General features: G+C 63.0%; 71 protein-coding genes and 6 pseudogenes (1 of these 77 only partly in view). 38 read left to right on the forward strand and 39 right to left on the reverse strand.

The genetic code is table 11. The annotated features are described in order from the left end of the window. A protein-coding gene (locus VSR68_RS31935) for a hypothetical protein (protein WP_342943609.1) crosses the window boundary here: on the reverse strand, positions 1 to 679 show its 5' portion. It extends 158 nt beyond the left edge of the window; 679 of the gene's 837 nt are visible here — the first part of the coding sequence; its start codon is at positions 677 to 679; the stop codon falls past the left edge of the window. Between the two features lie 345 nt (positions 680 to 1024). Between VSR68_RS31935 and VSR68_RS31940 the strand changes: the two genes are divergently transcribed. Beyond that, a complete protein-coding gene (locus tag VSR68_RS31940; RefSeq protein WP_342943610.1) occupies positions 1025 to 2140 on the forward strand; it encodes an alkene reductase in 1116 nt (371 codons plus the stop codon). A 105-nt stretch (positions 2141 to 2245) separates the two neighbouring features. Continuing rightward, on the forward strand, positions 2246 to 2995 hold the full coding sequence (locus VSR68_RS31945; protein WP_342943611.1) for a glucose 1-dehydrogenase: 750 nt from the start codon (positions 2246 to 2248) through the stop codon (positions 2993 to 2995). A gap of 38 nt (positions 2996 to 3033) precedes the next feature. On the opposite strand, the gene VSR68_RS31950 is transcribed toward VSR68_RS31945, so the two are convergent. Together VSR68_RS31950 and VSR68_RS31955 are read right to left on the reverse strand one after the other, a co-directional pair. Further along, positions 3034 to 3552 (reverse strand): DUF417 family protein, encoded by a 519-nt coding sequence (locus VSR68_RS31950; protein ID WP_342943612.1) that lies wholly within the window; start codon positions 3550 to 3552, stop codon positions 3034 to 3036. Positions 3553 to 3651: 99 nt separating this feature from the next. Beyond that, positions 3652 to 4191 carry a carboxymuconolactone decarboxylase family protein gene (locus VSR68_RS31955; protein WP_342943613.1) on the reverse strand — a complete coding sequence of 180 codons (540 nt, stop codon included), beginning with the start codon at positions 4189 to 4191 and terminating at the stop codon, positions 3652 to 3654. A gap of 114 nt (positions 4192 to 4305) precedes the next feature. Here VSR68_RS31955 and VSR68_RS31960 point away from each other — a divergent pair, with 114 nt between their 5' ends. Beyond that, a complete protein-coding gene (locus VSR68_RS31960; RefSeq protein WP_342943614.1) occupies positions 4306 to 5262 on the forward strand; it encodes an AraC family transcriptional regulator in 957 nt (318 codons plus the stop codon). A 117-nt stretch (positions 5263 to 5379) separates the two neighbouring features. Here the strand turns inward: VSR68_RS31960 and VSR68_RS31965 are convergent. Further along, positions 5380 to 6029, reverse strand: a pseudogene (locus VSR68_RS31965) (IS6 family transposase); the annotation flags it as partial. A gap of 150 nt (positions 6030 to 6179) precedes the next feature. Here VSR68_RS31965 and VSR68_RS31970 point away from each other — a divergent pair. Continuing rightward, positions 6180 to 6719, forward strand: a complete 540-nt coding sequence (locus tag VSR68_RS31970; RefSeq protein WP_342943615.1) for a class I SAM-dependent methyltransferase — start codon at positions 6180 to 6182, stop codon at positions 6717 to 6719. Positions 6720 to 6884: 165 nt separating this feature from the next. Here VSR68_RS31970 and VSR68_RS31975 read toward each other — a convergent pair whose 3' ends face one another. The 5 genes and pseudogenes from VSR68_RS31975 to VSR68_RS31995 form a co-directional block, all read right to left on the reverse strand. After that, on the reverse strand, positions 6885 to 7499 hold the full coding sequence (locus VSR68_RS31975; protein ID WP_342943616.1) for a hypothetical protein: 615 nt from the start codon (positions 7497 to 7499) through the stop codon (positions 6885 to 6887). A gap of 80 nt (positions 7500 to 7579) precedes the next feature. Then, on the reverse strand, positions 7580 to 8371 hold the full coding sequence (locus tag VSR68_RS31980; RefSeq protein WP_342943617.1) for a molybdopterin-dependent oxidoreductase: 792 nt from the start codon (positions 8369 to 8371) through the stop codon (positions 7580 to 7582). 3 nt (positions 8372 to 8374) lie between these two features. Beyond that, a complete protein-coding gene (locus VSR68_RS31985) occupies positions 8375 to 8968 on the reverse strand; it encodes a cytochrome b/b6 domain-containing protein (protein WP_342943618.1) in 594 nt (197 codons plus the stop codon). 392 nt (positions 8969 to 9360) lie between these two features. Beyond that, positions 9361 to 9744, reverse strand: a pseudogene (locus VSR68_RS31990) (alpha/beta fold hydrolase); the annotation flags it as partial. Between the two features lie 84 nt (positions 9745 to 9828). After that, on the reverse strand, positions 9829 to 13770 hold the full coding sequence (locus tag VSR68_RS31995; RefSeq protein ID WP_342943619.1) for an AAA family ATPase: 3942 nt from the start codon (positions 13768 to 13770) through the stop codon (positions 9829 to 9831). A 275-nt stretch (positions 13771 to 14045) separates the two neighbouring features. Between VSR68_RS31995 and VSR68_RS32000 the strand changes: the two genes are divergently transcribed. Next, positions 14046 to 14987 (forward strand): hypothetical protein, encoded by a 942-nt coding sequence (locus VSR68_RS32000; RefSeq protein ID WP_342943620.1) that lies wholly within the window; start codon positions 14046 to 14048, stop codon positions 14985 to 14987. A gap of 132 nt (positions 14988 to 15119) precedes the next feature. Here the strand turns inward: VSR68_RS32000 and VSR68_RS32005 are convergent, their stop codons facing one another. Continuing rightward, complete coding sequence (locus VSR68_RS32005) at positions 15120 to 16022, reverse strand: TauD/TfdA family dioxygenase (RefSeq protein ID WP_342943621.1); 903 nt, start codon at positions 16020 to 16022, stop codon at positions 15120 to 15122. A gap of 123 nt (positions 16023 to 16145) precedes the next feature. Between VSR68_RS32005 and VSR68_RS32010 the strand changes: the two are divergent. Continuing rightward, positions 16146 to 17183 (forward strand): annotated as a pseudogene (locus VSR68_RS32010) (dihydroxy-acid dehydratase); the annotation flags it as partial. 173 nt (positions 17184 to 17356) lie between these two features. On the opposite strand, the gene VSR68_RS32015 reads toward VSR68_RS32010, so the two are convergent. The 7 genes from VSR68_RS32015 to VSR68_RS32045 form a co-directional block, all read right to left on the reverse strand. Next, complete coding sequence (locus VSR68_RS32015) at positions 17357 to 18805, reverse strand: MFS transporter (protein ID WP_342943622.1); 1449 nt, start codon at positions 18803 to 18805, stop codon at positions 17357 to 17359. Between the two features lie 414 nt (positions 18806 to 19219). Next, positions 19220 to 20581: a citrate/2-methylcitrate synthase gene (locus tag VSR68_RS32020; RefSeq protein WP_342943623.1), complete on the reverse strand. Its 1362-nt coding sequence runs from the start codon at positions 20579 to 20581 to the stop codon at positions 19220 to 19222. A gap of 120 nt (positions 20582 to 20701) precedes the next feature. Further along, on the reverse strand, positions 20702 to 21634 hold the full coding sequence (locus tag VSR68_RS32025; protein WP_342943624.1) for a hydroxymethylglutaryl-CoA lyase: 933 nt from the start codon (positions 21632 to 21634) through the stop codon (positions 20702 to 20704). Between the two features lie 81 nt (positions 21635 to 21715). Beyond that, complete coding sequence (locus VSR68_RS32030) at positions 21716 to 22894, reverse strand: CoA transferase (protein ID WP_342943625.1); 1179 nt, start codon at positions 22892 to 22894, stop codon at positions 21716 to 21718. Then, positions 22894 to 24255, reverse strand: coding sequence for a CaiB/BaiF CoA-transferase family protein (locus tag VSR68_RS32035; protein WP_342943626.1), 1362 nt, complete (start codon positions 24253 to 24255; stop codon positions 22894 to 22896). The genes VSR68_RS32030 and VSR68_RS32035 overlap by 1 nt, the downstream gene beginning before the upstream one ends. Continuing rightward, positions 24252 to 24737, reverse strand: coding sequence for an acyl dehydratase (locus VSR68_RS32040; protein WP_342943627.1), 486 nt, complete (start codon positions 24735 to 24737; stop codon positions 24252 to 24254). The genes VSR68_RS32035 and VSR68_RS32040 overlap by 4 nt, the downstream gene beginning before the upstream one ends. A 12-nt stretch (positions 24738 to 24749) precedes the next feature. Further along, positions 24750 to 25274 carry an FAS1-like dehydratase domain-containing protein gene (locus VSR68_RS32045; RefSeq protein ID WP_342943628.1) on the reverse strand — a complete coding sequence of 175 codons (525 nt, stop codon included), beginning with the start codon at positions 25272 to 25274 and terminating at the stop codon, positions 24750 to 24752. 225 nt (positions 25275 to 25499) lie between these two features. Here VSR68_RS32045 and VSR68_RS32050 point away from each other — a divergent pair, with 225 nt between their 5' ends. Next, entirely contained in the window at positions 25500 to 26582 is a 1083-nt protein-coding gene (locus VSR68_RS32050; RefSeq protein ID WP_342943629.1) for an Ldh family oxidoreductase, read from the forward strand. Next, positions 26582 to 28156, forward strand: a complete 1575-nt coding sequence (locus tag VSR68_RS32055) for an altronate dehydratase family protein (RefSeq protein WP_342943630.1) — start codon at positions 26582 to 26584, stop codon at positions 28154 to 28156. Before VSR68_RS32050 ends, VSR68_RS32055 begins: the two co-directional genes overlap by 1 nt. 127 nt (positions 28157 to 28283) lie before the next feature. On the opposite strand, the gene VSR68_RS32060 is transcribed toward VSR68_RS32055, so the two are convergent. Further along, on the reverse strand, positions 28284 to 29003 hold the full coding sequence (locus VSR68_RS32060) for a substrate-binding domain-containing protein (protein WP_342943631.1): 720 nt from the start codon (positions 29001 to 29003) through the stop codon (positions 28284 to 28286). Between the two features lie 251 nt (positions 29004 to 29254). Here VSR68_RS32060 and VSR68_RS32065 point away from each other — a divergent pair, with 251 nt between their 5' ends. Further along, positions 29255 to 29980 carry a phosphonate utilization associated transcriptional regulator gene (locus VSR68_RS32065; protein WP_342943632.1) on the forward strand — a complete coding sequence of 242 codons (726 nt, stop codon included), beginning with the start codon at positions 29255 to 29257 and terminating at the stop codon, positions 29978 to 29980. 163 nt (positions 29981 to 30143) lie between these two features. On the opposite strand, the gene VSR68_RS32070 is transcribed toward VSR68_RS32065, so the two are convergent. From VSR68_RS32070 to VSR68_RS32085, 4 genes are all read right to left on the reverse strand, one after another. Beyond that, positions 30144 to 31274 (reverse strand): 2-aminoethylphosphonate--pyruvate transaminase, encoded by a 1131-nt coding sequence (locus VSR68_RS32070; RefSeq protein ID WP_342943633.1) that lies wholly within the window; start codon positions 31272 to 31274, stop codon positions 30144 to 30146. Positions 31275 to 31308: 34 nt separating this feature from the next. Beyond that, positions 31309 to 33036, reverse strand: a complete 1728-nt coding sequence (locus tag VSR68_RS32075; RefSeq protein WP_342943634.1) for a putative 2-aminoethylphosphonate ABC transporter permease subunit — start codon at positions 33034 to 33036, stop codon at positions 31309 to 31311. Next, on the reverse strand, positions 33033 to 34124 hold the full coding sequence (locus VSR68_RS32080; RefSeq protein ID WP_342943635.1) for a putative 2-aminoethylphosphonate ABC transporter ATP-binding protein: 1092 nt from the start codon (positions 34122 to 34124) through the stop codon (positions 33033 to 33035). Before VSR68_RS32080 ends, VSR68_RS32075 begins: the two co-directional genes overlap by 4 nt. A 110-nt stretch (positions 34125 to 34234) precedes the next feature. Then, a complete protein-coding gene (locus tag VSR68_RS32085) occupies positions 34235 to 35290 on the reverse strand; it encodes a putative 2-aminoethylphosphonate ABC transporter substrate-binding protein (protein WP_342943636.1) in 1056 nt (351 codons plus the stop codon). A 251-nt stretch (positions 35291 to 35541) separates the two neighbouring features. On the opposite strand from VSR68_RS32085, the gene phnA reads away from it, so the two are divergent. From phnA to ald, 3 genes are read left to right on the forward strand one after another with little or no spacing between them, the layout of a single operon-like run. Further along, positions 35542 to 36783, forward strand: coding sequence for a phosphonoacetate hydrolase (phnA, locus tag VSR68_RS32090; protein ID WP_342943637.1), 1242 nt, complete (start codon positions 35542 to 35544; stop codon positions 36781 to 36783). Positions 36784 to 36796: 13 nt separating this feature from the next. Continuing rightward, positions 36797 to 38254 (forward strand): phosphonoacetaldehyde dehydrogenase, encoded by a 1458-nt coding sequence (gene phnY / locus VSR68_RS32095; protein ID WP_342943638.1) that lies wholly within the window; start codon positions 36797 to 36799, stop codon positions 38252 to 38254. A 57-nt stretch (positions 38255 to 38311) separates the two neighbouring features. After that, on the forward strand, positions 38312 to 39430 hold the full coding sequence (gene ald, locus VSR68_RS32100; RefSeq protein ID WP_342943639.1) for an alanine dehydrogenase: 1119 nt from the start codon (positions 38312 to 38314) through the stop codon (positions 39428 to 39430). Positions 39431 to 39565: 135 nt separating this feature from the next. On the opposite strand, the gene VSR68_RS32105 is transcribed toward ald, so the two are convergent. Beyond that, on the reverse strand, positions 39566 to 39997 hold the full coding sequence (locus VSR68_RS32105; protein WP_342943678.1) for a CBS domain-containing protein: 432 nt from the start codon (positions 39995 to 39997) through the stop codon (positions 39566 to 39568). A 465-nt stretch (positions 39998 to 40462) separates the two neighbouring features. On the opposite strand from VSR68_RS32105, the gene VSR68_RS32110 reads away from it, so the two are divergent. The 13 genes and pseudogenes from VSR68_RS32110 (at position 40463) to VSR68_RS32170 (ending at position 53136) form a co-directional block, all read left to right on the forward strand. Then, positions 40463 to 41188: an ABC transporter permease gene (locus tag VSR68_RS32110; RefSeq protein ID WP_342943640.1), complete on the forward strand. Its 726-nt coding sequence runs from the start codon at positions 40463 to 40465 to the stop codon at positions 41186 to 41188. Positions 41189 to 41190: 2 nt separating this feature from the next. Then, a complete protein-coding gene (locus tag VSR68_RS32115; protein WP_342943641.1) occupies positions 41191 to 42309 on the forward strand; it encodes an ABC transporter ATP-binding protein in 1119 nt (372 codons plus the stop codon). Next, positions 42306 to 43037, forward strand: coding sequence for an ABC transporter permease (locus tag VSR68_RS32120; RefSeq protein WP_342943642.1), 732 nt, complete (start codon positions 42306 to 42308; stop codon positions 43035 to 43037). Before VSR68_RS32115 ends, VSR68_RS32120 begins: the two co-directional genes overlap by 4 nt. Positions 43038 to 43073: 36 nt before the next feature. Continuing rightward, the gene (locus tag VSR68_RS32125; RefSeq protein WP_090866728.1) at positions 43074 to 43970 is read left to right on the forward strand and encodes a glycine betaine ABC transporter substrate-binding protein; all 897 of its coding nucleotides are present in this window, start codon (positions 43074 to 43076) and stop codon (positions 43968 to 43970) included. Positions 43971 to 44005: 35 nt separating this feature from the next. Then, positions 44006 to 44884, forward strand: coding sequence for a nitrilase-related carbon-nitrogen hydrolase (locus tag VSR68_RS32130; RefSeq protein WP_342943643.1), 879 nt, complete (start codon positions 44006 to 44008; stop codon positions 44882 to 44884). A 13-nt stretch (positions 44885 to 44897) separates the two neighbouring features. After that, complete coding sequence (locus tag VSR68_RS32135; protein WP_342943644.1) at positions 44898 to 46088, forward strand: acyl-CoA dehydrogenase; 1191 nt, start codon at positions 44898 to 44900, stop codon at positions 46086 to 46088. Between the two features lie 18 nt (positions 46089 to 46106). Then, on the forward strand, positions 46107 to 47696 hold the full coding sequence (locus VSR68_RS32140; RefSeq protein ID WP_342943645.1) for a long-chain fatty acid--CoA ligase: 1590 nt from the start codon (positions 46107 to 46109) through the stop codon (positions 47694 to 47696). 2 nt (positions 47697 to 47698) lie between these two features. After that, entirely contained in the window at positions 47699 to 48499 is an 801-nt protein-coding gene (locus VSR68_RS32145) for a crotonase/enoyl-CoA hydratase family protein (RefSeq protein WP_342943646.1), read from the forward strand. A 100-nt stretch (positions 48500 to 48599) separates the two neighbouring features. After that, positions 48600 to 49664 (forward strand): GlxA family transcriptional regulator, encoded by a 1065-nt coding sequence (locus tag VSR68_RS32150; RefSeq protein ID WP_342943647.1) that lies wholly within the window; start codon positions 48600 to 48602, stop codon positions 49662 to 49664. 87 nt (positions 49665 to 49751) lie between these two features. After that, positions 49752 to 49945: pseudogene (locus VSR68_RS32155) on the forward strand (MFS transporter); the annotation flags it as partial. Positions 49946 to 49979: 34 nt separating this feature from the next. Beyond that, positions 49980 to 51506, forward strand: a complete 1527-nt coding sequence (locus VSR68_RS32160; protein ID WP_342943648.1) for an amidase — start codon at positions 49980 to 49982, stop codon at positions 51504 to 51506. Between the two features lie 18 nt (positions 51507 to 51524). Continuing rightward, the gene (locus VSR68_RS32165; RefSeq protein WP_342943649.1) at positions 51525 to 51878 is read left to right on the forward strand and encodes a RidA family protein; all 354 of its coding nucleotides are present in this window, start codon (positions 51525 to 51527) and stop codon (positions 51876 to 51878) included. A gap of 25 nt (positions 51879 to 51903) precedes the next feature. Beyond that, positions 51904 to 53136, forward strand: a complete 1233-nt coding sequence (locus VSR68_RS32170; RefSeq protein WP_342943650.1) for an FAD-binding oxidoreductase — start codon at positions 51904 to 51906, stop codon at positions 53134 to 53136. A gap of 92 nt (positions 53137 to 53228) precedes the next feature. On the opposite strand, the gene VSR68_RS32175 is transcribed toward VSR68_RS32170, so the two are convergent. Continuing rightward, positions 53229 to 54356 carry a formylglycine-generating enzyme family protein gene (locus VSR68_RS32175; RefSeq protein ID WP_342943651.1) on the reverse strand — a complete coding sequence of 376 codons (1128 nt, stop codon included), beginning with the start codon at positions 54354 to 54356 and terminating at the stop codon, positions 53229 to 53231. A 54-nt stretch (positions 54357 to 54410) separates the two neighbouring features. Beyond that, positions 54411 to 56057, reverse strand: a complete 1647-nt coding sequence (locus VSR68_RS32180; RefSeq protein ID WP_342943679.1) for a sulfatase-like hydrolase/transferase — start codon at positions 56055 to 56057, stop codon at positions 54411 to 54413. A 230-nt stretch (positions 56058 to 56287) separates the two neighbouring features. Here VSR68_RS32180 and VSR68_RS42935 point away from each other — a divergent pair. Continuing rightward, positions 56288 to 56461 (forward strand): annotated as a pseudogene (locus VSR68_RS42935) (LysR family transcriptional regulator); the annotation flags it as partial. Between the two features lie 69 nt (positions 56462 to 56530). Beyond that, entirely contained in the window at positions 56531 to 57226 is a 696-nt protein-coding gene (locus tag VSR68_RS32185) for a substrate-binding domain-containing protein (RefSeq protein ID WP_342943652.1), read from the forward strand. Positions 57227 to 57314: 88 nt separating this feature from the next. Here the strand turns inward: VSR68_RS32185 and VSR68_RS32190 are convergent. From VSR68_RS32190 to VSR68_RS32200, 3 genes and pseudogenes are all read right to left on the reverse strand, one after another. Further along, a pseudogene (locus VSR68_RS32190) lies at positions 57315 to 59702 on the reverse strand (phosphoketolase family protein). A 199-nt stretch (positions 59703 to 59901) separates the two neighbouring features. Continuing rightward, the gene (locus VSR68_RS32195) at positions 59902 to 60177 is read right to left on the reverse strand and encodes a hypothetical protein (RefSeq protein WP_342943653.1); all 276 of its coding nucleotides are present in this window, start codon (positions 60175 to 60177) and stop codon (positions 59902 to 59904) included. Positions 60178 to 60207: 30 nt separating this feature from the next. Then, positions 60208 to 61263 (reverse strand): LacI family DNA-binding transcriptional regulator, encoded by a 1056-nt coding sequence (locus VSR68_RS32200; protein ID WP_342943654.1) that lies wholly within the window; start codon positions 61261 to 61263, stop codon positions 60208 to 60210. Between the two features lie 207 nt (positions 61264 to 61470). Between VSR68_RS32200 and VSR68_RS32205 the strand changes: the two genes are divergently transcribed. From VSR68_RS32205 to VSR68_RS32225, 5 genes are all read left to right on the forward strand, one after another. Further along, entirely contained in the window at positions 61471 to 62493 is a 1023-nt protein-coding gene (locus VSR68_RS32205; protein WP_342943655.1) for a TRAP transporter substrate-binding protein, read from the forward strand. Between the two features lie 93 nt (positions 62494 to 62586). Then, complete coding sequence (locus tag VSR68_RS32210; protein WP_428983637.1) at positions 62587 to 64497, forward strand: TRAP transporter large permease subunit; 1911 nt, start codon at positions 62587 to 62589, stop codon at positions 64495 to 64497. Between the two features lie 82 nt (positions 64498 to 64579). After that, positions 64580 to 65119, forward strand: a complete 540-nt coding sequence (locus VSR68_RS32215; protein WP_342943657.1) for a VOC family protein — start codon at positions 64580 to 64582, stop codon at positions 65117 to 65119. After that, entirely contained in the window at positions 65116 to 66402 is a 1287-nt protein-coding gene (locus tag VSR68_RS32220; protein ID WP_342943658.1) for a ribulose-bisphosphate carboxylase large subunit family protein, read from the forward strand. The genes VSR68_RS32215 and VSR68_RS32220 overlap by 4 nt, the downstream gene beginning before the upstream one ends. Beyond that, on the forward strand, positions 66399 to 67709 hold the full coding sequence (locus VSR68_RS32225) for a four-carbon acid sugar kinase family protein (protein WP_342943659.1): 1311 nt from the start codon (positions 66399 to 66401) through the stop codon (positions 67707 to 67709). Before VSR68_RS32220 ends, VSR68_RS32225 begins: the two co-directional genes overlap by 4 nt. A gap of 4 nt (positions 67710 to 67713) precedes the next feature. Here the strand turns inward: VSR68_RS32225 and VSR68_RS32230 are convergent, their stop codons facing one another. Then, positions 67714 to 69378, reverse strand: a complete 1665-nt coding sequence (locus VSR68_RS32230; RefSeq protein WP_342943660.1) for an alpha-amylase family protein — start codon at positions 69376 to 69378, stop codon at positions 67714 to 67716. Positions 69379 to 69426: 48 nt separating this feature from the next. Between VSR68_RS32230 and VSR68_RS32235 the strand changes: the two genes are divergently transcribed. Then, the gene (locus tag VSR68_RS32235) at positions 69427 to 71001 is read left to right on the forward strand and encodes an alpha-amylase family glycosyl hydrolase (protein WP_342943661.1); all 1575 of its coding nucleotides are present in this window, start codon (positions 69427 to 69429) and stop codon (positions 70999 to 71001) included. A gap of 199 nt (positions 71002 to 71200) precedes the next feature. Then, the gene (locus VSR68_RS32240) at positions 71201 to 73591 is read left to right on the forward strand and encodes a penicillin acylase family protein (protein WP_342943680.1); all 2391 of its coding nucleotides are present in this window, start codon (positions 71201 to 71203) and stop codon (positions 73589 to 73591) included. Positions 73592 to 73647: 56 nt separating this feature from the next. On the opposite strand, the gene VSR68_RS32245 is transcribed toward VSR68_RS32240, so the two are convergent. Further along, entirely contained in the window at positions 73648 to 73968 is a 321-nt protein-coding gene (locus VSR68_RS32245; RefSeq protein WP_342943662.1) for an HPF/RaiA family ribosome-associated protein, read from the reverse strand. Between the two features lie 485 nt (positions 73969 to 74453). Here VSR68_RS32245 and VSR68_RS32250 point away from each other — a divergent pair, with 485 nt between their 5' ends. After that, complete coding sequence (locus VSR68_RS32250; RefSeq protein ID WP_342943663.1) at positions 74454 to 75392, forward strand: hypothetical protein; 939 nt, start codon at positions 74454 to 74456, stop codon at positions 75390 to 75392. Positions 75393 to 75868: 476 nt separating this feature from the next. Beyond that, the gene (locus tag VSR68_RS32255; protein ID WP_428983636.1) at positions 75869 to 77542 is read left to right on the forward strand and encodes a phospholipase C; all 1674 of its coding nucleotides are present in this window, start codon (positions 75869 to 75871) and stop codon (positions 77540 to 77542) included. A 105-nt stretch (positions 77543 to 77647) separates the two neighbouring features. Here the strand turns inward: VSR68_RS32255 and fba are convergent, their stop codons facing one another. The 9 genes from fba to VSR68_RS32300 form a co-directional block, all read right to left on the reverse strand. After that, on the reverse strand, positions 77648 to 78694 hold the full coding sequence (fba, locus tag VSR68_RS32260; protein ID WP_342943664.1) for a class II fructose-bisphosphate aldolase: 1047 nt from the start codon (positions 78692 to 78694) through the stop codon (positions 77648 to 77650). 88 nt (positions 78695 to 78782) lie between these two features. Further along, a complete protein-coding gene (gap, locus tag VSR68_RS32265; RefSeq protein ID WP_342943665.1) occupies positions 78783 to 79799 on the reverse strand; it encodes a type I glyceraldehyde-3-phosphate dehydrogenase in 1017 nt (338 codons plus the stop codon). A gap of 33 nt (positions 79800 to 79832) precedes the next feature. After that, entirely contained in the window at positions 79833 to 80498 is a 666-nt protein-coding gene (gph, locus tag VSR68_RS32270; RefSeq protein ID WP_342943666.1) for a phosphoglycolate phosphatase, read from the reverse strand. Further along, positions 80495 to 82543, reverse strand: a complete 2049-nt coding sequence (gene tkt, locus VSR68_RS32275; RefSeq protein WP_342943667.1) for a transketolase — start codon at positions 82541 to 82543, stop codon at positions 80495 to 80497. Before tkt ends, gph begins: the two co-directional genes overlap by 4 nt. 36 nt (positions 82544 to 82579) lie before the next feature. Beyond that, a complete protein-coding gene (locus VSR68_RS32280; protein WP_342943668.1) occupies positions 82580 to 83458 on the reverse strand; it encodes a phosphoribulokinase in 879 nt (292 codons plus the stop codon). A 38-nt stretch (positions 83459 to 83496) separates the two neighbouring features. Further along, positions 83497 to 84576 carry a class 1 fructose-bisphosphatase gene (locus VSR68_RS32285; RefSeq protein ID WP_342943669.1) on the reverse strand — a complete coding sequence of 360 codons (1080 nt, stop codon included), beginning with the start codon at positions 84574 to 84576 and terminating at the stop codon, positions 83497 to 83499. A gap of 12 nt (positions 84577 to 84588) precedes the next feature. Beyond that, positions 84589 to 85467 (reverse strand): CbbX protein, encoded by an 879-nt coding sequence (gene cbbX, locus VSR68_RS32290; protein ID WP_342943670.1) that lies wholly within the window; start codon positions 85465 to 85467, stop codon positions 84589 to 84591. A 57-nt stretch (positions 85468 to 85524) separates the two neighbouring features. Continuing rightward, positions 85525 to 85944, reverse strand: a complete 420-nt coding sequence (locus VSR68_RS32295) for a ribulose bisphosphate carboxylase small subunit (protein WP_342943671.1) — start codon at positions 85942 to 85944, stop codon at positions 85525 to 85527. A 14-nt stretch (positions 85945 to 85958) separates the two neighbouring features. Beyond that, positions 85959 to 87443 carry a form I ribulose bisphosphate carboxylase large subunit gene (locus VSR68_RS32300; protein ID WP_342943672.1) on the reverse strand — a complete coding sequence of 495 codons (1485 nt, stop codon included), beginning with the start codon at positions 87441 to 87443 and terminating at the stop codon, positions 85959 to 85961. 510 nt (positions 87444 to 87953) lie between these two features. Between VSR68_RS32300 and VSR68_RS32305 the strand changes: the two genes are divergently transcribed. Together VSR68_RS32305 and VSR68_RS32310 are read left to right on the forward strand one after the other, a co-directional pair. Further along, positions 87954 to 89012 carry a sugar-transfer associated ATP-grasp domain-containing protein gene (locus VSR68_RS32305; RefSeq protein ID WP_342943673.1) on the forward strand — a complete coding sequence of 353 codons (1059 nt, stop codon included), beginning with the start codon at positions 87954 to 87956 and terminating at the stop codon, positions 89010 to 89012. Positions 89013 to 89235: 223 nt separating this feature from the next. After that, positions 89236 to 89817 (forward strand): hypothetical protein, encoded by a 582-nt coding sequence (locus tag VSR68_RS32310; RefSeq protein ID WP_342943674.1) that lies wholly within the window; start codon positions 89236 to 89238, stop codon positions 89815 to 89817. The last annotated feature ends 176 nt before the right edge of the window (positions 89818 to 89993 follow it).

Consider the following 89993-nt stretch of genomic DNA (forward strand, 5'->3'; position numbering starts at 1 on the left):
GAAACGGCACGTCGGATGGCGCAGAGAATACACGTACCAACATCCCGCTGCGTCCGTCGTATTCTCTAACAGATGCAGCGGCTGCCGGCGAGCCGAACGGAAACTCGCTGGACACCAGTACATTGCCCTCTGGCGCGATAGCGAGATCCAGCGGACTCATTGCGTCGTCGATCGCAAACCGGTCGTTGATCAGCATGCCGCTCGGCGTCAATTGCAGGATTGCATTTGCGCCCCACCCATCCAGCCCGACACCCGACGCGACAAACAGAGATCCGCCGCCGGCAAACGCGAATCCGCGCGGAAACGGCACGACGCCAGGTGTCAATATCGGCGCCCCTGCGCCGTCGAGATCGGATGGAAACGCGGCGATGGTTCGCTGGGAGCGCAACCCGACGTAATAGCGTCCGTCCGGGCCGAGGTTGCCGCCGCCGGCGTTCAGGCCCGGGATATGGCAGCTGTCGAATTGAACTTCGCCCTGCGAGTCGAGCGCGAGAACGCGGTCGTCGCCGCTGTTGACATACAGCAATTGACCGTCCGCACTCACTCGCAGCCCGCGCGGATCAGTGATCCGAGGGTCGTCGCTGAAGGCGCCCAGCGCAATCCCATCCATCGAGAAGGCCAGTACCTGGCCATACCCGTTTCCGTTTGCGCCGGACGCGCTCGTCACCAGTATCTTCATGTCGCCGTTCCCGTTCCATTTGATCGTCGAACGTCACGCATCACGCATCACGCACCATATGCGTTGCGTTCGATTGCGAAATACGCGTGCCCCATTCGACGACCGATGGCGCGATCATGCCCGCAAGCGTGAACTCCCCATAGCAGATCGCCGGCATAAGTGCCATTCCGCGCGAGCATGGCGGTTCGGGCACGTCGATCGAGTTCGCCCCATGTACGGCTGAGGCCGCCGGGGCATGCGGCATGCCCGTGTGGAATGACACTTATCGCCGCCAGCCCCCTTCTGCCTGCACATTCTTGCAACCATGATTCGCCCATCTTCAACGCTCAACCCGAGGATGAACGAATGAACAAGCTGTTTAGCCGCACCAACGTCGGCCCCTTCGAACTCGATCACCGTGTCGTGCTCGCGCCGCTCACCCGGATGCGCACCGAGGAAGGCAACGTCCCCGGTGATCTCATGATCGAGTACTACTCGCAACGCGCGTCCAAAGGCGGCCTGCTGATTACCGATGCGACGGCCGTGTCGTCGCTTGGCATCGCGTACGTCGACGCGCCCGGCATCTACACCGATGCTCAGGTCAAGGGCTGGAAACGCGTGATCGATGCCGTGCACGCGAAGGACGCGCGAATCTTCCTGCAGATGTGGCACGCGGGACGCCAGGCACATCCCGTCAACACGGGCGGAACCACTCCCGTGGCGCCGTCGGCCTTGCGCTCGCTCGAACATGCGGCCATTCGCGACGAGAGCGGCAACATCTCAGAAGCCGAACTCGTCGTGCCACGCGCGCTCGAACTTGCCGAAATTCCGCGCATCGTCGAACAGTTCCGTCGCAGTGCCGTGCTCGCGAAAGAAGCTGGCTTCGACGGTGTCGAACTTCATGGCGCAAATGGCTATCTCTTCGAGCAATTCCTGCTGGATGGCACGAACCACCGCACCGACGCATACGGCGGTTCGATCGAAAACCGTGCGCGGTTTCTGTTCGATACGCTCGACACGGTCGTCGCGGTGTGGGGTCCCGGTCGCGTCGCCCTCCGCCTCTCGCCCAGCGGCACGTACGGCACGATGTCCGACAGCGACCCGCATGCCACTTTCGGCTATGTGGCCGAGAGGCTGAACAGCTATGACCTCGCGTATCTGCACGTGATCGAGCCGCGCATTCGCGGGATTGTCGAGCAGGAAACGAGTGAATCCGACGTTACGTCGAAAGATATGCGTCGCATCTACAAAGGCACGCTCATCGTCGCGGGCGGCTTTACGGGGGAAAGCGCCGAACAGATCATCGTCGACGGCAATGCGGACCTCGTTGCGTTCGGGCGCATGTTCATCTCTAACCCCGATTTGCCAGAGCGTCTGCGCACGGGCAAGCCACTCGCTCACTACGACCGCTCGACGTTCTATGGAGGCGATGCGCACGGCTATACCGACTACGCCTTCCATCCGCAGATCGACGCTGCCTAGTCGAACTTCTACGACGTAGAGGCCGAAACGGACGGAACACCCGTTTCGGGCCAGCTTCAACGAAGCGCGAAGTGGCATGGAATTCGAGAAACGAAGGACAACATCATGAATCGACTTGCAGACAGAACAGCCGTCATCACGGGCGGCAGCAGCGGCATCGGCCTTGCCACTGCACAACGATTCGTCGACGAAGGCGCGTATGTATTCATCGTCGGCAGGCGGCAAGCTGAACTCGACAAGGCCGTGCAGCAGATCGGCCGCAATGTATCGGCCGTGCAAGCGGATGTGACGAAGCTCGAAGACCTCGATCGCCTGTATTCCGTTGTCAGGCGGGAACGCGGCAGCATCGACGTTCTTTTTGCCAATTCTGGTTCGATCGAGCACCGGACGCTCGATGAGATCACGCCCGGGCACTATGACGCGACGTTCAACGTCAACGTGCGCGGACTCATTTTCACCGTGCAGAAGGCGTTGCCGCTGATGGCCGACACAGGCACCATCATCCTGACCAGTTCGATCGCGGGCGTCAAAGGCCTGCAAGCGCATGACACCTATAGCGCGGCGAAGGCGGCCGTTCGCTCGCTCGCGCGGACATGGACCGTCGAACTCAAGGACCGTGGCATTCGCGTCAATGCAATCAGTCCGGGCGCCATCGACACGCCGATCATCGACAGCCAGGTCACCACCGCAGCGCAAGCAGACGAGCTGCGCACCAGGTTCGCCGCCGCAACGCCATTGGGACGCATCGGCCGCCCTGAGGAAATCGCGTCCGCCGTGCTGTTTCTCGCATCCGAGGACAGCAGCTTCGTCGCGGGTATCGATCTGTTCGTCGACGGTGGCCTCGCACAGGTCTGAACGATCTTTGAATCCGCGCTCGCGTTGCAAGCGAAGTGTCATCGCTCGCTATCTCGCCACGCCATCGACGTCGCAACATTTTCATCAACAGCAGGGTGCCGCCGGACCGACGCGACAAGCAACGTCAAACAGGCTGCCAGCAAGGCGACGTCCTTGAGCAAGAACTGCTCGACGAGCGTCGATACGATCGGAAAGCCAGTCGCACTTGTCAGCGTAATGCCTGGCGTGCTGAAGACGAACGACGTCGTCAGCACAAACGTCAACGCCGCCATTGCGGCCCCTATCGCCGACGCGATGGGAACCACCGATCCCGCAGTCAGTATCGCCGCGGTGAGCAGTTCGATCGTCCCGATGATTCTCGCTTCGCCGATCACGCCGAACACATGCAACCAGCTGATGAACGGGCTGTGCGAAATCAGCGGCGCAATTGAGTCAGCGGCGTACGGCGTAAATTTCTGAATGCCGAACCATATGAAAATCGCCACCATCGACCATCGAAGGAGAGCCAGATGATGATTGTTCGTGCCGCGTTCGGCCACCCGGAATCGCATGGACATAGTTCGCTCCTCTGTTATCGCGACGGGATCGGACCGCGTCGCGTTTTCATCTCGATTGGCGTATCGGGGCGAGCGGTCAAGCCCGCCCCGGCTCGCGCGTTACTTCACCGGCGGAAAATCGACGGTGGTGTCGTTGATACGGTTAAACGTGTTGGTGAAGATGGTCAGCGCGATCGCCAGCGAGATGTCCGCCAACTGCGTCTCCGTGTATTGCGCTGCGCGGATTGCGTCGAAGTCGGCCCGCGAAAGCGTGCCGCTCGTGAATTGCAGCTTGCGAACGAAGGCGACGAGGGCATCGCGCTTCGTATCGCCCGTCGGCTCGCCCGCCCGGATGCGGTTGATCGTGTCCGCGCTGAGACCGGCCATCTTCCCGAGCATCACGTGAGCAGCGACGCAGTAGTCGCAGCCCGTCAGCTCGCTGACCAGCAGCTTGATCGTTTCCAGATCCTGCTTGCTGAGACTGCTCGCGGCCAGCGCGCCTTCGGCATTGAGGACGGCGGACAAGGACGCAGGCGCGAGATGGCCGAGCGCGGCAAACAGATTGGGGACGGTTCCGCCCGCGACTTTTTTGACCTGTGCGTAGACTTCGGCGGTAGCGCCCGTTGCGGACCTGGTATCGGGAATGGAGATGCGGCTCATCGTGAGACTCCTCGTAAAAGGTTGAAGTGGAGTCGTCACTTTAGGTTCACGAGATGATCTTGTAGAGACTCGAAAAGGTTAATAGCATGCTCAAAAGTACCGATCAGGCCGTAAATGCGCGAAAACATGGATTGGCTTAGCCAGTTGCTCGGGATCATCACCGTGACGGGCGAACTCGAAATTCGCTGCGCGTATGGTGCGCCGTGGCGCATCTCATACGGGCAATCTGCGGAACGCGAGATTCCCTTTCACGTCGTTTTAAGTGGCACCGCGACACTCGAAAGTCACGGCGAGCTGTCCTCGCAGCAACTCGGCCCCGGCGATATCGTCTTGTTGCCACATGGCTCGGCACACGTGCTGCACGACGGCAGCGGGGCGGCGCCGTCGCCAGCGCATGTCAGAGAGACGGCAAACTTTGTGATCAGCGAGAATTCCGGTTCGGGCGAACAGCTCGATATGCTTTGCGGACGCTTCATTGTCGAAGCGCCCCACGATCGCATCATCGGCCAATATCTTCCTCGAACACTGCTCGTACGCTCGAAAGAATCAGGCGCCTATGCCAACACCGCCTCCGCTATTGACCAGTTGACAAGCCTCGTTCATCTGATGAGGCTCGAATCTCAGGAATCGAAGCTTGGCGGATTCGCGATGCTGAATGCGCTTTCGTCAGCGCTATTCACATTAACGCTGCGCGTTGCAAGCGAGTCCTCGCAGGCACCTACGGGCCTGCTCGCATTGGCCGGCCATCCGCGTCTCTTTCCGGCCATGTCGGCCATGTTGCAAGAGCCGGCGAAACAGTGGACGTTGCCGATGCTCGCGCAACTTTGCAACATGTCGCGCACTACGTTCATGCGGCACTTCGAAACGGTGCTCGGGCGTTCTGCCACTGATCTGCTGGCGGACATCAGAATGAGCATTGCAGCTAACGCACTCAGGAATCCCTCGCTCGGCACGGAAGCCGTGGCTGAACTCGTCGGGTATCAATCCATCGCTGCGTTTCGCAGGATCTTCACACAACGAACGGGTAACACGCCTGGCGAATGGCGACGCAACGCACGTCAGGTTGCCTGAAGAGGCACGGCGAGCCGGATCGGCCGCAACACGGTCAATGGCAGTCGTGCGTCGTCAAGTCGAGAATGGTCCGCTGAGGCACGCGTTACTTAACCGGCAGGGCAAGCGCGTTATCTAGGCACGTAGCAGGTGTCGCTTGAGCGCGAAGTGCTGACGGATTGGCCCGAAGCATGATAAGAAACCTGCGTGCGTTCAGGATCGCGAAAGCCCCGCATGCGTCGCTCACGTTCACGCGTCGGCTGATGACTGTTTTCAGCCCGGTTATTGATCCGCGCGCTGGCTTTGACGAAAACGTGCTTGACGTGAGCCAGTGCGGGAATCCCGGCCTTCGCTGCCGGATAACTGCGCAGTTGATCGGTCACGATCTTGCGCGGAACCTCAGAGCGCGAGGCAAGCACACGCTTGAAAAACCGCTTCGCGGCGGCCTTGCCGCGACGCTTCTGTAGCAGGATATCGAGTTCGGCACCGTGTTGATCGACGGCGCGTCACAACAGATAAGACTCGCCGCGTAACGCCACAAATACTTCGTCAAGGTGCCATGTGGTGCCGGGCTTGCGATGCGTCGCTTTCACACCGTGTGCGAAGCGCGCGCCGAATTTATCGCACCAGCATCGGATCGTTTCGTAACTGACGATAACCCCGCGCTCGAACAACAGTTCTTCGATATCGCGCAGGCTGAGCTGAAACCTGAAATACCAACGCACCGCGCAACTGATCACCGATGCCGGAAAGCGATGGCCGTGGTACAGCGATTTTGCGTTTTTCATCACGCGATCTTACTCGACCATCTCGGCAACGTGACAGTGCCATCTCATCTAATCCGACATATCAGGCACGAAGATTGCGACCGCGCCGTAGTGTCCAGATCTGGACACTACCCCTGCCCTATCCTGCATAGACGTGTAGTCTCTAACCTCGTGAACATCCACTTCATCAAACACTGGCTGAAAAATCCCGCCACCGTGGGCGCGATCGCGCCATCTTCCCCGTACCTGGCGCGCGCAATGGCGCAGCCGGCCGACCAGTTTGATACGATTATTGAACTTGGCGCCGGCACGGGCGTCATTACCGATGCGCTCATCGAGCGCAACCCTTCGGCAAGGCTGATAGCCTTCGAACTGGACCCTGCACTGGCTGGCAAGCTTGCCGCGCGACATCCCGGCATTGAAGTTGTCGCTGGCTCCTTTCACGAACAGGCGCACATTCTGGATTCGTTGCCGGAGCGCGCCCTGATCGTCTCGGCGCTGCCGTTTCGCTCGCTGCCGAAGGAGGTTATTCGCCCGACGACTATGATTCTCGCGAAGTTTCTCATGCAGAATGTCGCGCGCAGCCTCGTGCAGTTCACCTATCAGCCTAGAACGCCATTTGATGTCCCGACGAGTCTCACCTGGCGCTGGCGGCGTGTCATCTGGCGCAACGCGCCGCCAGCCGGCGTTTGGGAACTCCGGCAAGGTTAAGCCCCGCCAGCATGATGCTGGCCGAACTCCGTCACATGCCTGCCCTTCGCAAGGCGTCGCCGGCAAGATCCCGGCCATCGCGCGCAATGCGGTCGCCGAATACGGCGCGAATGCGCGCGACGCCGCTATCGGCCGCGCAAGACGACGTCCGTCTTCCGGCACGCCTTACATCGGCGGCGCAACCCCGTCCTTCTCTACGACGACGCGCTGTGCCACATACGTTCCCTGCGATGCGGGTGTGGCCACAACGAATACTTTCTTTCCGGGCGCGAGGTCGGTATGCGCGGCAGGCGTAAACGTGACGATGGGCACGTTGGGCGGCACTGTGACCACGTTATTACCGCCCTTGTACGACAGCTTCAGATCACGCCCGCTCGTGCCTTGCACGACGGTATCGACGTTCGCGTTCGTCATCGAGCTGTTCGGCCCAAGATCCCACGCGTAATGTCCTTCGCCTGTGCCGCGCGCGGACTCGGGGAACACCACGACTTCCGTCGCGGTCAACTTTCCATCCGTCCCCGTCGTTGCGGCCGTGCCGATGAACGTGCCCGGCTTGATATCGGACAACTGCATCGGCTTGACGGCTGAGACAGCGACTGCCGGCTTGACTTCGATCGACACCGTGTCGCCGCTGCGCCGATGGACCTTGAGCGTATCGCCGTCGAGCGACACGATTTCCCCACGGATGCGCGCCGGCTTCGTCGCGGGCGTCTGCGCGAACGCGGCCGATGCAAGCGTGGCTGTCAAAAGGACGGTTCCGAGTTTGATGCTAAAAGACATGGAAGCTCCCAACTGGTTGGTTCAGATGTGTAAAGGATGAAACGTCGTGCTGAAAACATCAGGTTGAAAACATCGATGCATCACGAGCCGCCGAACCAGTTGTAGCCCTGGTTCTCCCAGTAGCCGCCCGGGTACCGGTTTGTGATTTCGATCGCGACGATGTGCTTCGGGTTCGTGTAGCCGAGCTTGGTCGGCATGCGCAGCTTCATCGGGAAGCCGTACTTCGGAGGCAGAACGTCGCCATCGTAGGTGAGCGTAAGCAGCGTCTGCGCGTGCAGCGCCGTCGGCATGTCGATGCTGGTCCAGTAGTTGTCCGCGCAACGTAGCGACACGTACTTCGCGCTCGTATCCGCGCCCACGCGACGAAGGAAATCGGAGAAGCGCACACCGCCCCAGCGACCGATCGCGCTCCATCCCTCGATGCAAATATGCCGCGTGATCTGGCTTTCCTGCGGCAGCACGCGCAGTTCGTCGAGTGTCCACGTACGCTTGCCATGCACGAGGCCGCTTAGCTGCAAACGGTACGTCGCGGCATCGACTTCCGGCACCTCGTCGATGTCGTAGAACGCGTTGAACGGAAATGGCCGCGTGATCATCGACTCCGGATACGTGGGCGCGAGCTTGTTCGGATCGAACAGCAGCGCCTGCACGTCATCGTTGAAAAACGATATGCGACGCAGCGCGACATCGACCGACTTGTCGTTGCTCAGATCACAGCCCGACAGCAACGCAATGCCGCCCAACGTCAGCAAGCGTTGACCGAACAGGCGTCGCGCCGGCGATTTGAGTTCGCGCTGCGCGTCGCGGATGATCGACTCGCCGTGTGTCGCGAGAAAAGAGCCTGCCTTTGGAGTTCGCTTCCGGATCGTCATGATTCAGCGCCCCCGGATCATCAGCAACAGCGAGCGCGGCACCAGCACGACCATCACGAGATGCACGACGAAGAACGCCACCAGCACGCTCATACAGCCGAAATGAACAACGCGTGCATTGTCGTATCCGCCCATCAGCGCGCGCAGCAGCGGAAACTGCACCGACTTCCACACCGCGAGTCCCGACAACACGATCAGCACGATATCGGCGATCACGACGAGATAGGCAAGCTTTTGAATTGCGTTGTAATGCGCGAGATCGTCGTGCTTCAGGCGCCCGCGCAGCACTGCGCGCAGATCCGCAACGAGCTGTGTGAAACCGAGCGGCAGCAGCTTGCGACGAAAGCGTCCCGACATGAGGTTCGCCGCCAGATACACGATGAAATTCGCGACCAGCAGCCACATCACGGCGAAGTGCCACTGCAAGGCTCCCCCTAACCAGCCGCCTAGCGTAATAGAAGGAGCAAATTGAACGATGGGAAAGATCGGCGATGCGTTGTAAATCTGCCAGCCGCTCATGACCATGAGCACGACAGCCAAAGCATTGATCCAGTGCGTGATACGCACCCACCCCGGTTGAACCGTGTTGTGACTCAAGACCACTCCAGGTTTGATGGCGTTTATCGGAGCGCTGCGCGACACGACCCGCAACAGCAGGGCGCGCGGATTCGCGAGACGTACAGTGCGACTCAACCTGCTAACGCAATCGATGAGCGGTTATTCCGTCGCTGTTTAAGATTTTTTTCTTGCAACTGACTTACGCCGGCGGCACTGCCGCGAATTGTCGTGATCGACGGGCCAAGGACAGTTGTCGGTAAGCTGTCGGTAGCCGGGTGGCGCTGCTCGTTCGCAGCGCGATCACCTTGCGCGGACCGAAGGGCAACCGACGAATTTCATGGAGCGGCACGCGCGACTCGTCCGCATCGCTCGCTAAAGGTCGCCCCGACAATTGTCAAAACCGGTCCAAAGCCCGGATTGCCGCCATAGGTTCAGCCATCCGCGAGAAAGCCGCGGACCAGGGCGATCGTCGCTTGTGGGCTTTCCTCCATCACCCAATGGCCTGAGTCCCGTATGACGCTCTCTCGCACGTCGTCTGCAGCGGACCGCATCACCACCGCCATGGTGGTGCCGAAGGACTTCTCGCCGCCGACCGCCAGCACGGGCATCCGCAGCCGTGCGCCCGTGGCGAGCCACGCGCGGTTGTCGTCCGCATCCTGATCGAAGGCCGCGAATTGCGCAAAGCCGGCGCGCATGGCGCCAGGCAACGCGTAGAGTTCGGCGTAGTGAACCCTTGCCTCCTCATCGAACCTCGCGGGATCGGCGGAGAATTCGTTCCAGAAACGGTCGAGATAGATGCGCTCGCGACGCATAACCGCAGTTCGAATCGAGCGTTCACGTGTTCGCGCGTTCATTCGGACGCGCATCGCTTATCGCTTCCATGCACGCGATCGCCTCTGCTACCGGCTCTTGAATTCAGCGAGCAGCGCGCGCGCCACGCGCACATCGGTCAGTCCGTTTCCCTCACTGATCGCTTCACAGGCGGGTTGCAGCACGGCACAGGCATGATCGAAGTCGCCCGTCGATGCCAGGCGGCGCGCAAGGCTGATCGCCGCGCGAAGACCCGGAAAGCACGCGCCCTGCCGTTGTGCAACCATGACCGCTTCGCGAATGAACGCGAGCCCTTCTTCGCAGCGCGCAGTCCGCTGGGCCGCGAGCAATTCGCCTTTGAGCCGCAGCATCTCGGAGAGCTGAAAACGCCCGCCATGCTCATCGACAGCCGCGAGCGCCCGGTCGATCTCGACGAGCCCCGCCTCCCCTTTGCCGGCTCGGCCAAGCGCTTCGCCGAGCAGCGCGTTGAAGTACGGCAAGCCCATTTCCGCGCCTGTTGCGCTGATTGCCGCAATGCCCTCTCGCATCCGTTCGATGCCTTCGTCGAGATCGCCGGATTGCGCCAACGCCCAGCCCAGTTGAAACGTCCCCTGTGACAAGAGCAAGGGCAACGCGTATTCCTCACATACGGCGATCTCCCGTGCCGCCCACTGACGCGCCAGTTCCGGCTCACCGCGCAGCATATGCGCGAAGCTGCGCGTCCAGTACGCGAGAGCCGTCGTCAGCGGATGATCGAGTTCGTTTGCGAGCGCAAGCGTCTCGTCGGAAATCGACAGCGACTTGTCCGGATAGCCCCGCAGGCACTGCACGAGCGCGGTGAAGCACCGGCAGCACACACCCGGATCATGCCCGGAGTACTTGAAGGTCAGCGCATGATCCCGCTCGCGCTCGTACAGTGCGATCCCCTTTGCGCAATGGAACCCGGCCGCCGCGTATTCCCCCATGAAAAAGCTGTTCGTCCAGAACAGATGATGCGTTTCGATAAGCATCGAATGGTCGTGCGAGTCCGCCGTCAGCGCGGCGCAGCGGTTGCCGAGTTCGCGGGCGATTTCCGACTCGCCACGGATCATCCGGTACTGTCCTTCGCCTCGCAATACGGTGAACAACTCGCTCTCGTCACCCAGCTCCTCGCATAGCAAACGGGCCTGCGTATACGCGTCGAGCACTTCTTTGGCCGCCCAGCCCTTCGCCGCCATCATCGTCACGCCCAGGACCTTTTGATAGTCGAGTTCATGCCTGAGCAGCGCCGGCGTGCGAGGCAACGTCCGGATGATGTCGAGTCCCCGGTTCAGGTACTCGACCGTCTGCTGATACGCGGATCGCTGCAGCGCCTTGCACGCCGAGCGGTACAGGTAGTCGACAGCCTTCTCCCACAGCTCGCCCGCAAGCGCGTGATGCGCGAGGCGCTCGACGTGCTCGTCGAGACGTTGCGCGTGAAGCCGTTCGATCACCTCCACGAGTTGCACGTGCACCGATCGCCGCCGTTCCTTGAGCACGCTTGCATAAGCGACGCGATGCGTCAGCGCATGCTTGAACGTGTACTGCTGATGCGGCAGCAGGCGCGTCTGATAGAGCAATTCCGCCGCCTGCAACTCGCCCAGCAGGTCGTGCAGCCGTTCGCTTTCGAGCTGGGCCACCGGCTGCAGAAGATCGACCGCGAACTCCTGCCCGATCACGGCCGCCATCTGCAGCAGAGCCTTTTGCTGCGCGGACAGTCGATCGATCCGCGATGCCAGGACGGCGTGCACGGTCGATGGAATCTCGAATGTGTCGATGGTCCGAACCATCTGGTAGGCGCCCGTCTGACCCACCAGCGCACCGGCATCGACCAGCGCGCGGACCGACTCTTCGAGGAAGAGCGGCGTGCGGCCCGTGCGCTCGATCAGCCGTCTGCGTAGCGCCAATACGCCAGCGTCGTCTCCGAGCAGCGAGCGCAGCAGCAGGTCCGCGCTTTCGGCGGCAAGACTGTCCAGATGAAGCTGCGAGAAATAGCTCTTGCCGAACCACGTGTGCCCGTATTCCGGCCGATGCGTGACGAGCAGCAACACGCGCGCGGCGCCGATGCAATCGACGACATGATCGAGCACGGCTTGCGTGCCATCGTCGCTCCAGTGCAGATCCTCGACGACGACGACCAGCGGATGGTTCTCGCTTGTACGGATCACGAGAGAAGCGACGGCTTCGAGCGTGCGCTTGCGCTTTTGCGGCGGACTCGCGATCTCCCACTGCGGATCATCGTGCGGCAAGTCCAGCAGCGCCGCCAGCGCGGGACGCATCACCGCGAGTTCCGGGTCGACGGCCCCGATGCCCTGGCGCAGCCTGTCAGCCGCTTTGGCCAGCGTGTCGCGCTCGCCGATGCCGAACCACGTCCGCAGCAACTCGGCGACGGGAAGATAGATCGCGCTATTGTCGTGCGAGCTCGTACCCGTTTCGAGTGTCGTCCATCCGGATGCGCGTGCAGCGCTGACGAACTCGTGCACCAGACGCGACTTGCCCACCCCGGCTTCCCCGACGATCGCGCACACCTGCCCTGCGCCACGCGCGGCACGGCCGAGCAGCCCCTGCAAACTGGCCATTTCCGCATCGCGTCCGACGAACCGCGAAAGACCGCGTGCCGCGCGAGCGTCCCAACGAAGCCGCAGCCCGGACCTCGCGCGCAGTATGAAGATCTCGACGGAGGGCGCCGTGCCTGGCAGCACTCGCGCCCGATGATCCGCGAGTTCGATGAATCCTTCGGCGCACCGCGCGGTGTCGGCGCTCACGCCGATCTCGTCGACGCGCAGGACGGAATCGATCAGGTTCGCCAGTTGCGGCACGGCGCCCAGCGCATCGTAGTGCTGCGCCCGTTCGCTGCCGATCGTCCGCACGACGGCATCGCCGGAATGGATACCGATCCGCACGTCCAGAGGCCGCCCGACGACGGTCGGCATCGCGTCGCGCATCGCGAGCGCGGCATAGCACGCGCGCACCGCGTGGTCCTCCTGCGAGACGGGCGCCCCGAACAGCGCCGTCACGCCATCGCTTCGAAGCTGCGTCGTGAGGCCGCCGAACCGGTGGACGGCCTCGACCATCGTCTTCAGCACGGCGTCGACCCGCTCCAGCGCGAGTTCGGGGTCCATGTCGCCGATCGGCTCGCGCACGCGCGTGCAGAGCACGCTCAACGGTTTGCGCTCGGCCGGCGATATCGCCGCGTCGACGGCTTCACGCAAGCCGTGCGACGCCGCGCGTGGCTGCTCGGCCTGCACGACAGCAACGCCACCTGACGCGGCGGGCACGCTGTACCCATCCTGCTGGATGTCGGCCGCGAGGCGTTGCGTCCCTTCCGTGGGAACCATGCCGAGTTCGGCATTGAGCACGCGGACGCATTCCTGATATTGACGCATGGCAGCATCCCGGCGCCCCGCTCTCGCATACAGCCGCATGAGCGCCGCATGCGCCCATTCCAGCAATGGGTCCAATGCCAGAATTCTGCTCGCCGCCGCTATCGCGTGACTGGACGCGCCGGATTGCTCGTAAAGGCTGACGAGTTCGGCGAACACGTCCACCGCGCGCTCATGAAACCAGCGGCGCTCGACGGTCATCCACTGCTCGAACGGTTCTTCACGCAGACCAAAGCCATCGAGCAGCGCGCCTCGATAGAGCGCGACAGCCTTTGCCAGCGACTCGGCAGACCGCTCGCCCGAGAAGTGCGTGAACTGCAACGCGTCGACGTCGACAAGATGGGCGTCGAGCCATATCGCGTCCGGCTCCGTCTTCAACAGCGGCGAGGCGTGCGACAGCATCCGGCGCAGGCTCGACAGCGTCTGCCGCAAGCTCGCTCTCGCCTGCTCTTCGGCGCTGCGTTCCCAGAACACGCTTGCCAGCTGCTCGCGCGAACGCAGCATGCCCGGCGACAAGGCGAGGTAGGCCAGGATCGCCTTGCTCTTCTTCGTCGGAAAGTCCAGCGGCAGGCGCTCCCCGGCAAGGCGGATGTGCAAGCCTCCAAGGACTTCGATCGTGAGCCGGGTCATATCGTGCGAGAGATGAAGCGCTGCCTACAAACAGTTTACTTCGCGGCGCGCGATATTCACCGGACTTCACACAGGCCGGGCCGCTATTTTCATTCGATTTTTTTACGGCGATTTCACGCGGTCCCGCGCGCTGTTCACGGATCGATGACGTCCGCCAACGATAGTTGGATCGTGGCGATGCGGCCCGGCCAAGGTGGCCGGCACGTTCGAAGGGGACATCCCTGCGGCATCGGCACGGTGTGTATCGATGAATCGCAATTGAAGGAGATGTTTCAATGGAAATCACCACCGATGTGAACCAGATCGACGCCAACCGCTACGCAAAATGTATCGCTGCATCGAAACGCGTCCGCTGGGACATCGACCGCGACGTGATTCGCGGCCGATCTTTCGATTTCTCGAAGAAATTCCTGCCGGACGCGCTGTCGAAGGTCGATTCCCTCGCCTTCCTCGGCCCCGACGAACAACGCATGCTCAGCCAGGTTCAGGGCCGCACGTATGCAAACATGTTCGGCCTCGTCGAACGCTTCATTGCGGCCAAGGTACTGGAGATGAGCGGCCCGTACCGCCTTGGCGACCAGAGCGCCCTCGAAGCGCTCGTCCGGTTCAGCGACGAGGAAATCAAGCATCAGGAACTGTTTCGCCGCATCGAACGCATGTGCGCCGAAGGCATGCCCGCCGGCTACGCGTTCTTGCCGGAAGCCAACAGCGTGGCGTCGTTCGTCCTTTCGAAATCCACCTGGGCCGTGCTCGCGCTGACCTGTCACATCGAGCTCTTCGTGCTCGCGCACTATCGCGGCAGCATCGACGGCGACTCGAACGCATCCGAGCTGTGGAGAGACGTCTTTCTCTACCATTGGCGCGAGGAATCGCAGCATGCGATCCTCGACGAACTCGAATGGCAACGTGAAGACGCGCGGCTTTCGCCCGAAGAGCGCGATCAGGCCGTCGACGATCTGATCGAACTGGTCGCTGCCGTCGACGGCATGCTGCAAACGCAGGCTCGCGCGGATGCCGACTACTTTGCGACGATCTGCGGACGGCCTCTGACGATGGCCGAAAAAGAGTCCGTGCATGCAGGTCTGCTCGGTGCGTATCGGTGGCAATACATCGTTTCAGGTGTGCAGGAGCCGCGCTTCAGTCATGCGCTCGGCAGCATGATTACCCGCAACCAGGCGTCGCGGATCGAAACGGCGATGACGCCGATCATGAGCTAGCGCGCGCGCAAAAACGGGCCGCTGCCGGTGCAAAGAAATCGGCACGAAGGTCGGGCAAACGGAGCATGTGCGCCACCCCACGAATGCCGTTCAGTCGCTTGACTGAACGGCATTCTTTCGCGTTTCATCCGCTTACGCGAACACGCCCGGCACCGCCGACGACTCGTTGAGAATCGTCGTGCGATGCATGCGGCGGCGCTGTTCGGGCGAGAAATCGCTGATCGCGATGTGAATCGACGAGCAGTTGTCCCACATCACCAGGTCTCCTTCGCACCAGCGATGCCGATAGACGAACTCGGGCTTCATCATGTGCGCGAGCAGTTCGGCGATCAGCTCATCCGATTCGCTGCGTTCCAGTCCATCGATCGCCGCCGACAATCCCTCGCTCACATAGAGACACTTGCGTCCCGTCACGGGATGCGTGCGCACGAGCGGGTGCAGCACGTCGGGAAACTTCTCGTGCACTTTCTGGCGCTCTTCCTGCGAGAACTCGCCGCCGCGATCGCGCTTCAGCCTGGCCTTGCGCTCGACGCTCGCCGCATAGCTGTTACGCACCTTCAGGCCCTCGATGCGCTGCTTCATGTCATACGGCAACGCATCGTAAGCGGCCTGCGTGCTCGCGAAACACGTATCGCCGAGCGGCTCGCCGTTCGACTCTCGCGGCACTTCGAGCGCGTAGAGCAGTGAGCAGCGCGGCGGATTCGTCACGTAGCACATGTCGCTGTGCCACGCGCGTCCCGCGTCGGCCATGCCGATCGGCTTGCCGTCTTCGATGATGTTCGACACGACGAAAATTTCCGGATGACCCGGCAGCAGATACGACGCGATGCCATAGCGCTCGGTCGGCCCGAAACGCCGGCCGAACGCGATGTGCTGCTCCGGCGTGAGCCGCTGATTGCGCAGCACGATCACGCCGTATCGGTTGAAGGCGGCGTCGATTGCCGCGAATTGCGCGTCGGACACGCCGGCCGCGATATCGACTCCCATCAGATGATGGCCGAGCGGCGCCGACGCAAACGCGATGGGCTGATTCATGGTCTCCCGTCTCCTCGATAACACTCGATGCCGCGCATGCGGTCAATCGACCTTCGCACCGGAAATCCGGATCACGCGCGCATAGCGGGCCGTTTCCGACTGGATGTACTGCGTGAATTCGGCATACGCATCGCGGAACGCAAGGAGCAGCAGGCCGTGGCGATGATCGGCGCGAAGCTCACGCCGCAGAAAATCCTCACGCCCGACGCAATCGAGAATGCGCTGCGCGTGCTGCTCGCGACGGGCGGCTCGACCAACGGCATTATTCATCTGACGGCCATCGCCGGGCGCCTCGGCATTCGCGTCGACTTGCAGCGGCTCGATCGCATCGCCCGCGAAACGCCCGTGCTCGTCGATCTGAAGCCTTCGGGGCAGCACTACATGGAGGATCTTCATCGCGCGGGCGGTCTCACGACGGTGATGCGCCGCATCCGCCATCTGCTGCATCTCGATGCGTTGACCGGCAAGGGCCGCACGCTCGGTGAAGAGCTCGACGCCGCGCCCGCCGATTTTCCACAGGACGTCGTGCGTCCCGTCGACGACCCCGTCTATCCCGAAGGCGGCATCGCCGTGCTGAGCGGCAACCTCGCGCCGGGCGGCGCGATCATCAAGCGGTCGGCGGCGAATGCGAAGTTGATGGAGCACACGGGACGCGCAGTGGTGTTCGAGAACGCCGAGGACCTCGCGCGCCGCATCGACGACCCCGATCTCGACGTGACTGCCGACGACATCCTGGTGCTCAAGCAGATCGGTCCGCTCGGCGCGCCGGGCATGCCGGAAGCGGGCTACATTCCGATTCCGAAGAAGCTCGCGCGGCAAGGGGTGAAGGACATGGTGCGCATCTCCGACGGCCGCATGAGCGGCACAGCCGCCGGAACGATCGTGCTGCACGTGACACCCGAGGCGGCAGCGGGCGGTCCGCTCGCGATCGTGCGCAACGGCGACCGCATTCGCCTGAGTGTCGCGCAACGCACGATCGCGCTCGAGCTCGACGATGCGCAGATTGCGGAGCGCGTTGCCGCGCTGGCACCGCGTGCATTCGATCCGCACGAGCGTGGCTATCGCAAGCTGTTCATGCAGTCGATCACGCAGGCCGATCAGGGCTGCGACTTCGATTTCCTGCAAGCTCCCCGGATGACGACGATCGTTCCGCGCGGCTGACCGCGCCCGATGCTTTGCCGTACATCATCGCTTCAGGCGGACTTCGCCCGACGTAAATCGCATTGCGATCGAGTCTAAACGCCGGCTCGGCAATCGCCCCACCCTTGCCCAGTCGGCGGAATGTGCAGACGCACTCGAGGGGATAGCGCCGTGGCTACTCCCTCAAGCATTCGTCATCGCGCGATATCGTCGAGTGCAAGACCCGTGGTGCGCGGCCCGAACAGCGCGACCGCGAGCACGACGATCGTCATCGCGCCGCCGATGAAGGCGAATACCCCGCCGACGCCGAACTCGCGCAGGAAGAACGCGATGAAGAAGCCGACGAAGATCGACGACAGCCGGCTCCACGAATAGACGAAGCCCACCGCCCCCGCGCGCATGCGCGTCGGGAACAATTCGGCCTGGTACGTGTGCACGATCGTCGAGAGCCAGTTCACCACCAGCGTCTGCACGATGCCGACGGCGATCAGCCAGCCAGGCGCCTTCAGCATCGAGAAGATCACGCCGATCACCGCCACCGAGATCGCGCTCCAGACGAGTTGCCATTTACGCTCGAAGCGGTCCGCGACCAGCATCACGATGAACGGCGCGATCGGGTAAAGCAGCACGATCAGGAACGTGTATTCGAGGCTGCGCGTCACCATGATGCCCTTCGCGATGAGCAGCGTCGGAATCCAGCTGACGAAGCCGTAATAGCCGATGGTCTGGAAGAAATTGACGACGACGAGCATCAACGTGCGGCTGCGATACTGCGGGCTGAACGCTTCGCGCAGCGTGCCTTTTTGCTCGTCCGCTTCCGACGTTTCAGCGGGAGCGGGCAACTCCTTGCCGTATTCGTTGCGCACGCGCGCCTCGATCATCCGCATGACTTTCTCGGCTTCGTCGACGCGCCCTTTCTGCGCGAGCCAGCGAGGCGACTCCGGCAGACGCAGTTGCAGATACCAGACCAGCAACGCGCCCGCCGAGCCGAGTGCGATCACCCAGCGCCAGCCGTCGAAGCCGAGCGGCGCGATCGGCACGAGCACCCATGCGAGGAACGCGATCAACGGCGCGCAGATCTGCGCGACGCCGTACACGAGCCCGAAGGCCATTCCGCGCGCGTGACGCGGGGTCAACTCCGACACGTAGGAGTCGATGGTCACGTACTGCACGCCCACGCCGATGCCGCAGATCAGACGCCATACGTTGAGGCCGAGGGCCGTGTCCTGAAACGCGATGACGATGGTCGCGACGCAGTACCACAGCATCGACGCGGCGAACACGCGCCGCCGGCCGAAACGGTCCGCGAGACTGCCGAAGACGATCGTCCCGATGAACAGGCCGACGAACAGCGATGCAAGAAAACCGGCAAGGCCGTTCATCGCGAAGAAGGTCGGCGTGGTGGGCGTGAGGATGCCCGAGTGGAACAGGCCCGGTGCGATGTAGCCCGCGAAATACACGTCGTAAAGCTCGAAGAATCCGCCCAGCGCGACGAGCGTGAGCAGCTTCCACAGGGTGGCCGTCATCGGCAGACGGTCGAAGCGGGCGGTCACGGTGCCGGCGGTGACGGGACGTGACAAATAGTCCGCCATGTCAGGCGAGCCGACGACATCCGCGCCGATCGCCCTGTTCGGGGTGCTCATCGTGTCTTCCTCCTGTGCGGCCTGTCTCAATGGTCGCTATGGTCGAGCCCGCATCGTCGCGGGCATGAATGTCGGGATACTAATTATTCGCATGCGAGACACAATGATCGCGAGCGCCGTGCAACCAGGTTCCGTGACACGCGGCGCTTCCGTCCACTGGCCAGGCTGCGATTCCCTTTCAGTCGAAGTAGCGCCCAGTCTAGTGACGCGCACGATGGCCCACAATACTTGATCGTTGAATCAACGTCGCTTTGCTCGATCGTCGATGCGAGCGGCGCGCGACGATCGCCCATCGGCGCTGGCGCATGCAACAAAAACGGCCCTCGCGGGGCCGTTCATTCACGCGTCGTTCGACGAGGGCGGGATCGGGGATCGCAATCAGGCATTCAGTCAAGAATGCAACCGGTGCTGCAATCAGGTATGAGATTCCGCCGCGAGCATCGTGCCGTCGACGGGCAGCACGGCTGCCGCGCTATCCGAAGAAGCGGGAAGCGTCTGCAGATAATCGGCGCGCGGACGGATCAGCGCGCCCGACGTGCGCTGCTCGACGATATGGGCAACCCATCCCGCCGAGCGGCTGATGATGAACAACGCAAATGCGCTGCGCGGCGGCAGGCCCAATGCAATCGTCAGCAACGTCAAGCCGATTTCCAGACTCGGCAGACAGCCGTGCCGCGCGGCGATGTCGAGCGCCGCATACAGCGGCTCGACGGACGGATGACGGCCCGCGAGCCGCCGCACGACGTCGATCAGATAGCGGGCGCGCGGATCGCCTTCCGGGTACAGCGGATGATTGAAGCCCGGCAGGTTGCGGTGCGCCGCATAGTGCTCTTCGAAGAGCCGCTGCGCCTGAGCGACCGTCTTGCATGCGCGCAGCAGGTCTTCCGTCGCTTCATACGAGCGCGCGGACGTGAGCCCCGTTTGCGTGAGGATCGCGGCCGCCACGCATTCGCCGACATCGGCGCCCGCCGATGCGGCGATGCGCGCGACGAAGGTCGCCTGGGCGAGTTCGTGATCGGCGCACAGCACGAGGGCCGCATCGAGCGCGGCAATGTGCTGCGGCGAGACCGTCCCGCCCAGCACGGCAAGCAGCGTCGCGGACAGCCCGCCGCCCCGCTTGCGAGCCGACGTTGCCGCCGCGCCGTCGTGCGGCCGGCGCAGATGGCCGAGGCAATGCGCCATCGTCGCGATCATGCGGCTCGCCGCGACGAACTGCACATCGGACGAGCGCACGCCGCGCAGATGCTCGCTGCCGAAGCGCAGCGCGATGTCGGCGAAGAATCGCACGAGTTCACGCCGGGGCTGCAAGCCCGCCGTGCCCGGCCATGCGTCGGCGAAACGCAGCGTGCGGGCACACGGTTGCCAGGACAACGTGACGTCGTCGCCCGTATTCCACAGCGCTTTGACGACGGCTTCGAACGTCTGCCCGTCGCGGGCCATGTCGAGCGCCGCCACGCCGCGATAGCGCGGCCCTTGCGCGGTGATCTCCGTGAGCGTGCTGGAAATGATGGGCTCACCCCAGCGCATCGCGGCGGCCGCGACGGGCGCATGACCGCTGCGCGCATCGGCGCGCGACTTCATGCGCTCGACGTCCTGGCGCGCGTACAGGCGACGTCCCTTGTCGCCTTGCGGCACGCTGCGTATCCAGCCGCGGCTGACATAGGCATACAGCGTTTGCAGCTTGATCTGCAGGAGCGCGAGCGTTTCGGCGCGCGTCAGGTAATCGCCGGGCGCGTGCGCGAGCGCCGCTGCGCCGTCTTGTCGGTTGCGTTGCACCTCGATCTCCTTGCCGGCGCAAGGGCGCCGTACGGGGGCACAGTGACCGACAAGATAATCGAATGCCTGAGCGCTCACAATCCGGTGATGCCAGTAGCCATATGCAGTCTCACGCTCCCGCTATACAGGAACGGGCGCCTGCGCCCGGTACGTCCTGGGAATGCCCGCCTTGGGCACCTGTCCGTACATCGGCTCGGCGGGCACGCCTTCGTGAAGCAGATCGCGCGCGGCGATCAGCCTTTCCAGGTCGATGCCCGTGTCGAAGCCCATGCTCTCCAGCATGAACACGAGGTCTTCGGTGACGATGTTGCCCGACGCGCCCGGCGCGAACGGGCAGCCGCCGAGGCCCGCCAGCGCCGAATCGAAAGAGCGGATGCCCTCTTCGAGTCCGGCGAGCGCATTCGCGAGCCCGAGCCCCATCGTGTCGTGCAGATGCAGCTTGGTCAGCTTGTCGCCGATTTCCGCGCGTACCGCCTTGACCATCTTTCGCACTTGCGCGGGATTGCCGTAGCCGACCGTATCGGCGAGCGCGACGGCATCGACGCCTGCTTCGGCCAGCGCCACGGCCGTTTCGATCACTTTCTCCAGCGGAATGACGCCGTCGATCGCGCAGCCGAACGCAGTCGCGCAGCCGGGCTCGATCGCCATCGGCCGCTCCTGTTCCCTGACCCATTCGACGATGCGGCGCACTTCCGCGACCTGTTCCATCGTGCCCTTGCGCGTGTTCGACCGGCTGTGGCCCTCGCTCACCGAGACGGGCACGCCGACGCCGTGCGCACCCGCCGCATACGCCGCCTGCGCGCCGCGCAGATTGGGCACGAGCGCCATCACGCGCAAGCCCGGCTGTTGCAGGGCCGCCTTGACGATCGCTTCCGTGTCCGCCATCTGCGGCACGAGCTTCGGCGGCACGAAACTGCCGACTTCGATCTCGCCGACGCCCGCCTGTGCGATTGCCGCGATCCAGCGCGTCTTCAGCTCCGTCGGCATGATGTCGTGCGCCATCTGCAAGCCGTCGCGCGGCCCGACTTCGCATACCGCCACTTTTTCTCTCATTTCACCGCTCCTTCAGATAGTTCGTTCAGGTGGCCGATGCGCTTGCCGGCGCAACCAGTGTAATCGGCACAATTGGCGCAGTCAGCGCAGCACGCCCGCTTCCGTCAAGGTTTCGATTTCATTCGCATCGAGCCCCAGCAGCTCGCGGAACACGTAGTCGTTATGTTCGCCGAGACGCGGCGGCGGCGCGAAGTCGCCGCGAAAGCCTTCGCTGTCGCGCCACGGCAGCGCGATGTTGCGCGAGCCGTCGGCAAGCTCGGGAAACAGCCCGCGCTCCGCGAAATAAGGGTCTTCGATCACGGCGCCGATATGCCGCGAACGCGCCGCCGGCACGCCGCGCGATTGCAACGCGTCGAGCGCCCGTCCGGCCGGCTGGTCCGCGAGCCACGCGGCCAGCAGATCGTCCGCTTCCGAACGATGCGCGGCGCGGGCCAATGCGTTTGCAAAGCGCGAGTCCGTGGCGAGTTCCGGCTTGCGCATCGCGTCGCACAGCGCGCGCCACTGCCCGTCGTCGCAAACTGATACGGCAAGCCACGCGTCGTCGCCCGCGCAGCGAAAGCATCCGGACGGCGCGGCGCTCCATTCGCGCGCGCCGCTCGCGGCGGGCGCATCGCTGCCCAGCGCTTCGCGGAACAGCAACTCGGGCAGCAGCGCGACGGTGCTCTCGAGCATCGAAAGATCGATGAAAGCGCCCTCGCCCGTCACGCGCCGGTGGCGGATCGCGGCGAGCACCGCGCAGCATTCCCACAGCGCCGTGATCGGATCGGTCCACGCAGGCAGGATGCCCATCGCCTCGACCCGCTCGTTCGGCGTGCCGATCACGCTCGCACGGCCGCTGTAGGCCTGCAACAGGGAGCCGTAGGCGAGCGCGTCGCGCTGCGGTCCCTCGCGGCCCGTGCCGGACGCGGAGACGAAGATCAGATCGGGCCGGATCGCGGCCAGCGTCGGATAGTCGAGCCCGAACTTCGTCAGCACGCCATTCGAGAAATTCTCGACCACCATGTCGCTCTGCGCGATCAGACGGCGCAACAGCTCCGGCCCTTCCGGCCGGCTGAGGTTGATCGTGCAACTCTTCTTGCCCGCGTTCACCACGGCCCACCACGGCTGACGCTGCGTGTGCTCGCGCCGCGTCGACGATTCGATCTTGATGACTTCCGCGCCCATGCCCGCGAGCATCTTGGTGGTCATCGGGCCGGCCAGCACCCAGCTGAAATCGATGACGCGCAGGCCCGACAATGCCGCCCTTTTCGTTTCGCTCATCACACCACTCCCTGCTGGCGCAATGTTTCCATTTCACCCGGCGACAGCCCGAGACGTCCTTCGAAGACCGCGCGATTGGCCGAGCCCAGGCGAGGCGAGACCACGCTCCGCGCGCGCGGCAACTCGGCGCCCGACTGCGTGCGCAAGCTGAACGGCAAGCCCGGCATCGACAGCGGTGCGCTGCGCGTCCCTTCCCAGCTATCGAAGAAGCGGCGCGCGTTCAACTGCGCGTTCTCGAGCAGATCGCGCGCGCCGCTCACGGGGAAGCACGCCACGCGCGCCGCCTGCGCGCGCTCGAACACATCCGCGCGCGTGTGCTCGCGCGTCCACTTCGACATTTCATCCTGAAGAATCATCCAGTTTTCGTTGCGCGCGCTACGTTCGCCGCACAGTGCCGCATCGCGCGACCACGGCGGATTGCCGAGCAGCTCGACCCAGCGTTCCCACTGATGCTCCTCGCGCGGCGAAATCATCACGAAGCCATCCTTGCAGGGCAACAGCCAGATCAGCCCGCCCGCAACTTCGGTGCCTTGTAGTTCCTCGCGGCGGCGGCTGAAGGTGCGCTCGCCGCGTCCGTAGTCGGCGACGGGTTCGATCAGCAGATGCGCGATGACGTCCAGCTCCGCGCATTCGATGCTGCGGCCCTCGCCGTTCACCTGCGCTTCGAGCAGGCCCCACAACGCGGCGTTCGCGGCCGCGACGCCGGTGGCGAGCGCGACTTCGCGATCCGCGCAAGCGACGGGCGGCTGCTCGCGGGGCGCATGGACGGGCCGCGCCTGATGGAACGCGTAACCCGCATGATGCGTGAGCGTGAAATCGGTGAAGGCGGCGAGCGTATCGGCATTCGATTGTGCCGTCGATGCGCCGCGCGCGGGCAGCGTGCCGAACGGCGTGACCGCGAGCGTCACGAGCGAAGGCTGGATCTTCCTCAGCGTGTCGCCGTCGAGTCCGAGTTCGACAAGGCGCGATGCATGCGCGGACGTGATCAGCAGATCAGCCGATTCGACAAGGCGATTCAGCAACGCGGCGCCCGTCGGACACGACGGATCGAGCGTCGCGCTGTCCTTGCCGTGATTCAGATAGGCGAAGAGTGCCGCATCGTCGCCGTAGGACGCGTTGGGCGCGAACGGGCCGGCGCGCCGCAGCGGATCGCCTGCGCCGGGCGGCTCGAGCTTGAGCACATTGGCGCCGAGATCGGACAGCAGACGCGCGCAGAACGACGCCGACATCGAGCCGTTCCATTCGATAATACGCACGCCCGCAAGCGGCGCTGCAACGCGGGCGCCCGTCGGCGCGGCCGACGCACGCGACGGCGTAACGGATGTGGCGGACATGACCGACATCACGGAGGCGGCGCTCACGCGGCCTCTTCGAGAACGGCGGGATCGAACGGATACGGCACGCGCGCGCCATGCCGCAGCGGCAAGACGACCGTCGCGGTGCCCGGCGTGCTTTCCTTGCCGTCCTGATTGCGCAGGCCGATCTCCAGATGCACGACGCCATATCTGCCGCGTTGCTCGCGTCCCGTCACGCGGCCCCAGGCGGTAATGACATCGCCCGGCACGTTCATCCCGCGAAACTGGAACTGGAGCTTCCATGCCCAGCCGCTTTCGCCGACCCAATCGGTCAGCAGTTGCAGCATGATGTGCTGCTTCCACGAGCCGTTGACCATCACGTCGGGCAGCTTGTCGTGCTCCGTCGCGAATCGCCAGTCGTAGTGAATGCGATGCCAGTTCTCCATCGATGCGGACCAGCGCATGATATGCGCCGTGGTCATCGGTCCCTTGACGATCTGCGGAATCTCCATTCCGATCTCGACATCTTCGAAACATGGTGCGGCCATGACAGTCCTCGCCTAGCGCATGATCTGCGTATTGGTGACCTTGAGCAGCTTCTCGCCGGCCTCGGTCGTGTAGGTCTCTTCGATGATGACGAACACCATCGGACCGCTCTTGCCGTCGCGCTGCACGATGTCCTTGTAGCGCGCCTGGCGCAGCACCTTCTCGCCGACGCGCGCATAGCGATACAGCTCGTATTCGTAGCCGCCATTGAGGTCGCGCGGCAGTTCCACTTCGACCGCGGGCAGGCCGCTGAAGCTGCGGCTCAGTCCGTCGTAGTTCGGCCTGTTCATGTCGTCGAGGGGATCAGGCGACTCCGCTGGCCGGCGAAACGCATGCACCGGATAGCCCGGCGGCGCGACCACGTTGCCGTAGCGGCTCGTCGCGGCCCAGTCTTCGTCCCAGTAGCGACGCGCGTCGTCCATCGTCGCGTGATGGAAGCGGCGCACTTCGCTCGCTTCGACGGGGTGTGTCGAAGCAACCCAATCGGTCTGCGCGCCGATGATGGCTTTCACCTTGTCGGTGATGTACTCGTTGCTCACAGATGTCTCTCCTCTATCCCGGCTGTCGTCGGCGAGAAGATGCAGCACGCGCTGTGCTGCATCGGCGAGGCCAGTCTAGGTGAGCATCCGTGCAGCGCACAATACTTGATCGTTGAATCAACGTCTTCTCACGATTCGTTCGATCGACTATCGTCGGTGTCATGCCGCAATGGCCGGCCTCCGGCCTCGTTTGCGAGCCGCTGCATCACATTGACGAAGGGAGACATGGCGATGGAACCGATGCGCTACGACGCGAGCACGCTGCGTGACTACGCGCGCAAACTGCTGTGCAAGGCGGGCCTCGACAACGGATATGCCGAGGACGTTGCGCGCACACTCGTCGAAGGCGATCTCATGGGCCACGATACGCACGGACTCGCGCTGCTGCCCGCTTACCTCAGTCAACTCGAAGCGGGCACGATGACGCGCGACGGCAAGCCCGAAGTCGTCTCCGACCGTCTCTCGACCTTGCTGTGGGACGGCCGCCGTCTGCCAGGACCGGCGCTCGTTCATGCCGGCATCGATACGCTGATTCCTCGCGTGCGCGAGTTCGGCAGCGCGACGCTCGTCATTCGCCGCAGCCATCACATCGCGTGCCTTGCCGCGTATCTGTTGCGCGCCACCGATTCGAATCTCGTGATGATGCTCGCGAGTTCCGACCCTAGCGTGCAGAGCGTCGCGCCCTTCGGCGGCACGCGCCCATTGTTTACGCCGAATCCGATTGCGCTCGGCGTGCCGACTTCGACTACACCCATGCTGATCGATATTTCGTCATCCGTAACGACTAACGGCATGTGCGCGCGGCGCCATCAGAGCGGCCAACTGTTCGACGAAGCCTGGATGCTCGATGCGCACGGCGAGGCGACACGCGATCCGGGCGTGCTGTTCGCCGATCCTCCCGGCACGATCCTGCCGCTTGGCGGATTGTCGGCGGGTCACAAGGGATTCGGTCTCGCATTGCTGATCGAGGCGCTCACGGGTGGACTCGCGGGGTTCGGCCGCGCCGACCCTGCCGAAGGTTGGGGTGCCATCGTGTTCATGACGCTGTACGATCCGAATGCATTGGGCGGCATCGACGCGTTGCAACGGCAAATGGACTGGCTCGGCGATGCGTGCCGCAGCAATCCGCCGCGCGTCGAGCATGATCCCGTGCGCCTGCCCGGCGACCGCGCGATGGCCCGGCGCGCCGAGCAGCTCGCGCATGGCGTGCGGCTGCACGGCACCATCGTCGGGCCGCTCGAAGCATGCGGCGCGCGATACGGCGTGCCGTTCCCTGCTGCGCACGCAAATCTGCATGGAGTGGTGTGATGCAAACGAATACGGCATTCGAAGCGGGAACACCTGCCGCTGCCGCCGCATCGCAAGATCCCGTCATCCGGCTGCATCCCGCTGACGATGTCGTGATCGCGCGGCATCAACTCGTCGCGGGCATGCGTCTGAGCGATGGCGTCACGGTGCGCGGGCTGATTCCCGCTGGGCACAAGGTCGCGGTTCGCGCTGTCGAAACCGGCGCACCCTTGCGACGCTACGGGCAGATCATCGGATTCGCGACGCGTTCCATTGCGTCGGGCGAGCACGTGCATACGCATAACCTCGCGATCGGTTCGTTCGAACGCGACTATGCATTCGGCGCCGACATCCGGCCGACCGCGCACGTGAGGCCGGCCGCGCAATTTCAGGGCATCGTGCGCAGCGATGGGCGCGTGGCGACGCGCAACTACATCGGCATACTGACATCGGTGAACTGCTCGGCCACGGCCGCGCGCGCAATCGCCGATCACTTCCGTCGCGACATCAATCCGCAGGCGCTCGCCGACTATCCGAACGTCGATGGCGTCGTTGCCCTCACGCACGGCCAGGGCTGCGCAGTCGACGCGAACGGCGAGGCGCTCGATGTGCTTCGGCGCACGATCGGCGGTTACGCGCGTCATCCGAACTTCGCGGCCGTGCTCATCGTGGGCCTGGGCTGCGAGACCAACCAGATCGACGGACTGATGCAGGGGCAAGGCCTGCAAGGAGGCGCATCGCTGAAGACGCTGACGATCCAGAGCAGCGGCGGCACCGCGCGCACGGTGGCCGCGGGCATCGAACAGATCGAGGCCATGCTCGTCGACGCGAATCAGGTACAGCGTCAGCCCGTCGACGCGAGCCATCTGATGGTGGGCCTGCAATGCGGCGGCTCGGATGGCTACTCGGGCATCAGCGCGAATCCCGCGTTGGGCGCAGCCGTGGACCGGCTCGTCGCGCACGGCGGCACGGCGATTCTCTCGGAAACGCCGGAGATCTATGGCGCCGAACATCTGCTCACGCGTCGCGCCGTGTCGCAGGCAGTGGGCGAAAAGCTGATCGCCCGCATCCGCTGGTGGGAAGCGTATTGCGCGCGAATGGATGCGAGCCTCGACAACAATCCGTCGGCGGGCAACAAGGCGGGCGGGCTGACGACGATCCTCGAAAAGTCGCTTGGTGCAGTGGCCAAGGGCGGCACGACGAATCTGGTTGACGTCTACCGCTATGCCGAGCCGGTCGATGCGCGCGGCCTCGTGTTCATGGACACGCCCGGCTATGACCCCGTCTCCGCGACGGGACAGGTCGCGGGCGGCGCGAACCTGATCTGCTTTACGACGGGACGCGGATCGGCGTATGGATGCGCGCCGTCGCCATCGCTCAAGCTCGGGACCAACACGGCGCTCTGGCAGCGGCAGCAGGAAGATATCGATCTGAACTGCGGCGCGGTCATCGACGGCACGCGTAGCGTCGATGAGTTGGGCGAAGAGATTTTCCAGCTGATGCTCGCGACCGCTTCCGGCGAGAAGTCGAAAAGCGAACTGCATGGCTACGGCCAGAACGAGTTCGTGCCGTGGCAACTGGGGGCGATCACCTGAGTTTGGCTGCTTTGTTTGCGGCCACTGTCATGTGAGCCGACTACGGATCGGCCTGAGCGAAAGCAGCTTTCCCCGGCATTCGCACCGCGCATCCGCCGCAGAGCGAATGCCGCTTGCCATTTCCCGCTCAACGCGCGATGGGATCGAGGCCCGTCTTGCGCACCGTCGGCTGCGCGGCCGGCGAAGCAAGAAACTGAAGCAGAGCACGCGCCTCTTCGGGATGTTTCGCGCCGACGGGAATGCCAGCCGCGTAACGCGTCACCGACTGCATCTCCTCAGGCACCTTGCCGACGAAGTCCACGCCCGGCACAGGCAGCAACTCGGCGACCTGCTGGAAGCCAATCTCGTCGTCACCGCGCGCGATCACCGACGCAACCGGGATGCGTTCAATCATCTTCGCCTTCGGGCCCGCCTGCTCTTCGATGCCGAGCTTCTTGAACATCTCGTTCTTGATGTAGACACCGCTCGCGCTGTCCGAATACGCGATGGACTTTGCATGCAGAAGCGTCTGGCGCAAAGCATCGACAGTAGCGATATCGGGTCTCGGCGCACCCGCGCGCACGACCATGCCGATGCGCGAATCCGCCAGTTCGACCCGAGAGCCTGGGATGACCTTGCCGTCCTTGATGAGACCATCGAGCGCATAGCCGACCATGATGACGACATCGGCAGGCTCGCCGTGCGCGAGACGATTCGGGATCGCTTGTGGCGACTGCCCCATCGACGGCCCGAGAATCGTATCGAGCGTGTTGCCCGTCTGCTTCGTGAACGTGGGTCCGAGCGCCTGATAGGCGGCCGTGAAGCCGCCTGACGTCATCACATGCATTTCGGCCGCGTGTACCGTCATGCTGGCGCATGCAGTGGCGGAAACGAAGGAAAAGGCGGCGAGAGTCGGGCGAACAATAGTCTCATCTTGGGCACGATCCGGGAGTTTGAGAGGTGTGAGAGGTGCCCCACATTTGACCGCACGTCGCTGCCGGCGCGCAAGGCGACTTCGGTTAAATCCAGCGTTCGGCATTGTTGACAATAAACAAACCCATAAGTTAGTGTTTGACAGGTCAGACGTTCATTCGTCGCTCTTCGATTCCATCGACTGCCATGACCAGTTCCAATCTGCCCGGCGCCTTTGAACTCTTGCAACGCCATTCGCTCGCGATGCTCGTGCAGGAGAGTCTCGAGCACAGCATTCTTTCGGGCGAGCTTGCGCCCGGCGAAAAGCTCAATGAAGTGGAAGTCGCCACGCGGCTGAACGTATCGCGAGGCCCCGTGCGCGAAGCTTTTCGCGCGCTCGAACAGGCTGGCCTGCTCAAAACGGAAAAGAACCGTGGCGTGACGGTGCGGGTCGTTTCGCTGCGCGAAGCACAAGAGATCTACGAAGTCCGCGCGATGCTCGATGAGTCCGTCGCGCGCTGGCTCGCGAATCACATGACGCCTGAAACGCTCGACACGCTGAAAGGCATCATCGCCGCGATGAAGGCCGCGAAGAAAACACGCGATCTCGCGCGCTATACAGAACTGAACATCCAGTTGCACGATGCGATGGTCGCGGGCGTCGGCAATCAGCATCTGATCTCGACGTATCGGCATCTCGTGCGACAGCTCGGCCTGTTGCGGCAGGCGGCGATCGAAACGGACCAAGGCGCGCTCGGTGAATCCGTCACCGAACACGAGAAGATCGTCAATGCGCTGGCTCGCGGCGAAGAAGAACACGCGGTCGCGCTCGTGCGTGAACACGTCGCGCACGGTCTCGCGAGGATGCGGCGCGCGCATGAGCGCTGGGCCGAGACTGTTAGTCAGGATCGAGCGTCGGTTGCGGGGTCTTGATCGGCCATCTTATGCGCCAGCTTATGTGCGGCCACAGAAATTGGCCGCACGAATGATGGCCCGAATGAACTGATATCGAAAGACCTCGACGCTTCGAAGACCCCGCTACCTCGAAGATCTCGCACGATCACGCGCGCGAAATCTTCGAGCGTCGCCGCGTGTTCTACGCAACCGCTTTCGGCGACACCTGCGCGATGCCCATTGCCTTCAGCGTATCGGCGATGGCGGCGACCGCGCCGGGAATGCCCGTCTTGCCGAAGTGCCCGATGCATCCGACGCGGAACGTTTCGATCTGCGTCAGCTTGCCCGGATAGAGAATGTATCCGCGCTTCTTCACCTCCTGATAGAAGGTCTTGAAGTCGTAGGCGGGATCGTCGGGCGCATGGAACGTCACGATGATGGGCGCCTGGATCGACTGATCGAGAAATGGCCGGAAGCCCAGCTTGCCCATGCCTTCGATCAGCGCGCGACAGTTGCCCGCATAACGCGCGCCTCTCGCTTCGAGACCGCCCTCCTCGTTGTACTGCGCGATTGCCTGATCGAGCGCGGCGACGACATGCGTCGGCGGCGTGAAGCGCCATTGCATCGTGCGATTCATGTAGACCCATTGATCGTACAGGTCCATCGCGAGCGAGTGGCTATTGCCTTCGCAGCGCTCCAGCGTGCTGCGCCTCACGATCACGAAGCCCATGCCCGGCACGCCTTCCAGGCATTTGCCCGACGCGGCGACGACGGCATCGAACGGCGTTTGCCGCGCGTCGATATCGATCGCGCCGAAGGAACTCATCGCATCGACGATCAGACTGCGTCCGTGCTTCGCGACCACCATCGCGATCTCGTGCAGCGGATTGAGCACGCCCGCGCCCGTTTCGCAGTGAACCAGCGCAACATGCGTAATGCCCGGATCGGCGGCGAGCGCGCGGTCGATGTCGGCGGGCTTGATCTGCGTGTCTTCCGGATAGTCGATGGTCTGATGACGCCGCCCCAGCGCGCGGCAGATCTTCGCGATCCGCTGGCAATACGCGCCGTTGTTCGGCACCAGCACATGACCGTGGCGCGGAACGATCGTGCCGATCGCCGCTTCGACGGAGAACGTGCCGCTGCCCTGCAACGGCACGCACTCGTGCGTCGCTTCGCCGTGCACGATGCGCAGCGTCTCGCGGCGAATGCGCGCGGTGATTTCGTTGAAGTCGCCATCCCACGATCCCCAGTCGCGCAGCATCGCCTCGCGCGTGCGGTCGGATGTCGTGAGCGGACCGGGAGTGAGCAGAATCGGTTGGCTGGACAGGTTCACGTGAGCTCCTTGATAGACGCGGTGAAAGTACGATTCAGCCACGGCGCGCAGTGCGCCATGCCTGGGTTCTACGCAACACGCCGTGCGACACGCCGGCGAACAGCAGACATGCAAACGAAGCCGTCACGAGCACGAGCGTCGCCATCGCGGCGGCCGGTCCGATCTGTCCGGCGTCGTCGAGATTGAGGATCGCGACAGATGCAGGCTGCGTGTCAGGCGAATACAGAAACGCGACAGCCGACACCGTCGTCATGCCGTTGACGAACAGATAGCGCGCGATCTGCAGGATCGACGGCAGGCACACGGGCACCGTGACGCGCCAGAACGTCTTGTAGAAAGGCACTTTCAGCGATGCGGAAACGGCTTCGAACTCGTTGTCGATTTGCCGCAACGCGGTCACGGCCGTCAGATGACTCGACGAGTAGTAGTGCACGACCGTCACGATCGCGAGCAGCGCCAGCGTCCCGTAGAGTCCATTGAGCGGATTGGCGGGCGCATTGAAGAGAAAGATGTAGCTGATGCCGAGCACGAGCCCCGGCACGCCCATCGGCAGGATCGCGCAGAGATTGATGAAGCCGCGCAGCCAGCGCGGACCGCGCGTCTTCTCGACGAGATACGCGCCGCCGAACACGATCGCCGTGCCGCCGATCGCCACGCACGCCGCCATCTTCAGGCTGTTCTTGTACGCATCGAAAATGCCGGCGGCGATCAGGCCCATCTTGTAGTGCTGCAAGCCGAGGCTCATCTGATACGGCCAGAACTTGACGAACGATGCGAACACCGAAATGCCCACCACGGCCATCATCAACAGGCACACGACGGCGCAATACGCGAGCATCGCCATGTCGAAGCCGCGCGACGGCTTCGGTTGGAACGGCGTCGAGCGCGCGCCGAGCTGCGACTGCTGCTTGCGGCGAATGAAGAAGTCGACGGCGAATGCAACCAGCGCGGGACACAGCAACAGCAGGCTGACCACCGCGCTGCGATTGAAATCCTGCAAGCCGATGATGAGCTTGTAGATATCCGTCGACAGCACCGTGTACGGTCCGCCGATCACGACGGGAACGCCGAAGTCGTTGATGCAGATCGTGAACGACACCATCGTCGCGCTGATCAAGCCGTACTTCGCGCCCGGCAGCGTGATCGTCATGAACTTGCGCAGACGGCGCGTGCCCATTGCGTCGGCGGCTTCGTAAAGGCGTCCGTCGGATAACGACAGCGCCGTCACGAGAATCATCAGCACGTGTGGAAACGCTGCATAGACGAGGCTGCATACGATGCCCGAGAAACCGTAGATCGAGTGTCCGTGCAGCAGCGGCTTCAGGATGCCCGAATTGCCGAACCAGTAGATGAAGGACACGGCGGACAGCAACGTCGGCGCGAGCAACGGCAGCAGCGCGACGGTGCGCACCGCGTTTTTCATCGGCATGCACGATCGTGTGAGCGCATAGGCGAAGGTGAACGCCATCGGAATGACGATCGACGTGACCGTGCAGGCGACGGCTACAGAGTGAAGCGCCGACGTCCACACAGCACTGTTCGCCAGATAGCCGCTGAAGTTCGCAAGCCCAATGAAGCGCCCGTCCGCATCGACGAAGCACTTGCCGATCACGAGCGCAAGCGGCAACAAAAGGAACACGGCGAGCAGCGCGCACATCAGCAGAAGCGCAAGCTGCCCGATCCGGTCATGCCAATGCGTGATTTGCCGCACTTCGGCGTGCGTTTCGTCGCCGCCACGGCGTTCGATCAGAACGGCGCTCATTGCAGACGCTCCTTCGCGGCCGTGAACACGCACACGTTTTCGCGATTGATGGCGAGATCGAAGCGCGCGCCCGTTTCCAGACCCGTGCGGCGCATCTCATGAAACGATAGATCCGCGACGATCTCCTGCCCGGCCAGCCCGTCGACCTTGAAGCTCACGCGGCAGAATGCGCCGAGAAATTCGAGCTTTTCGACGCGGGCGGCCAGCAGGTTGTCGGGCGCGCCGCCTGGCATGCGGATGTGAATGTCTTCGGGACGCACGAACGCAGAAACCTTCGAGCCCGGCGTGGGCTGCGCGGTGCCGCATCCATAGCGCAAGCCGATCTCGCCTGCCTTCAGCGTGCCGTCAAGCATCACCTCGGCGGGAATCATGTTGACCTTGCCGATAAAATCCGCGACGAAAGGCGACGCGGGCTCGCGATAGATTTCATGCGGCGTGCCGATCTGCTCGATCACGCCATGATTCATCACGACGATGCGATCGGCCATCGACAGCGCCTCTTCCTGATCGTGCGTGACCATGATCGTCGTGACGCCGAGGCGCTGCTGCAACTGCCGGATTTCCTGGCGCAGCCGCACGCGCACGCGCGCATCGAGCGCGGACAGCGGCTCGTCGAGCAGCAGCAGTCCCGGTGAAGTTGCAAGCGCACGCGCGAGTGCAATGCGCTGCTGCTGGCCGCCCGATAGCTGGTTCGGATGCTTGCGATGCGCGTCGGGCAAGCCGACCAGCGCGAGCAGTTCATGCACACGCTCGGCAATCGCTGCGCGCTTCATCTTGCGATTCACGAGACCGTAGGCGACGTTGTCGAAGATCGTGAGGTTCGGAAACAACGCGTACGACTGGAACACGATGCCGTAGTCGCGAAGCTGCGGCGGCAGACGCGAGATGTCGCGGCCGTCCTGCATGATACGGCCGGTGCTCTGCGTCTCCAGTCCCGCGATGATGCGCAGCAACGTCGTCTTGCCGCATCCCGATGGCCCCAGAAAACAAAGCATCTCGCCCTTCCTCACGCCGAGATCGATATCCGTCAGAACGGGCGTGTCGTTGAACCGCTTGGAAACCTGCTGCACGCTCAAATAGGCTGTCATCTGTTCCTCCGCCTTCGCTGCTTCTGCCTGCATCGCAGCGGCACGCGCCGCTGCGTCGGTCGAAGCGCGCGAATCACATAACGTTCACGCGCTTCACGCGAGACCCGGTGCTACTTCTGCTCCTTGCTGCCGTAGCGCTTTTGCCAGTCGCCGAGAATCGCCTGACGGTTCTTCGCGGACCACACGAAGTCGTTCTTCACGAGCATTTGCGAATAGTTGTCGGGGATGCCGGAGAGCTTCTTCGCAACGCCCGGATAGGCCACGATCGCCCACCATTGCGCGGTGATTTCATTCGCTTGCTTGCTCGCCATGAAGTCCGCGAGCTTCTTCGCTTCCTCGGGGTGCTTTGTCGTCTTCATCACGCCCGTCGCTTCCATGTCCCAGCCGAGCCCTTCTTTCGGGAAGATCAGATCGATGGGCGCGCCTTGCGCCTGCAACTCATGTCCGCGAAACTCGAATGAAATGCCGATCGGGAATTCGCCCGTGCCCGCGAGCGTGCAAGGCTTCGAACCCGAATGCACGTATTGCGCGACGTTCTTGTCGAGCGCATCCATGTACTGCCAGCCCTTCTCTTCGCCGAAGGTTTGCAGCCACGAGGTGACGTCCAGATAGCCCGTGCCCGACGAGACCGGGCTCGGCATCACGATCATCCCTTTGTAGACGGGCTTTGCGAGGTCTTCCCATGAAGTCGGCTTCGGCAGATGGCGCTTCTCCGCCTCGACGCGGTTGTAGCAGATGGTTGCGCCCCACACGTCCATGCCGACCCAATGCGGCGGATTGTTGCTGTCGCTGTACTTGCGCGTGAGGCTGTCGAAACCCTTCGGCTCATACGGCATCAGCATGCCTTGCAGGTCCAGCAGCGTGAGGCTCGATGCGGCGAGGCCGAGCACGACGTCGGCGCGCGGATTGTTCTTTTCGGCGAGCAGCTTCGCCGTGACGGCGCCCGTCGAGTCGCGCACCCAGCGAATCTCGATGTCCGGGTTCGCTTTCTCGAACGCATCCTTGTACGGCTTCATCGCCTCGTCTTCGAGCGCCGTATAGACCAGCAATTGCGTCTTCGCGTGCGCCAGCTGCACCGCGCCGAACGCCAGCGACGCCGCCACGACACAGCGCGCGGCCACGCCCCAAAGACCCTTGCAACCGTTGAATTCCGCTTGTTCCTTCATCTCCAGACCCCTTGATAAATGGCGTCGCTGCCAGCGACGGAAACGGCCAGTGCTGCGATATGTGGTGCTGCTTCAGTGCTGCTGCGGCGGTTCTGCTGCGACTCGATGCTGCAACCCTCGTCGACTGCTTCGTTGTTGTCTGTTGTTGACAATCTACAAAACGTCAATTTTAATGTCAAGTATTGCCACACTTTGCCACACAACGCCTCATTCCCGATTCCCGGATTACCCTGGTCAAAAGGAGAAGCACCATGAGCGAATCCCCTGTATCCATCGAAGTGAACGGCCGTCGCTACAACTGGATGCGCAGACCCGTCGTCGTGGTCTGCGTCGACGGTTGCGCGTACGAATATCTGGAGATGGCGGCCGCGGCGGGCGTCGCGCCTTTCATCAAGAAGCTGTTGCAGCCGGCGACCGCGCTCAAGGGCGACTGCGTCGTGCCGAGCTTCACGAACCCGAACAACCTGTCGATCGTGACGGGCGTGCCGCCCGCCGTGCACGGCATCAGCGGCAACTACTTCTTCGATCGCGAGAGCGGCACGGAAGTGTTGATGAACGATCCGAAGTACCTGGTCGCGCCCACGGTGCTCGCGCGCTTCGCCGACGCGGGCGCGAAGGTCGCCGTCGTCACGGCCAAGGACAAGCTGCGCCGTCTGCTCGGCAAAGGCTTGAAGGGCATCTGCTTCTCGTCGGAGAAGGCGGACGAGGCCACACTCGACGAGAACGGCATCGACGATGTGATCGAACTGGTCGGCAAGCCGGTGCCGAGCGTGTACAGCGCGGACCTGTCGGAGTTCGTGTTCGCGGCGGGCGTGCGTCTGCTGGAGACGCGCGACATCGACCTGATGTACCTGTCGACCACCGACTACGTGCAGCACAAGTGCGCGCCCGGCACGCCCGGCGCAAACGCGTTCTACCAGATGATGGACGGCTATCTGCAGCGGCTGGACGAGCTGGGCGCCATCGTCGCGATCACGGCCGACCACGGCATGAACGCGAAGCACAACGAAGACGGCGAACCCAACGTGATCTATCTGCAGGAGCGCTTCGACGAATGGCTCGGCGAGGACAAGGCGCGCGTGATCCTGCCGATCACCGATCCGTACGTCGTGCATCACGGCGCGCTCGGGTCGTTCGCGACCGTCTATCTGCCCGCCCTCGCCTCCGCCGATGTCGATGCGCTGCGCCGCAAGCTCGCCGCCGAGCCCGGCATCGAACTGGTCCTTACGGGCGCGGAAGGATGCGCGCGCTTCGAATTGCCGCCCGCGCGAATGGGCGATCTGATCGTCATCTCGAAGCGCGATGTCGTGCTCGGCACGCGGCGCATCAAACACGATCTTTCGGGGCTCGACGCGCCCCTGCGTTCGCACGGCGGCCTCGCCGAGCAGACCGTTCCGCTGATCTTCAGCCAGCCCGTCGCAAAGTCGGCGGCGCAACGCGAACGGCTGCGCAACTTCGACATCATCGACATCGCGCTCAATCATCTTCAGTAACGAGGACACGCCCATGAACGCCATTGCAGACACGACGAAAGGACAATCGCAGGTTCGCCATGAGGCGCTGCGCATCGACGGCGAAAAGATCTATCGCGACGAGGTGATCGATGTTCGCAACCCGTATGACGGCGCGCTCGTCGGCACGGTGCCGAAGGCGACGCTCGACGACTTGCGCCGCGCGTTCGACGTTGCGCGCGCGTATCGCCCGACGCTCACGCGCTACGAGCGCTCGGCGATCCTGCGGCGCGCAGCCGATGCCGTGCGCTCGCGCACGCACGAAATCGCCGCGTTGATCACGACGGAAGCCGGCTTGTGCATGAAGGACTCGACATACGAAGCAGGCCGTGTCGCGGACGTGCTCGTGTTCGGCGCCGGCGAGGTGCTGAAGGACGACGGGCAGATCTTCTCGTGCGATCTCACGCCTCACGGCAAGAAGCGCCGCGTCTACACGCAGCGCGATCCGCTGCTCGGCGTGATTTCGGCCATCACGCCGTTCAATCACCCGATGAACCAGGTCGCGCACAAGATCGTGCCGTCCATCGCGACGAACAACCGGATCGTCGTGAAGCCGTCGGAGAAAGTGCCGCTGTCGTGCTACCTGTTCGCCGACATCCTGTACGAAGCCGGCTTGCCCGTTCAGATGCTGCAAGTGGTCACGGGCGACCCCGCCGTGATCGCCGATGAGCTCATCACGAATCGCGCGATCAATCTGATCACGTTCACGGGCGGCGTATCGATCGGCAAGTCGATCGCGTCGCGCATGGGCTATCGGCGCGCGGTCCTCGAACTGGGCGGCAACGATCCGATCATCGTGATGGAAGACGCCGATCTCGACGAAGCCAGCACGCTCGCCGTCTCGGGCTCGTACAAGAACTCGGGACAACGCTGCACGGCAATCAAGCGGATGCTGGTACACGAGGCCGTCGCCGACCGCTTCACCGATCTCGTCGTCGACAAGACGCGCGCGTGGAAATATGGCAATCCCGCCGACAAATCGGTCGACATGGGCACCGTGATCGACGAAGCCGCTGCGCGCTTCTGCGAACACCAGGTCGACGATGCGATCGCACGCGGCGCGCGCCTGCTCGCCGGCAATCAGCGCGACGGCGCACTCTATTCGCCGACGGTCGTCGACGGCGTCACGCCGGATATGCCGCTCGTCAAATATGAAACGTTCGGTCCCGTATCGCCGATCATGCGCTTCCGCACAATCGACGAAGCAATCCGTATGTCGAACAGCACCGACTATGCGTTATCGTCTTCCGTGTGCACGAACCGCTTCGACTACATCACACGCTTCATTTCGGAGCTGGAAGTGGGCAGCGTCAACGTGCGCGAGGTGCCGGGATACCGGCTCGAACTCACGCCGTTCGGCGGCGTGAAGGATTCGGGATTAGGCTATAAGGAAGGCGTGCAGGAGGCGATGAAGAGCTTCACCAATACCAAGACCTATTCGCTGCCGTGGTGAACATCTGACGAATCGGATGGCTTTGCGGCCGGCGTGAAGTTCCATACAGGAGGCAATATGCACATAGGCGTTCCGAAGGAAATAAAGAACCACGAATATCGCGTCGGCCTCACGCCGTCGTCCGTGCGCGAGATCGTTGCGCACGGACATTCGGTGAGCATCGAAACAGGCGCGGGCGCGGGCATCGGCGCATCCGACGACGCCTACCGTGCAGCCGGCGCGCAAGTGGCGCCTGACGCCCAGGCGATATTTTCCGCAGCCGACATGATCGTCAAGGTGAAGGAACCGCAAGCGCGCGAGCGCGCGATGCTGCGCGAAGGGCAGATTCTCTTCACCTACCTGCACCTCGCGCCCGATCCGCAGCAATGCGCCGATCTCGTGGCGAGCAACGCCGTCTGCATCGCCTACGAGACGGTCACGCAGCCGGCAGGCGGACTGCCGCTGCTCGCGCCGATGTCGGAGGTCGCGGGTCGCATGTCGATTCAGGCGGGCGCCTTTTGCCTGGAGCGCGCGCATGGCGGCAAGGGCATTCTGCTCGGCGGCGTGGCGGGCGTTCCGTCCGCGAAGATCGTGATCCTCGGCGGCGGCGTGGTCGGCTCCAATGCCGCGCAAATTGCAGTGGGCACGGGCGCGCAGGTCGTCGTCATCGACCGGAACGTCGACGTGTTGCGCCGCATGGACCGGCTGCTCGGTGCGCGCGTAGTGACCGTGTATTCGAACCAGGACAACATCGAGCAGCACGTGCTCGACGCCGATCTCGTGATCGGCGGCGTACTGGTGCCCGGCGCGGCCGCGCCCAGGCTCGTGACGCGCAAGATGGTCGAGGCGATGCGCCCGGGCTCGGCCATCGTCGACGTCGCGATCGATCAGGGCGGATGCTGCGAGACAGCAAAAGCCACGACCCACGCGGAACCGACGTACAAGGTCGGCGAAGTGGTTCACTACTGCGTCGCCAACATGCCAGGCGGCGTGCCGCGCACGTCCACGTATGCGCTGAACAACGCGACGCTGCCCTTTGTCCTCCAGATCGCGGACAAGGGCTGGCGTAAGGCGCTCACCGACGACGAGCACTTGCGCCGCGGCCTCAACGTGGCGTTCGGCAAGGTGACGTGTCCGGAGGTTGCGACGGCATTGAGCTACGCGTGCGAAGACGCAGGGGCCGTCGCCGCAGGATAACGATGGCGTGGAGCGGGCCGGCGGCCGGATGCTTCGACGGCTGGCCCGCAACGCTTGCATGTGCATCTATGGCGTCGACCGCAAGCGTCGACTGCAAGCGCCGGCTGCGGGCATCGACAGCCCGTCGGCCGGGCTTTATTTCTCCTCGTCGGCCGGGCTCGTATCTGCCGCTGGCCACGCCTTGAAAATATCCCGCCAACTGACGATCCCGACCGGCCTGAATTCGCCATCGACGATTGGAATGCACGAAATCCCGTTGTCGAGGAACAGGCTGATCGCCGCCGAAACCTCCGCGTCGGGCGTGAGCGTGGAAGGCTTGCGACTCATGATCTGATGCACCCGCTTGTTGAGCGTCGCGACATCGCGCGGCGACTCGACGACGCTATCGATGAACGGACTCATCGCGCGCAACAAGTCCCGATCCGACACGACGCCTTGCAGTTGCCCGTCCTCCACCACCAGCAAATGGTGAAAAGCGACTGAGTCGAAGATCTCCTTTACGGTCGCCAACGTGTCGTCAAAACCAACCGTCACGACGCGACGGGTCATGATCTCTGAGATTTTCATTTGATGTTCTACCCTGGTCGCCGCTCGCAATAAGCGCGGTGTACCAAGCACGCGATTTAAAAGAACGGATTATAGGGTTTTGCCGCCTGGCAATTGAAAGAACGCCTGCGGGAAAAGAAATAGACACGCCCGTCGGCAATCCCGCATGCAAACGTTCAACAGCCTGTCGCTTTCAAGCAAGGGATAACCCGTAATCATCTGGCCTGCTGCCCCTTACCCAATAACGGCATCGCAGCGCAGCAAAATCGCGATGTCGCATTTGTGACAAACAAGGTCGACTACAGATGAGGAGCTGCCGATTTTGTCCGGCTATCTTTTGCTCAACGCAAACGAAGCAAAGAAGCACCTGAATACGCCGTAAGGCATGGGACCGGAGTAAGTGCTCTGCATGGGGCTGGAGTAAGTGCTGAAGCACTAACTCCAGCCGACAGCCAAAGCGCCAACTCCGGTCGACAAGGAGACAACGTGGAAACGCTTGCTTTTATCGTCGACAACTTCGCGTCGATCGTCCGGCTCACCGTCGAGCACATCGAGATCGTCGGCGTCGGTGTCGGGTTCGCGATCCTCACGGGCGTGCCGCTCGGCATCGCGATCACGGCCAGTCCGCGCGCCGCGAAGATCGTGTTGTACACGGCCGCTATCGTGATGACGATTCCATCCGTCGCGCTGTTCGGCGTGATGATCCCGATTCTTTCCGTGATCGGCCAGGGCATCGGCTTTCTGCCGACGGTCATCGCGCTCTTTCTCTATTCGCAACTGCCCATCGTGCGCAACACGTACACGGCGATCACGAACATCGATCCCGCGTTGCGCGAGGCCGCACGCGGCATCGGCATGACGACGCGCGAGCGTCTGTGGAAAGTCGAGATTCCGATCGCGCTCCCCATCATCATGGCGGGCGTGCGGATGGCCGTCGTGATCAACGTCGGCATCGCAGCCGTCGCCGCGTACATCGGCGCGGGCGGGCTCGGCAAGCTGATCAGCCGCGGCATTTCGCAATCGGACCCACGTCAGCTGATTGCCGGCGCGATTCTCGTCAGCGTGCTCGCCATCGCCGCCGACTACGGCCTCGCGTGGGTGCAGCGCCTGCTGACGCCGAAAGGCCTGCGCGGTCCGTCGCGCACCGCCACGCTCGCGCTGCGTCTCGGCGCATGGGCTTCCCTCCGTAAATCTCCTCGTCACGCGCAATAACCATGATCAAGCTCTCCAACATCACGAAGCGCTATGAAGGCGCAAGCGCCCCGGTGGTCGACGGCATCGACATGGAAGTCGGCGCGGGCGAAATCTGCGTGCTGCTCGGCCCTTCCGGCTGCGGCAAGACGACCACGCTGAAGATGATCAACCGCCTGATCCAGCCAAGCTCGGGCAAGATCTTCATCGACGGCCGCGATACCGACGAGTTCGACGTCGTCGAACTGCGCCGCCAGATCGGCTATGTGATCCAGCAGATCGGCCTCTTTCCGAACATGACCGTCGAGGAGAACATCGGCGTCGTGCCGCGTCTGCTCGGCTGGGACAAGGCGAAGACAAAGCGCCGCGCAGCCGAGTTGCTGGAGATCGTCGCGCTCGATCCGTCGATCTACCTGTCGCGCTACCCGAAGGATCTGTCGGGCGGGCAGCAGCAGCGCATCGGCGTGGCGCGCGCGCTGGCAACCGACCCGCCCGTCATGCTGATGGACGAACCGTTCGGCGCGATCGACCCGATCAACCGTGAGCTGATCCAGGACGAGTTTCTGCGCATCCAGCAACAGGTGAAGAAGACGATCATGTTCGTGAGCCACGACATCGACGAAGCGGTGAAGATGGCCGACCGCATCGCGATCTTCAGCGGCGGCAGGCTCGAACAGTTCGATACGCCGGATACGATCCTCGCGCGGCCCGCGAGCCAGTTCATTGCAGGCTTCGTCGGCGCGGATCGCGCGTTGAAGCGGCTGCGCCTCGTGCGTGCAAAAGATGCGTTGTCGGCGTGCGACTGCGCGGCGCGTGTCGGCGAAAGCAGCGACCGCGCGCGTGCATTGCTCGAACAGCACGGCATCGAGCAGATCATCTTGCTCGACGCCACCGACAAGCCGCAAGGCTATCTGAGCGCCGCCGAACTGCGCGCGATCGACGGCAAGCTGATGGCCGCACACGCGACGCCGGTGCAGGGCTTCGCGCGCCACAGCGACGATCTGCGCAGCGTGATTTCTTCGATGTTCGCGCTCGGCCAGTCATGGCTGCCCACCGTCGACGACGACGGCCGCTTTGTGGGCTACGTGAATCAGGCGCATATCGTCGACATGCTGCGGTTGCCCTCGGAGACACGCGCATGAAAACCTGCAAGAAAGCGCTCTTTTCACGCTGCGTCGCGCTCGCGGCATGCACCGCACCCGCGCTTGCGCACGCGGACAACCTGCTCGCCTCGATCGGCCAGTATCGCAGCGACATCATCTACCAGTCGATCCAGCAGATGACGATGGTCGCGATTGCAGGCGGCCTCGCGATTATCGTCGCCGTGCCGCTCGGCATCTATCTGAGCCGCGCGATGGGCAAGCAGGCGCGCGTCGCGCAAGCCGTCCTGCAGACGGTCAACATGGGCCAGGCGGTGCCGAAGCTCGCGTTGCTCGCGCTCGCGATGAGCGTGCTCGGCATCGGCCGCTGGCCGTCGATCTTCGGGCTCTGGGTGGCGACGTTGCTGCCGATCGTGCTGAACACGCTCGAAGGTTTGCGCGCCGTGCCTCCCGCGTTGATCGAAGCAGCGACGGGCATGGGCATGACGCCCACGCAGATCCTGCTGCGCGTCGAGTTGCCGAACGCGCTCTATGTGATCTTCGCGGGCATCCGCACGGCGCTCGCGATCACGGTCGGCACGGCGCCGCTCGCCTTTCTCGTCGGCGGCGGCGGGCTCGGCGAACTGATCTTCACCGGCATCGACATGAACGACTTTTCGATGCTGTTGGCGGGCGCGATTCCAACTGCGCTGCTCGCGATTCTCACTGACTTGCTCGTCGGCCAGATGCAGGCGCATCTCGTGTCGAAAGGCGTCAATCCGCAACGCTAGTTCAACCACACGCTAACGCGTTTCTTCGAGGACATCATGAAGACTGCCTTTTTCAAGCGAGCCTGCGCGCTCGTCGCCCTCTCGTTTGCCTCCTCCTGGGCCATCACGTGCGCGGCGGCGAGTGTCGTCGTCGGCGGCAAGAACTTCACGGAACAGCAACTGCTCGCCGAAATGACGACCGAGCTTTTGCAGGCCAAGGGCTTCGACGTCACGAAAAAAGACGGCATGGGCAGCGCCGTGCTGCGCCAGGCACAGGAAAACGGGCAGGTCGACGTCTACTGGGAATACACGGGCACGTCGCTGATCACCTACAACAAGATCAACGACCGCCTTTCGCCCGAAGATACCTACAAGAAGGTGAAAGAACTCGATGCCGCCAAAGGTCTCGTGTGGCTCGATCCGTCGCGCGCGAATAACACCTACTCGTTCGCGATGAATCAGGACGAAGCGAAGAAGCTCGGCATCGCGACGCTCAGCGATCTCGCGAAAGCGATCAAGGCGGGCAAGACGCTCACCTTCGCGTGCAACTCGGAGTTCTATGCGCGCCCGGACGGTCTGCGTCCGCTGCAAAAGCTCTATGGCTTCGACTTCTCGCAGGACGAAATCAAGCGGATGGATTCGGGCCTCACGTATCAGGCGCTCAAGGACCGTCAGGTTGACATCGCGCTCGTGTTCGCCACCGATGGCCGCGTGCCCGCATTCAACTTCGTGATTCTCAAGGACGACAAGGGCTTTTTCCCGTCGTATGCGCTGACGCCCGTGATCCGCAAGGCGACGCTCGATGCCAACCCGAAGCTCGGTCCAATCCTGAACGCGCTTTCGGCAAAGCTCGACGCGCCGACCATGGCGCGCCTGAACGCCTCCGTCGACGTGCAAAAGAAGTCGTTCAGCGAGGTCTCGCATGACTTCCTGAAGGAAGCGGGTCTGCTCTAACGCATCAAGAACATGCAAACCTGAGAGACAAGAACATGCCTTACCCTTCTTTTGATACGGCGCGCGGCGGCACGCTGACGGTTGCCGCCGCGCAGATCGACAGTTCATACGGCGATCTCGATGCGAATCTCGCGAAGCATCTGCGCATGATCGACGATGCGCGCAAGCGCGGCGTCTCGATGCTGCTGTTCCCCGAGCTGTCGCTATGCGGCCATAGCGCCGGAAAAGACGCATTGCGGCTCGCGATGCGACTCGATCACCCCGCGCTCGCCGCGCTTGCCGAAGCGAGCGTCGATCTGCATACGTCGTTCGGTTTTATCGAAGAAGCGCCCGGCGGACAGTTCTACAACAGCCAGGCAACCGTGACGCACGGAAGGATCGTGCACGTGCATCGCAAGGTTCAACTCGCGACATACGGCAAGCTGCGCGACGGTCTCTATTACGCGCCGGGCGCGCAGCTCGGCGCATTCGATATCGACAGCCGCTGGCGCGTCGCCACGCCGATCTGCAACGACCTGTGGAACCCCGGTCTCGTGCACGACCTGATGTGCGACGGCATCACGCTGCTCGCGGCTCCCATCAGCTCGGCGCGCGAGGCCGTGGGCGGCGGGTTCGACAATCCGTCGTCGTGGGAACTGAACCTGCGCTTTTACGCGGTGACGTATGGCGTCGCCGTCGTGATGGCGAACCGCATCGGCACGGAAGGCATGCTCGGTTTCTGGGGCGGCTCACGCATTCTCGATCCATTCGGCGGCACGGTCGCGATGGGCTCGACCACCGAAGAGGAACTGGTTGTCGGCGAACTCGACTTCGCATCGCTACGCGAGGCACGCTTTCTGCTGCCGACGGTACGCGATTCGCGCGTGTTCGCCGAGCGCGGCATTCGCACCACCCGTCAACCTGCCACGAACTGAAGTGTCGCCAGCCATGCAAGACTTTCTCCTCACCGAAGAAGACCGCGCGTTTCGCAGCGAAGTGCGCGCCTTCCTGCAACGCGAGCTCGCGCCGCGCGCCGCCGATATCGAAGACCATCAGGACTGGAACGCCGTCAAACATGTCGTGCGCGCACTGGGCGAAGCGGGCTACTTGCGGCTGATGTTCGTGGATCTCTATCGAGGCTCGCTGAAAAAGCCGGGCCTCACGCACGCAACGATCCTTTCCGAAGAAGCGTCCGCGATCAACTACGCATTCGAAACGACCATTGCGACGGCATTGAGCTGCGCGTATCCGTTGCATCGCCATGCGAGCGCACGGCTGCGCGACGCATACCTGGAGCCGATCCTCGACGGCCATGCAATAGGCGCAATCTGCGTGACCGAGCCCGGCACGGGCAGCGATTCCGCGGACATGCAGACACGCGTCGAATACGATGCGCGCACCGACGAATGGGTAATCAACGGCTTCAAGCGCTACATCTCGAACGCATCGGTCGCGGACGTGTATATCGTCTACGGCATCACGCCGTGCGATGACGGCGCGAAGCCGCGCGTCACGGCCGTCGCCGTGCCGAAAGACGCCCCGGGCATCAGCTTTCCGCGCAACTACACGTTCATGGGGCGACGCGGCTGCATCGTCGGCGAAGTGAAGTTCGACGATTGCCGCGTCAGCGCCGATCATCTGCTCGGCAACGAAGGCGACGGCTTCGGCATCATGCGCGGCATGTTCAACTTCGAGCGCGCGATTCTCGGCGGCTCCGGTCTCGGCGTCGCGCGCAGCGCGTTCGAGATCGCGCGCGAGCATGCGCAAAGCCGCAGGACGTTCGGCCAGTTCCTCGGCTGCAAGCAGCTCATCTGGGACAAGATCGCGCAGATGAGCTGGCGCATCGACGCAGCCGAACTCATCACCTATCGCGCGACGAAGATGTACGACGCGGGCATGGACGGCAAGACGCTGATGAAGGAAGCGGCCATGGCCAAGCTCGTCGCCACCGAGACGGCGAACTTCTGCGCGAACGAAACGGTGCAAATCCTTGGCGGCGACGGCCTGACGAAAGAATACGGCCGCGCCGAGCAGCTCTATCGCGACGCGCGCGCGCTGACGATCGTCGGCGGCACATCGGAAATGGTGAAGTACCTGATCGCCTCGCGCGATCTGCCGGAACTCAAGATCAACCTTTGACCGTATTCCATTTCCATCATGCTGACTATTACCTCGCTGTTCGACAATACGGTCGCGAAGTACCCGGAGCGTCTCGCGCTCGTCTGCGGCGACACGCGCCTCACCTACGCGCAATGGGACGTGCGCGTGCGCGGATTCGCGCAGGCGCTGTTCGATCTCGGCGTGCGGCAAACGGACCGCGTCGCGATCTTCCAGAAGACGTCTGACGCAACGGCAACCGCCTATTTCGCGTGCCAGTTGCTCGGCGCGATTGCCGTGCCGATGAACTATCGTTTGTCGGCGAACGAAGCGGCCTTCATCATTCGCGATGCGGGCGCACGCGCGCTGATCTACGACGAGTCGATGCTGCCCGTCATCGCGAAGACCGAGCAGGCGCTCCCTGATCTGCGCATCTATATCTGCGTGACGGGACACGGCGAAGAAGCCGTCGATGCATACGCGCCCCTGCATCATCACAACTTCGACGCGCTGATCGACAGCACGCGCCATCGCGACGCGCCGCTGCCCACGCTTGCGCCCGACGACATCTCCGCGCTCGTCTACACGTCGGGCACGACGGGCCGCCCGAAAGGCGCGATCCACACGCACGGCAACGACGTTGCGATCGCCACGAACTGCGTGATGGAGTACAGCCTGACGAGCACCGATGCCGCGTTGCATATCGCCCCGCTCTATCACGTCGGCGGCATGCAGGCGTATTTCATGCCGCATCTGATGGTGGGCGCGGCGAACATCGTGCTGCCGCGCTACGACCCGCAGCGCACGCTGGCCGCGATCGCCCGGCATCGCATCACCACGCTCTTCGCGGTGCCGACGCAGATTCAGGACATGTTGTTCCACCCCACGTTCGCGCAGACGGATCATCGCAGCCTGCGCATGATCACGACGGGCGGCGCGGCCATTCCCGCCGCGACGATGCAGCGTGTGATCGACGAGTTCTGCCCGAACATCTTTAACGGCTACGGGATGACGGAAGCGAGCCTCACGTTGCTGCTGCATCCGCGCGATGCGCTGTCGCGCCTCGGTTCGTGCGGCAAGCCGACGTTGATCAGCACGTGCCGCATCGTGACGAACGACCCGGAGCGCGCGGTGCCGCCGACCGAATGCGTCGAAGCGGGCACAGTCGGCCAGTTGATCGTGCGCGGCCCGCAACTGGCGCGCGCATACTGGAACAACCCCGTCGAGACGGCGAAGAAGTTTCGCGACGGCTGGCTCTATACGGGCGATCTCTTCAGCGTCGACGAAGGCGGCTACTTCCATTTCCACGGCCGCGCCGACGACATGATCGTCTCAGGCGGCGAGAACATCTATCCGCGCGAAGTCGAGGAAGTGCTGTATCACTGCCCCGGCGTGCAGGAGGCCGCTGTGATCGGCATACCGGATGAGAAGTGGGGGCAGGCCGTGACGGCGTTCGTCGTGCGCAGCGACACCCAGTTGACGGAGGACGCGATCATCGCTTTCTGCAAGGCCAGCGACGACCTCGCGCCGTACAAGCGGCCGAAGAAGGTGCTGTTCGTCGACAGGCTGCCGCTGAATCCGAGCGGCAAGGTGCTTCGGCGCGAGCTTGCGGCTTCCGTGGCTCAGGACCTCTTGCAAACGGGAACGTAATCATGAATGAACCGGTGCTGTACGAATTGGACGGCGGCGTGGCAACCATCACGCTGAACCGACCGGAAACGCGCAATGCGTTGACGGAGATGGAAGTGGTCGATGCGCTCGTCGCGAGCCTCGAGCGCGCGCAAGCCGATCTGTCCGTGCGCGCGATCGTGCTGACGGGCGCAGGCCCTGCGTTTTCGTCGGGCGGCAACATCAAGCACATGCGCGACGAGGTGGGCACCTTCGGCGGCAACTCGGCGCAGATACGGGAGAACTATCGGCGCGGCATTCAGCGCATCCCGCGTGCGTTTCATGAACTGGACGTGCCCTGCATCGCCGCCGTCAACGGTCCGGCGCACGGCGCGGGCTGCGATCTCGCGTTGATGTGCGATATCCGCATCGCCGCGCAAAGCGCGCTGTTCGCGGAGAGCTTCGCGAAAGTCGGCATCATTCCCGGCGACGGCGGCGCGTGGCTGCTGCCGCGCGCAATCGGCCTGTCGCGCGCCGCCGAAATGATCTTCACGGGCACGCCCATCGACGCCCAATGCGCGCTCGAATGGGGTCTCGTGTCACGCGTCGTGCCTGATGCGCAGTTGCTGCCTGCCGCAAATGAACTGGCGCAACGGATCGCGAGCAATCCGCCCAACGTGCTGCGCATGAGCAAGCGCCTGATCCGCGAAGGCCAGCGGATGGATCTGCCGAGTCTGCTGGAACTGTCGGCGGCGTTTCAGGGCATCGTGCATCGCACGGCGGATCATCGCGAGGCCATCGCCGCGACCTTCGAGAAGCGCGCGCCCAACTACACGGGCGAATGACACCGGCGCCGGCCTGAGCGCTTCGAGGCACGCATGACGCGATGGACCCGCGCATCGCGATATGCGACAGTCTCCCTATCTTGGCTCCTCCACCATGGACATGCGCAGGAAAAGCAACGATGCGCCGAAGCTGGCTGCGGCGCTGCATCTGGAACGGCGGACGGCCGGCGCGGGCGCGGCCGGCATTTCGTGCAGCACGCACGAGCGTCCCGTCGTCACGCAACGCATCGGCTTTTTTCTGGTGCCGAACTTCTCGATGATGGCGCTCAGCTCGGCAACCGAGCCTCTGCGCGCCGCCAACCGGATGAGCGGCAAGCCGCTCTATAGCTGGCATCTGATCAGCGCCGACGGTGAACCCGTGTCGTCGAGCTCGGGTTTTTCGCTGCTGCCGGAATCGGCGATGACGTCGTCGATTGCCGTCGATCAGCTATTCGTGGTGGCAAGCATCGATGTCGAGAACTACCGCAACGCGTCGGTGTTCGATTTTCTGCGCCGCTATGCGGCGAGCGGCCGGCCGCTGGGCGGCATCAGTCTCGGCACGATGATCCTCGCGCGCGCGGGGCTGCTCGACAAGCGCCGCTGCACGATCCATTGGGAGGCGTTGAAAGCGCTCGCCGACGAGTTTCCGTCATTGACGGTGACGCGCGACCTCTATTGCATCGATGGCGACCGGCTCACGTGCGGCGGCGGCACGTCCGCGATCGATCTGATGCTCGACATGATTGCTCGCGCGCATAGCCACCGGCTCGCCGCCGACGTCGCCGATCAGTTTCTGCACACACGCATTCGCGCATCGCAGGAAAGCCAGAAAATGGCGATCCAGTGGCGCTACGGCATCGAGGACCGGCGCATCGTCAATGCGATCACGTTGATGGAACAGAACATCGAACGGCCCGTGCCCGTGCAGACCATCGCTTCACTGGTGGGCATTTCGCCGCGTCAGATCGAGCGCATGTGGCTGAAGCACTTCGGCATGGGGCCGTCGCAGTTCTATCTCGACGTGCGCCTGAAGGCCGCGCAAAAACTGCTGCACGAATCGACCTCGTCCATCTTCGATATCGCCTTGCAATGCGGATTCACAAGCGCGTCGCATCTCGGACGGTGTTATCGCAAGGCGTTTTCCATCACGCCGGGACAGGAGCGCGCGTCGAAGGCGAAAATCTGAGGCCTTTGACGTTCAGCCGGACCGTTGCAAGCAAAGCGCGATGACAGGCCGAACGCACCGGATGATCGCTCGTCAGCGCTCTTGTGGCATGCGCGCGCGACGGCTATCGCGCTAACCTATGTCGTGAGCGCTTCGTTCTTCGGCGGCTTTTCGCCGTTCGTGGCATGCTTGCTCGTCGCGCTGACGGGCAATCCGCTTGTGCCCGCATGGTACGCGGCGGCTGCGTGCGCGTATCGCGCGTCCCTGTGATCCGGCTGCACGATCGCACGAATGAAGCGCTTTCCCGACCTTACTCCGACTCGAGGATTTCGAATCATGTCTGCTCACGACGATCTCGTCAGCCGCAATGCCGTCGAGTTGCGCCGGATGATCGGCGCGAAAGAGATTTCGCCCGTCGAACTGCTCGATGCCTGCATCGAACGGATCGAAGCCATCAACCCCGCCGTTAACGCAATCACGGCAACCTGCTACGACGATGCGCGCGAAGCCGCGAAGGCCGCCGAGCGCAAGGTGCTTGCGGGCGAACCGCTCGGACTGCTGCACGGCTTGCCGCTCGGCGTGAAGGATCTCGAAGATACGGCGGGCCTGCTGACCACTTACGGCTCGCCGATGTCGCGCAGTCACGTGCCTTCGCGCGATGTCGCGCTGGTCGAACGGCTGCGCGCGGCGGGCGCGATTCTCGTCGGCAAGACGAATGTGCCGGAACTCGGCGCCGGCGCAAATACGCGCAACCCGGTTTGGGGCGCGACGGGCAATCCGTTCGACACCGAACTGAACGCGGGCGGTTCATCGGGTGGCTCGGCGGCGGCGCTCGCGTGCGACATGCTGCCCGTCTGCACCGGCTCGGATACAGGCGGCTCGCTGCGCATCCCGGCATCGAAATGCGGCGTGGTCGGCTTTCGCCCTTCTCCTGGACTCGTGCCCAACTCGCGTCGTCTGCTCGGCTGGACGCCGATTTCGGTCGTCGGTCCGATGGGCCGCGATGTCGAAGAGACGGCACTGCAACTCGCGGCGACGGCGGGCCTGTCGGCGAGCGATCCGCTTAGTTACGAAACCGATCCACTTGGCTTCGCGGCGCTGCCCGCGCTCGATCTCGCCACGCTGCGCGTCGGCTATACGGAAGACTTCGGCTCGTGCGATGTCGATGACGATATCCGCGCGCTGTTCCGCTCGCGCATGGCCGCGCTCGCGAGAATGGTGCGCACATGCGAGCCCGTCAGCTTCGATCTCGGCGATGTACACCGCTCGTTCGATGTGATCCGCGCGGAGAGCTTCGTCGCGGGGCTGCGCGACGTGTATGCGCGCGACCCGGGCGCGCTGGGACCGAACACGCGCGCGAACTACGAAATGGGCGCGTCGATGACGCTCGCCGACAGCGCATGGGCGCACGCGGAACAGACGCGCATCTTCAGGCGCTTCCAGTCCGCGTTCGAGCGCTACGACGTGATCGTGTCGCCGACTACGCCCGTTTCGCCGTTTCCGTGGCGCGAGCTGTACGCGGCGCAGATCAACGGACGCGCGCAGGAGAACTACTATCGATGGCTCGCGCTGACCTACGTCGTGACGCTGACGACGCATCCCGCGCTATCGCTTCCATGCGGCGTCGATCATGCGGGCATGCCGTTCGGTTTGCAGATCGTCGGGCCGTATCATGGCGATCTGAAGACGCTGGCCGTCGCGCGCGCGATGGAGCAGGCTTTCGACAAGGAGCCCGCACTGCGCCGTCCGCGTCCCGATCTGTCGCGTCTCACGCAGCCGAATGCAGCGCTGAAGTCGATCGTCACCGCGCCGCCCATTTTCAACTCTGCTGGCGAAGGCGACGCCAGCATGTCATCCATGTAACTCACGCATAAGAACATCATGTCCAACGAGATCGAAAGACTGCAAACCAACGCACGCATGAGCCAGGTGGTGATCGCCAACGGCATCGTCTATCTGTCGGGCCAGGTGCCGGACACGGCCGGCGCGTCGATCACCGTGCAGGCGACGGAAATCCTCACGCGTATCGATACGCTGCTCGCATCGGCGGGCGTCGACAAGACGCGAGTTCTCACCGCGAACGTGTGGCTGAGCGACCCTAAACATTTCGACGAATTCAACGCGGCCTGGGAAGCCTGGGTGCCGTCGGGCCATGCGCCTACGCGCGCCTGCGTGCAGGCATTGCTGATGAGGCCGGGGCTCGATGTCGAAATCGCCGTGACCGCGCTCGCATGACGTCATCGGCAAGGAAAACGCTGCGATGAAGTTCGATACCGTCGTACTCGGCGCGGGCATGGTGGGCGTGTCGGTGGCCGTGCATCTGCAACAGCGCGGACTGTCCGTTGCGCTCGTCGATCGCAAGGCGCCCGGCAACGAAACGTCGTTCGGCAACGCGGGACTGATCCAGCGCGAGGGCGTGTACCCGTACGCATTTCCTCGCGATCCGGCAACACTGCTGCGCTATGCGCGCAACCGCTCGCTCGACGTGCGCTACCACCCGCGCGCGATGCCGAAGCTGCTGCCGTTCCTGTACCGCTACTGGTATCACTCGCGTGCGGACCGCCATGCGGCAATCGCGCGTTCGTACTCGACGCTGATCGAGCACTGTGTCGGCGAGCATCGCGCGCTGATCGCGGCGTCGGGTGCGCAGGCCCTGTTGCGCACGGGCGGCTGGCTGAAAGTCTTCCGCAGCGCGCGCAAGCAGGACTCGGAGTTGCGCCAGGTCGAGCGATGGAACGCAGAATATGGCGTCGCGTTCGAGGCACTCGATGCAGCCCGGCTGCGGCGCGAAGAGCCGTCGTTGAGTCACGCATTGCTGGGTGCGCTGCGCTACACCGATGCCGATTCCGTCAGCGATCCCAATGCGCTCGTCACTGCTTACGCGCGTTACTTCGAACAGTTGGGCGGCCGCATCTTCATCGGCGATGCGATGACGCTCGAACCGCAATGGAGCGTGAATACGGAGGCTGGCCGCATCTACGCGCAGTCAGCCGTTGTCGCGCTCGGCCCGTGGTCGGATACGGTCAGCGCACGGCTTGGCTATCGTCTGCCGCTCGCCGTCAAGCGCGGGTATCACATGCACTACGCGACGGTCGATGGCGCGCGCCTGAACCAGCCGGTGCTCGATACGGAGATCGGCTACATGATCACGCCGATGGCGCGCGGCATCCGCCTGACGACGGGCGCCGAACTGGCCGCGTGCGATGCGCCTGCAACGCCCGTGCAACTGGACGCAATCGAACCCATCGCGCGAAATACGTTTCCGCTCGGCGCAAGACTCGACGAGCGCCCCTGGCTCGGCCGGCGTCCGTGCACGCCCGACATGATGCCGATCATCGGGCCGGCGAAACGTCACAAGGAATTGTGGTTCGCGTTCGGCCACGCGCACCACGGATTGACGCTCGGTCCGATTACAGGGCGTTTGCTCGCGGAGATGATGGTCGGCGCTAACCCGGTTGCAGATCCGTTTCCGTTTCGCGTCGATCGCTTTTAGGCGGCGGCCGGTTTGCCGCATTTCGCAATCAGGGAGTACGGCCGCCTATCGTGCGAATCGAAACGGCTTGCAGCAGCCGATCACTACCCGAACTAGCGACCCGATTCGCGCTGCCATTCGCTTTCATCCATGGCAAGGCGAAATCCGAGGTGCGACATGCTGTTCATTGGATCGGTACCACGCCGTGCGCTCGTCCGATAGCTCACACAATACGTCTCGCTGCACAAGAACGAACCGCCTCGTGTAACCCGTGCGGGCGCGTGCGCGAGCGCGCCCCGATCGGGATCGAAACTGTTCGTCGGACCCGCCGGATCGGTGATCGTCCGCGCGCCTGCCGCCTCGATACGGAATGCATCCGCGCGATACCAGTCGCCCACCCATTGCCACACGTTGCCTGCCATGTCGTAGAGACCGTAGCCGTTAGGGGCATACGTACCGACCGCCGACGTGCCCACCTGAACCTTTTCGCTTGAGTTTCGTACCGCCGTCACCGGGAACGGTCGCGCGCTGTCTTCCCATGTGTTGGCCATCTTCTTCCCGCCAGGCGAGAACTCGGCGCCCCACGCGTAATCGGCCTGCTCGAGCCCGCCCCGCGCCGCGTATTCCCATTCCGCTTCGGTGAGCAGGCGTTTGTGAGCCCACTTCGCGTAGGCCAGCGCATCCTCATAGGAAACCTGCACGACCGGGTGATTATCCTTTCCGACGATCGAACTGCCCGGACCCGTCGGATGCCGCCAGTTCGCGCCAGGCACGAACTTCCACCAGCGGGAATAGTCGTCGAGCGGCACGGGCGCGTCCGTCCCGGTGAATACCAGACCGCCGGGCTGAAGGACACTGTCATCAGGCTTTGGGGTGCCTGGTGGCAACTGGATACTGAGGTCTTCCCACTTCGGCTTTCTCTCCGCCGTCGTGACGTAGCCCGTCGCCGCGACGAAGCGCGCGAACTGCGCGTTCGTCACGTCGTGCCGGTCGACCCAGAATCCACTCAACTTCACGCGATGCGCGGGACGTTCGTTGGGCAGTGCATGCGGATGTTCGCTGCCCATCGTGAACTTGCCGCCCGGAATCCAGACCATGTCGTTCGGGCCGGTCCTGCCGTCGCCGACTGTCAGAGCGGCTGGCGTCAGGCTCCACCCGTAGGCAGCGAGGCCGGCCGCGGACATGACCGCAGCCAATGCCAGCGCTCCCCACAAGCGCCTGTTGCTATTTACCGGTTTCATTCGAAATCCTTGCAACATGCGTGACGCCGACTCTGCGACGGCGCCAACGCATGCCTATTTGACGGACAACTGGTGTCGCGGCGGATACTTCTTCAGCACACCAAGATAGCGCCGGTATTCCGCGAGCAAGAAGACTTCCAGCGGCGTGTGACGTGCAAGAACCGACTCCTCTTCCTTAGGGTCGCTGTACAGATTGAACACCATGGCAGTCCATGCCTGCCCGACCGTGCCTGCGAATCCGCCGTTGTAGCCCATGCGGTTGACCGTATCGGGCAGCTGCGCCTTGAACATCATCTTGAACTCGTCGACGCGCACAGCCGAGACTTCGTCGTTCCAGAAGTAGAAGATGCTCTTGCGGTTCGATACGCCCTTGTCGGCGAGAAGGAATGACGTCTGGTCGATGCCGTCGATATAGGTCGTCGACGGTACGGCTTTCGCAACCTCCGCGCCGGGCAGCCCCGCCAGGGACAGCGACGTGTTGAACATATCGGCGAAGTCGAACAGGCCGTCCGATCTGCGCGGCGCGATCATGCCTTTCCAGTACACAAAGAACGGGCTGCGTACACCGCCTTCCCACGTCGAGCCCTTGCCGCCGCGAAACATCGTTTTCGCAGCCGGCTGGATTTCCTGCTCCGGTCCATTGTCGGAGCCGAAGAAAATAATGGTGTTATCCAGCTCGCCATTTGCTTCCAGGCTATCGACCAGCTTCTTGAATATGTCGTTCACCTCGACCATGCAGTCGCCGTAGTTCGTATGCGCCGCGGACCTTCCCCGGTAGTAGTCGTTCGGGTAATTGTCGTAGTGGCACGCACGCGGCGCGTAGTACAGAAAGAACGGCTTCGTGGCGTCCTTCTGCCGGTTCAGGAAACCAACGGTGTAGTCGAGCCACTTCTGGTCGAGATCCTTGATATTGTCCGCGTTGATCTCATACAGATTCTCGAGCTGGCCGCCTTTGGCCGCATGCACGTCGCTCTTGTTGAACGGGAGATTGAGGATGTAGTTATAGCGTTGCGGACTCAGCGCCACCTCGGGGTTGTACTGCGGATCGCGCCACTCCGTGTACATGTCGGAAACGGAAAGGAAGCCGCGGAAATCGTCGAAGCCGACGTTTTGCGGCAGCGACGCGGTGTTTTCGCCCATGTGCCACTTTCCGACCGCCTGCGTGGTGTAGCCCTGTCGCGACATCAGCGCGGCAAGCGTGATCATTCCAGCGAGGCCACCCGGCTGACCATACATGACGGGAATCTGGATGCCGTGGTGCGCCATGTTCTGGCCAGTCATGATCGTCGCGCGAGTGGGCGAGCAGCTCGGCTGCGAGTAGGCGGAGCTGAGAATCAGGCCCTGGCTCGCGATGCGGTCGACGTCCGGTGTATCGTTGCCGACGGCCTGTCCCCCGCCGTTAAACCCAAAGTCGCTGTACCCGACATCGTCGAGCAAAAAGATAACCACATTCGGACGTTTACCGGCGCGCTTCTCCAACGCTGCGAGCTTCTGCCGGGCGTCAGCGACCTGGTCCGGATTGCTGATGACCGGCTCCATGTTGTCGGCCAGCTTGACTGTCTGGCCCGTCAGATACTGATTCGGCTGGTTGTAGCCGGGCTGGCCCGTCACTTTCGTCGGCTCGGTAATCGTTGGCGCAGCGACTGCCTGGGTTGCCCAGATCGCTCCCCAGAGTGCAGCGATAAACCACACCGGAATCATCCGTTTCACGTTGTCTCCTGCAATTCGTTATGGGCAAGTACGATCAGTACATGCATTTGTCTCAGCTCTATCTGCGGCGGGCGAAAGCCTGCGCTTGTCTGTTGTGCGCGCGGAAAGCATCGCCCGGGTACGTCGCGGACGCCCCATGTTTCGCATGGCTCCAAATCTAGACGAGATCGATCTATACTTCCATTGCAAATTACGAATGCCATCGTTGAGTGGAACTCATAGTGAACCTGCGCCAGTTCGAACATCTTGTTGCCCTTGCAGACGAAGGCGCGTTCGCAAGAGCCGCCGAAAAAGTACACCTGACGCAATCCGCGCTCACGCGAAGCATTCAGTCGCTGGAAGACGAACTCGGCATGCGGCTATGCGATCGTCATCCTCGTGGAATCGTCCTGACGCCCGGTGGAAGGCTGGTTGTCGAGCGTGCGCGGCGAGCGCTGTTTGAAATCCGGGCGCTCGATCGCGACGTGAAGCTCTTCAATAACCACGAGCTTGGGGAAGTCATGATCGGCGCCGGTCCCATTCCCGCTGCGGCGCTATTGAGCGACACGATCGCCGTGCTCGCGCGGTCTCACCCGCGCCTTTCGGTGCGTGTCAGCGTGGACGACTGGAGCGCGCTCCTCGAACGGCTCCACGCAGAGACTATTGATTTCATGATTACGGTGGAATCCGCCGTGTCGCCGTCACCGGACCTGGCGATCAGGTCGTTGCCGTCCTGCCAATGCGGATGGTTCGCGAGGCCGGAACACCCTGTTTTTTCGAGCAGCCAGCGCAGGATTTCGATGCTGAGAGAACTTCAGGTGGCGTCGGTGCCATCCCCGAAACACACGCTGGAGAATTTTCGCAAGCTGAGGCAACTCAAGCCCTTTGAACAGCCTAAGTTCGCGGTCGAATGCAACAGCTTTCACACGCTGAAGGAATTGGCAACAGACTCCGACATGGTGATATACGGTCCTTTCTCGGCGGTACGGCGAGAACTCGACAGCGGAGCGCTGCGAACGATTGACTTCGAAGACTCGAAGGAACTCGTGACGCAATTCGCGATTGTGAGTCTCGCGCATCGCACCTTATCGCCCAGCGCCGAAAAGGCGATCGAAACCATTATCGAGTGCAACGAACGTCTGGAAGAACGCGCGACGAAGAATCGAAAAAAGAGGCGATGAACTCCGCAGAAATTGCGAGCGCGCGATGCAACTCACCATCCCGATGATCGAAATCTTGCTTCGTCATCGCCTTCGCGCCTTTCAGCGCTCACATGCTCGTCCACGTCCAGTTGCGAATCTCTTCTCGATCGATTCCTTCGGCATGCGCATACGTGACGTTCTCGATCCGCTGATCGCGCAAGCGCTCTTTCGCATGGTCGCCCACGCCGCGCAGCGCCGCCACACGGTCGATCACGTCCATAGCGAGCGTGAAGCGATCGATGCCGTTGATGATCGCCAGTTCGAGCGGCGTGTTGATGTTGCCCTTCTCCGCATAGCCATGCACGTGAATGTTCACGTGATTCGCGCGGCGATACGTGAGCTTGTGAACGAGCGATGCATACGAGTGAAAATTGAAGATCACCGGCTTGTTGGTCGTGAACAGCGAATCGAAATCGCGCGATGACAGTCCGTGCGGATGATCGGTGTCCGGCATCAGCCGGAACAGATCGACCACATTGACGAAGCGCATCTTCAGATCCGGGAACAGCCCCTTGAGTATTTCGACGGCGGCGAGCGCTTCCATCGTCGCGATATCGCCCGCACTCGCAATCACGACATCCGGTTCCTGCCCCTGATCGGTCGACGCCCAGTCCCAGATGCCGACGCCCTTCGTGCAATGCGTGATCGCCGCCTTCATGTCGAGATACTGCAAATGCGGCTGCTTGTCGGCGACGATCACGTTCACGTAATCGCGCGAACGCAGGCAGTGATCGGCGACGCTCAGCAGGCAGTTTGCATCGGGCGGCAGATAAATGCGCACGACGTCGGGGCTCTTGTTGGTCACGACATCGAGAAAGCCGGGGTCCTGGTGCGTAAAGCCGTTGTGATCCTGGCGCCATACGAGCGACGTGATCAACAGGTTCAGCGACGGCACGGGTTGCCGCCAGCGCAATTCGCGCTTTGCTTTTTCGAGCCACTTCGCGTGCTGATTGAACATCGAATCGATCACATGCACGAACGCTTCGTAAGTCGCGAAGAGTCCGTGACGGCCTGTGAGCGTATAGCCTTCGAGCCAGCCTTCCAGCGTGTGCTCGCTGAGCATTTCCATCACGCGGCCGTCGGCGGCCAGTTCACCGCCGTCGCTATCGCTTTCCTCCGTGAGCGCAAGCCACGTTTTCTTCGAAGCCTCATAGATCGCGGAGAGCTTGTTGCTCGCGCTTTCGTCAGGTCCGAACACGCGGAAGCTCGTCATGTTCCGGCGCATCACGTCGCACAGGTATTTCGCGAGCGCATCGGTCGGTGACAGACAGGTTGCGGCCGGAACCTTCACGTCGACGGCATGATCTTCGAAGGGCGGCAGATCGAGCGCCTTGCACAACGCCCCGCCGTTCGCATGCGGATTCGCGCTGATCCGGCGGTCGCCTCGCGGCGCAAGCGCGCGCAGTTCTTCGACCAGCCTCCCCGACTCGTCGAACAGATGCTCCGGTTTATAGCTGCGCAGCCATTCTTCGATGAGCCTGAGGCTTTCCGGATTGCTCTCCGGGTCCGCGACGGGAACCTAGTGCGCACGCCACGAACCCTCTACCTTATGCCCGCCGACTTCGCGCGGGCCCGTCCATCCCTTTGGCGTGCGCAGGACGATCATCGGCCAGCGCGGACGGCTGAGGTCGCCGCCTGTACGCGCGCGCGCCTGGATCGCCCGGATTTCTTCGATGCAACGATCGATCGTCGCGGCCATCTTCTGATGCATCGTCTGCGGATCGTCGCCTTCGACGAAATACGGATTGTGGCCGTAGCCCGTCATCAACGCGGCGAGTTCGTCGTGTGGAATGCGGGCGAGAACAGTCGGATTGGCGATCTTGTAGCCGTTCAGATGAAGAATGGGCAGTACGGCGCCGTCGCGTGCAGGGTTGAGGAATTTGTTCGAATGCCATGACGTGGCGAGCGGTCCCGTTTCCGCTTCGCCGTCGCCGATCATCGCCGCGACGATCAGATCGGGATTATCGAACGCAGCACCATAGGCATGCGAAAGGCTGTAGCCCAGCTCGCCGCCTTCGTGAATCGAGCCCGGCGTTTCGGGCGTGCAGTGCGACCCGATGCCGCCCGGAAACGAAAACAGCCGGAAAAAGCGCGCCATGCCCTCTTCTGTTTCAGCGCGGTCCGGATAGATCTCCGAATAGCGCCCTTCGAGGTAACTATGCGCCAATGTCGCCGGCGCGCCGTGGCCCGGCCCGGAAACGAATATGACATTCAGGTCTTGCCGCGTGATTGCCCTGTTCAGATGCACGAGCACGAAGCTTTGGCCGGGATCGGAACCCCAGTGGCCGAGTAGTCGCTTCTTGATGTGCTCTTTCGCAAGCGGCTCGCGCAACAGCGGATTGGCGCGCAGGTAAATCATGCCGGCCGACAGATAGTTGCACGCCTGCCAATACCGGTCCATGTTGTGCAATTCGTCGGCGCTCAACGGGGTGGCATCGAGGAGAACATCGTTCATTTCGAGCATCTCCATAGTCGTGGTTTCCGCGTGCGCGACATGGCCACCGCGCGATGACGCTTCTGGCGATGCACCCGGCCGCGTCGGACTTTCGTATCTTAGGCGGCAATGTGGAATTTTTCATTTTTGACGGCCACGTGCCGACCTGCGCTCATGTGCGCATTCATCGATTCGGCAAACTTTGCCGCAGCCTTACCGCTTAGCTTTTGCCTGAATGGCGTAGATGTTTAATGGCCAATACGCACGCCGCCGGGACATGAACCACGCCGAATCCGACGACCAGCACCAGCCACGGCGAAGCAACCGACCCGAATACCATCGCGCTGACTACGCCGAAAAGAATGCCCACGACCGCCAGCGACAAATGGGCGATCACCCGTCTCGATCCCCTCACCGTATAGCGCGGGATGGTTGAATGCACATATATGACGACCAAAGCAGACGCGACGGCGGCGGCTGCATAACCCGATTGCATGGTTGCCTCTCCTCTGCACTGAAGATTGCTTCAGGGAAGATTCTCGCGCAACACGATGCTGAACTGCACGGGCTTCACGCCGTCGAGCGCGTCGCGGCCTTCGTGCACGTTACGGAAAATTTTCAGGGCGTTGCCGACCATCGATTGCGGCGTCTGCGTGATGAGCGCGTCCATTGTCCCGTCGATCAGCAACGCGCGCGTATCCGGCGTGAGTCCGTGTCCGACGAAGAGAATCTTCTGCTCGGCCTTTGCCTCGACGATCGCGCGCGCGACGCCATCCGAGCCGCCGCCGCTGTTGTAGATGCCGGCAAGATCGGGATGTTGCGCGATCAGGTTGCGCGTCTGCACGTAGTTGCGCTCGCTATCGTCCTGCCCTTCGCGCAGCCCGATCACCTTCACTTGCGGAAACGTCGATTCGATCAGATGCAGAAAGCCGATCTCGCGCTCCTCGTGCCCGCGATAGTTGAGGCTCCCCGCAAGCATCGCGATCTTGCCTGACGGACGCGGCCCCATGAAGCGTCCCAGCAGCAGCGCGGCCGTGCGTCCCGCCGAACGGTTGTCGATGCCCACATAAGCCAGCCTGCGTGAATTCGACAGATCGGAAATCAGCGTGATCGCGGGCACGTTCTGCTCCGCGAGCGCGTTCACGGCATCGCGTACCACGGGATGTTCGAGCGCCATGAAAACCACGCCATCCGCGCGCTGGCCATAGTGCAGCAGACGCGCGGCCAGTTCATTGGGATTGAAGCTCTCCACGTAATGCACGCGGCAGCGCATGCCTTGCGCAGCCCACTGGTTGTGCGCGAACTCGATGTAATCGCCGAGCATGCGCAGATAGCGGTTCGTGCCGGCCGGCACCAGAAACTCGATCTTCAATGGCCGCGCGGCTTTGGTCTCGGGCGCCGGCGCGTCGATCACATAGCCTGCCTGCGCGGCGGCCTGCATCACGCGACGCGCCGTCATCGGCCGCACGCCTTCGCGGCCGTTCAATACGCGATCGACGGTCGCCGTCGAAACACCCGCCGCAGCGGCGATGTCGGCGATCCGCGCACGCGGCGGAAAAAGAGGAATGGGTGCGTCAGCCATGCTGCTTTCTGAGGGAATAGTCCATCAAAAACAATCAGGATTGCGGTTTGACACGGCGCCTGGCCGTCCCTAGTCTTGCAGCAACATCATGCAGACAGCACAGAGCGTAACGAAAAAGACGCATCGGCGCCTGTGCGGATCTTGATGGTTTTTGATTGAGCATGATGCCACAGCGGCACACATCAAACAAAACCTGGAGACATTCGAATGACCAACCTTGTCAGGCGCTCGCTGCTGCGCGCCGCGGCGGCCGCGCCCGTCGCCGGTGCGCTCGGCTTTCCCGCCATCGTTCGTGCCGCTGCGCCACAGTACGTGTTCAAGTACGGCAACAACCTGCCGCTCACGCATCCGCTCAACGTTCGCGCTAAAGAAGCGGCGGACCAGGTGAAGGAGCAGTCGAAAGGGCGGATGGAAATCCGCATCTTCCCGAACAACCAGCTAGGCGGCGATACCGACATGCTCGCGCAGGTGCGCAGCGGCGGCATCGAAATGTTCACGCCGTCCGCGCTCGTCGTGTCGACGCTCGCGCCCGTTGCCGCGATCAACGCAATCGGCTTCGCGTTCAGCGACTACTCGCAGGTGTGGAGCGCGATGGACGGCAAGGTCGGCGCGTATGTGCGCGCGGCGATGGCGAAAGCCGGTCTCGAATCGTTCGAGAAGATGTGGGACAACGGCTTTCGCGAGACCACGTCCAGCTCGCGCGCAATCGCAAACGCGTCGGACATGCACGGCCTGAAGATTCGCGTGCCCGTCAGTCCGCTGAGCATCGACATGTTCAAGGGCCTGGGCGCCGCGCCGACGAGCCTTCAGTTCAGCGAGGTCTATTCGTCGCTGCAGACGCATATTGTCGATGCGCAGGAAAATCCGCTGCCCATCGTGCAAGTGGCGAAGCTGTACGAAGTGCAGAAGTACTGCTCGCTGACGAATCACATCTGGGACGGCTTCTGGTTCGTGCTGAACCAGCGCGCGTGGCAGAAGCTGCCGAAAGACCTGCAAGGCATCACGTCCGATGCGTTCAACCAGGCGGCGCTGCGCCAGCGCGACGATGTGCGCAAGCTCAACGATGCCGCCGTCGCCGATCTGCAAGGCAAGGGACTGTCGATCAACCGGCCTTCGCCCGACACGTTCCGCGCCGCGCTGCGGCAAGCGAACTTCTATTCCGACTGGAAGGGCCGCTTCGGCAACGAAGCGTGGTCGCTGCTGGAAAGCTACACGGGCAAGCTCGCTTGAATTCGCACAAGCTCGCGCAACTTCGCGCTCGATGCGATGCGGCACGTGCAGGAGCTTAACGTGCCGCACGCATCGCGGACTGGAGAGATCGACATGACGGATCAGGCGCTGCCGCATGCAGCCATCGCCGATGCCACGGCCGCTTCATCGTTCGACACAGCGCTCGCGGCAAGCGGTCCGAGGCGCTGGCTGCGCCGCTTCGACCGCGCGTTGATCGCGCTCGTCGAAGGTGTGTGCGCGCTGCTGCTCGCCGTCGAAATCGTCGTGCTACTGGCGGGCGTCGTGTTCCGCTACGCGCTGCATCAGCCGCTCGTGTGGTCGGACGAACTGGCGGGCATGCTGTTCCTGTGGATGTCGATGCTCGGCGCGGTGCTCGCGCTACGTCGCGGCGAGCACATGCGGATGACGGCCTTCGTCAGCCGCTTGTCGCCGCGGCGGCGCGCGCTCGTCGATACGCTCGCGATCGTGCTGTCGATTGCGCTGCTCGCGCTCGTTCTGTGGCCCGCGTACGACTTCGCCGCCGCCGAAACCGTGATCCTCACGCCCGCCTTGCAGATCAGCGATGCATGGCGCGCGTTCGCGCTGCCCGTCGGCGCGGCGCTGATGCTGCTCGTCGGACTGATCCGGCTCGCGCAGGTGGGCCGCATGCGCGACATCGCGATCGCGCTTGCGTTCGTCGCCATCGTGGCGGGCGTCATCGCGTGGGCCGCGCCCGCGTTGCCCGATCTCGGCAAGGCGAACCTGCTGATCTTCTTCGTCGGCGTCGTCGCAATCGGCATCTTCTCCGGCGTGCCGATCTGCTTTTCGTTCGCGCTCGCGACGTTCGGCTATCTGAGCCTCACGACCGATACGCCGCTCGAAGTGATCGTCGGCCGCATGGACGAAGGCATGTCGCATCTGGTGCTGCTCGCGGTGCCGCTCTTCGTGTTCCTCGGCCTGATGATCGAGATGACGGGCATGGCGCGCGCGATGATCCAGTTTCTCGCGAGCCTCGTCGGCCATGTGCGCGGCGGGCTGTCATATGTGCTGATCGGCACGATGTATCTGGTGTCGGGCATCTCGGGCTCGAAGGTCGCCGACATGGCCGCAATCGCGCCCGTGCTGTTCCCCGAAATGAAGCGGCGCGGCGCGGACGAAGGCGATCTCGTCGCGCTGCTGTCGACGGCGGGCGCGCAGACGGAAACCGTGCCGCCCAGCATCGTGCTGATCACGATCGGCTCGGTCACGGGCCTGTCGATCTCCGCGCTCTTCACGGCGGGGATGCTGCCCGCTCTGGTGCTCGCGCTGATGCTGTGCTTCGTCGTGTGGCTGCGCTATCGCAAGGAAGACCTGAGCCGCGCACAGCGTTTCAACCGGCGCGAAATCGGCCGCATGTTCGTCGTCGCGTTTCCCGCGCTCGCGCTGCCGTTCGTGATTCGCGGCGCGGTCGTCGAAGGCATCGCGACGGCGACGGAAGTATCGACGATCGGCATTGCGTACTCGGTGCTGATCGGTCTCTTCGTTTATCGGCGCTTCGCGTGGTCGCGTCTGCCGCGCATGCTGATCGACGCGGCTACATTGTCGGGCGCGATCATCTTCATCATCGGCTGCGCGACGGCGATGGCGTGGGCGCTCACGCAGTCGGGCTTCTCGCAGGATCTCGCGTCGCTGATGACGGCGCTGCCCGGCGGCTCATGGAGTTTTCTCGCGCTGTCGATCGTCGTGTTCATCGTGCTCGGCAGCGTGCTCGAAGGCATTCCCGCGATCGTGCTGTTCGGCCCCCTGCTCTTTCCGATTGCGCGCGCTGCCGGCGTCAACGAAGTGCATTACGCGATCGTCGTGATTCTCTCGATGGGCGTCGGCCTGTTCTCGCCGCCGTTCGGCGTCGGCTATTACTCGGCGTGCGCGGTGAGCCGCATCAATCCCGATGCCGGCATGCGGCCCATCGTCGGCTATATGAGCGCGCTCGTGCTCGGGCTGATTCTCGTCGCGTTCGTGCCGTGGATATCGACCGGCTTTCTCTGAGCGCCCGTCGTTTCCCCAGCCGTTCGCAACAACCATTTCGCAGCTTCATCGCAATCCCTTCTCTGGCATTGGGAGTGTATTCATGAGTCGTTTTTTCGGCGAGATCCGTCAGGCCGGTTATGTCGTGCGCGACATCGAGGCGGCGATGGACCACTGGAGCCGCGTGCTCGGCGTCGGTCCGTGGTTCTATAACGAACGCGTGCCCATCGAGGGTTATCGCTATCGCGGCGAGCGCTACGAGGTCCACAACTCCGTTGCGCTCGCAAACTCCGGGGACTTGCAGGTCGAGCTGATCCAGACGCGCAACGACGCGCCGTCGATGTATCGCGACTTTCTCTCAGCGGGCCATACGGGCTTGCAGCACAACGCGTACTGGACGACTTCGTTCGACGCCGATCTCGAACGTCTGCTGAAACAGGGCTTCACGGTGGCGATGAGCGGCAACGTCGGCAAGAACGGACGCTTCGTCTACTTCGACACGGAGCAGCATCCGGGCACAGTGATCGAGCTGTCAGAGATCGCGGGCCCGAAAGGGAAGCTCTTCGACATGATCCGCGAGGCGTCGCTGAACTGGGATGGCCGCGATGCAGTGCGTCCGTTTCCCGATCTGGGCACGCTATGAGCGCGCCATCAGCACGCGACGACAGCATCGAAGCCGATTACCTGATCGAGACGCCCCTCGATCTCGCGAAAGTAGCGGACACGATGGCGGGCGAGCAGTCGAGCGGCACGTTCGTGCGCGTCGCCGGCGAAAGCGATGAACTGCGCGCGCGCAGCCGTGCAAGCGTGCTGCACATCGACGAACTGGAGGCCATGCCTCACGCGTCGCTGCCGAGCGCATGGCTCATGCGGCAGCGCGTGAATGGGCCGTTCAGGCGCGCGCGCGTGACGCTGTCGTTCCCCGTCGCGAACATCGGCGCCAATCTGCCGACGCTCGCGGCGACGGTCGCCGGCAATCTGTACGATCTCGGCGAAGTGACGGGCATGCGGCTTCTGTCGATGCGTGTGCCGCGCGCGTATCGCGAGCGCTTCGATCCGCCCGCGCACGGCGTCGCGGGCACGCGGCGTCTGACGGGCGTCCGGCAAGGGCCGATGGTCGGCACGATCATCAAGCCGAACGTCGGGCTGTCGGCGCAAGAGACCGCGCATCTGGTGCGCACGCTATGCGAGGCGGGCGTCGATTTCATCAAGGACGATGAAGTCTGCGCGAATCCATCGCATGCGCCCCTCGATGAACGTGTTCGCGCCGTGATGCGCGAAGTCCGTGCGTTTCGCGAGCGCACGGGCAAGCGCGTGATGGTCGCGTTCAACATCACCGACGATACCGACGCGATGCGGCGTCACGCGGAACTCGTCGAGCGCGAGCAAGGCGACTGCGTGATGGCGAGCGTCAACTGGTGCGGTTTCTCCGCGATCCAGACGCTGCGCCGCTCGACGCCGCTCGTTCTGCACGCGCATCGGAACGGTTTCGGCATGATGTCGCGCGACGCGGCGCTCGGCATCGGCTTTCAGGCGTATCAGACGTTGTGGCGGCTCGCGGGCGTCGATCATATGCACGTGCATGGGCTCGCGGGCAAGTTCGCGCAAAGCGATGCGGAAGTGACCGAGTCCGCGCGCGATTGCGCGACGCCTCTCGCCGATGGTCTCGACGACTGCGTGCTGCCCGCGTTCTCGTCCGGCCAATGGGCGGGCACCGTTCCCGCGACGTTCGATGCGACCGGCAGCGCCGATCTGCTTTTCATGTCGGGCGGCGGCATTCTCGCGCATCCGGATGGACCGGCAGCCGGCGTGCGCAGCGTTCGCCAGGCGTGGGACGCGGCGCAATCCGGCACGCCGCTGCACGACCATGCGGCCCATGCGCCGGAACTGCGCGCCGCGCTCGCGTTCTTCGGTGCGCGCACATGAGCGCGTCGAGCGCCGCGCCGTACGGCTTCTACGGCGACGATTTCACGGGCGCGACCGACACGCTGGCGCATCTTGCTCGCGCCGGACTCCGGACGCTGCTGTTCCTCGCGCCGCCGACTCGCATGCGCCTCGACAGCATCGGCCCGCTCGACGCGATCGGCATGGCGGGCGCGGCGCGCGCGATGCCGCCCGCCGCGATGGCCGACGAACTCGCGCGCGTCGGGGCATGCTTCGCCGCGCTCGGCGTGCGCGTGATGCACTACAAGGTCTGCTCGACATTCGACAGCGCGCCGCAAACCGGCAACATCGCGACGGCCATTGCCACGCTGCGTCGTCATTTCGCGAATCCATTCGTGCCCATCGTCGGCGGCCAGCCTGGCCTGCTGCGATACTGCGCGTTCGGGCAACTGTTTGCGGCGGCGGGAAGCGGCACGCACGAAGTCCATCGGATCGACCGCCATCCGACGATGTGCCGCCATCCCGTCACGCCGATGAACGAAGCAGATCTGCGCGTGCATCTCGAACAGCAAGGCATGCGCGACGTGGCGTTGATGGACTGGCGCGCATACGCATTGCCGTTTGACGAAGTCGGTGCGATGGTCGATGCGAAGCTGTCGGAAGGTGCCTCCGCGATACTGTTCGACGTGCTGCGTGACGACGACCTCGCAACGATCGGCCGGCTGATCGATAAACGCTCTCGCCATGCGCCGATGCTTGCCGTCGGCGCGAGCAGCGTCGCGCAAGCATGGTGTGCCGCAATGCCTTCAGCGGCTTCGGACGTATCGCATGCGTATACCGCATCGCAAGCTCTTGGCCGCGCGCAAGGCCCGGTGTTCGCGCTCGCGGGCAGCCTGTCCCCGTTGACGGCCGCGCAGATCGAAGCCGCTCACTCGTACTGGAAGATCGAACTCGATCCGCTCGGGTGCGACGGCGACACGTTGCAATTCGACGCCGCACGCGTCGTCGATATGTTGCGCGAAGGCCGGCACGTGCTTGCCTTCACGCGGCGTACGCACAATCAAAATGACGCAAGCCGCGCGCAGACCGCGCATGCGACGGCAGCACTGCTGCGCGACGTGGTCCGGGCCGCTCGCCCCCGGCGCATCGGCATTGCGGGCGGCGATACGTCGAGCCACGCGGCGCAAGCGCTCGACGCATGGGGTCTTTCATATTGCGCGCCGCTGACGACGGGCGTCACCGTCTGCCGCCTGCATGCAGACGAGCCCTCGCTTGACGGCACCGAAATCATGTTCAAGGGCGGGCAGATGGGCGGCACAGACGTGTTCGAGCGCCTGATCACGGGCTAAATATCTAAACCTCGGTGCGCCTCAGCAGATAATCGAGTCCGCCGACGCGATACCACCGGTATCCGTAAGGCTCGAGCACGACGGCATGCCGGCCGTCATCGCCCGCGTGGCTGTGATCGTCGGACAGCAGATTGATCAGCCTGTCGTCGCCCGTTTCGTTGTAGCCGGAGCGGAACCTCACGGTACACGCCTCGTCACCGAAGTTATGCACGCACAGCACCGAGTTGTTACGCCAGTCGTAACGCAACGCGAGCACATCGTTTCGCGACGTGCGCAGTACTTCGAAATCGCCCCAACTGATTTCCGGCACTTCGCGGCGCATGCGGATCATTCGCTCCGTCCAGTTCAAGAACGAATTCGGATCGCGCCGTTGGCTCGCCACGTTGACGCGCTCGAAGCCATACGCCCCGCCCGAAATCGCGCGGACGGGCGGCTTCGGATGCTTCGTGAAGCCGCCCTGCGGTTCCGCCGACCATTGCATCGGCGTGCGCGTGCTTTCGCGTTCGTGCCGGCGCAGGTCGTCGCCCATGCCGATCTCGTCGCCGTAGCGGAACACGGGCGTGCCGGGCAAAGTCAGCATCAGGCTGTACGCGAGTTCGAGGCGGCGTCTGTCGCCTGCCAGCATCGGCGCAAGTCTGCGGCGAATGCCGCGCCGATACAACTGCATGTCGGGCTCCGGAGCGAACGCGGCGAACACGGCCGCGCGCTCTTCCGGCGTGAGTCGCCCGAGATCGAGTTCATCGTGATTGCGCAGGAACACGCCCCATTGCGCGGTGGGCGGGCGTGGCTTCGTCGCGAGCAGCGCTTTCTTCAATGGCTTCGTGTCGGCTGTCGCGAGCGTGTAAAACGTGTTCTGGTTGAGCTGGAAGTTGAACATCATCGGCAGGCGCTCGCCTTCGTCGCCGAAATAGTCGAGGTCCGTGTCGGGCATCACATTGGCTTCCGCGAGAATGATCGCGTCGCCCTCGCGCCACTGCAAGAACTCGCGGAAGGTCCGCAGCATGTCGTATTGCTCGACGGGCCGGCGCACCTTCGGGCCCTTCGTCGCAATCACGAACGGCACCGCATCCATTCGAAACCCCGACACGCCAAGCTGAATCCAGAAGCCCGTGATCTTCAGCAACTCGGCCTGCACATGAGGATTGGACGTGTTCAGATCCGGTTGAAAATCATAGAAGCGATGGAAATACCAGCGCTTTGCGCGCTTGTCGAAACTCCACGTCGACTTTTGCACGCCCGGGAACACCACACCGCTTTTCGCATTGGACGGCTGGCTGTCCGACCACACATACCAGTCGCGATACTTCGAGCCGGGATCGCTACGTGCTTCCCTGAACCACGGATGCTGGTCGGATGTGTGATTCACCACGAGGTCGATGATCACGCGCAAGCCCCGCTCGTCGCACGCGTGCGTGAATTCGGCGAAGTCGCCGAGCGTGCCGTACTTCGGATCGACGTTGTAGTAGTCGGAAACGTCGTAGCCGTTGTCGCGCCCCGGCGACGGCTGAAACGGCATCAGCCAGATCGTCGTCACGCCCAGCCCTTGCAAATAGTCGAGCCGCCGCATGAGACCCTGAAAGTCGCCGACGCCGTCGCCATTCGCGTCCATGAACGTGCCTACCGACAGGCAATAGACGATCGCGTTCTTGTACCAGAGGTCGTTGAGCATGGGCTTCGTGCGTGTCGCCGGAAAAGTCAATCGTTGAGAGGAATTGCAATGTCGAAGCTGGCGTGGTGGCAACGCGGCGTGATCTACCAGATCTATCCGCGCTCGTTTCAGGACAGCAACGGCGATGGCATCGGCGATCTGCGCGGCATCGACGCACGCCTGGACTACCTCGTCTCGCTGGGCGTCGATGCAGTCTGGATCTCGCCGATCTACCCGTCGCCCATGGCCGACTTCGGCTACGACGTCGCGGACTACTGCAACATCGATCCGATGTTCGGCACGCTCACCGACTTCAAGCAATTGGTGGACCACGCACACCGGCTCGGGCTCAAGGTGCTGCTCGACTTCGTGCCGAATCATTCGTCGGAACGGCATCTGTGGTTCGAGGAAAGCCGCTCGTCACGCGACAATCCGAAGCGCGACTGGTATCTGTGGCGCGACGCCGCGCCCGATGGCGGCCCGCCGAACAACTGGCTGAGCCGCATGGGCGGCTCCGCGTGGGAGTGGGACGAGCCTACGCGTCAGTACTACTACCACGCGTTCCTTCGCGAACAACCCGACTTGAACTGGCGCAACCATGAAGTGCGCCGCGCGATGGACGACGTGCTGCGCTTCTGGCTGGATCGCGGCGTCGACGGATTCCGCGTCGACGTGCTATGGCTGCTGATCAAGGACGCGCAGCTTCGCGACAACCCGCTGAATCCCGCGTATGGGCCTCGTGCTCCCGATCATCACCGGCTATTGCAGACTTACACCGAGGATCAGCCGGAAGTGCATGAAATCGTGCGCTCGATGCGCGCGACGCTCGGTGAGTACGGCGAGCGCGTGCTGATCGGCGAGATCTACCTGCCTGTCCCGCAACTGATCAAGTACTACGGCACCAACGGCGATGGCGCGGACATGCCGTTCAATTTCCAGTTGCTCAGCGCGGCCTGGAACGCGGGCGAGATCGCCCGCATGATCCGCGATTACGACAGCGCGTTGCCCGAGCACGCGTGGCCCAACTGGGTGCTCGGCAATCACGACAATCCGCGCGTCGCGTCGCGCGTGGGCACGGCGCAGGCGCGCGTGGCCGCCGTGCTGCTGCTGACGCTGCGCGGCACGCCGACGCTCTACTACGGCGACGAACTCCGCATGACGGACGGCGCCATTGCGCCCGATGAGATTCAGGACCCGGCGGAGCGCCGGCAACCGGGCATCGGCCAGGGACGCGACCCCGAGCGCACGCCGATGCAATGGGACAGCTCGCTGCCGAATGCAGCCTTTACAAGCGGCAAGCCGTGGCTACCCATTGCCACGACAACGAGCGTGCGCGACCAGGAGAGCGATGCGTCGAGCATGTTGTCGCTGTATCGCCGCCTGTTGACCTTGCGGCGCAACAACGCCGCGCTCGTGCAGGGCACGATCGACCATGTCGCCGCAGACGGCGATGTGCTGACTTACGAGCGGCGCCACCACGACCAACGGCTGTTCATCGCGCTGAACATGGGCGCCGAAGATGCCACCGTGCTAACGCAGGCGGGCGTGGTGCTGTTGTCGACGCTTGCGGATCGTGACGGCCAGGCGATCGTCAAAGGTGCCAATCGGCTTGCCGCTGGTGAAGCGCTTATCGCGTCCTTCTGAGTCTCTATCCGCTTCCTGCTGCCAGCGCCTCCACTCGCGCAGAATGTTGCGCCCGCAAACGCACTCCCCGTCGCGCATACACAAAACGCCATTAGCGCAAATGCGAAGAACTCCGGTACATTCGATACGCTCGAGTAGACATTGCATTCCAACCATAAGGAGGAAACAAGTGAAGGCAAGACACACTCTCGCAGTCGTTATGACATGCGCGGCGCTGGGCGCACTCTCCTCGCAACCTGTACGCGCCGACACCGCGCGCGAAGAAACGATCACTGTCGAAGGGCTGACGCATCCGACGGACATCCTCATCGACAAATGGGGCGTGCCGCATATCTTCGCGGATAACGAGCACGACGCGTTCTTCGTGCAGGGTTTCAACGCGGCGCGCGACCGCATGTTCCAGATCGACTTGTGGCGTCGTCGCGGCCTTGGACAATTGGCCGAAGTATTCGGCCCCGCCTATGTGGAACAGGACAAGGCGACGCGGCTCTTTCTCTATCGCGGCGACATGTCGACGGAGTGGAAACGCTATGGTCCCGACGCGAAGCCCGTCGCGACGCGTTTCGCTGCGGGCGTGAACGCGTATATCGACTGGCTCGCCGTGCATCCGGACCGCTTGCCCTACGAGTTCCGCAAGGTCGGCTACTGGCCCGCGAAGTGGTCGGCGGATGACGTCGTGCGCATTCGCAGCCACGGTCTCACGCGCAATCTGACGAGCGAAGTGGCGCGCGCGAAGGTCGCGTGCAAGAGCTCGCTTGCCGCCGATTCGGTGCGCTTCGGCTTGCAGCCGCCTTGGCAGCCGCAGATGCCCGAAGGACTCGATCCGTGTCTGCCCGACGATGTGCTCAAGGTCTTCACGCTCGCCACGCAAGGCGTGCACGTGACCCGCGATTCGCTCAAGAGCGCGGACGCCTCGACGACGTTGATCGCAGCCGCCGACAATCCCGAAGAGGTGACGGAAGGCAGCAACAACTGGGTGATCGCGCCGGACAAATCGGCGACGGGCCGCGCGATCATGGCCAACGATCCGCATCGCGCATATGCCGCGCCGAGCCTGCGCTACATCCAGCAGGTCAGCGCACCGACGCTCGATATCATCGGCGGCGGCGAGCCGTCGGCGCCCGGCGTGTCGATCGGACACAACGGCACGATCGCGTTCGGCCTCACGATCTTCAACATCGATCAGGAAGATCTGTACGTCTACGAGCTGAATCCGGCGAACCCGCATGAATATCGCTACAAAGGCCGCTGGGAGCCGATGCGCATCGTCCACGAGACGATCGCCGTGCGCGGCGGCACGCCCGTCAAGGCGGACCTCGCCTTCACGCGACACGGCCCCGTGATCTACACCGAGGACGCGAAGCATCGCGCGTTTGCCGTGCGCACGGCATGGCTCGCACCCGGCATGTCGCCGTACTTCGATTCGATGCGCTACATGCGCGCGAAGAACTTCACGCAATTCAAGCGCGATCTTTCTACATGGGGCGCGCCGACCGTCAACCAGGTCTACGCGGACACGCACGGCGACATCGGCTGGGTGCCGAGCGGCCTCTCCCCGAGGCGTCCGAACTGGGATGGCCTGATGCCCGTTCCCGGCGATGGCCGCTACGAGTGGGCGGGATTCTGGCCGCGCGACGACATGCCCTCCGCTTTCGATCCGCGCGACGGCTACTTCACGACGTCCAACGAGATGAACCTGCCCGCCGACTATCCGTACAAGGAGCGCAAGCTCGGCTTCGAATGGACCAACGGATCGCGGCATCAGCGCATCGATGAAGTGCTGAAGGGGCTGACGAAGGTATCGATCGAAGACAGCGAGCGCTTGCAGAACGACGACGTATCGATTCCCGCGCGCCGGCTCGTCGCGCTGCTCGCGCCGCTTTCGAGCGACGACGCCGATACGCGCGCCGCGCTCTCGATGCTCAAGGGATGGGATGCGCACATGCGAGCGGATTCCCCGCAGGCGGCGCTCGAAGAAGTGTGGCTGAGCCATCATCTCGGACGCGCGTTCAAGCAGGCCGTATTGCCGAAGGAAGCAGCCGATTCGTTCGGCGCGCCCGACACGGCCGTCATGCTCGACACGCTAGAGCATCCCGAGACACGCTTCGGCGATAACGCGCCGGCGAAGCGCGATGCCGTGCTGCTCGCGAGCCTGCACGATGCGTATGGCGAAATGGTGCGTTTGCAAGGCGCGGATGCGAGCGCATGGCAATGGGGCAAGCTGCAAACCAACCTCAATGCGCATCCGTTCGCCGATCTCGTCGACAGCGACATGCGCGCGAAGCTCAACGTCGGCCCCATTGGCAAAGGCGGCAGCGCGTACACGCCGAACCAGTCGACGTATCGCGCGAACGACTTCCGGCAGACCAACGGGCCGTCGTTTCGCGTGATCGTCGACGTGGGCAACTGGGACAACTCGCGTGCAGTGAATCTGCCGGGAGAATCGGGAGACCCGGACAGCCCGCACTATCGCGACCTCGCGCAGCTGTGGCTGAACGGGGAATATTTTCCGTTGCTCTATACGCGCGCCGCCGTCGAGAAGGCGACGGAAAAGCGCATTCATCTCGTGCCCGGCACGCGGACGCAATGACACGATGACTCGTTAGCGCAGTCAGACGGATCAATCGCGTGCGTGTTGGCGGGACTTCAATGCCGTCGTTGTGCTGCCGCATCGGCGGCCGTATGGAGTTCCTTCTCTGCGACGTCGAACGCACAGCGAATCGCTTCCTCCGCGTTCTCGCCCGAGTAGTGCGCGATGGGTTTGAGCACGTGCGTCGGCGTGATGAGATCGAGCCGAACGTCGTATGTCGGCTTTCCCGATTGCGAGCGTATCGCTTCGATCGCCAGATGACAGTTCGACACGAGCGCGCTATAGCGATCGAGCCTCACCAGCTGTGCGGCGGCTTCCGATTCCAGTTGCTTCGTCCCGCAGAAGCCGAGATAGACAATCTGCATACCAATGCCCATCTTCGTCTCCGTTCGATATGGATGTTGGACGTGGCTTGCGAAACGCGCAGGCCTTCATCGCATCATCGCGTGACGCGGACTGCCGTCGTTGACCTGGGTCAATCGGCACAATCGCGTGCATACCTTCACGGACGGGAACGCGTTCGATTCGAATCCGTGCTTTCCTGCGCAATCGGTCATTGCGTTGCAATGATGCGCAAGGAAAGCGAGGAGCCGTTTTGGCTCGCAATAGAGGAGCAAAGACCCGCATCGAGTCCGCGAGTAGTCTATTGACGAAAAGATCGTTCGCCCGGCGTTTCGGACTGCATTGACGAGTGCATTCGGGCGAACTGACCTCAATGGCTCGCACGTTGTGTTGTTAGACCGAGCCCCATTAAGCCGTAAAGGCAAAAAGCAACGCTTGGCATAAACCGCCCTCCTGCGATATTTTTCGACAACGGGCAGGCAATTCGTGCGTCCCATGCCGACCGGGAGGGTGGATACAAATGAAGTTCACTCGTCGAAATGGTGCGGGCGTGCTGTCCGGGCTGCTCGCGCTGCTTTGCGCCGACTCGACGGTCGTCGCGGAGCACGATCGCGTGCGGTCGTCGCCGCGATTGCAACTGGATGCGGGGCGCGTCCGGCTTGCGCCACCCAGTGAAAGCGTCCTGATCGAGCGCGTGAATTTTGTTCTGGATCAGGAGGCCCAGACGAAGGAAGAAGAGGCAAAAAAGAAACGCAAGGCCGAGCAGCAGCATCGCGCCGCAACGGCCAAACCGAAACCCGGTCCAAAGGCTGCTTCCGAAGCTGCAGCGTCGAGCGTGCGGCCCACGGCGAGCGAACCACAGCCGTCCGCCAGCTCGGCGGCCGCGACGCGGACGCAGCATGGCGCGCAATCGGCCGCGTCCGAACCCTCGCCACCACAGGGCAGCGCGTCCGCTACGCCTGCTGCGAAATCGGCGCCTGCGTCATCCGCTGCATCTTCTCCCACCGTCGCGAGCGCACCCGCGCCGACATCGACAAACGCGGCCACGGCAGCGGCGCTTAACCAGGCCGAGTCGGGTAATACGTCGCGCCCGGGTGGCAGCCAACCCTCGCGGCTAACCAGGGATCAACTGATTCCATTGATGCGGGGCGCCACCATACTGAGGACGAACACTTCGGGCGCGCTTAGACAATGGGTCAATGGCCCCGACGGTACGCTGACGGTTTACTGGGCGGCTGGCGGCTTTCTTCAGCCGCACAGCGCCAGCGGCAAGTGGAGCGTGACCGAGGACGGCCACTTTTGTCTTCAGATCGATTGGCCCGACGTACCCGAAAACTGGTGCCGCTTTATGGAACGGACAGCCAGCGGCGCATATCAACCGGTCCCCGACTCCGCCGACGCAACCTGGACTCCGCCAAAGGATAAGACCGAGTGGAGACCCATGACCATTCGCCGCTAGCGCAACGGGCGATGCCACTGCACGGATGTCGTTTTAGACCCGCGCATTCGAAACGCCAGCAAATAACGCGATGTATATAGAGCGGTATAGCGGCTCGTCTTCACCCATTAAGAAGTACTCCCGTATCCGATGCTGTTACTCGCCTCATCGAATAAGTGACGCTCGCACGCATCTATTCACTCCTCGTACTCCGCCAAAGCATGGCGTCAAAGAACGACTGATAGCCCTTCTTTTGCGACACTCTCTCAAGAGCACTCGCGATCTGACGCCTCATTTTAAGCGGCGAAAATATTCCGTAAGGACTCTGACGCTTAGCATTCATACGTCGATGCTTTAATGACTTCGCTTTCCTGTACCCCACTGCCGCGTAGCCTCCCCCATCTGAACGGCGTAAGCGATGTGATGCGTATCTGAATCTCTCTGCGCCCGGGCGCCGCGGTCATCCCCACCAATACGAATCCAAACAGGAGCCTGATATGCAATGGCGTCAGATAGCACTTGGTTCGCTCACAGCAGCAGCATTCGCATCGACAGTAGCGTGGAGCGCCTCCGACGAACATGACAAAAACCGGCCGGACGAAGTTCATACGGCTACTCCCATCAAGCATCTGGTCGTGATCTACGGCGAGAACATTTCGTTCGATCACTACTTCGCGACCTATCCGCATGCGACCAATCCGTCTGGTGAGCCTGCATTCAACGCGCTGCCCGGCACGCCTCAAGTGAACGGTCTCTCCGACGCCCTGCTCACGAACAACCCGAACTTCACGAATACGGCCAATGGAACAGGCGCGGCCAATCCGTTCCGTCTCGACCGCACGCAGGCGTCCACTGCCGACCAGAACCACGCCTATACGGCCGAGCAGCAAGCGTACGACAAGGGCGCTGCCGATCTCTTTCCGAAGTTCACGGGTAAAGGTTCGAGCGGCGGTGCCGGCGCATTCGGCACGAATGGCCAGGTGATGGGCTATTTCGACGGCAATACGGTCACGGCTCTGTGGAACTACGCGCAACGCTTCGCGATGAGCGACAACGCCTATACGTCGACCTACGGGCCGTCGACGCCGGGCGCGCTCGAAGTGGTGTCGGGACAGACCAACGGCATGAAGGTTGTGCTGACGACGAAGCAGCCTTCCGCCTCAGGCTCGTACTACGTGAACGACGGGCAAGGCGGGTTCACGATGATCAATGACGTCGACCCTGGCTACGACGTCTGTTCGAGCACGACCGATACGGCACTGATGACCGGCAAGAACATCGGCGACCTGCTGAACGCGCGCAACATCACGTGGGGTGGCTTCATGGGCGGCTTCAACCTCGCGACGGTCAACAGCAACGGCACGACGGGATGCAAGCGCAGCACGCTGTCGACCGTCGTCGGCTCCGCGACGGCTGACTATATTCCCCACCACAACTGGTTCCAGTACTACGCGTCGACGGCCAATCCGAAACACTTGCGCCCGAGTTCCGTCCAGGCGATCGGCCACAGCATGCAGAACGATAGCCACAGCGCGGACCCCGCCAATCACCAGTACGATACCGACGATTTCTTTAACGCGGTGAACGCCGGCAATTTCCCGGCGGTGAGCTTCGTCAAGGCCCCGGCCTTCCAGGATGGCCACGCCGGCTATTCCGATCCGCTCGACGAGCAGGCTTTCGTGACGAAGGTCGTCAACTTCCTGCAGCAGCAAAAGGACTGGAAAGATACGGCCGTCATCGTGGCATGGGATGACTCCGACGGCTGGTACGACCACGCTTATGCGATGCCGACGAGTGCATCTTACGATTCCGTCGCCGACCAGCTGAATGGCGCCGGAATCTGCGGCACGGGCTCGGCGGAAGATGGCGTGAATGGCAAACCCGTGAACGGGCGCTGTGGTCCGGGCACGCGCATTCCGTTTGTCGTGATCTCGCCGTGGGCCAAGGAGAACTTCGTCGACCATACGCAGATCGATCAGTCGTCGGTTGTGCGCTTCATCGAAGACAACTGGCTCGATGGACAGCGTATCGGCGGCGGATCGTTCGATGCGAAGGCGGGCAGCATCATGGGCATGTTCGACTTCAACCGCCGCGGCGAAGGCCGCTATCAGCGCAAGCTCTTCCTCGATCCGACGACGGGCGTGCAAGTCGAGCGGCCGCCGAAGATCTGATGCCGTTGCACGGCTGAGCGTCAACGCATTCAATGAGTGCGCCCTTCCCCGCTGCGAATGCAGCGGGCGGGCGCACGCTTCGCTTCAATCGAATGCTTTTTGACGTCAGGCCGTCACCGCATAACGCTCGGCCATCTGCTCGAGCGGAACCGGCTTGATCCGCGGCGCCTGCCCCGCGCAGCCAAACGCTTCGAAGCGCGCGGCGCACATGCCGCGCGCGGCTTTTCTGGCAGCCGCGAATGCCTTGCGCGGATCGAATTCCGACGGCTGCTCCGCGAACACCTGCCGCATCGCCCCTGTCATCGCGAGGCGGATGTCGGTGTCGATGTTGACCTTGCGCACGCCGCTGCGAATCCCGCGCTGAATCTCCTCGACGGGCACGCCGTACGTCTCCTTGATCTCGCCGCCGAACTTGCGGATGATCTCCAGCCATTCCTGCGGCACCGAAGACGATCCGTGCATCACCAGATGCGTGTCCGGAATCTGCGCGTGAATCTGCGCGATGCGGTCGATTGCGAGAATGTCGCCGCTCGGCTTGCGGGTGAACTTGTATGCGCCGTGCGACGTGCCGATCGCGATCGCCAACGCATCGACACCCGTGCGCTCGACGAAATCGCGCGCCTGTTCGGGGTCCGTCAGCAGCATGTCGTGTGACAGCTTGCCCTGCGCACCGACGCCATCCTCCTCGCCCGCGTCGCCCGTCTCGAGCGAACCGAGACAGCCCAGCTCGCCTTCGACGGACACGCCGACGGCATGCGCCATCTCGCACACGGTACGCGTGACGCGCACGTTGTACTCGTAGCTCGACGGCGTTTTCATGTCCTCTTCCAGCGAGCCGTCCATCATCACACTCGAAAAACCCGAACGGATCGACATCTGGCACACGGACGGACTGCCGCCATGATCCTGATGCAGCACGACGGGGATGTCGGGATGCGATTCCGTCGCGGCGAGCACCATGTGACGCAGATAAGGCTCGCCCGCATACTTCCGCGCGCCGGCGGAGGCTTGCAGGATCACGGGGCTTTGGGTGTCCTCGGCGGCCTCCATGATCGCCTGAATCTGTTCGAGGTTGTTGACGTTGAAAGCCGGCACGCCGTAGCCGTGCTCGGCGGCATGGTCAAGCAGTTGGCGCAGCGAGATGAGTGCCATGTCAAGTCTCCTGATGATGACGCGATTGCTTGCGAGTCGCTCACGCGCGAAAGCGTGTTCGACGACGAATCGTTCGGCAGCGGCGCATTCATTGCGCAGCCTTCATCCACGCGACCGTGGTGTCCAGCATGCGGTTGCTGAAGCCCCACTCGTTGTCGTACCAGCTCAGCACCTTGACGAGCGTGCCGCCTGACACGCGCGTCTGCGTCGCGTCGAAGATCGACGAACGCGCGTCGTGATTGAAATCGACGGAGACCAGCGGTGCGTCGTTGTAGCCGACGATGCCCTTCAGCTCGCCTTGCGCGGCCTCCTTGACGATCGCGTTGACTTCGTCGACGTTCGTCGGACGCATCGACGTGAAGGTCAGATCTACCACCGACACGTTGATCGTCGGCACGCGAATCGCGAAGCCGTCGAGCCGCCCGTTCAGTTCGGGAATCACCAGACCGACAGCGGCGGCCGCGCCCGTCTTCGTCGGAATCATCGACTGCGTGGCGGCACGCGCGCGGCGCAGGTCCGTGTGGTACACATCCGTCAACACCTGATCGTTCGTGTACGAATGGATCGTCGTCATCAAGCCGTGCTCGATTCCGATCGCCGCATGCAACGGCTTGACGAGGGGCGCGAGGCAATTGGTCGTGCACGAAGCGTTCGAGATGACCGTGAACGACTGCCTCAGCAGTCCGTCGTTGACGCCGTAGACGATCGTCGCGTCGACATCCTTGCCGCCCGGCGCGGAAATCGTCACCTTGCGCGCGCCCGCTGCAAGATGAGCGGAAGCCTTTTCCTTGCTCGTGAAGAGACCCGTGCATTCGAGCACGACGTCGACATCGAGCGTGCGCCACGGCAACTCCGCCGGATTGCGCACGGACAGCGCCTTGATACGGTCGCCGTTCACGACCAATGCATCTTCTTCCACGTCGACCGTGCCGACAAACGGACCATGCACGGTGTCGAAGCGCGTCAGATGCGCGTTGATCCGCGCATCGCCGAGATCGTTGATCGCGACAATGCGGATTTCGTCCGTCCGCTTCGATTCGTACAGCGCACGCAGGATGTTGCGGCCGATGCGGCCATAACCGTTGATCGCCACGTTGATGGGCATGTCATCTCCTTTCGTGAGTCCATGTCGAATCGCTCAGTGCGGCGACACGACGTGATCGGCCATCTCGTCGATGGTCGCGAATACGCGGTCCGGTCGCGCATTTGCAATCGGTTCTCCGTGGTTGTAGCCGTAGGGCACGGCCCATGCCGCGACACCGGCGCGGCGCGCGGACTGCACGTCGGTACGCGAATCGCCGAGATGCGCCGCCGCACGCACGGGCACCTTCAGATGATCGAGGCAATAGCGGATCGGCAGCGGATGAGGCTTCTTGTACGGCAGGCTGTCGCCGCCGAGCACCACGTCGAAATACGGGGCAAGCTCGGCTTGCTGCAACAGCCGCTGCGCGAAGCGGTAGTCCTTGTTCGTGACGACGGCCATGTGCATATCGGCGGACCGCAGCCGCGCGAGCGCATCGCGCACGCGCGGATACGGCTGCGCAGTGGTGCCGGCGATCGTGTCGTAGTGCGCGTCGAACACGGGCATGATCTCGTCCAACGCGATATCCGCTTCGACGCCGAGCCCTATCAGCACCTTCTGCATCAACACGCGCGTGCCGTTGCCGATGTGACCGATGACGGTATCGAGCGTGACAGACGGATAGCCGTATCCGTCGAGTACACGGTTGACGGCCATCGCAAGCTCCGGCGCCGTGTCGATCAGCGTTCCGTCGAGGTCGAACGTGACGAGCCGCGTTTTCATCGCACGCATGCCTCGACGACGCGTTCGACCGTCACGCCGAAGTGCGCATACAACTCGCCCGCCGGCGCCGATTCGCCGAACGACGCAAGGCCGATCACGCGCCCATCGGGTCCGACGTATTTGTGCCAGAAGTCGCTGTGCGCGGCTTCGACCGCGACACGGCGCACGTCCGGCGGCAACACTTGCGCGCGATACGAGGCATCCTGCCGGTCGAACACGGATGTCGACGGCATCGACACGACGCGCGCGCGCACGCCCTGTTCGTCGAGCTGGCGTTGTGCTGCAAGCGCGAGCGCGACTTCCGATCCCGTCGCGACGATCACCACGTCGGGCGAGCCGCCCGCTGCTTCGCTCAGCACGTAGCCGCCTCTGCGCACGAGCGCGATCTGTGTGTCGTCGCGCGTCGCTTGCGGCAGGTTCTGACGCGACGCGACGAGCGACGTCGGGCCGTTCGCGCGCTCGATCGCCATCTGCCACGCGATCGCGGTCTCGACGGTATCGCATGGACGCCATACGTCGAGGCCAGGAATCAGACGCAAACTCGCGAGATGCTCGATCGGCTGATGCGTCGGACCGTCTTCACCAAGGCCGATCGAATCGTGCGTCAGCACATGAATGACACGCTGCTTCATCAACGCGCTCATCCGTATCGCGTTGCGTGCGTAGTCGGAGAACACGAGGAACGTGCCGCCGTATGGAATGAAGCCGCCGTGCAGCGTCATCCCGTTCATGATCGCCATCATCCCGAACTCGCGCACGCCGTATGACAGGTAGTTCGCGTGCGGATCGATCGCCTGCCCCGGCACGAATCTCCGCGACGCCTTGACGGCCGTCAGGTTCGAGCCCGTCAGATCCGCAGAGCCGCCGAACAGCTCGGGCAGTTCGGGCACCAGCACGTCGAGCGCGATCTGCGACGACTTGCGCGTCGCGGTCGGCCCAGTGACACCGCGCGCGACCTCGACAAGCTGCTGCGCGATGCGCGGCCAGTCCGCTGACAGTTCGCCGCGCATCCTGCGCTCGAACTCCGCAGCCGCGTCCGGATATTCGACGCGATACGCTTCGAGCAGCGCGCTCCACTCGCGCACGCGTGCCGCGCCGCGCTCGCGCTGGCTCCAGTTCGCGCGAACGTCGTCGGGGATTTCGAACGGCGGATGATCCCAGTCGAGCGCGCGCCGTGTCGCTTCGATTTCATCCGCGCCGAGCGGCGCGCCGTGCACGTCGTGCGTATCCGCCTTGTTCGGCGAGCCCCAGCCGATCGTCGTGCGGCACACGATCAGGCTCGGCCGCGCGCCGTTCGCTTTCGCATTGTCGTGCGCGTTACGTATCGCCGCATCGACGGCGAGCGCGTCGTGGCCGTCTATCGGTCCGATCACGTTCCAGCCGTATGCGCGAAAGCGCGCCGCCGTATCGTCGGTAAACCAGTTGCTCACGTGACCGTCGATGGAGATGCCGTTGTCGTCATAGAAGCAGATCAGCTTGCCGAGCCCGAGCGTGCCCGCGAGCGAACCGGCCTCGTGGCTGACCCCTTCCATCAGGCAGCCATCGCCGAGAAACACATACGTGTGGTGATCGACGATGGGAAACCCCGGCCGGTTGAAACGCGCGGCGAGCAGCTTCTCCGCGAACGCCATGCCGACGCCGTTCGCGAGTCCCTGCCCGAGCGGGCCCGTCGTCGTCTCGACACCGGGCGTGACGCCGACTTCAGGATGCCCGGGCGTTTTCGCGTGCAGTTGCCGGAAGCGCTTCAGCTCGTCGAGCGGCAGATCGTAGCCCGTCAAATGCAGCGCCGCGTAAAGCAGCATCGAGCCATGACCGTTCGACAACACGAAGCGGTCGCGATCGGGCCACGACGGATCGGCGGGACTGTGCCGCAGATGATCGCGCCACAGCACTTCGGCGATGTCGGCCATGCCCATCGGCATGCCCGGATGGCCCGATTTCGCGGCCTCCACGGCATCGATCGCGAGAAAGCGAAGCGCGTTCGCGAGACGGCGCCGGCTCTGCGGCGCCGCCGTCTCCAGACTCGTGTGAGCGATTTGATTCATTGCGGAAGTCCTCCTTCATGACATCGGCACGCGCCTTCACATCGTTGCCTGCTCGCGGTTGCCCATCAGGCGCAGGATCATCGGCGTGAAGATCAGCTGGATCGCGAGACCCATCTTGCCGCCCGGACACACGATCGTGTTGGGACGCGACATGTACGAGTCGTGCAGCATCGACAGCAGATACGGAAAGTCGATACCTTTAGGATTGGCGAAACGGATCACGAGCATGCTTTCGTCGAGCGATGGAATGTCGCGCGACGTGAACGGATTTGATGTGTCGACGACGGGCACGCGCTGGAAATTCACATGCGTGCGCGAGAACTGCGGGCAGATGTAGCTCACATAGTCAGGCATCCGGCGCAGGATCGTATCGACGACAGCCTCTTGCGAATAACCGCGCATGTTCTTGTCGCGATGCAGCTTCTGAATCCATTCGAGGTTGATGATCGGCACCACGCCGACGAGCAGGTCCGCATGCTGCGCGACGTTGACGCGATTCGTGACGACCGCGCCATGCAGTCCTTCGTAGAACAGCAGGTCGGTGTCTTCCGCGACGTCGGCCCACGCGGTGAACGTGCCAGGCGGCTGGCCGTGCTCGGCGCCTTCGGCTTCGTCGTGCAGATACTTGCGGCACTTGCCCGTGCCCGTCGAGCCGTAAGTGGAGAACAACTGCTCGAGTTCTTCGAACAGATTGCCCTCCGGCCCGAAATGGCTGAAGTGCTGATCGCCCGTTTCTTCGGCTTCTTTCAGCTTCTGCCGCATCTGCTGACGATCGAACGCATGGAACGAATCGCCTTCGATGATCGCCGCCTTGACCTTCTCGCGCCGGAAGATGTGCTGAAACGAACGCGTAATCGTCGTCGTGCCCGCACCCGACGAACCCGTTATCGCGACGATCGGATGTTTAGTCGACATGTCTCTTCCTCGTGTTCGTTGTCGTGGAGGTCAACGCGTCACTGCGTTGCGCGGAACAGCGAGCGCGTGTTGAACAGCGGCGACTCGAAGCGCTCGTCGGTGCCGCTGTCGAACTCGACGTGATAACGCTCGAGCCGCTCGACTTCTCGCCGCGAGCCGAGGATCACGGGCACGCGCTGATGCAGCGCCTCAGGCATCACGTCGAGAATGCGTCCGCGTCCCGTCGATGCGCGCCCGCCCGCCTGCTCGACGATCATCGCCATCGGGTTGGCTTCGTAGAGCAGCCGCAAGCGCCCGGGCTTCGCCGGGTCCTTGTAGTCCTTCGGGTACATGAACACGCCGCCGCGCATCAGGATGCGGTGCACCTCCGCGACGAGCGACGCAATCCAGCGCATGTTGAAGTCCTTCTGCCGGGGACCGGCCTGGCCCTTCACGCACTCGTCGATGTAGCGCTGCACGGGCGGCTCCCAGAAACGTCTGTTCGACGCGTTGATCGCGAACTCTTGCGTGTCCTCGCCGATGTGCAGATCGGGATGGGTCAGGATGTATGCGCCGATCTGCGGATCGAGCGTGAAGCCGTGCACGCCGCGGCCGAGCGTCAGCACGATCATGTCGGCGGGACCGAACAGCGCATAACCCGCGCAGACCTGCTTGCTGCCCGGCTGCAAGAAATCCTCGACACGCGGATCGGTGATGCCCGGCGGCGCTTCGAGCACCGAGAAGATCGTGCCGACGGTCAGATTGACGTCGATATTCGACGAGCCGTCGAGCGGGTCGAACAGCAACAGATAGCGTCCGCGCGGATACTCGGCGGGAATCTCATACGCGTGCTCCAGTTCCTCGGAGACCATCCCCGCGAGCTGCCCGCCCCACTCGCAGCACGACAGCATGATCTCGTTCGAAATCACGTCGAGCTTCTGCTGTGTCTCGCCCTGCACGTTCTTCGCGCCGGCAGCGCCGATCGCGCCGTCGAGCGCGCCGCGCGCGACACGCGTGCCGATGTACTTGCACGCGGTCTGGATGTCGTTGATGAGCGCCGTCAGCTGCTCGTCCTGCGCCGGATGGCGGCGGTGCTCTTCGATGATGAACTTCGAGAGCGTCGTTCGGCCGTGCTGCATGTCTGCCTCCTTCTACGGTGTGTTGCGGAACACGCGGCTTGCGCGAATATCGGCGTCGACGATCGTCTCGAGCGCGTCGCGCGTCACGGTTCCCGTCGACGAGAACACGCGGTTGGCCTGACGCAGCCGAGCGCGATCGAGTGCGTTGCGAATCGAGCGCGCATTCGCGAAGTTCGGTTGGCTCTTGCGCCGCCCGATGTATTGGCGCAGCGCGAGCTTCGCGTCGGCGTCGAGCCTGTAGTGCATGTCGCGCAGCATCAGCTCCGCGATCTCGAACAGCTCCTCGTCCGTATAGTCGGGAAAGTCGATGTGATGCGCGATGCGCGACGTCATGCCCGGATTGCTCCTGAAGAAGGTGTCCATCCGGTCCTTGTAGCCCGCGAGAATCACGACCAGATCGTCGCGCTGGTTCTCCATGATCTGCAGCAGGATCTCGATCGCTTCCTGGCCGTAATCGCGCTCGTTCTCCGGGCGATACAGGTAATACGCCTCGTCGATGAAGAGCACGCCGCCCATCGCCCGCTTGATCACCTCCTTCGTCTTCGGCGCCGTGTGGCCGATGTACTGGCCGACGAGATCGTCGCGCGTGACGGCCACGACGTGCCCCTTGCGCACATAGCCGAGGCGATGAAGGATTTCCGCCATGCGCATCGCCACCGTGGTCTTGCCGGTGCCGGGATTGCCCGTGAAGCACATATGCAGCGACGGCGCAGCGGTCGCCATGCCCAGCTCCTTGCGCGCGCGCTCGACGACGAGGAACGCGGCAATCTCGCCGATGCGCGTCTTGACAGGCGCAAGCCCGACCAGCTCGCGGTCGAGCCGTTCCAGCACATCGTGGATTTGCGCGTCGCGTACTATCGCTTGCAGGTCGATGGCGTTTTCGGTGCTCATGGCGTCGAGTCTCGTCAACGGGTTGAACCATATGCGGCGATCATGTCGCGCCGCGCGCTACTCGTAGCGCTCGCCCTCCCGCCGGTCGTCCGCATAGGGACGCAGCCGGTAGCGGATCGTGCGCGCCTCGCCTTCGTCGCGCACGAGGCAGAAGCCAGGCTCGTCGTCCGGGCGGGCCACGATGAACGACAGCCGCATCGTCTCGAAGCCGGGCGTCGAATCGAATGCATTGACCTTCACGTAGTGTCGCGGCTTCGCCTTGCGGCACGCATCGACTTCGAGCATCACGCCCGCCGCGTCCCTGAGGTCGAACATCGGCAGACCCCACATGTCCCAGAACGAATTGCGCGGATGCGGATCGTCGGTGAATTCGACGGAGCACGCCCATCCCTGGCGCAGCGCGTATTCGATCTGTCCGCGAATCTCGTCGTCGGTCAAATCGGGCAAGAAAGAAAACGTTCCCTGAGTGAGTCGCATGTCGTTCTCCGTCTTTATGATGTCGTTGCGGTCGGCACGAAGTCGGGCGTATCGGTCGACGTGTAGTTGAAGGTCACGTCGCGCCACGTGTCGAGCGCCTGCTTGAGCGGCGTGCACCAGCGCGCAGCGGCTTCGAGAATCTGTGGTCCTTCGTTCGCGATGTCGTGCCCTTCGTTGCGTGCCTTCGTCATCGCTTCGAGCGCGACGCGGTTCGCGGTCGCGCCGGCCTGGATGCCCATCGGATGGCCGATCGTGCCGCCGCCGAACTGCAGCACGACGTCGTCGCCGAACAGCGCAAGCAGCTGATGCATCTGGCCCGCATGGATGCCGCCCGACGCGACGGGCATCACCTTCTTCAGCGCGGCCCAGTCCTGCTCGAAGAACAGGCCGCGCTGCAGATCGACTTCGTTGCGCGATTCGCGGCACACGTTGTAGAAGCCCTGCACCGTGTGCGGATCGCCTTCGAGCTTGCCGACGGCCGTGCCCGCGTGCGCGTGATCGACACCCGCGAGACGCAGCCACTTCGCGATCACGCGAAACGACACGCCATGATTCTTCTGCCGCGTATAGGTGCTGTGGCCGGCACGATGCATGTGCAGGATCATGTCGTTCTTGCGCGCCCAGTTCGACATCGACTGGATCGCGGTCCAGCCGATGACGAGATCGACCATCACGATGCACGAGCCGAGTTCCTTTGCGAATTCGGCGCGCTCGTACATGTCCTCCATCGTCGCGGCGGTGACGTTCAGGTAGTGCCCCTTGATTTCGCCACTCGACGCTTCCGCGCGCTTGACCGCTTCCATGCAGAACAAAAAGCGGTCTCGCCAGTGCATGAAAGGCTGCGAATTGATGTTCTCGTCGTCCTTCGAAAAGTCGAGGCCGCCTTTTAGCGCTTCATACACGACGCGTCCATAGTTCTTTCCGGACAGACCGAGCTTCGGCTTCATCGTCGCGCCGAGCAGCGCGCGGCCGAATTTGTCGAGGCGTTCGCGCTCGACGACAATGCCCGTCGGCGGCCCCTTGAACGTCTTCACATACGCGACGGGAATGCGCATGTCCTCGAGGCGCAGCGCCTTCAGCGGCTTGAAGCCGAACACGTTGCCGATCACCGACGCAGTCAGGTTCGCGATCGACCCTTCCTCGAACAGGTCGAGCTCGTAGGCGATGTAGGCGAAGTACTGCTGCTCGGTCGGCGTGCCCGGGCCGGTGTTCGGCACGGGATCGACGAGGTACGCCTTCGCGCGATACTTCTCGCAGGCCGTGAGCCGGTCGGTCCAGACCACCGTCCATGTCGCCGTCGACGATTCGCCCGCCACGGCCGCCGCCGCCTCGTCGGGCTCCACGCCCGGCTGCGGCGTGATGCGGAACAGTGCGATGACGTCCGTATCCTTCGGTTGATAATCCGGCTGCCAGTACCCCATCTGCCTGTACTTGAGCACACCCGCCGCATAACGCTGCCTGGCATCGGTGATCACGCTGCTTTCCACGGGAATGGTCATCGTCTCGCTCCTCGTTGGCTGACCTCATGGAAAACAAGGTTATGCGGCCAGGGAATCGTTAGGAATTCATTTCTTCTTTGGTCTCGATTAAGCGTTGCTTAGTGAAGGGCATCGATGCTTCGGCAGGTTCGTGTATTCGTGGCCGTCGCGCGGCGCCTGAAACTTCGCGCGAGCCGCCGGGACGTCGAGTCGGCAGCCCGCCATGCGGGGGGGCAACCCCGATATACGCATGTTCGAGCGCCTTTGCGAACGGATGTCACATCGAAAGGCGGCCGTACTGAATTCCGCCATATCGGTCAAAGCCACAACAATTAGGGACTAAATTTTCTTTATCGACGATTTATCACTAAGCTTTCCTTTAGATCATGTCGAATGCATGATGCCCCTGCGCATCTTTTGTGTGAGTGGGTTTGATTGGCTTGTGTGAATGTCCATCGGATTCGTTTTAATGTCTTAGCACATGCGAGCCGCCTGCTTCCTCTCCTTATCGATAAAGACGGATCATGCTGAATGCCAGTCGATTTCGAACAGCTCGCTAAAACGTCAGTGAAAAAACTGGCGAAATATAAATTCCATCGGGACCATGCGATCCAGGCCAGAGAGATCCTTCGAACGATCGAAAAGCTGCACGGGAAGATCAGCCCCGCTCTGGTCAGGCAAACCGACAGCTATGCACACGACGTCTTCGGCGACGCGATCTACGCGCCGTGGTTGCGCGTCTATGCCGCCGTGAACGGCTCATTCAAGGAAGGCTGGATACCGGACAATTATTATGGAGCGGTCGTCGTACCGCGCACGAAAGGCTGGTACGGAAAGATTTCGACGTTGAAATCGGCATCACAGCTGATATTCCGCGACAAGGCATTTCCCGACCTGGGATATTTCGCCAATGGCTTTTTCTATACGATGGAAAACGCGGTCATAGCCGATCAGGATCTTCGCAATATGCTTTTTAGCGAAACAGACAAGATCGCTTTTAAACTGGATCAATCGGGCCAAGGGAAAGGCGTATATGTCATCGATAGCCAGTCGTTCGACCCGCAATCCATCCGGTCAGGCGGAAATGGCGTATTTCAGGCATTCATCAGGCAACACGAGCTATTCGACCTTTTCACGCGCGGTCCCGTCGCGACGCTGCGGCTGACGACGGTCGTCGAGCCGGCAGGCGGGATCTCGCTTCGCGCGTGCTTCCTGCGTCTGGGCCGAGCCGGCGAAACGCACGTACAGACGGGCAGCGAGGTCAACGTACCCATCAATGCGCTGACGGGAGAACTGGACCCGCGCGGCTTTATGAGCGACTGGACGGATGTACGGGCGCATCCGGACACGAAAATAGAATTCGACGGCGTCAGGATTCCGGCATTCTCCGAATGCGTCGCGAAGGTGCTGGCGCTTCACGCGAAAGTGCCTTTCGTCTGCTGCATCGGATGGGACGTGACCGTCGACGCCGATGAAAACGTGAAAGTACTCGAATGGAACGCCGAACATAACGACATCAAATTCGGCGAAGCGACTCAAGGTCCGTGTTTCTCGGACCTTGGATGGGAGCACCTGCAATTCCCTCATTGACGCGGTCGAAGCGGTTGGCGGCTGCATGCGCTGCCGGCGTCCATCGCTGTCGACGGAACGGACGAAGCGGGTGACGAACGGAATCCAGAATCAGGCCAAGGACATGTCCCTATGCAGGCCGTGGCGGGATATGAGAAAGTCGAGTTGAATCAGAGCCGATTCGATCTAAAGCTACTTTCGCATCGAGCGGTGCCGACACACCGCCATCCCAGGGAGCACGGCAATGAAGATCCAGTATTTACTTGTGGCGGCTGCTATCGCCATGACGGGCTGCCCGGTATTTGCCCAGCAACAGCCATCTGTGGAGATCAAGCAGGGACCCGACAAGAGCACCGTGACAGGAACGACAACGGTAGTCGCCACGGTTGTCTCCATCGATCCCGCTACGCGGACTGTCATGCTCAAGGACAAGAACGGCCGCGTCGAAAAACTCGCGGCGAGCGAGCAAGTGCGCAACTTCGATCAGCTGAAGGTCGGCGATGTAGTCACCACCGAATACCAGGAGGCGAGGTCGCTGAGCCTGAAAAAAACAAGCGGCCCGCGCTCTTCCAGCGAACGGCAGACCTTGCAGCCGGCCGCGTCCGGGACCAAACCGGGCGGCATAATCAGTCGCGAGACTACGGTAGTGGGCGATGTCGTTGCCGTGGATGCAACGCGCAATCACGTCACGATTAGAGGGCCGAAGGGCCCAATGGACGTGCTCGTGGACCCCGAGCAACTGAAGAACATTCGTGTGGGTGATCAGGTTGAGGTCGTGCACACCGAAGCGGTTGCGATATCCGTCACGCCCGGAGCGAGCAAGTAGCCGAGGGCAGCGCCAGATGTCGCGTTTCGCGCCATTCTGTAGCGGTCTTCGGACTGATATGACTTCACGTGTCAATGGGATCGGTTTTCAGGTTGTCGTGTAGACGTCATGTGAATTTCCTGAGAGCGACGTAGCAGTAAATCTCGACGGTGGATCACACTGATATTCGCGGGTTG

It is taken from the genome of Paraburkholderia phymatum, assembly GCF_038900715.1.
GTDB lineage: Bacteria > Pseudomonadota > Gammaproteobacteria > Burkholderiales > Burkholderiaceae > Paraburkholderia > Paraburkholderia phymatum_A.

What these genes read in the sequence shown, in the direction of transcription:
- VSR68_RS31940 (WP_342943610.1), top strand. Translation starts at nt 1,025, where the DNA reads ATGAACAAGCTGTTTAGCCGCACCAACGTCGGCCCCTTCGAACTCGAT.
- VSR68_RS31945 (WP_342943611.1), top strand. Translation starts at nt 2,246, where the DNA reads ATGAATCGACTTGCAGACAGAACAGCCGTCATCACGGGCGGCAGCAGC.
- VSR68_RS31950 (WP_342943612.1), bottom strand. Translation starts at nt 3,552, where the DNA reads ATGTCCATGCGATTCCGGGTGGCCGAACGCGGCACGAACAATCATCAT.
- VSR68_RS31955 (WP_342943613.1), bottom strand. Translation starts at nt 4,191, where the DNA reads ATGAGCCGCATCTCCATTCCCGATACCAGGTCCGCAACGGGCGCTACC.
- VSR68_RS31960 (WP_342943614.1), top strand. Translation starts at nt 4,306, where the DNA reads ATGCGCGAAAACATGGATTGGCTTAGCCAGTTGCTCGGGATCATCACC.
- VSR68_RS31975 (WP_342943616.1), bottom strand. Translation starts at nt 7,499, where the DNA reads ATGTCTTTTAGCATCAAACTCGGAACCGTCCTTTTGACAGCCACGCTT.
- VSR68_RS31980 (WP_342943617.1), bottom strand. Translation starts at nt 8,371, where the DNA reads ATGACGATCCGGAAGCGAACTCCAAAGGCAGGCTCTTTTCTCGCGACA.
- VSR68_RS31995 (WP_342943619.1), bottom strand. Translation starts at nt 13,770, where the DNA reads ATGACCCGGCTCACGATCGAAGTCCTTGGAGGCTTGCACATCCGCCTT.
- VSR68_RS32000 (WP_342943620.1), top strand. Translation starts at nt 14,046, where the DNA reads ATGGAAATCACCACCGATGTGAACCAGATCGACGCCAACCGCTACGCA.
- VSR68_RS32005 (WP_342943621.1), bottom strand. Translation starts at nt 16,022, where the DNA reads ATGAATCAGCCCATCGCGTTTGCGTCGGCGCCGCTCGGCCATCATCTG.
- VSR68_RS32015 (WP_342943622.1), bottom strand. Translation starts at nt 18,805, where the DNA reads ATGAGCACCCCGAACAGGGCGATCGGCGCGGATGTCGTCGGCTCGCCT.
- VSR68_RS32025 (WP_342943624.1), bottom strand. Translation starts at nt 21,634, where the DNA reads ATGAGAGAAAAAGTGGCGGTATGCGAAGTCGGGCCGCGCGACGGCTTG.
- VSR68_RS32030 (WP_342943625.1), bottom strand. Translation starts at nt 22,894, where the DNA reads ATGAGCGAAACGAAAAGGGCGGCATTGTCGGGCCTGCGCGTCATCGAT.
- VSR68_RS32040 (WP_342943627.1), bottom strand. Translation starts at nt 24,737, where the DNA reads ATGGCCGCACCATGTTTCGAAGATGTCGAGATCGGAATGGAGATTCCG.
- VSR68_RS32050 (WP_342943629.1), top strand. Translation starts at nt 25,500, where the DNA reads ATGGCGATGGAACCGATGCGCTACGACGCGAGCACGCTGCGTGACTAC.
- VSR68_RS32055 (WP_342943630.1), top strand. Translation starts at nt 26,582, where the DNA reads ATGCAAACGAATACGGCATTCGAAGCGGGAACACCTGCCGCTGCCGCC.
- VSR68_RS32060 (WP_342943631.1), bottom strand. Translation starts at nt 29,003, where the DNA reads ATGACGGTACACGCGGCCGAAATGCATGTGATGACGTCAGGCGGCTTC.
- VSR68_RS32065 (WP_342943632.1), top strand. Translation starts at nt 29,255, where the DNA reads ATGACCAGTTCCAATCTGCCCGGCGCCTTTGAACTCTTGCAACGCCAT.
- VSR68_RS32075 (WP_342943634.1), bottom strand. Translation starts at nt 33,036, where the DNA reads ATGAGCGCCGTTCTGATCGAACGCCGTGGCGGCGACGAAACGCACGCC.
- VSR68_RS32080 (WP_342943635.1), bottom strand. Translation starts at nt 34,124, where the DNA reads ATGACAGCCTATTTGAGCGTGCAGCAGGTTTCCAAGCGGTTCAACGAC.
- VSR68_RS32085 (WP_342943636.1), bottom strand. Translation starts at nt 35,290, where the DNA reads ATGAAGGAACAAGCGGAATTCAACGGTTGCAAGGGTCTTTGGGGCGTG.
- phnA (WP_342943637.1), top strand. Translation starts at nt 35,542, where the DNA reads ATGAGCGAATCCCCTGTATCCATCGAAGTGAACGGCCGTCGCTACAAC.
- phnY (WP_342943638.1), top strand. Translation starts at nt 36,797, where the DNA reads ATGAACGCCATTGCAGACACGACGAAAGGACAATCGCAGGTTCGCCAT.
- ald (WP_342943639.1), top strand. Translation starts at nt 38,312, where the DNA reads ATGCACATAGGCGTTCCGAAGGAAATAAAGAACCACGAATATCGCGTC.
- VSR68_RS32105 (WP_342943678.1), bottom strand. Translation starts at nt 39,997, where the DNA reads ATGAAAATCTCAGAGATCATGACCCGTCGCGTCGTGACGGTTGGTTTT.
- VSR68_RS32115 (WP_342943641.1), top strand. Translation starts at nt 41,191, where the DNA reads ATGATCAAGCTCTCCAACATCACGAAGCGCTATGAAGGCGCAAGCGCC.
- VSR68_RS32120 (WP_342943642.1), top strand. Translation starts at nt 42,306, where the DNA reads ATGAAAACCTGCAAGAAAGCGCTCTTTTCACGCTGCGTCGCGCTCGCG.
- VSR68_RS32125 (WP_090866728.1), top strand. Translation starts at nt 43,074, where the DNA reads ATGAAGACTGCCTTTTTCAAGCGAGCCTGCGCGCTCGTCGCCCTCTCG.
- VSR68_RS32130 (WP_342943643.1), top strand. Translation starts at nt 44,006, where the DNA reads ATGCCTTACCCTTCTTTTGATACGGCGCGCGGCGGCACGCTGACGGTT.
- VSR68_RS32135 (WP_342943644.1), top strand. Translation starts at nt 44,898, where the DNA reads ATGCAAGACTTTCTCCTCACCGAAGAAGACCGCGCGTTTCGCAGCGAA.
- VSR68_RS32140 (WP_342943645.1), top strand. Translation starts at nt 46,107, where the DNA reads ATGCTGACTATTACCTCGCTGTTCGACAATACGGTCGCGAAGTACCCG.
- VSR68_RS32145 (WP_342943646.1), top strand. Translation starts at nt 47,699, where the DNA reads ATGAATGAACCGGTGCTGTACGAATTGGACGGCGGCGTGGCAACCATC.
- VSR68_RS32150 (WP_342943647.1), top strand. Translation starts at nt 48,600, where the DNA reads ATGCGCAGGAAAAGCAACGATGCGCCGAAGCTGGCTGCGGCGCTGCAT.
- VSR68_RS32160 (WP_342943648.1), top strand. Translation starts at nt 49,980, where the DNA reads ATGTCTGCTCACGACGATCTCGTCAGCCGCAATGCCGTCGAGTTGCGC.
- VSR68_RS32165 (WP_342943649.1), top strand. Translation starts at nt 51,525, where the DNA reads ATGTCCAACGAGATCGAAAGACTGCAAACCAACGCACGCATGAGCCAG.
- VSR68_RS32170 (WP_342943650.1), top strand. Translation starts at nt 51,904, where the DNA reads ATGAAGTTCGATACCGTCGTACTCGGCGCGGGCATGGTGGGCGTGTCG.
- VSR68_RS32175 (WP_342943651.1), bottom strand. Translation starts at nt 54,356, where the DNA reads ATGAAACCGGTAAATAGCAACAGGCGCTTGTGGGGAGCGCTGGCATTG.
- VSR68_RS32180 (WP_342943679.1), bottom strand. Translation starts at nt 56,057, where the DNA reads ATGATTCCGGTGTGGTTTATCGCTGCACTCTGGGGAGCGATCTGGGCA.
- VSR68_RS32195 (WP_342943653.1), bottom strand. Translation starts at nt 60,177, where the DNA reads ATGCAATCGGGTTATGCAGCCGCCGCCGTCGCGTCTGCTTTGGTCGTC.
- VSR68_RS32200 (WP_342943654.1), bottom strand. Translation starts at nt 61,263, where the DNA reads ATGGCTGACGCACCCATTCCTCTTTTTCCGCCGCGTGCGCGGATCGCC.
- VSR68_RS32205 (WP_342943655.1), top strand. Translation starts at nt 61,471, where the DNA reads ATGACCAACCTTGTCAGGCGCTCGCTGCTGCGCGCCGCGGCGGCCGCG.
- VSR68_RS32210 (WP_428983637.1), top strand. Translation starts at nt 62,587, where the DNA reads ATGACGGATCAGGCGCTGCCGCATGCAGCCATCGCCGATGCCACGGCC.
- VSR68_RS32215 (WP_342943657.1), top strand. Translation starts at nt 64,580, where the DNA reads ATGAGTCGTTTTTTCGGCGAGATCCGTCAGGCCGGTTATGTCGTGCGC.
- VSR68_RS32220 (WP_342943658.1), top strand. Translation starts at nt 65,116, where the DNA reads ATGAGCGCGCCATCAGCACGCGACGACAGCATCGAAGCCGATTACCTG.
- VSR68_RS32225 (WP_342943659.1), top strand. Translation starts at nt 66,399, where the DNA reads ATGAGCGCGTCGAGCGCCGCGCCGTACGGCTTCTACGGCGACGATTTC.
- VSR68_RS32230 (WP_342943660.1), bottom strand. Translation starts at nt 69,378, where the DNA reads ATGCTCAACGACCTCTGGTACAAGAACGCGATCGTCTATTGCCTGTCG.
- VSR68_RS32235 (WP_342943661.1), top strand. Translation starts at nt 69,427, where the DNA reads ATGTCGAAGCTGGCGTGGTGGCAACGCGGCGTGATCTACCAGATCTAT.
- VSR68_RS32240 (WP_342943680.1), top strand. Translation starts at nt 71,201, where the DNA reads ATGACATGCGCGGCGCTGGGCGCACTCTCCTCGCAACCTGTACGCGCC.
- VSR68_RS32245 (WP_342943662.1), bottom strand. Translation starts at nt 73,968, where the DNA reads ATGGGCATTGGTATGCAGATTGTCTATCTCGGCTTCTGCGGGACGAAG.
- VSR68_RS32250 (WP_342943663.1), top strand. Translation starts at nt 74,454, where the DNA reads ATGAAGTTCACTCGTCGAAATGGTGCGGGCGTGCTGTCCGGGCTGCTC.
- VSR68_RS32255 (WP_428983636.1), top strand. Translation starts at nt 75,869, where the DNA reads ATGCAATGGCGTCAGATAGCACTTGGTTCGCTCACAGCAGCAGCATTC.
- fba (WP_342943664.1), bottom strand. Translation starts at nt 78,694, where the DNA reads ATGGCACTCATCTCGCTGCGCCAACTGCTTGACCATGCCGCCGAGCAC.
- gap (WP_342943665.1), bottom strand. Translation starts at nt 79,799, where the DNA reads ATGCCCATCAACGTGGCGATCAACGGTTATGGCCGCATCGGCCGCAAC.
- gph (WP_342943666.1), bottom strand. Translation starts at nt 80,498, where the DNA reads ATGAAAACGCGGCTCGTCACGTTCGACCTCGACGGAACGCTGATCGAC.
- tkt (WP_342943667.1), bottom strand. Translation starts at nt 82,543, where the DNA reads ATGAATCAAATCGCTCACACGAGTCTGGAGACGGCGGCGCCGCAGAGC.
- VSR68_RS32280 (WP_342943668.1), bottom strand. Translation starts at nt 83,458, where the DNA reads ATGTCGACTAAACATCCGATCGTCGCGATAACGGGTTCGTCGGGTGCG.
- VSR68_RS32285 (WP_342943669.1), bottom strand. Translation starts at nt 84,576, where the DNA reads ATGCAGCACGGCCGAACGACGCTCTCGAAGTTCATCATCGAAGAGCAC.
- cbbX (WP_342943670.1), bottom strand. Translation starts at nt 85,467, where the DNA reads ATGAGCACCGAAAACGCCATCGACCTGCAAGCGATAGTACGCGACGCG.
- VSR68_RS32295 (WP_342943671.1), bottom strand. Translation starts at nt 85,944, where the DNA reads ATGCGACTCACTCAGGGAACGTTTTCTTTCTTGCCCGATTTGACCGAC.
- VSR68_RS32300 (WP_342943672.1), bottom strand. Translation starts at nt 87,443, where the DNA reads ATGACCATTCCCGTGGAAAGCAGCGTGATCACCGATGCCAGGCAGCGT.
- VSR68_RS32305 (WP_342943673.1), top strand. Translation starts at nt 87,954, where the DNA reads ATGCCAGTCGATTTCGAACAGCTCGCTAAAACGTCAGTGAAAAAACTG.
- VSR68_RS32310 (WP_342943674.1), top strand. Translation starts at nt 89,236, where the DNA reads ATGAAGATCCAGTATTTACTTGTGGCGGCTGCTATCGCCATGACGGGC.